Annotated in this window: 97 protein-coding genes, 1 tRNA gene and 2 pseudogenes (1 of these 100 running past the window's edge); 50 read left to right on the plus strand and 50 right to left on the minus strand. The window is 66.5% G+C overall.

The annotated features are described in order from the left end of the window. The 3 genes and pseudogenes from CEK69_RS11110 to CEK69_RS11120 form a co-directional block, all read right to left on the minus strand. Positions 1-363: pseudogene (locus CEK69_RS11110) on the minus strand (TIGR03759 family integrating conjugative element protein); the annotation flags it as partial. A gap of 10 nt (positions 364-373) precedes the next feature. Next, a complete protein-coding gene (locus tag CEK69_RS11115; protein WP_152245585.1) occupies positions 374-1,033 on the minus strand; it encodes a hypothetical protein in 660 nt (219 codons plus the stop codon). After that, positions 1,027-1,596, minus strand: a complete 570-nt coding sequence (locus CEK69_RS11120; RefSeq protein ID WP_152245587.1) for a PilL N-terminal domain-containing protein — start codon at positions 1,594-1,596, stop codon at positions 1,027-1,029. The genes CEK69_RS11115 and CEK69_RS11120 overlap by 7 nt, the downstream gene beginning before the upstream one ends. A gap of 147 nt (positions 1,597-1,743) precedes the next feature. Here CEK69_RS11120 and CEK69_RS11125 point away from each other — a divergent pair, with 147 nt between their 5' ends. The 3 genes from CEK69_RS11125 to CEK69_RS11135 all read left to right on the plus strand — a co-directional run bounded on the left by CEK69_RS11125 (position 1,744) and on the right by CEK69_RS11135 (position 5,336). After that, positions 1,744-2,805: a hypothetical protein gene (locus CEK69_RS11125; RefSeq protein WP_152245589.1), complete on the plus strand. Its 1,062-nt coding sequence runs from the start codon at positions 1,744-1,746 to the stop codon at positions 2,803-2,805. A gap of 26 nt (positions 2,806-2,831) precedes the next feature. Then, positions 2,832-3,674 (plus strand): hypothetical protein, encoded by an 843-nt coding sequence (locus CEK69_RS11130; protein WP_226975128.1) that lies wholly within the window; start codon positions 2,832-2,834, stop codon positions 3,672-3,674. A gap of 150 nt (positions 3,675-3,824) precedes the next feature. Then, positions 3,825-5,336: an MASE1 domain-containing protein gene (locus CEK69_RS11135; RefSeq protein WP_152245591.1), complete on the plus strand. Its 1,512-nt coding sequence runs from the start codon at positions 3,825-3,827 to the stop codon at positions 5,334-5,336. On the opposite strand, the gene CEK69_RS11140 is transcribed toward CEK69_RS11135, so the two are convergent. Next, on the minus strand, positions 5,320-5,733 hold the full coding sequence (locus tag CEK69_RS11140) for a hypothetical protein (protein ID WP_226975129.1): 414 nt from the start codon (positions 5,731-5,733) through the stop codon (positions 5,320-5,322). The two genes, CEK69_RS11135 and CEK69_RS11140, sit on opposite strands and share 17 nt — an antisense overlap. Positions 5,734-5,996: 263 nt before the next feature. Between CEK69_RS11140 and CEK69_RS11145 the strand changes: the two genes are divergently transcribed. Continuing rightward, on the plus strand, positions 5,997-6,440 hold the full coding sequence (locus tag CEK69_RS11145; RefSeq protein WP_152245595.1) for a hypothetical protein: 444 nt from the start codon (positions 5,997-5,999) through the stop codon (positions 6,438-6,440). 71 nt (positions 6,441-6,511) lie between these two features. Here the strand turns inward: CEK69_RS11145 and CEK69_RS11150 are convergent, their stop codons facing one another. The 23 genes and pseudogenes from CEK69_RS11150 to CEK69_RS11260 all read right to left on the minus strand — a co-directional run bounded on the left by CEK69_RS11150 (position 6,512) and on the right by CEK69_RS11260 (position 30,225). Further along, on the minus strand, positions 6,512-8,344 hold the full coding sequence (locus CEK69_RS11150; RefSeq protein WP_152245597.1) for an ATP-binding protein: 1,833 nt from the start codon (positions 8,342-8,344) through the stop codon (positions 6,512-6,514). Further along, on the minus strand, positions 8,334-9,089 hold the full coding sequence (locus tag CEK69_RS11155; RefSeq protein WP_152245599.1) for a YdcF family protein: 756 nt from the start codon (positions 9,087-9,089) through the stop codon (positions 8,334-8,336). The genes CEK69_RS11150 and CEK69_RS11155 overlap by 11 nt, the downstream gene beginning before the upstream one ends. A gap of 547 nt (positions 9,090-9,636) precedes the next feature. Next, positions 9,637-10,104, minus strand: a complete 468-nt coding sequence (locus CEK69_RS11160) for a hypothetical protein (protein ID WP_152245601.1) — start codon at positions 10,102-10,104, stop codon at positions 9,637-9,639. A 382-nt stretch (positions 10,105-10,486) separates the two neighbouring features. Further along, a pseudogene (locus tag CEK69_RS11165) lies at positions 10,487-10,948 on the minus strand (RHS repeat-associated core domain-containing protein); the annotation flags it as partial. A 315-nt stretch (positions 10,949-11,263) separates the two neighbouring features. After that, positions 11,264-11,770 carry a tetratricopeptide repeat protein gene (locus tag CEK69_RS11170; protein ID WP_152245604.1) on the minus strand — a complete coding sequence of 169 codons (507 nt, stop codon included), beginning with the start codon at positions 11,768-11,770 and terminating at the stop codon, positions 11,264-11,266. A 2-nt stretch (positions 11,771-11,772) separates the two neighbouring features. Next, entirely contained in the window at positions 11,773-16,026 is a 4,254-nt protein-coding gene (locus CEK69_RS21275; RefSeq protein ID WP_226975130.1) for an RHS repeat-associated core domain-containing protein, read from the minus strand. A gap of 360 nt (positions 16,027-16,386) precedes the next feature. Beyond that, positions 16,387-18,657: a helicase-related protein gene (locus tag CEK69_RS11180; RefSeq protein WP_152245606.1), complete on the minus strand. Its 2,271-nt coding sequence runs from the start codon at positions 18,655-18,657 to the stop codon at positions 16,387-16,389. A gap of 137 nt (positions 18,658-18,794) precedes the next feature. After that, positions 18,795-19,112 carry a methyltransferase gene (locus CEK69_RS11185; protein WP_148829111.1) on the minus strand — a complete coding sequence of 106 codons (318 nt, stop codon included), beginning with the start codon at positions 19,110-19,112 and terminating at the stop codon, positions 18,795-18,797. Positions 19,113-19,150: 38 nt separating this feature from the next. After that, the gene (locus tag CEK69_RS11190) at positions 19,151-20,260 is read right to left on the minus strand and encodes a DUF6094 domain-containing protein (protein WP_152245608.1); all 1,110 of its coding nucleotides are present in this window, start codon (positions 20,258-20,260) and stop codon (positions 19,151-19,153) included. 74 nt (positions 20,261-20,334) lie between these two features. After that, positions 20,335-21,006 (minus strand): hypothetical protein, encoded by a 672-nt coding sequence (locus CEK69_RS11195; RefSeq protein WP_152245610.1) that lies wholly within the window; start codon positions 21,004-21,006, stop codon positions 20,335-20,337. Between the two features lie 76 nt (positions 21,007-21,082). Next, entirely contained in the window at positions 21,083-21,343 is a 261-nt protein-coding gene (locus CEK69_RS11200; protein ID WP_148829114.1) for a hypothetical protein, read from the minus strand. 16 nt (positions 21,344-21,359) lie between these two features. After that, the gene (locus CEK69_RS11205) at positions 21,360-21,767 is read right to left on the minus strand and encodes a hypothetical protein (RefSeq protein ID WP_152245612.1); all 408 of its coding nucleotides are present in this window, start codon (positions 21,765-21,767) and stop codon (positions 21,360-21,362) included. A 93-nt stretch (positions 21,768-21,860) separates the two neighbouring features. After that, entirely contained in the window at positions 21,861-22,574 is a 714-nt protein-coding gene (locus CEK69_RS11210) for a DUF3275 family protein (protein ID WP_152245614.1), read from the minus strand. A gap of 63 nt (positions 22,575-22,637) precedes the next feature. Next, on the minus strand, positions 22,638-23,561 hold the full coding sequence (locus CEK69_RS11215) for a DUF3577 domain-containing protein (RefSeq protein ID WP_152245616.1): 924 nt from the start codon (positions 23,559-23,561) through the stop codon (positions 22,638-22,640). 340 nt (positions 23,562-23,901) lie between these two features. Beyond that, entirely contained in the window at positions 23,902-24,270 is a 369-nt protein-coding gene (locus tag CEK69_RS11220) for a DUF3085 domain-containing protein (protein WP_152245618.1), read from the minus strand. A gap of 1 nt (position 24,271) precedes the next feature. Continuing rightward, on the minus strand, positions 24,272-24,958 hold the full coding sequence (locus CEK69_RS11225; protein ID WP_152245620.1) for a hypothetical protein: 687 nt from the start codon (positions 24,956-24,958) through the stop codon (positions 24,272-24,274). 385 nt (positions 24,959-25,343) lie between these two features. Further along, positions 25,344-25,706, minus strand: coding sequence for a DUF3085 domain-containing protein (locus tag CEK69_RS11230; RefSeq protein ID WP_148829121.1), 363 nt, complete (start codon positions 25,704-25,706; stop codon positions 25,344-25,346). 49 nt (positions 25,707-25,755) lie between these two features. Further along, positions 25,756-26,553, minus strand: coding sequence for a GTPase (locus CEK69_RS11235; protein ID WP_148829122.1), 798 nt, complete (start codon positions 26,551-26,553; stop codon positions 25,756-25,758). Positions 26,554-26,712: 159 nt separating this feature from the next. Beyond that, positions 26,713-27,105 (minus strand): hypothetical protein, encoded by a 393-nt coding sequence (locus tag CEK69_RS11240; protein WP_152245622.1) that lies wholly within the window; start codon positions 27,103-27,105, stop codon positions 26,713-26,715. Positions 27,106-27,124: 19 nt separating this feature from the next. Beyond that, positions 27,125-27,337, minus strand: a complete 213-nt coding sequence (locus CEK69_RS11245) for a hypothetical protein (protein WP_148829124.1) — start codon at positions 27,335-27,337, stop codon at positions 27,125-27,127. A gap of 339 nt (positions 27,338-27,676) precedes the next feature. Beyond that, the gene (locus CEK69_RS11250; RefSeq protein WP_152245624.1) at positions 27,677-27,961 is read right to left on the minus strand and encodes a HigA family addiction module antitoxin; all 285 of its coding nucleotides are present in this window, start codon (positions 27,959-27,961) and stop codon (positions 27,677-27,679) included. 13 nt (positions 27,962-27,974) lie between these two features. Further along, the gene (locus tag CEK69_RS11255) at positions 27,975-28,253 is read right to left on the minus strand and encodes a type II toxin-antitoxin system RelE/ParE family toxin (protein WP_148829126.1); all 279 of its coding nucleotides are present in this window, start codon (positions 28,251-28,253) and stop codon (positions 27,975-27,977) included. A 400-nt stretch (positions 28,254-28,653) separates the two neighbouring features. Beyond that, entirely contained in the window at positions 28,654-30,225 is a 1,572-nt protein-coding gene (locus CEK69_RS11260; protein WP_152245626.1) for an ATP-binding protein, read from the minus strand. A gap of 805 nt (positions 30,226-31,030) precedes the next feature. Between CEK69_RS11260 and CEK69_RS11265 the strand changes: the two genes are divergently transcribed. After that, on the plus strand, positions 31,031-34,318 hold the full coding sequence (locus CEK69_RS11265) for a hypothetical protein (protein ID WP_152245628.1): 3,288 nt from the start codon (positions 31,031-31,033) through the stop codon (positions 34,316-34,318). Positions 34,319-34,917: 599 nt separating this feature from the next. On the opposite strand, the gene CEK69_RS11270 is transcribed toward CEK69_RS11265, so the two are convergent. The 10 genes from CEK69_RS11270 to CEK69_RS11315 form a co-directional block, all read right to left on the minus strand. Beyond that, a complete protein-coding gene (locus CEK69_RS11270) occupies positions 34,918-36,378 on the minus strand; it encodes a DNA cytosine methyltransferase (RefSeq protein WP_152245630.1) in 1,461 nt (486 codons plus the stop codon). Positions 36,379-36,859: 481 nt separating this feature from the next. Continuing rightward, positions 36,860-38,902: a DNA topoisomerase III gene (locus CEK69_RS11275; RefSeq protein WP_152245632.1), complete on the minus strand. Its 2,043-nt coding sequence runs from the start codon at positions 38,900-38,902 to the stop codon at positions 36,860-36,862. 164 nt (positions 38,903-39,066) lie between these two features. Further along, positions 39,067-39,453, minus strand: coding sequence for a single-stranded DNA-binding protein (locus CEK69_RS11280; RefSeq protein ID WP_148829131.1), 387 nt, complete (start codon positions 39,451-39,453; stop codon positions 39,067-39,069). Positions 39,454-39,541: 88 nt separating this feature from the next. Further along, a complete protein-coding gene (locus CEK69_RS11285; RefSeq protein WP_148829132.1) occupies positions 39,542-40,096 on the minus strand; it encodes a DUF3158 family protein in 555 nt (184 codons plus the stop codon). Next, on the minus strand, positions 40,093-40,935 hold the full coding sequence (locus CEK69_RS11290) for a PFL_4669 family integrating conjugative element protein (protein WP_152245634.1): 843 nt from the start codon (positions 40,933-40,935) through the stop codon (positions 40,093-40,095). The genes CEK69_RS11285 and CEK69_RS11290 overlap by 4 nt, the downstream gene beginning before the upstream one ends. Before the next feature lie 323 nt (positions 40,936-41,258). Continuing rightward, positions 41,259-42,503: an STY4528 family pathogenicity island replication protein gene (locus CEK69_RS11295; protein ID WP_152245636.1), complete on the minus strand. Its 1,245-nt coding sequence runs from the start codon at positions 42,501-42,503 to the stop codon at positions 41,259-41,261. 4 nt (positions 42,504-42,507) lie between these two features. Continuing rightward, complete coding sequence (locus CEK69_RS11300; protein ID WP_148829135.1) at positions 42,508-43,068, minus strand: DUF2857 domain-containing protein; 561 nt, start codon at positions 43,066-43,068, stop codon at positions 42,508-42,510. Further along, complete coding sequence (locus CEK69_RS11305) at positions 43,065-44,684, minus strand: ParB family protein (RefSeq protein ID WP_152245638.1); 1,620 nt, start codon at positions 44,682-44,684, stop codon at positions 43,065-43,067. The genes CEK69_RS11300 and CEK69_RS11305 overlap by 4 nt, the downstream gene beginning before the upstream one ends. A gap of 219 nt (positions 44,685-44,903) precedes the next feature. Then, positions 44,904-45,785: a ParA family protein gene (locus CEK69_RS11310; RefSeq protein WP_152245640.1), complete on the minus strand. Its 882-nt coding sequence runs from the start codon at positions 45,783-45,785 to the stop codon at positions 44,904-44,906. Beyond that, positions 45,782-46,009, minus strand: a complete 228-nt coding sequence (locus tag CEK69_RS11315; RefSeq protein ID WP_152245642.1) for an AlpA family transcriptional regulator — start codon at positions 46,007-46,009, stop codon at positions 45,782-45,784. The genes CEK69_RS11310 and CEK69_RS11315 overlap by 4 nt, the downstream gene beginning before the upstream one ends. A 955-nt stretch (positions 46,010-46,964) precedes the next feature. Between CEK69_RS11315 and CEK69_RS11320 the strand changes: the two genes are divergently transcribed. Further along, entirely contained in the window at positions 46,965-48,050 is a 1,086-nt protein-coding gene (locus tag CEK69_RS11320) for an IS5 family transposase (protein ID WP_152245721.1), read from the plus strand. A gap of 53 nt (positions 48,051-48,103) precedes the next feature. Here CEK69_RS11320 and mobH read toward each other — a convergent pair whose 3' ends face one another. Beyond that, positions 48,104-50,050 carry a MobH family relaxase gene (gene mobH / locus CEK69_RS11325; RefSeq protein WP_152245644.1) on the minus strand — a complete coding sequence of 649 codons (1,947 nt, stop codon included), beginning with the start codon at positions 50,048-50,050 and terminating at the stop codon, positions 48,104-48,106. 348 nt (positions 50,051-50,398) lie between these two features. Between mobH and CEK69_RS11330 the strand changes: the two genes are divergently transcribed. Beyond that, positions 50,399-51,481 (plus strand): NAD/NADP-dependent octopine/nopaline dehydrogenase family protein, encoded by a 1,083-nt coding sequence (locus CEK69_RS11330; protein ID WP_152245646.1) that lies wholly within the window; start codon positions 50,399-50,401, stop codon positions 51,479-51,481. Positions 51,482-51,552: 71 nt separating this feature from the next. After that, positions 51,553-52,431, plus strand: a complete 879-nt coding sequence (locus CEK69_RS11335; RefSeq protein ID WP_226975132.1) for a DMT family transporter — start codon at positions 51,553-51,555, stop codon at positions 52,429-52,431. A gap of 47 nt (positions 52,432-52,478) precedes the next feature. Here the strand turns inward: CEK69_RS11335 and CEK69_RS11340 are convergent, their stop codons facing one another. Beyond that, positions 52,479-53,375, minus strand: a complete 897-nt coding sequence (locus CEK69_RS11340) for a LysR substrate-binding domain-containing protein (RefSeq protein ID WP_152245649.1) — start codon at positions 53,373-53,375, stop codon at positions 52,479-52,481. Between the two features lie 135 nt (positions 53,376-53,510). Between CEK69_RS11340 and CEK69_RS11345 the strand changes: the two genes are divergently transcribed. From CEK69_RS11345 to CEK69_RS11380, 8 genes are all read left to right on the plus strand, one after another. Then, positions 53,511-54,884 (plus strand): MmgE/PrpD family protein, encoded by a 1,374-nt coding sequence (locus tag CEK69_RS11345; RefSeq protein ID WP_152245651.1) that lies wholly within the window; start codon positions 53,511-53,513, stop codon positions 54,882-54,884. Beyond that, complete coding sequence (locus tag CEK69_RS11350; protein ID WP_152245653.1) at positions 54,884-56,056, plus strand: FAD-dependent oxidoreductase; 1,173 nt, start codon at positions 54,884-54,886, stop codon at positions 56,054-56,056. Before CEK69_RS11345 ends, CEK69_RS11350 begins: the two co-directional genes overlap by 1 nt. Then, on the plus strand, positions 56,049-56,351 hold the full coding sequence (locus tag CEK69_RS11355; RefSeq protein WP_148827825.1) for a (2Fe-2S)-binding protein: 303 nt from the start codon (positions 56,049-56,051) through the stop codon (positions 56,349-56,351). Before CEK69_RS11350 ends, CEK69_RS11355 begins: the two co-directional genes overlap by 8 nt. Then, positions 56,351-57,736, plus strand: coding sequence for an FAD-dependent oxidoreductase (locus CEK69_RS11360; protein WP_152245655.1), 1,386 nt, complete (start codon positions 56,351-56,353; stop codon positions 57,734-57,736). Before CEK69_RS11355 ends, CEK69_RS11360 begins: the two co-directional genes overlap by 1 nt. Positions 57,737-57,805: 69 nt before the next feature. Next, on the plus strand, positions 57,806-58,141 hold the full coding sequence (locus tag CEK69_RS11365; RefSeq protein ID WP_211352207.1) for a RidA family protein: 336 nt from the start codon (positions 57,806-57,808) through the stop codon (positions 58,139-58,141). Between the two features lie 20 nt (positions 58,142-58,161). Next, entirely contained in the window at positions 58,162-59,163 is a 1,002-nt protein-coding gene (locus CEK69_RS11370) for a tripartite tricarboxylate transporter substrate binding protein (RefSeq protein ID WP_152245657.1), read from the plus strand. 390 nt (positions 59,164-59,553) lie between these two features. Then, on the plus strand, positions 59,554-61,314 hold the full coding sequence (locus CEK69_RS11375; RefSeq protein ID WP_211352206.1) for an ATP-binding protein: 1,761 nt from the start codon (positions 59,554-59,556) through the stop codon (positions 61,312-61,314). After that, on the plus strand, positions 61,311-62,840 hold the full coding sequence (locus tag CEK69_RS11380) for a UvrD-helicase domain-containing protein (protein WP_152245659.1): 1,530 nt from the start codon (positions 61,311-61,313) through the stop codon (positions 62,838-62,840). Before CEK69_RS11375 ends, CEK69_RS11380 begins: the two co-directional genes overlap by 4 nt. A 635-nt stretch (positions 62,841-63,475) precedes the next feature. On the opposite strand, the gene CEK69_RS11385 is transcribed toward CEK69_RS11380, so the two are convergent. Next, the gene (locus CEK69_RS11385; protein WP_148827819.1) at positions 63,476-63,664 is read right to left on the minus strand and encodes a hypothetical protein; all 189 of its coding nucleotides are present in this window, start codon (positions 63,662-63,664) and stop codon (positions 63,476-63,478) included. Between the two features lie 603 nt (positions 63,665-64,267). Between CEK69_RS11385 and CEK69_RS11390 the strand changes: the two genes are divergently transcribed. From CEK69_RS11390 to CEK69_RS11400, 3 genes are read left to right on the plus strand one after another with little or no spacing between them, the layout of a single operon-like run. Continuing rightward, entirely contained in the window at positions 64,268-64,501 is a 234-nt protein-coding gene (locus tag CEK69_RS11390; protein ID WP_148827818.1) for an AbrB/MazE/SpoVT family DNA-binding domain-containing protein, read from the plus strand. After that, complete coding sequence (locus CEK69_RS11395) at positions 64,488-64,901, plus strand: PIN domain-containing protein (protein ID WP_152245661.1); 414 nt, start codon at positions 64,488-64,490, stop codon at positions 64,899-64,901. The genes CEK69_RS11390 and CEK69_RS11395 overlap by 14 nt, the downstream gene beginning before the upstream one ends. Positions 64,902-64,921: 20 nt before the next feature. Then, positions 64,922-65,296, plus strand: a complete 375-nt coding sequence (locus CEK69_RS11400; RefSeq protein WP_152245663.1) for a DUF3742 family protein — start codon at positions 64,922-64,924, stop codon at positions 65,294-65,296. Positions 65,297-65,300: 4 nt separating this feature from the next. On the opposite strand, the gene CEK69_RS11405 is transcribed toward CEK69_RS11400, so the two are convergent. Further along, entirely contained in the window at positions 65,301-66,806 is a 1,506-nt protein-coding gene (locus CEK69_RS11405; RefSeq protein ID WP_152245665.1) for a conjugal transfer protein TraG N-terminal domain-containing protein, read from the minus strand. Between the two features lie 155 nt (positions 66,807-66,961). Next, the gene (locus CEK69_RS11410; protein ID WP_193313971.1) at positions 66,962-68,614 is read right to left on the minus strand and encodes a recombinase family protein; all 1,653 of its coding nucleotides are present in this window, start codon (positions 68,612-68,614) and stop codon (positions 66,962-66,964) included. A gap of 36 nt (positions 68,615-68,650) precedes the next feature. On the opposite strand from CEK69_RS11410, the gene rimO reads away from it, so the two are divergent. Next, on the plus strand, positions 68,651-70,057 hold the full coding sequence (gene rimO / locus CEK69_RS11415) for a 30S ribosomal protein S12 methylthiotransferase RimO (protein ID WP_152245669.1): 1,407 nt from the start codon (positions 68,651-68,653) through the stop codon (positions 70,055-70,057). Between the two features lie 42 nt (positions 70,058-70,099). Here rimO and greB read toward each other — a convergent pair whose 3' ends face one another. Then, the gene (gene greB / locus CEK69_RS11420) at positions 70,100-70,606 is read right to left on the minus strand and encodes a transcription elongation factor GreB (protein ID WP_152245671.1); all 507 of its coding nucleotides are present in this window, start codon (positions 70,604-70,606) and stop codon (positions 70,100-70,102) included. A 108-nt stretch (positions 70,607-70,714) separates the two neighbouring features. On the opposite strand from greB, the gene CEK69_RS11425 reads away from it, so the two are divergent. Then, positions 70,715-72,154 (plus strand): rhomboid family intramembrane serine protease, encoded by a 1,440-nt coding sequence (locus tag CEK69_RS11425; RefSeq protein WP_152245673.1) that lies wholly within the window; start codon positions 70,715-70,717, stop codon positions 72,152-72,154. Positions 72,155-72,215: 61 nt separating this feature from the next. Here CEK69_RS11425 and CEK69_RS11430 read toward each other — a convergent pair whose 3' ends face one another. Beyond that, the gene (locus CEK69_RS11430; protein WP_152245675.1) at positions 72,216-73,496 is read right to left on the minus strand and encodes a hypothetical protein; all 1,281 of its coding nucleotides are present in this window, start codon (positions 73,494-73,496) and stop codon (positions 72,216-72,218) included. A gap of 261 nt (positions 73,497-73,757) precedes the next feature. Between CEK69_RS11430 and nudK the strand changes: the two genes are divergently transcribed. Further along, entirely contained in the window at positions 73,758-74,360 is a 603-nt protein-coding gene (nudK, locus tag CEK69_RS11435; protein WP_017911324.1) for a GDP-mannose pyrophosphatase NudK, read from the plus strand. A 129-nt stretch (positions 74,361-74,489) separates the two neighbouring features. Here nudK and CEK69_RS11440 read toward each other — a convergent pair whose 3' ends face one another. Both CEK69_RS11440 and CEK69_RS11445 read right to left on the minus strand, forming a co-directional pair. Beyond that, a complete protein-coding gene (locus CEK69_RS11440; protein WP_152236089.1) occupies positions 74,490-74,942 on the minus strand; it encodes a GFA family protein in 453 nt (150 codons plus the stop codon). Positions 74,943-75,000: 58 nt separating this feature from the next. Then, positions 75,001-76,506 carry a helicase HerA-like domain-containing protein gene (locus tag CEK69_RS11445; protein WP_152245677.1) on the minus strand — a complete coding sequence of 502 codons (1,506 nt, stop codon included), beginning with the start codon at positions 76,504-76,506 and terminating at the stop codon, positions 75,001-75,003. A 335-nt stretch (positions 76,507-76,841) separates the two neighbouring features. Here CEK69_RS11445 and CEK69_RS11450 point away from each other — a divergent pair, with 335 nt between their 5' ends. After that, positions 76,842-78,440 (plus strand): transglycosylase SLT domain-containing protein, encoded by a 1,599-nt coding sequence (locus tag CEK69_RS11450; RefSeq protein WP_017915164.1) that lies wholly within the window; start codon positions 76,842-76,844, stop codon positions 78,438-78,440. A 661-nt stretch (positions 78,441-79,101) separates the two neighbouring features. Here the strand turns inward: CEK69_RS11450 and asd are convergent. Both asd and CEK69_RS11460 read right to left on the minus strand, forming a co-directional pair. Beyond that, positions 79,102-79,947: an archaetidylserine decarboxylase gene (gene asd, locus CEK69_RS11455; protein ID WP_152245679.1), complete on the minus strand. Its 846-nt coding sequence runs from the start codon at positions 79,945-79,947 to the stop codon at positions 79,102-79,104. Further along, a complete protein-coding gene (locus tag CEK69_RS11460; RefSeq protein ID WP_152245681.1) occupies positions 79,944-80,594 on the minus strand; it encodes an SCO family protein in 651 nt (216 codons plus the stop codon). Before CEK69_RS11460 ends, asd begins: the two co-directional genes overlap by 4 nt. A gap of 79 nt (positions 80,595-80,673) precedes the next feature. Here CEK69_RS11460 and prmB point away from each other — a divergent pair, with 79 nt between their 5' ends. The 12 genes from prmB (at position 80,674) to CEK69_RS11520 (ending at position 99,321) form a co-directional block, all read left to right on the plus strand. Continuing rightward, positions 80,674-81,600 (plus strand): 50S ribosomal protein L3 N(5)-glutamine methyltransferase, encoded by a 927-nt coding sequence (prmB, locus tag CEK69_RS11465; RefSeq protein WP_152245683.1) that lies wholly within the window; start codon positions 80,674-80,676, stop codon positions 81,598-81,600. Positions 81,601-81,610: 10 nt separating this feature from the next. Further along, the gene (gene aroC, locus CEK69_RS11470; protein WP_152245685.1) at positions 81,611-82,714 is read left to right on the plus strand and encodes a chorismate synthase; all 1,104 of its coding nucleotides are present in this window, start codon (positions 81,611-81,613) and stop codon (positions 82,712-82,714) included. Next, positions 82,707-83,741: a D-glycerate dehydrogenase gene (locus CEK69_RS11475; protein WP_026143387.1), complete on the plus strand. Its 1,035-nt coding sequence runs from the start codon at positions 82,707-82,709 to the stop codon at positions 83,739-83,741. The genes aroC and CEK69_RS11475 overlap by 8 nt, the downstream gene beginning before the upstream one ends. Positions 83,742-83,841: 100 nt before the next feature. After that, the gene (locus tag CEK69_RS11480; RefSeq protein ID WP_017909102.1) at positions 83,842-84,867 is read left to right on the plus strand and encodes an aspartate-semialdehyde dehydrogenase; all 1,026 of its coding nucleotides are present in this window, start codon (positions 83,842-83,844) and stop codon (positions 84,865-84,867) included. 540 nt (positions 84,868-85,407) lie between these two features. Next, positions 85,408-87,435 carry a FimV/HubP family polar landmark protein gene (locus CEK69_RS11485; protein ID WP_226975135.1) on the plus strand — a complete coding sequence of 676 codons (2,028 nt, stop codon included), beginning with the start codon at positions 85,408-85,410 and terminating at the stop codon, positions 87,433-87,435. A gap of 220 nt (positions 87,436-87,655) precedes the next feature. Then, entirely contained in the window at positions 87,656-88,429 is a 774-nt protein-coding gene (truA, locus tag CEK69_RS11490) for a tRNA pseudouridine(38-40) synthase TruA (RefSeq protein WP_017911049.1), read from the plus strand. Continuing rightward, positions 88,426-89,088 carry a phosphoribosylanthranilate isomerase gene (locus tag CEK69_RS11495; protein ID WP_152245689.1) on the plus strand — a complete coding sequence of 221 codons (663 nt, stop codon included), beginning with the start codon at positions 88,426-88,428 and terminating at the stop codon, positions 89,086-89,088. Before truA ends, CEK69_RS11495 begins: the two co-directional genes overlap by 4 nt. Positions 89,089-89,322: 234 nt before the next feature. Beyond that, complete coding sequence (locus CEK69_RS11500) at positions 89,323-90,003, plus strand: OB-fold-containig protein (RefSeq protein ID WP_152245691.1); 681 nt, start codon at positions 89,323-89,325, stop codon at positions 90,001-90,003. Beyond that, the gene (locus CEK69_RS11505; protein WP_043090818.1) at positions 90,000-92,000 is read left to right on the plus strand and encodes a hypothetical protein; all 2,001 of its coding nucleotides are present in this window, start codon (positions 90,000-90,002) and stop codon (positions 91,998-92,000) included. Before CEK69_RS11500 ends, CEK69_RS11505 begins: the two co-directional genes overlap by 4 nt. Before the next feature lie 122 nt (positions 92,001-92,122). Continuing rightward, positions 92,123-97,471: a DNA repair ATPase gene (locus tag CEK69_RS11510; RefSeq protein WP_152245693.1), complete on the plus strand. Its 5,349-nt coding sequence runs from the start codon at positions 92,123-92,125 to the stop codon at positions 97,469-97,471. Beyond that, on the plus strand, positions 97,468-98,181 hold the full coding sequence (locus CEK69_RS11515; protein WP_226975133.1) for a hypothetical protein: 714 nt from the start codon (positions 97,468-97,470) through the stop codon (positions 98,179-98,181). Before CEK69_RS11510 ends, CEK69_RS11515 begins: the two co-directional genes overlap by 4 nt. Positions 98,182-98,223: 42 nt before the next feature. Next, a complete protein-coding gene (locus CEK69_RS11520; RefSeq protein WP_226975134.1) occupies positions 98,224-99,321 on the plus strand; it encodes a toxic anion resistance protein in 1,098 nt (365 codons plus the stop codon). Between the two features lie 163 nt (positions 99,322-99,484). Here the strand turns inward: CEK69_RS11520 and CEK69_RS11525 are convergent, their stop codons facing one another. After that, positions 99,485-100,387, minus strand: a complete 903-nt coding sequence (locus tag CEK69_RS11525; protein WP_152245697.1) for a LysR family transcriptional regulator — start codon at positions 100,385-100,387, stop codon at positions 99,485-99,487. A 97-nt stretch (positions 100,388-100,484) separates the two neighbouring features. Between CEK69_RS11525 and trpB the strand changes: the two genes are divergently transcribed. From trpB to CEK69_RS11550, 5 genes are all read left to right on the plus strand, one after another. After that, the gene (gene trpB / locus CEK69_RS11530; protein ID WP_017917761.1) at positions 100,485-101,702 is read left to right on the plus strand and encodes a tryptophan synthase subunit beta; all 1,218 of its coding nucleotides are present in this window, start codon (positions 100,485-100,487) and stop codon (positions 101,700-101,702) included. A gap of 145 nt (positions 101,703-101,847) precedes the next feature. After that, positions 101,848-102,651, plus strand: a complete 804-nt coding sequence (trpA, locus tag CEK69_RS11535; protein WP_152180897.1) for a tryptophan synthase subunit alpha — start codon at positions 101,848-101,850, stop codon at positions 102,649-102,651. 339 nt (positions 102,652-102,990) lie between these two features. Further along, positions 102,991-103,878 carry an acetyl-CoA carboxylase, carboxyltransferase subunit beta gene (gene accD / locus CEK69_RS11540; RefSeq protein WP_017909810.1) on the plus strand — a complete coding sequence of 296 codons (888 nt, stop codon included), beginning with the start codon at positions 102,991-102,993 and terminating at the stop codon, positions 103,876-103,878. A 142-nt stretch (positions 103,879-104,020) separates the two neighbouring features. Continuing rightward, positions 104,021-105,364 carry a phosphoglucosamine mutase gene (gene glmM / locus CEK69_RS11545; RefSeq protein WP_152245699.1) on the plus strand — a complete coding sequence of 448 codons (1,344 nt, stop codon included), beginning with the start codon at positions 104,021-104,023 and terminating at the stop codon, positions 105,362-105,364. A 117-nt stretch (positions 105,365-105,481) separates the two neighbouring features. After that, on the plus strand, positions 105,482-106,420 hold the full coding sequence (locus CEK69_RS11550) for a 2-oxoglutarate and iron-dependent oxygenase domain-containing protein (protein ID WP_152245701.1): 939 nt from the start codon (positions 105,482-105,484) through the stop codon (positions 106,418-106,420). A gap of 128 nt (positions 106,421-106,548) precedes the next feature. Here the strand turns inward: CEK69_RS11550 and CEK69_RS11555 are convergent, their stop codons facing one another. Further along, positions 106,549-107,349, minus strand: a complete 801-nt coding sequence (locus tag CEK69_RS11555) for an SDR family NAD(P)-dependent oxidoreductase (protein WP_152245703.1) — start codon at positions 107,347-107,349, stop codon at positions 106,549-106,551. A gap of 112 nt (positions 107,350-107,461) precedes the next feature. Here CEK69_RS11555 and tpiA point away from each other — a divergent pair, with 112 nt between their 5' ends. From tpiA to nuoG, 10 genes are all read left to right on the plus strand, one after another. Next, positions 107,462-108,223: a triose-phosphate isomerase gene (tpiA, locus tag CEK69_RS11560; protein WP_152245705.1), complete on the plus strand. Its 762-nt coding sequence runs from the start codon at positions 107,462-107,464 to the stop codon at positions 108,221-108,223. Positions 108,224-108,285: 62 nt separating this feature from the next. Beyond that, positions 108,286-108,720, plus strand: coding sequence for a preprotein translocase subunit SecG (gene secG, locus CEK69_RS11565; protein ID WP_152245707.1), 435 nt, complete (start codon positions 108,286-108,288; stop codon positions 108,718-108,720). A 51-nt stretch (positions 108,721-108,771) separates the two neighbouring features. After that, positions 108,772-108,856, plus strand: a tRNA-Leu gene (locus CEK69_RS11570). 107 nt (positions 108,857-108,963) lie between these two features. Then, positions 108,964-109,320, plus strand: a complete 357-nt coding sequence (locus CEK69_RS11575) for an NADH-quinone oxidoreductase subunit A (protein WP_010343005.1) — start codon at positions 108,964-108,966, stop codon at positions 109,318-109,320. Next, a complete protein-coding gene (locus CEK69_RS11580) occupies positions 109,311-109,865 on the plus strand; it encodes an NADH-quinone oxidoreductase subunit B (protein ID WP_010343006.1) in 555 nt (184 codons plus the stop codon). Before CEK69_RS11575 ends, CEK69_RS11580 begins: the two co-directional genes overlap by 10 nt. Positions 109,866-109,897: 32 nt before the next feature. Next, positions 109,898-110,647 carry an NADH-quinone oxidoreductase subunit C gene (locus CEK69_RS11585; RefSeq protein ID WP_026143244.1) on the plus strand — a complete coding sequence of 250 codons (750 nt, stop codon included), beginning with the start codon at positions 109,898-109,900 and terminating at the stop codon, positions 110,645-110,647. Then, positions 110,644-111,951, plus strand: coding sequence for an NADH-quinone oxidoreductase subunit D (locus tag CEK69_RS11590; RefSeq protein WP_017912135.1), 1,308 nt, complete (start codon positions 110,644-110,646; stop codon positions 111,949-111,951). Before CEK69_RS11585 ends, CEK69_RS11590 begins: the two co-directional genes overlap by 4 nt. Continuing rightward, the gene (gene nuoE, locus CEK69_RS11595; RefSeq protein WP_010343009.1) at positions 111,948-112,475 is read left to right on the plus strand and encodes an NADH-quinone oxidoreductase subunit NuoE; all 528 of its coding nucleotides are present in this window, start codon (positions 111,948-111,950) and stop codon (positions 112,473-112,475) included. Before CEK69_RS11590 ends, nuoE begins: the two co-directional genes overlap by 4 nt. A gap of 5 nt (positions 112,476-112,480) precedes the next feature. After that, complete coding sequence (gene nuoF, locus CEK69_RS11600; RefSeq protein ID WP_152245709.1) at positions 112,481-113,824, plus strand: NADH-quinone oxidoreductase subunit NuoF; 1,344 nt, start codon at positions 112,481-112,483, stop codon at positions 113,822-113,824. Further along, a protein-coding gene (nuoG, locus tag CEK69_RS11605) for an NADH-quinone oxidoreductase subunit NuoG (protein ID WP_152245711.1) crosses the window boundary here: on the plus strand, positions 113,821-114,386 show its 5' portion. 1,684 nt of this gene lie beyond the right edge of the window; only the first 566 of its 2,250 coding nucleotides appear in the window; it begins with the start codon at positions 113,821-113,823; the stop codon falls past the right edge of the window. Before nuoF ends, nuoG begins: the two co-directional genes overlap by 4 nt.

Below are 114,386 nucleotides of genomic sequence, written 5' to 3' on the forward strand. Positions count from 1 at the left end.
CAGGGTCCTTTGCACGCGGCGGGCTTCGGCCTGCACCTGGAGCTCCGCATACCGTCGCCGCTCCTCGTCACTGCGTGCCTCGATGCCGAGTGCCGTCAGCGGATCCAGGTTGGGGGAGTAGATGCCGAGAGGCCCCTGCATCAGCGTCCGGTAGCGCGACCAGTCCTCCGCACGCAGGCCCCATTCGCGCGCCCGGGCCTCGTCGTCGTGCGCATCGGCCAACGGCCGTGCTGTGCTCGCCGTGGTGCTGGTCTCGCTGACGCGCGCCGCCTGCGCCTGCGCTACGCCGGGCGCACCCAGGCCCAGGATGCACAGGCTTACCGCAACGTGTACTGCGATGGCTGAAGGGCTTTCCGCTCGCATGTTGGTCGCCTCAGCGCGCACGCAGCGGCAGCCGGCGCACCCGGTCTCCGACCGAGAACACGGCGGCTTGCGGCTCGATCACTTCCAGCCGCCACCCACTCTCCTGCTCGCCCTCGCGGAGCAGCCGAACCTGCGAGTTCGACCCCGGCCCGGATGGAACGACCGCCAGGAAAGGCACCCCGGCCCGCATCTCGCTGCCGAGCACGGTGAACGGGGGCGGGGAGGGCGCGCGCTCGCGGGTCGCCGCGGACTCCGCTGCACGCGCCTTGCGTGGCGCTGCGGCCGCCTTGCGGGCAGCGACTTCGGCCTGCAGTGCGTCGATGCGCGACGACAGGGCCGCCAGATCCTCGGCCCGAGCCATGCCCTCGCGTGCGTGTTCGAGCGCCGTGAGCCGGTCGCCGATTGCCTTCTGTGCCGTGGAGAAAGCTGCTTCGCTGACGGGCGCCGGTTGCCGGCGCGCGGCATCGAATGCTCCGCGCAACTGCGCCACGCTGCTCGCCAGGCTCTGCATTTCCGCATCGACGTTCGCCTGCTTGGCTTCCTGCGCCATGCGCGACAACTGAGCGGTGTTGTAAGCGGTCACCCCGCCCACGACCATCAGGGCGATGGCGCAGGCCCAGAGAGCCCAACGATCGCGGGGGCGTCCGGCGGGCGGGTGCGAGATCACCATGGCTGTTTCTCCTTCGGAAGCCAGGCCGGCTCGATCGCCGCGGCGCTGGCGCCGGACCGGTGAAAGCAGACCATGCGCGCCGTGTCGTCCACCGAGAGTGCCCAGGCGTCGCCGGCCATGGTCTGGAGCGCATCGCGCAGCGTGATGGGACCGAGACGCACATGTGCCGCGGGCAGCGGCAGGGCATAAAGGGTGCTGCTGTCCGCGTCGGGCGGGCACAGCCGGTAGCCCGACTGCCGCAGCAGGTACTGCAGGCCGTCCTGGACCGTGGCCCCTTCGGCCGATGGCAGCGTGACGTTTATGACCTGCATCAACAGATCGCGCTGCCCAGCCTCGGCGCCGAGCTCGACCAGGGTGTAGCGGCCCTGCCGTGTGACCGGAACTGGCGAAGGTCGGTCCGCGTCAACCCCGGCGGGTGCCGACGCCGGGGGCGCTGGACTGGGGGCGGCGGCCTCGTAGGCAGGTGGTGCGCTGGCGCATCCGCCCAAGAGGACTGATGCGACCGCGGCGGCCACCGGGGCGAATCCCCAGCGGCGGGGGGCGGGCGAGGGGTGTGGCTGCATGCGGGTCGTCCCGGTAACTTGGGTGATCGAGACGATGCGCGCGGTGCCGTGGTCGAGTCAGGCAACAATCGGGATCGCGGCGTGGCGCTTTGCCGGGCCGCCGGCGTTCACGCTGATAACAAATCGAAATGCAGGGGGAACTTGAGCATGAAGTCCAGCAACCAGCCCATTCCGTACGCCGCGCGATGCGAGCGGCTTCCGCCAGCCAGCACCACCGCCCTTGTGTGGCCGTTCGTCAACGTAGCGAAGGGTGCAGGGCCCTACGAGCTTTTCCTCGACACCAATGCGCTCGCGCGCACGGAATGGGCAGAGCAGATCCCGGCAGCGGAACGCGCGCGCTACACACTCAATTCGTGGCCGGCGCTGATGGAGCAGTGGATGTCCAATCAGAAGCTCCGCGAGAGCCTTGACCCGGCCGCCTGGGTCAACGACAGGCTGGCGCCGCTGGCATCGCGGGGCTTCCTGTTCCGCGAAAGGTTTGCGCAGCAGCAGGTCGCGCTGCTGAGAAAGAACGAATCAGCGCTGCGTACCCAGTTCAGCCTGATTTTCCCGTACGTGGCGCTCATGCGGTCGCTGCTGTCGCAGAAGGTGCCGCCGGAGGACGCGCTCGCGAAGCTGGACGCCTTGGTGCAGGCCGATGTGCCACGCTTCACCGGCATGGCCATGCTGCTGGCCCTCAGCGTGCTGCTCAAGGGGCGACAGTCGCTGAAGCTCGATGGGGACCCGAAGCCCGCATACTCGTATCTCGAATCCTTCCTGAGTTTTCAGCCCGGAAAGAAGGACGAGGCCGACCACATCACCCTTCCGTACCTGCGCAATCGCGCCGGCGACCTGAACCTGTGGCTGAGCGTCCCCATGCTGCGCCAAGCCGGCTACGAGTTCGTCGGGACGCCCGCGCTGGTGACCGAAGACAAGGCCTTGCACCGCGTCATCCTGCGCACGCTGCCTCCGGTGCTCACCCCCAACCGAGCGATGGGCTTTGGTGTGGACAGCAATGGGCTCGACCCGGAGATCTGCCATCGCATCGTCATGGCCGTCGGCCCCATGGTGGTACGTGGCGCCGTGACGTCGCAGGAGAAGGAGGAGCGCCTGGGACGCCTGTTCGCGATGGCGGGGGCGGCGTGCGCCAGGCCGGAGGAGACGGCAGCGCTCGACGAGGCGTGGCGGACATGGTGCCTGCCGGGCATGCATGACCGGTTCGTTGTCTGAGCCGCGTTCGATCAATGGCAGGGAAGATGCATTCTCTGCCGAACCGTACACCTGAAGAGGAGATCGCAGAGATGGCAGGTGAAGAAAAATCGAAGGACAACGCGAAGGAGGGGCTGCCCCATTTCAGCCTGATGGAAAAGGCGTGGGATGCTCAGTGGGTGATGCGGTTCGTGTGCATCGTGCTTTTCATTGATGGCGCACTGGTTCTGAAAGGGGGCAGCGGGTTGCTTCAGTGGTCCACTTCGACCGACAAGCTGTGGCAGGACCTGGGTTTCCTCGTCGTTGCAGCGGCGACCTTCGGGCTGCTGGTCAGCTTCGTTTTGCCAACGCTGGGTCGTTTGGTGTGCTGGATGGGTTACCACATCCGCCGCCTCGCGCGCGGCGTCCTGGAGGTCGAAGATCGCGATGACTTGGAAGGGGCGTACGGCTTTGTTGCAGCCCACAAGCTTCAGCTGTACGCCCTGGAGAGGGAAAGCGATTTCCTGCTCCGCATGTACGAGGCTGCCTGGCGGCGTGAAGTGCAGCGCCGCGAAGAGCTGGATCAGATCGGCAATCTGGTCTTTGCGACGGCATTTCTCGCGGTCGCGGACGGCTTGCTCGCCTTCGTTCAACCGGACGGCCGCTCCCTCGTGCACGATGCCCTCGCTCCGCTCGGCGACACTGGCCTCGTGCTGGGGTTCGTTTTGCTCGTGGTTGCTGGCTACATCTTGAGCGAGGAGACCTGGGGCGCACCAGATCGCCCGGCACGCGTGTACTACCCGCCGCTGTATCTGCAACTCGCTGAGGAGCGGCGGCAGCGCCGCGACGAAGAATGGCAGCAGCGCCTCAACGAAGAAAGGGAGGCGCTCCGGAGGAAACGCACGAGTTAGGCCATGGAGGGCTGTAGCCCCGCCATGGACGTCGCTGGGAGCTGTGGTCCGCCTGGGAGGTTGCCGCAAGCGCGATGGTCCGGGGAACTGTCTACCTCCCGCACCAACCGCGCTTGTACAGTGGCGCCCACACGCCACGGACCGGTTGGAATGGCAGCGGGAAAACACATCGCCACAGGCGCTCTGCTCAGCTTGGGCTACTGTGCCTCCTTCCTGCTGGCGTGGCGCTGTTCGATGGACCAGTGGTATCTGCCGGCGGGGTTGCGCGCCGCGACCCTGCTGTTCCTGCCGTATCGCCTGTGGCCTTATCTGCTCGCCGGTGATGCGGCCGCGCTGCTGGTGATCCGCGTGCCGATGGTCGAGCGCGGCGCGAGCCCGGTGTGGGCGTACACCAGTCCCTTCCTGTTGATGCCCTGCGTGGCGCTGGCCGTGCATGCCGCGCGGCGCCAGCTGCCGCGGCTGGTGGACCAGGAGTACCTGCTGCTGCCGCTGGCCTTGATGCTGGCGCTGTGGAGCACGCTGTGCAACATGGCATTGAATGCCGTGTTCAAGGGTTACACCGCACTGACGCCGCTGGAAGCGCTCACGCGTTACTGGCTGGGCGACTACCTGGGCATGCTGATGTTCACGCTCCCAGCCCTGCTATGGCTGCGCCGCGAGGAGCCGATGACTGGCCGGCCGCGGCTGCCGAGGGATGGCCTGCTCGGCTCGGCAGCCGTGGTGGCGCTGTTCCTGGCATCCTGCATCGCGCAAGATCGCCTGTCGCACCAGATCCTGATGTCGCTGATGGTCGTGCCCTCGCTGGTGCTCACGCTGCTGCACGGCTGGCGTGGTGCCGCTGTCGGCGTCGTGCTGGCCAACGTGGCGATCGGGATCATGCTGCCGGATTCCATGACGCTGGCGTCGTACCACGCCGAGGCATTCCGTGTGCAGATCGCGCTCGCGGCGGCGGCCACCGGCCTGTTCGTATTCGGATCCCGGTTGTCCGCGGCCTTCGAGCATGCCAGCTACTTCCGCCACCAGCGTCAGGAGGCTTGGCAGATCGCGCAGGCGAGCTACCTGCAGGCGGAACGCACGCTGCGACGCCGGGTGGTGGAGTACAGCGACATCACCGTCCACATCAACAAGCTGCGCACGGACATCGTCGCCCACCTCCGCTCGCGGGGACAGCACGCCGCGGCCATGGAGATGACGCGCACGGGCGTGATCCAGGCCCAGTTGCTCGACGAGTACGTCACTGCGCTGTACCCGCTCGGCATCGAGACGCATGGGCTGTACGCCATCCTGCGATCGGTCGCGATGAGCAATCTCTGCGATACCGAGTTCCAATGCCGCCTGCGTGGCGATCCCATGCAGCTTTCCCTCGGGCTGCAGCTTGTCGCGTACCGATGCGTGCTCAACGTGATCGAAACACTGCCACCCGCGAAGCGCCATCTCATCAAGGGCAGGGTCTGGCGCGCGGGTGGTCGCCAGGGCATCGCGCTCTGCGTCGTCGCCGACGCGTCCCCGCTGGAACGCGGGCGTACCGTGGCCCACGATTCGGATTGGGAGCTGGCTGCCCGGCTCAAAGTGCATGGCGGCACCTGCCGGCGCCGCCATGCGTACTGCCTCAGCTTTCTCGTTTCGGAGTCGGTGGGCGAAGGCCTCAGTCTGCGGCGCTGATCTGCCAGGAGTCGCCGCCGTTGCCGCCTGGCACCAAGCGCACGACGAAGCCCGAGGTCTGGTACACCACAGACCCGCTGGTGCCCGTGCCCTTGGCCGGCAAGGTCACGCGTGCGACGTCCGCACCCATGGGCAACACCCACAGCGTGTCGTTGACCCGGCCCACGGCTGCTCGCACCGTGCCCGCCACATCGTTGATCTGCAGGTAGGTCACACCGTCGCGCGAGAACTCATAGATCCGCCACGCCGGATCCAACGCGAGGTTCCGGGCCTTCGGCAGGCTTTCGCCCAGCCCGGCCGAGGCCGCCGGTGCCCCGTGGCCGCCGTCGGGGCAGCATGCCTGGGCCGCGCCGGTACAAGCCAGCAGGGCGCCCGCCAGCGCGATGTGGGTCAGCATGCTCGTCTTCATCCTTTTCATGGTCGTCCTCGTCCCTTCTGGGAGCTATCGCCTGCATTTCAGGCCGATCCAAGGTACGTGGTCCGGAGACGCGAGCGGTCGACAAGTCGAAGGCGGTGGCGCAGTGCCGGTTCAGTTTGCTGACCCGGCCATGAGGTGGTATGGAGATGCGCTGCGGAGCGTTGCATAGTGCTCGCCAAGGAAAGACGCATGGGGCTCGACGTGCCTCCTGCCCCATCCTCGAAAACGCCCAGGTGTGCCTCATGGTCAACGTCCGCAAACTGCTTTGCAACATCAGGCTGATGCCGCGAAAGTCGGTGCGCGGCGACGAGTCGGCCGAAGCCCGAGCGACGTGCGAACAGCCTCAAGTCGAATCCGGCTCGACCCTCGACTTCATGCTGTCCACGCTTTCCGGGGAGGCCGCAGCCGCTTACGTCCATGCGGTCATATCGGACATTGAGGCATGCGCCGAGGAAGGCCATTGCTCAGCCCAGTGCGCAGGCAAAGAAGACCTGCTAGAACGGGTCCACGCATTGAAGAATGCCATAGCGCCGATCGGCTCCCGGCAATTGCTTGCGGCTTGCGAGCAGCTGCGCCTGGATGCCTGCCACGTCACTGATCGGGCCCTGCTGGAACGACGCTTCCAGGCCGTGGCCCGCGCCGCAGTGCAACTGGTCGTCGGCTTCCGCGTGGCGTCCGGCGCGTAGACATCGATGGAGCGCTCTTGCGGCATCGAGTGGCGGCTTGCCCTCCGATCACCGGGCCCGCTCTTCGCCGCTCATGCGTTTTCCTCGTGTGCTCCGCTGGCCCGGGTTCGATGTCGCGCCATGTGGGAAATCGCCTGTACCGACGAGAGAAGCTTGTGCGGGGCGATCGGCTTGGTCAGGTAGGCCACCGCGCCTTTCTGCAAACAGGTGGTCACCGTGTTGGGGTCCGAATCAGCGCTGATGATGACGATCGGAGGCGCTTGATGGATGCCCATCTGGGCTTCGATTTCCGCGAGTACGTCCCAGCCCGAACGTTCGGGCATGTGGAGATCGAGCAGGATGGCGTCGGGCCTGTCTGCCGACAGCGCCTCGATGGGGTCGGCTCCCGGCACTGCAAATCTGACCGAGTGGCCAGCCAGGCTCATCAGCCATTGGATGACTTGCCGGTTCGGGAGGTTGTCCTCGAACACCAGGAAGTTCATCGCCGGGATGCTGGCGCGGTGTCGCTCCAACGCCTCGTGCAGCGGAATGCGCGCATCCACCTGCTGGCCTGGAGCGGCTCTCGCGAGCGCGATGTTCCAGGTGAACACGGATCCGCCACCAGGGTTGTCGGAGACCTCGACCTGGCTACCCATCTGCTCCGCGACGGCTTTGACGATGTAGAGGCCGAGGCCCACGCCGCTTTGCGCACGCACCACAGAGCCGCCACCCTTGTAAAAGGGATCGAAGATCCTGCTCTTGTCCGCATCGGGAATCCCAGGGCCGGAATCGATGACCTGGATGCTCAGGCGCTGATGCCCTCCCATGTCCGGTCCGGAATCGATGATGCGCAACGTGACGGTGCCCCCAGCAGGGGTGAACTTGATCGCGTTGCTGACCAGGTTGCTGATGACCTGCTCCACCCGTGCCGGATCGCCGACGAAGATTTCATGCAGGTCGGTCGCGCCGGTGATCTCGAAATCGATGGCTTTGGCGACCGCCTGTGGGCCGCATACGCCCTGCACTGTCTGCAATACCTCCGAGAACCGAAACGGACCGTTGTCGAAGGCCATCTGCCCGCGATCAATGGCGGCCACGTCCAGGACATCGTTGACGCGGCCCAGCAGTGCCCAGGCATTCACTTCGGCCGATGCAACCAGTTCCCGTTGCTGCTCTGGGAGTTGCGAGCGGTCGATCAAGGCGGTTGCGTTGATCACCGTGTTCAACGGTGTCCGCAACTCGTGGCTCATCGTGGCGATGAATCGGTTCTGCGCATCCCGAGACCTCACTGCCTGCGCCGAGATGACCCACAATGTCGAAAGCAGCTTGTTCGTCATCAGCGGGATTCCGACAAGGAAGCCGAACGCGAAGACAGCGAACGCGGGACGCTTCACCCAGTAGTGTTCGGGTGCGGCGATTGCAACGATGACGCAGGCGAGCAGCATGCTGAGATAGAAGTACCGCCTGCCGAAGCGCGCGCCGATGATGATGCAGATGATCGGCAGGACAGTGGCGCTCGCCATCGTCAGGTTCCACGCCAGCGAGAGCATCATCCCGATGATGATGTAGTTGGCGATCGCGCCAGCGCCATCGACGAACTCGGTCTCCCGGATCTTTCCTGATCGCAGCAGCACCATCCAGATCGCGCAGGCGGGCAGCAGGCCTATGAGCCACGGCAGCAGCTTCGTTGCCTCGATAGGGAGAACCTGGTCGAGCGACAAGTGCTGCCATCCGTCGGGAGGATCGGTGATCGCGCCGCGGCTCCAGTAGAGGGCCCAGACGATCACCGCGAAGACCAGGACGGTCCGCTTCAGGGACACGGACCGTTCGCGGTAGCCGCTGACGATCGCATCGATTTCCTTGTGGCGCAGCTTGTCCGCCACTTCCACCAAGGTGAGTGAGCTGTCCTGGGCCTCATCCTGCATCGGGCACCTTCTTGTTCAGGCCCAAGACGTTGTAGATGTGCAGGCGCGCAATGCCCAGGTACTCATATAGCGCGATATCCGCGACCGTCAGGTTGTACGACAGCGGGACGATGGATGGAAGCGGGCTCAGGTAGTCGCTCCTGGCCGGAGTCGGCCGCACTCCGAACTGGGCGAAGTACTCCAGGGAGCGTCGCATGTGGACACCCGAAGTCACGAGGACAGTGCGGTCGGGCTTGAGCGCCTTCAGCATCGCCGACGAGTTTCTCGCGTTCTCCCAGGTGTTGGCACTATTGGAGTCGAGGACCATGTCGTTCCTGCTGACGCCCATCCGCACCAGGGCGTCGGCATAGAGGGCCGCCTCTGCACGGCCATGCTTGCGCACATCACTGCCGCTGAGCAGCAGCCGGCAATCAGCTGCCGTCGCTTTGCAGTCGCGATACAGCTCCAGCGCTTTCACCAGTCGGCCGTAGGCCAGAAATCCGACCTCCGGCGAGGCGGCGCCATCAATGCGTTCTGTCCCGGCACCCAGGACCACGATCGCGTTCCTGGCTCCCCATTGAGGGGGTGGAAGACTCGTATAGCGGGCTTGAACGCCATCCACCAGAACCTGGGCGCCAGGGCCGCAGCCGATGAGGATCAACGCTGCGCTGGTGCCGAGCCAAGCGGCGAGGGCCAAGCGAGTTCGCTTCTTCCGGTACAGCAGCGCGCCGACGAGGATGCCTAGAAGTACCAGAAGAACTGTCATATTCTTGATCTGCCGCTTTATTCGTCCATGCAGATGACTACTGGATTCCCGTCCACAACCCGCCGGAGTTCTGCCGCGAGGATCATGCGTGCGACCGCTGTGGCCGTGTCCAGCATAGCAGTCGCCCTGGCGATCGGGGCACTGCTGGCTCATCTCTTCCCGGGAACGATGGCCATGATCGGAGAGCGGCTCGGGGATGGCTTCTAGGATGCGCTCGCGGTAGGCACGAGGATGCGTGCCTGACCACGCATCGGTCGTGGGGCGCGATGGTCATGAAGACCACGGCGGTATGCCGACGGTGGCAGATGTCCCGGAGAGCGGGCAGCGTTTGTGGACCCTTCGCGCTCGGATCACGATGCGGGCTCAACGCACCGTGCTACTTAAATCCGGGAGGAGGTCGGGCAAGCGCATCGCCGGATCCAAGTGGGTAAGTCGGTAATAGATTTCGCCAATTTCCGTGCAGCCTCCTCATTGGCAAGCAAAGAATTCTTCGTCAGCGCAGCTCAACTGACTAGGCCTAAAATGGCTGCATATCGTTCACCAGAGCTCACGACTCCCACATTTCTTTCTTCATCACCCTCCACACTCCAGCCTTCTTTCTTAGAAATACATCCGCATTTTTCCCCGTGGGCGGGAACGATATTTCCACAAACGCCGCATCATCATCGAAATAAATTTTATCAATGCTAATAAATGGCCGACTCTGACTAAACCCCGGTGTAGTTATGTATACAACTCTTACCCCGCGCCTCTCATCCGAACACAGCTTTTCATTAGAATTAATCTGACTCGCAAGAAACGGCACATCAGGCGATTTTAAATGTGTCGCACCATACTCGGCAATCTCGGAGTCGTTTTTTACTGCTAGCAATATCTCGATACTCTGAGGACTGCACTGCGCAACTTTCTCGGCAGTAGCATCGTTTGAACATGCGATGCTTGCAAGTGACAAAACGGACAAAACAGATAAATTCAGACTAGTGCGGAATCGGCGTTCCATAGACGAAATTTTCATACTGCCATCCCTCCTCAGCGGTTGATCTGTTTCTATTCCAAAAATATTCTGAAAAATGACCTAACTCATGCTCTACCGTCGCGTCTATAGTTCTTAGCAGTTCATCACTACGATCCCCGGCTTCGTACCGATCAAAGTAGCTGGAGTGAATCAGGATATCCCCGGTGCCACGCTTATAGGTTCCGCTTTCATGCCTTAGAAATTTTGGCGTTATGACGGGACCATCGCACGGATCAAGAAGATGATCCAGATGATCTTTTCCAGTTCTTCCAAAGCGAGCGAAACCCTCATATTTTCTTGGTGTCATCCGCTCCTTCAGCCCATTGATGTATGACACCGTATTCGGATATTTCTGCTTTACCCCGGGGTGGAATCGCAGCAACCCAAGTGGGTCAAGATAGGAGGCCGGATCTGCCCCAACATAGCTATAAGCGCTGATTCCGCCATCCAACCCAATCGGATCACTCTGCACATACCGCCCCGTACCGGGCTCATAGTCGCGAAAGTAGTTCTGATTGAGCCCACTCAGCGCGTCGTAATGTTGGCCCGGGAAGCGCATATCGAACACGAACACAGTGCCGTCCTTGTCCGGATCCTGGTCCGGAGCGGTAGTGCCGAAGGCCTCGCCCTTCAAATCCCAGCGCCAGATCGCCACGTCGCGGACCGGGTCGATCACTGCGCGCGGCGTGCCCAGGTGGTCCGGCTGCACGTAGCGCAGGGTGGTCTTGGCCAGCACGCCGACCGGCAGATCGTCCAGCCAGATAGCCTGCTGCACGACCGCACCGTTGTTGTCGTAGTCGCCCAGCCATTGGCCGTTCTCGTCATACAGCGTGTAGGTGTTCGACAGCACGCGGCCGGCACCGTCGTAGGCCAGGTACTCCGTGACCTGGCCGACCGCATTGGTCACCTTCCACAGATCGCCCTTGCGGTGCGGGCAGGTGGTCGGGGACGTGGCGCAAGTGCTGTCGTCTGTGGCGTAGTAGGCGTACGTCACCTTGTCGGTTAAGTGCCGTTCTTGATGGAGGGGATGGCGAGGTTGGTGATCTGCTTGATTCGTCGAATGATTGGAGTCTTGCACTTCGCATCGCAGTCAACGTCTACGTACGCAGACGTTTTGGCCGATGAGCCGGGACCTGAGGTACAGCCCCGCTCAAGCTCATCATGACGGTTTAAAGCTTGGTCTTTTATCAGACCTAGACCTCAGGCTTTCTACGTCTACCAAACCCCGTCCAGGCACCCAAAACCTCATGCCATCAGGAATTCGAACTACATCGCTTCGGGCGCGCCCCACGTCGCCAATTTCGATTAATGCAAAAGCCCTCAAGAACAGTGCAGAGCTAACATAATAATCGTATTCTTCTCGCTCACTAACTTCCATGAGGGTATCCAAGGCACTAATTGCCCCGGGATAATTTGATGACCTAATGTGCACTCCCGCCAAGTCAAAGTAATCTGCCGGCTCGTTTGTTCTGTCAGATAAATCTGCCAGAATTTGTGTCGCCTTTTTCAAATCCCCCAACCCTACAAGAGCAGATGATTTCTCACGCAAAGCCTCATCATTAAATGGATCCGAAGAAAGAATATCGTCGCACATGTCGAGTGCGATTTGATAATCGCGCTTCTCCACATGTCTTCTGATTTCCCTCAATTCCTTCGGTATGTCCACTCTCATCTCCCATAGTCCACAGAATTTCCGCCACAACGCTCGCTCACCAGTCCTGCTGCGCAGCGGTACAGATCAGTATACCCGCCGGTAACCCCGGTGACACTCCGTTTCTTCTTCCTGCCGGCCCGCTGCAGCATTTGTTCATAGATAAGGTCGCGGCATCTCTTATAGGCATTTTGCCATTGCGTGTCGCAGTCACTTTCATCATGGGCGTCCGTGCATGCTTGGACCATCTTTATGGCATAGGGCATCATTGCCGGGATGATGGTCATCTGATTGAACGCGGGCATCATCACCTCAAGAGGGGAGGGAAGCTCAACCTTTGGCTCGTTGAATTCCAGCTCTCTGTCTCGGTCACCTGCGTACACTGGGGGGACGTATCTGAATCCAATCGCCCTAGATGCCTGCAACCCAAAAATATCGGATGCACCGATAGGATTCGAATCTACATAAGAAAACGTGGAAATACTCGCCGGAAGGCCCGTGGGATCGCTTTGCGCGTAACGCCCCGTCCCAGGTTCATAGTCGCGGTAGTAATTCTGGTTGAGCCCGCTCGCGGCGTCGTAGCGCTGGCCTAGAAAGCGCAGGTTGAATACAAAGGCTGCGCCGTCCTTGTCCGGGTCCTGATCAGCGGTGGTGGTGCCAAATGCTTCGCCCTTGATATCCCAGCGCCAGATGGCGACATCGCGCGCCGGATCGATCACCGCGCGCGGGGTGCCCAGGTGATCCGGCTGAACGTACCGCAGCGTGGTCTTGGCGAGCACGCCCACCGGCAGATCATCCAGCCAGATCGCCTGTTGCACAACAGCACCGTTGTTGTCGTAGTCGCCCAGCCAGTGGCCGTTCTCGTCGTACAACATATAGGTGTTGGTACTGCCCACACGCTGCACCTGCTCGCCACGGCCGTTGTAGGCATAGTTCGCCACCACCGTGCCGCTGCGCTTGACCTGCGTCATCCGGCCATGGGCGCCGTATACGTACTGCACGGCCGTGCCACCGATGGCCGTCGTGTTGCCGGCCGCGTCATAGCCGCGTGCGGTACCGGCCACGCTGCTCAGGCGATGGCTGGTGGTCGGATAGCTGTAGGTCTGGGTAGTGGTATTGACCTTGGCGCTGAGGCGGTTCCCGGTGGCGTCGTAGGTATAGCCGTCGATCACCGTGTCGGTCGGGCCGTCCTTGAACGCGGTCAGCCGGCCCAGCGGGTCGTAGTCCAGCTTGATCACCGGCGCGGTGTTGCCGGGCGCGGTCAGCGCGCTGAGGTTGCCGACCGGGTCGAAGGCGAAGCCCACCGCCAGGCCATCGCTACGGGTGTCGTTGACCGCCAGCGGGCGATAGTCCTGGTCCAGCACGCGCTGCATCGGACGGCCGTTGCCGTAGGTCCACCCGGCCACCGGGCCGAACGGATAGTAGGTGGCCTGGTTCAGCAGTACCTGGCGCGTGCCGCCGGGCGGAGTCACGCCGACCTCGGTGGTCTGGCCCTGGGCGTTGCGCACATAGTCCACCACTGCCCCGTCCGGGTAGGTCAGGCGGCTCAGCTGCCCGGCCTTGGTGTAGGCGTAGCGGACCACGAACACCTTGCCGTTGGTGGTCTGCACCTTGCGCACCAGATCGCCGAAGCGGTCGTAGCAGTAGTCGGTGCTGCCGCTGCCGTCCTGCATCCGGGTGAGGCGGCCGACGCCGTAGATCTCGCCGCCGGCGCAGGTGGTCTGGCTGACATCGTAGGTGTAACTGACGTTGAGGCTGGTGGTCGGATAGGTGACCTGGGTCAGCCGGTTCAGCGCGTCATAGCCGTAGCTGGTCTTGATGTTGCGCGCATCGGTCTGGGTGGCGCGATTGCCGCCACTGTCGTAGGTGTAGGTGGTGCTGCCGGTGTCCGGGCTGGTGAGCTTGGTCAGGTCGCCAAGGCCGTTGTAGGCGTAGGTGGTGTCCAGGCCCTTGGGGTCGGTGACCTTGGTCAGGTTGTCCAGTGCGTCGTAGCCGAACTTGGTTTCGGCGGCGATGCCGCCCACGTCCTGCAGGGTGCGCGCCAGGCGGCTGAGCGGGTCGTAGTCGTTTTGGGTCACGTGACCGAGCGCGTCGGTGACGTTCTTGGTGTTGCCGTTGGCGTCGTAACCGAAGTCGGTCGGATCGCCCTGCGCAGTGGCCTGCGTCGCGAGTTGGCCAAGCTGGTTGTACACCCGAGAGAGGGTGCGCTTGAGCGTGCCCGAGGCGTCCTTGGTGTCCTCCTTGGACCGGTTGCCGGCATTGTCCAGGGTGTAGTGGATGGTGTTGCCGGCGTTGTCGGCGATATCGGTCAGCCGGTGCGCCGCATCGTAGGTGAAGCGGGTGAACGCACCATCGGGCTGGGTCACCTGCTTGACCAGACCAGTCGGCCAGTAGTCGATCGCGGTGATGCGATCGTCGCTCTCGCTGCTGTCGTCGGCTCCGCGCACCTTGCTGGCGGTCAGCCAACCGCGCGGGTGATAGGTGTAGTCGGTGACCACGCCATTGGCGTTTCTCGCCGACAGCACGCGGCCGGCGCCGTCGTAGGCCAGGTACTCTGTGACCTGGCCGACCGCATTGGTCACCTTCCACAGATCGCCCTTGCGGTGCGGGCAGGTGGTCGGGGACGTGGCGCAAGTGCTGTCGTCTGTGGCGTAGTAGGCGTACGTCACCTTGTCGGTGACGTCACTGCGCGGGCCATCCACCGAAGTCACCTGGCCAACCAATGGGCAGCGGCCTGCATCGACGTCGGCCTGCTCGCAGTAGGTCGTCGTAGAGGTACGGGTCGTACCAGTGGCGGGGTCGGTACGCGAAGCCGTGAGCGCCTGACCGCGCGTGTTGTAGGTCCAGCTCCACCTCGACACCAATGCATTCGACGCATCGTAGATGCGGCGCTCGGATGGCATCCTGAAATCGGCATGCCAGTCGGTCTGCTCCGTACGTTTCTGCCCGTCCGTATCGTTGGCCGCGCTGATCCTCTGGGTCAGCAGGCCGCGGCTGTCGTAGTCATCATCGGTCGTCACACCCTTGAAGTCGGTGAGCAGATCCGGGTATCCGTTGGCGTCGTAGCTGCGCTGGCTGACCTGCGAAGCTCCGCATTGGCTGCACAGCTGGTCAACCGCCGTCTGCTTGGCACGGCCCAGGGCGAACTCGTACGAATAGGTGACGACATTGCCCAGCGCGTCGGTCACCTGCGATTGCTGTGAGCCGAAGCTGATCGCCACATGGTCGATGTCGCTGTCCGCACCGCCGTGGCGACTTGCCACGGCGCGGCCCTGGCTGTCGTACTCCCAGTTTGCATAGGCCTGGCCGGATTCATCCACGATGCCGGTCAGCAGCAGCGGATCGTTGCTGTCGCCATAGACGTAGCTGAGGGTGGAGAACGCCGGCGTCGTGGCATCCGTGGTCTGGTACTGGACTTTGCTCAGGTTCTGCTGGACATAGACGTACTTCACCAGCCGCCCATCCGGCCGCTTGACTGAGGCCAACCGTTCATTGGAATAAGTGAACTGCAGCCGGCGGCCACGTACGTCGGTGACGTCCTGTAGCGCGCCGCCGCTGGTGTAGCGGAGAGTCAGAATGTCGCCATCGAGGTAAGCGATGCGCACCAGCTTCCCACTCATATCGAAGCGATAGCGGGTTTCGTCGGCACCCACGACGTCCCAGCCGGTCTGCGCCCCGCCTTGCATCACCGGCAGCAGGCGTTCCTGCACGTCCGCGTCGGGTTGCCACACGTCCTGCCCCTGGTTGACGAAGCGATAGCTGTCGCCGCTGGGCAGGTTGAGACGGCGCACCGGCGTGCTGCCCTCGTCAGCGGACGTCAGCGCAATCTGGAAGCTGTGCCTCCAGCGCGGCCCCAAGACGCTTCCCGGATTGGCATCGATGGCTACGCTGCTGTAGTGGCGCTGCAGCGACAGGTGACCAGATGCATCGCGCACATCGGTCTCGGTCTGGAGCTTGATACCGAGCGCCGCGTTGATCGGATTGCCCACCTGGATGGACCCGGTGGTCACGCTGCATTGGTTGTTCTTCCCTACGTCCCAGGGCTTCGTCGCCGCGCCGCCGCAATACTCAGCGATGATGTCGGGATTGTTGCAGTAGTAGGTGCCGAGACCGAAGTCTGCGTTGCCAGCGTCGGTGCGGCAGTTCTGCGTCCCCGGAATGGCCCCGGCATCCTGGAACAGCGCCGCGCATTCCCCCGGCACCTCGGCCCTGGCCGGCATCAGCGCCACGCAGCAGAGCATCCCCCACGTCCATGCAAATCGACCCATCATGTCGTCTCCCGTTCGTCCTTGCGGGCGGTCGAATGCGGCAACGCGGCATCCTTCCGGCGTCGGTCACTGGCGTTTGTGGGGCCAGCGAGCGGAGCCGACTCTAGACACCTTTCTGCTGCAAAGTGTTAAGAAGCAATTCAGAGCTGCGGCCAACGTGAGCGGCAGCGATGACGTGACCAAGCGGTCCGCCGCCCACGCTTTGAGCGGTGCAAAGTCCCATCGCACAACTTGCGTCAGCCCTGGCGCGGCGACACACAATGGGTTACCCGTACCCGCCCGAAGTAGGGGGAGTTGACCGACACGGTATGGGCGCACAAAAAAATGCGGCTCCCGAGGGAGCCGCCGTGAATTGCCGAACGTTCAGGCCACCAACTGGCGCGCGAGCGCCACTTCCACCGAATCACCGTCCTGGTTCAGCACGTCGAGCCCACTTTCCGGGATGTCTCCCGACGTGCTCTGCGCCACCATGATTTTTTGTGCCATCAACTGCAGGCACGCCATCTGTGATGACGCCGCGTAGCCCAGGAAGATCACCCGGATGTCCTGCTTCTGGCCGATGCGCCAGGACCGGCGCGCCGCCTGCTGCAGCGAATACACGTTGTAGCCGGACTGCATGAAGACGATCGTCGGAAAGTCCAGCAGATCGAGCCCGGTCTTCACCAGCTCCGGGTTGGTGATGAGGACATCGATGCCCCGGTCCACCTGCTCGGCGATCCAGTCCTCGCGGCGGCTGGCATCGACGGTAGCCCGCAGTACCGCGACTTTGAAGCCCTCCAGTTCGAGCAGGCGCTTCAACCGCGAAGTGGTGTCGCGCTTGCCGGTGTACGTCGTATAGACGAGCGTCTTCCGGCCCTGCTCCTTCTCCTGCCGGCAGATCTCGATCAGCTCCTGTTCCTTGGGCATGACCTCCATGTCGTGGAACTGGGACGGAACGAACGCGAGGGTGGCGCGCGTGCGGGGATGCACGACGTTCTCCGCGCGAAAGCACGTGTCCGGCCACGCCAGCAACGTGTTGAGGACCACCCCCAGCAGAGTGGTGTCGCGGCGGGCCAGTGCCTGCCGCAACTCGGTGGTGAGTCGCACGGACAGCGCCGCATAGGCGGCGGCCTGTGGCGGTGTCATCGGCACCTCTCGGAACTCTTCGTCGTACGGCGGGAGCGCATCGCTGCCGATGTCGCGCAGCTTCAGGAAGATCGTGAACGGCACGACGCAGCGCAGCACGCCCTTCGGACCGAAGCCAGGTGCCTTGACTGTGCGCACGCTGACCTTGTTGCCCTTGGCGGTCTTGTGCGCCGTGCCCGCGCTCTCGGAGTAGATGTCCTTGAGGACGCCGTGGTCGCGCATGAACGCCATGGCCGCTGAGGCCATGCTGCCGCTCTTGGAGGGGCGGTAGCCGTCTTCGATCATCCGCCCGGGCAGGGCGCGGAACAGCAGGTAGAACAGGTCATCGCCGTAGCCCCCCATCAGCGTGCCGGTGAGCTCCAGCGACTTGCGGCACTTCGATGCGAGCACACCCATGGCCTGGCCCTGGGCGCTGCCTCCGTTCTTGTACTCGTGCGCCTCGTCGGCGATGAGCAGATCGAACGTGCCGTTCGGCAGGTAGCGTTTGACGAACTCCGAAGGCTGGTAGCCGCCCTCGCCGAAGCCGAACTCCATGTTGGCCATCGCGCGTTCCATGCGCGTGGCCTGGCGGTCGGAGAACACCAGCTCCCCGTCGCCATCCATCAGGTTGATGAACTCATGGATGTTGTCGCCCAGCATCGAGGCCAGGAAGCCATCGCCGAACTTGCGCATCAGCTTCTGGGCCGTGACCTCGCCGATGGTGGGGATGCGCTTGAGCGCCTTCAGCACGGCCGAGGACTGGTCGCTGCCGGACAGGGTGCGAGGACGCATCAGCGTCCACAGGGGGGCGGCGCAGTGGCTGCACTTCCTGCGGTACTCCTCCGCTTCCAGCGCGACCGGGCTGACCGGTTCGCCGTCGAGGTCGGTGATGACCGTGCCGCAGTCCGGGCAGGCGGCCACGTGGCCGTGGCGCGTACGCCGGGCGACGAAGGTGGGCTTCCAGTGGAAGCCCATCCGCATCCGCACCCGGCCCAGCACGAAGAACTCCTGGCCGCCGGGCTGCGCGCCCAGTTGCTCGCGCAGCTTGATGAGCTTGACCAGCGTATCGGGGCCGTTGAGCACCCAGACCTTGGCGCCTGCCACGGTTTCGAGGATTTCGCGGCGCCACTTGTAGACCAGGTGTGGCGGCGACAGGACCAGCGTGCGGCGGTAGCCTTCGGCGTGCAGCACGGCCGCGGTGGCGATACCCACCGTGGTCTTGCCGCAGCCCATCTCGCCGTTGATGAACGCGGCGCGCTCGCCGCGGTCGATCAGCAGCTCGACGGCCGCGTGGACGACTTCCGCCTGGGCGGGGAAGAGGCGGCGCTTGAGGCTCGCGATGACGCGCTCGCGGTGCGCTCTCGGCTTGCCGGCATAGACCGGCGGGTTGGCGCGATTGAGCGATTCGAGGAGCTCGTCGCCGAATTCTGAGACGAACTCGGTGAGGCTCAGGGACAGGGCGGGTTCCGCATCGAGCAGTTCGCCCTGCACGGGCTCCGCATCGGCGGTGGTTTTCAGATCGAGAGACATGGTGATGCTCCAAAGCAATGGGGCATGCACCTCCCCCATGGGGCGATGGCATGCCCCGGGGTGGGAAGAAGACTCGGCTCGTGGCCGAGGGGATCAGAAGCTGCAGGCGCTCGCGGCCTGCGGGAAACGCCTGCAGGTCAGGTCACGGCCCGTTCCTCGGGCAGTTGCACGACGGTCTTGCCGTGGTCCCCGCTGGTGATGACGATCAGCGACAGCCGCGGCGTGATCGGAAACCGCGAGGTCATCGGAGCGCCGCATTCCAGTGCCATGTCGTTGGCCTGTCGCTCGGCTTCGCCCATCTGGCCCCAGTCGCCACGCACATGGCGCTGGACATACGGCAGCGGGTCGATGAGGCCATTGCTCGCGAGCCAACGCACTTGATCGCTCATTTGCAGCGTGCCAGGGATGAACAGCGGTTGCGTGCTCGGCTTGCGCCGCTGGAACAGTGGAAACATGGTGGTTCTCCTTCTGTAGTTGATGAGAACGGCGGGGCTCAGCGGATGGTCAGTACCTCGCCCAGCGTGGGAGAGCCTGGGGTCATGTCCCAGGCCCGGATCACCGGCACGAACCTGTCGGTGAGGATGCGCGTCTCGGCGATCGAGCCGTCTTCGCGTTCTGTGAACTCGCGTTGCAGCGCCTTGTCCTTGTGCGTGTCGCCCTTGACGATCAGCACGCGGCCCGCCTTGGAGCGCACCACGCCCGAGATCGCACCGGCGGCCAGCGCCAGGGCGAGATGCCACGGAGACAAGGCACGCGCTGGCGGGCGCGGCGACTGCTGCGCGGCGCCCAGGTGCGTATCGAGCATCGGCCAGAGGCCGCGCAGCCGGCCGACTTCGTCGGCGAACTGCTCGGGCTCCATGGTCACGCGGAAGAAGTGCTCCGGTGGCGACACACTCGCGGGAACGATGTAAGGCATGAACGGCCATTCGCTGGGCAGTTCATCGGGGATCACCTCGCCGTGCCCGACCTGCAGCAGAAGGGTGCGTGCGGCGGCTGCCGCATCGCCAGCCAGGTCGCGCTGCCGGATGCGCCGGCCGAAGATCACCACCTGCTTGAACTGCGTGTCCACCGCTCGGTAGATCCGCAAGTCGGCATAGTGGCGCGTGAGCCAGCCGACCAGCTCCGCGTCCAGCACGTAGCCCGGAACGATGAAGACGAGCACGCCGCCGTATTGCAGCAGCGGCAGGGTGCGCTGGTAGAACAGCTTTTCGAGGCGGGCGCGGCCCTGGCCCTGGTAGCCGATGTTTCCGTTCACGTCCTTGGCGAGGTCGCCGTAGGGCGGGTTCAGCCACAGCAGCCCGAAAGCCTGCCTGGAGATCATCGTGTCCATCAGGTCGGCGTGCAGGCAGTGATCGACCAGGCCGCGGGCATGGCGTGCCCGCTCCGCGTCGAAATCGACCGCATACGCCTGAGTGCGCTCGCTCCCGAGGGCGCGGCCGACCTCGGCGAGGGCGGCGCCTTCGCCTGCGCAGGGATCGAGGATGCACATCGGCCCGTTGCCGGGTACCAGTGCCTGGAGGGCTCTTTCGAGCGTGGATTCGTCGGTGGGGAAGTACCCGTTCTTGATGAAGTTGCGGGCAAGCCGCGCGAACATGAGCGCCATGGAATGCTCCTTGGGATGGATGAAGGAATGCGGTCGTGCCGGCGGTTTTGCCGCCAGCACGACCGATGCGGAACTCAGGCCACCGCGTCGAGCGACAGCTGTGGCGCCCGTCCGATGGACTGCGGCAGACGCCGCGGCTCGACGCACAGAACTCCGCTGCGGATCAGGCCGCCGAGGGCCTGGGTGAGGACCGGAACGTCGATCGCGAGCCGATGGCCTTCGAGGGGCCCCAGGGCGAAGGGGAGGGGCGCCAGCATGTCCTCGCCCCGCAGCAGATCGAGTACCGGCTCACTCCAGTGGTCAAGCAGCGGCAGCGGGCAGGTATCGCGCACGAGCGACCAGAGACGGTCCAGCGTGCAGTGGCTGTCCTTCGGCAGCACGGCCAGGGCGCTGGCGTTTGCCTTGTCAGGCCTGACGCAGCGCCGGTCGAACAGCCACACGTTGGACAGGGAGCCGAAGAGCGTTCTCCGGTAGGCGCGGGTCATGCGCTTTTCCAGGCGATCCACGTTGCCGACAAACACCGGAACGCTGCCGCCCTCGGTTGTGATGACGTGGAACTGCTGCAGTCCCTGCTCGTCGCGGCCCAGGGTCAGGCGAGCGAGAAACTGCTGGACGGCCGTGTCGCGGGCCCAGATCGAGAGGAAGACGAGACCGCCCTGCTCGTCGCCAACGCACGCGTCGGCCATGACATCGGGGCATTCGTCGATGCGGTAGAGCGGGGAAGATCGGGAATCGGTGGTGGGCATGGTGATGTCCTCGGATAGGCGGGGACAGCACTGCCCGGTGGGGCGAGTGCAGCCCCCTGGGGTGGAGTGATGGCGTTCAGGCTGGCTCGAATCGCCGGCTGTACGGGTTGAAGCGCAGCACGTCGCCGGCTGCGGTGATGGGCGTGAAGCCGTCGAGGTAGATGTTGCCCAGGTACTGCGCGCGATAGGTCAGTGCCTGCCGCGCCTGGTCCTCGGTCAGACCGTTGGCGACGAAGTGCTCCAGGAGCTCTTCATCGGCGGAGGTCTCGTCGTTGGAGAGTTGCCCTTCGACGAAAGCCAGCAACGTCCGAGAGAGCGTTGAAAGAATCGGGTCCATGTCGGTTCCTCCCGGCTCAGGACACCAGAACCGCGACGGATGGCGCGGATGCGGTAGGGGTTCGCCGCCGTGCGTGGTAGGCGCGAACGCCTGCGCGCCAGTCGGCGGACTGCTCCGGCGCGAGGTCCAGATAGGACAGCGGGCACGAGTAGTAGTACGGGTGCATGGACTCGTCCAGCGGCTTGTGGCCCCACTGGCCACCGCTGCGTTCGAGAAGATCGCAGCGGATGTAGCGCAGGGATTGGCCTGCCGCCAGGTCATGATGTACGCCTTCGGCCTTGGCGGTCATTTCGACCACGGACCACAGCACGTTGCCGCGCAGAGCGTGAGCGATGACGTTCACGCTAGCGCGCTCCGTCTCTTTCGGAGCGATCAGTTCGGCGATCAGTTCAGACCGCGATCGGGGGGAGAAATACCAGCCCATGAGGGGCCTCCTGAAGAATGGAGCCGGACGCCTCCCAAAGGAGAGGCGCACCCGGCGGTTGGATGGGAAGCACCGCGGGTGCGGTGCGGGCGATCACGCGGCCTGGGTCACCGCGGAGCGGCTCCAGACCTGTGCCTTGATGTCCAGCACGTAGCCCAGCTCGCCCAGGCGGGCGATCTGCGCACGCAAGGTGCGCCGGTCGATGGTCGAATCGAGCTTCACGCCGTCCTGCAGCGGCCAAAGCAGGCCGAACAGCGCCGCGTCCTCGTTCTCAGGCGCACCCTGCGCCTGGCTGGCTGCGCTGTGTGCGGAAGAGGGCGTCTCCACGCCGAACGGTGTGGTATCGATCAGGGGATCCGCCGATGCCTGCGACATCGCGGCGCCAATGGACGGCGTCGCGGGCTTGGCTGGCGTTGCCGGAGTCGGCTGGCGTGCGGCGGAAGCAGTGCCCTGTTCTTCATCGAGGGGATCGACGTCCTGCGTGGCAAAGCTGCGCGCCTCGTCACGGCTCAGCTTGTCGATGCCGTGGAGCGTCATGCCGTCCAAGTTGGCGCGAATCTCGAACCGCATGCCGTCGCCAACGGGATAGGACTTGGGAAAGATGTAGCGGATGACGAACTCTCCGTCGTAGCGTCCCTCGGGGTACTGTTCCAGTTCCGCATCCTTGACCGCGAAAACGCCCAGGTGCGTGGTGAGCCGTCCGACGGTGAACGGACCATTGCGGCCGCGAATCGTGCGCAGCGTCAGCTGGCCCGGAACGATGATGGGCGAGGGCGCCGGGCGCTCGCCGGGTGTGGTGGTGTCCATGGTGATGTCCTTGCGTTCGCTCGGGAGAAGATGGGCGGGGCCCCGTGCGGGGCCCTGCCGGAGTCAGAACGACTCGATCGCTTCCGGCTCTCGTTCCTGCTCCTCGCTCACGGGCTCGCGTTCGGCGGGCTCGGGGGCTTGGACGGATGTCGAGTCGGAGGCGCCCTCGGCTTGGGACGCGGAGGCGTCCTCGGCCGGCGGCGCGTCGGGAGCCGGCGCGGCCAGCGGATAGACCTTCTGCCCATCGATCTTGATGAGCCCGATGTGGACCAGGTTGGCCTCCAGGGAAGCGGCGGCCTCACCGGCGCGTTCCCCCTTGGTGCGGAGGTACGCATCGATCTTCATGTCGTTCAGGAGGAACGAGATGAGCACCTTGCGTTCGGCCTCCACGGCCTGCACGCAACGCCGTACCAGGTGGGCTGCGGATTCCGTCTTCACCTTCGCCTCGATGTACCGGTACTCGGGCTCGTCGGTCGGCCCGGCCAGCGCCGCGATGCAGCAGGCGAGGAACGGATCTCCGTCCTTCGGACGGACGTCCTCGGGCCTGTTGAGATAGCCAATGCCGCGGGTGATGAGCTCGTGTGTTTCGATGCGCATGAACTCGCCGCGATCGACCAGATCGGCCTTCAGCAGACGGCCCTTGAGGCCCGCCGCCGCTTCGCCCTTGCGCTCCCCTTCAGTGCGGATGAACGGATCGGGCCAGAGGTCGCCGATGCGGAAGCGGACCAGAGGCCGCTTCCGGCGGTCGTCCACGCACATGTAGCTTTCGACCAGTTCCTTGGCCTTGGCGCCGGAGACCTTCAGATCGAAGGTGCGGTAGATCGGGTCCCTTGCGCGACCGATCAACGCGTCGATCTTGCATGCGAGGAAGGGCTGCGCGCGGCGACCGCCGCGAACCGGAACCTCGCGGACGTTCTTCAAGTACCCGATGCCCGAGGTGTGGAGATCGAAGTAGGACTTCGCGTTGGATGACGATGAGGTAGTCATGGTGGTGCTCCATTGGATGAAGCGGAGACACACCGACCCCATCGTGCGGGGAGAGGTGCGTAACCCCGCGGTGGGTTGAACAGGCGGATGCATCGCCACCGGAAACCGGTGGCCGTTCGCGCGATGGATGCGATGCGAACTGGTTCGGTCACGCAGCCTGGCGGCTGCGCGCAACCTCGATGACCGAGGGTTGCCTGGCATGTCGCCAACTTCTGTCGGCAGGCATGCGCGGAGCGTCCTGCGTTCCGCCTCGCACTGCCAGCCAGAACCCGTACCGCTGTGCGACCGCATTGAGCAAAAAAAAGCCCCCGTATGGCGGGGGCTGGGGACCAGATGAGGCTCAGTGGTGAAACAGCGTGCCTGCCGGGACAGGTCGTACCGTCAGCGGGCTGGGCTCCGCCGACAACTCCAGATCGAAATTGCCGTACAGGATGCATGCAAATACGACATTTCGGGGGTCGAACGCCCTGCAGACGGGGGCGGTGCCCAGTGTGTCGCAGGCCCGCCCCCACCAGTGCTCGAAAGCATTCACCCGCGGGTCGCAGCCAAGCGCGTACGCGATCGGAGTGAGGTATCCGCGAGAGTGCGGCGGACTGCATGCGGCATGCCAGTACACGCCGTCACCCCGCTGCAGGACGACCGGGCAGCGCTCCCGGATGGCTTCGGCGAGGACTGGGCGCAGCTCGACGCCTCGGAAGCGAAGAGGCATGTCATTCCTCTCCCCGGTCAACGAGGTCTTCCATCAACTTCCAGATGGCGGCGCGCTGCACCTGATCGCGCTGGACCGCGTCTCGGATGCCGGCTAGTAGCCGCAGCGCTTCGCGCGCAACGATGATCCCTGCGCTGGCGAAGTCTTTGCTCGACAGGGCGCTGCGGATCAGAGGGCCTAGTTGCAGTGCGTCGCTGGACGCACTGTCCAATGCGAACTCGCGGCTCATGTAGTGGCCCGCGCCACCGAACTCGAACAGACGAAGCTTGTCGAACCGGCAGCTGCCTTCGAAGCGGATCTCACGAAGGTGGTGCCCGTCATCGAAGCACGTGGCGAGCAGGAACAGGTCCTTCAGATCGGCGGCGTCCCCGAAGTCGTCCCGCTGGATCATGGAATCCAGCGCCGTGTTGCGGTCGGCGCAGAAGTGGTCGCTGAGCACCTGCAGCACCTCACCGATCGGCGTGAGGGTGTCCGGTGATGGGATGAGGGCGAGCGACCTTGCCAGGTCGGTCAGCGTCTCGCGCAGATCGTCCCAGCTGGGGGAACTGTCGGACCGGAGGGCGATGTACGCCTCGCCGTTGCCGGGATAATCGGCATCCACCCGGAACTCGCTGAACAGCGCACGGATGACCGGAGTAACTTGGTTGAGAACGAGGACACCGGTGGCCTCGTAGTAGTTGTTCGCCATAGCGTGGCTCCTGGAAAGATCGCGGAGCCAGCCCCTGCGGACATGGCTATCCGCGAGGTGGACTGGAATCGGGGCACACCGGCCCGTCGAGCGGGAAAAGGTGCAAAGCCCCGCGCTGGGTTGAGTGGAAAGATGCATGCGCCCCCGAGGAATCGGAGGCCGTTCGCGAAGTGATGCGAAGCGAACTGGTCCGGCCACGCAGCGGGCGCTACGCGCAACCTCGAAGACCGGGGGTTGCCGGGCATGTCGCCGACATCTGTCGGCAGGCATGCACGGAGCGTCCTGCGGATCGCGTCGGCGAGCCAGCCTCAACGCGATCGACCAGCAGCCGCATTGCCGCAAAGAAAAAGCCCCCGCTTGGCGGGGGGTGGGAGGCAGAGCGAACTCAGTGCGTGCCTTCGGAGAGAACGGCCAGCATCGTGAGCTGCTCGGGTGTGGCAGACAGTTCGAGGTCATACCCGCCGGCCAGAACCTTTGCGAACACACCATCGTCCGGGTCGATGTGCTCAGCGAAGTCGTCGCCGCCTAGTTCAACATTCGCCGTGTGCCACCAGTCATCGAACGGGTCGGTGTTCGGATTGCAGCCCACCGCGTACGCGATCAGCTTCTGGCGGCCATCGCTGGTGCGAGCACCGCGCGCGGCGAGCCAGTACACGCCGTGGTCCTTCACCAAGACGATCTTGCAGCGTTGAGCGGCGGCTTCCGCGAGCACGAGGCGCAGATCGGCGCCCTTGAAACGAAGAGACATGATGTTCTTCTGAAAAGCGAATTTGAAAAGCTAACGTTGATCCGATGCTTCACGCCGATGAGCACGTCCTCGCTGGCAGCGGTGTGACGCGGATGCGACGCCAACTGCCATCGTCGAGGCGCGATTCCAGTACGCTTCCGAGCTCTTCGAAGTACACGTCTTCGACACGGTCAATGGGCTGGCCCACGGGAAGAAACTCGATCACGTAGGCGTCTGCGCCGCGGTCGTACAGGATGCGCAGGCCGCCATCGAACTTCGCCGCCGAGACCGTGAAGGTGATGGTCGGAGGCGTCTTGCAGATGTCCGACGGCTTCGGGTCCACCCAACTGAAAACCTTGGCACCTGCATCGACGAGCATGTGCGTGATGCGGCGGAAGCCGTCAGGCGCCGGAAGCTCCTCCAGTTGTTCGATCAGTGCGGCGAGCTCGGGGCATTGTGGTTTCGGGATGGGCAGCCTGGCGTGGGCGATGCCGAGCACCATCGTTTCCGAGACGAACTCGGTGCCGTCCGCCGTCCGTTCCGTCCGCCGCTCCGGTGTATCCGCACGTAGGCCGTCGAACCGGCGCCTTGCGTACGGCTCGACCAGCACATTGGCGCCCTCGTCGGGGTCCTTGGTGACCAGCGACCGGTCCAGTACGGCGAACTCGGCGCGGCCCGTCTTAACGACGATGGCCTCGGCCGTCTTGGCGACGACCTTGCCTTCGAATGGTGTGGGATCGAAGGTGATGCCGAGGGAAGAGGGCCTCGGCACGCCGTCGAGGATGCAGTAGGTGAACCTGCGCACGTTCGAGGGGATATGTGACCGCACCAGGGCGGGCATCTGGGCGCGAAGAATGGTGGGATCCATGGAAAGCTCCTTGATGAAGCACAAGGGGCTTCCCTCAAGGGAAAGGCTCCCTTGTGGGTGGACAGAAAAACGGGCGCACAGGGCGCCCGGTGAGGAAGGCGAGGACCGCACGGCGAGCCGTGGAGGTGCCTCGTGGCCAGGACCCTGGCCGGCGTGGACTTACCAGCCCACGTAGTTCAGCAGCAGATCGGCGATGACCTGTCTGCTTTGCAGATCGAGTCCCCCGAAATCGGCGAGGCCCTCGAACCGGCATTGGCGCAGCATGGCTGCACCTTCGCGAGCGTTGTAGAAGCTCACCATGGCGGAAAGAAACATCCGCTGGCCGCTGCTCAGCACGCGCAGTGCTTCGCCGATGGCGAGCAGGTTCGGCCTCAGCTCCCACTTAGTCGTGGCGTTTTGCAAGCCTTCGCGCGTGCCGTCGCCGAACCAACCCGGACCGGCAATCTCGACACCGCGCTTCCAGGCTTGGAAGAACGCTTCAGGTGCAGCAGCGAAGTGGATCTGTTCGCGCACGAACAGATCGGCCACTTCAGGGGGAAGAGTCAGGTTCATGATGGAATCCTTCACTGGATCAGGGGTTGGGCAACTGGGACCATCCACCGCGCTCCAGAGCGCGCTGGGCTGCTTTTTCGCTGCGGAAGTACTCGCTTGATTCACGGGATACGGGACCGTCGAGGTCGCGCGTGCCGATGTAATGGCCGGCGGCGCTGTGCAGCACCTCCAGGGGCAGCAACTTGCCGGCGTAGTGCAGGGCCAGGTGGCCGACGACAGATGGCGTTGGCATGGGCAGATCCTTATGGATGCGCGAGGCGCCACGGCCCAGTGCGGGCAGAGGCTCCCGCAGGACGTGGATGAAAGTGCATCGACGCCACGAGGGCGCTCGTCCGCGGACCGATGCGAAGCGGACTGGTGGATCGCGCGGGATGTGTCCCGCGGCAGCCCAGAGATCCAGGCTGCTGGCATGGCGCTGACGGCGTCAGCTACACATGCGTCCAGCATCCCGCCCCGATGCCAGGCGGTGGTCCGCCAATCCGATGCGGCCGCAGACCGTATTGCGGGCAAAAAAAAGCCCCGCATCGGAATGCGGGGCTTGGGGTGGGTGGGTAGAACTTGCGGAGAGAAACTAGGCCGGTTGCAACCGCGCGATGTGGGGGTGCTCGCGGTGTTCGGCCTGCCATAGGTCGTAGGCCGCCTGTTCGGCCAGGTATTGACGGGCGCTGCCCAGGCCCGCCAGTTCGAGCCGGTGGGCGAGGTCCGCGCTGATGGCCGCCCGGCCGTTCAGCACCGTGGAGAGCTGCCCGCGGGAATAGCAGATGTGCCGGGCCAGGGCCGACACCGACAGACGGGCTGCGGGAAGCACGTCTTCGCGCAACGCTTCACCCGGATGGGGAGGATTGTGCATAGCCACGAAGGCCTCCTGCTCAGTGATAGTCAAGGTAATCGACCAACTCCACGTCGGAGCTGTCGAAGCGAAAAATCACGCGCCAGTTACCGGAGACGCTGACCGACCAGTGGCCGGCGAGCTTCCCCTTCAAGGGATGCAGCCGGTTGCCGGGACGATCCATGTCGGACGGGATTCTGGCGACGTCTAGGGAGGCTAGGAGGCGCCGCAGGCGGGCGACGTGATCGGCGCGAACGCCGGACGCATCTCCTCGCTGGTGCAGTGCCCGAAGTCCCTTGTGCCGGAAGGACCGGATCACGACGGACGAAGTGTAAGGTGATGCCTTACACCCTGCAAGGGTTGCAGTTCGAGGGGCATGGGTGGTTCTCCTGTGAAGAAGGCTTTCCTGTGAACACTTGCGGAATGGACGGATCGGGTCGATTGGCCCGGCTGAGATGGGGCATCGACGCTGCCAGAGCGCCTGTCCGCGGACCGATGCGAGGCGGACTGGTGGATCGCGCGGGACGAATCCCGCTGCAGCCCTGAGATCCAGGCTGCTGGCATGGCGCTGACGGCGTCAGCTACACAGGCGTCCAGCATCCCGCCCTGATGCCGGGCAGTGGTCGTCCAATCCGATGCGGCCCTGTACCGCATTCCGGGCAAAAAAAAGGCCCCGCACCGGAGTGCGGGGCCTGCGTGGCGTGGTTATGGATCGACAGCTAGGAGGAGGTGACCGATGCCAACTTGCCTTCCGCATCGAAGGCGAGCCTCACGCTGGCACCTGCCAGTTTGGCCTGGGCTTTGAAGCGCAGCGCGTCAGGAAGCAAGGCTTCGACCACATGGTGCGGCGACGAGGAACTGCCCACGGCGATGAAGGTCCGGATGGTCTCTTCATCGTTGTCTTCGAGCTCCTCGTCGTAACGATCGTCCACGGTGTAGTCGCTGACCAGGCGCGTGACGCTGCCTGCCTCCGTGGTGACGTACAGCGTGCCATCCTTGCGGAGGGCTGGGACATCGTAGAGCTTGCTGCCTTCGAGAAGCCCGACCTGCAGCGAGTTGACGAGCTCCAGCGCGACCTCCCAGTCGGCCAAGCCTGGATGCTCAACCCGATGCCGTGATGCACCGACGTTGACCGCGATCTGTTCCGCGCTGAGCGGACGTGCCAGACGAAGAAGCCAGTGACCTGCATCCAAGTTGAGTTGTTCCAGCAAATAGGCGTCCGCCGCCTGCAGGTACACCTCAGACAAAAGCACATCGCCATCATCGTCTTCGATCCGCCAGACCCCGGCTTCCGACATGGCCTCTGCGGAAGTCACCCCATCGTCACCGTAATGTTCCCAATACCGGCAAACCCCGGCTGGCTGATCTTTCCAGTTGCGAAACCAGGCACGCGGCACGAAGGGAACATCGTTGAGGAGGTCGGCGTTGGAGGAAATGACGCATGCGTCGGCATACCACTCGGCGAACTCGTGACCGGCGAGTTCGGCCTTCGCGTCCATCAAGGCTTGGCGGTAGGCTTGATTCACAGCCGCCTGGATACGAGGAATATCGCTGGTTTCGTTGAGCAGATGCTGGCGATCAGGGAGCTTGGCGACCATGTCGTCGGGAAGCAGGACCACCTGCTTCGGCGCATGCGAACTTCCTGCTTGGATAGGCAACCCCTGAAGGAAGCATCGCCACTGGTTCGTGGCGCCATGCAAGTCGATCAATACCTTGCCCATGGACGTTTCACGCCATCGAAGATCGGGCTTTGCCAGGGGCCTGGGGACTTCGACATCATTGACGTACACGCTGACCGGGAATGCCTCGCACAGTCGCCGCATTTCCGAGCGCACCCAGTCCGTCAGAAAGACGTGGCGATCTGGTGAGCGTACGCCGTCGAGCTGGATCTGCGTGCCCTGCCAGGTGCCCTCGGCCGAGAGAACCTCGATCGGCTCTCCGGCAAGGATGTCGGCGGTTCGTGCGGAAAAGGTCTTGCCGCGTGACCGCACCGTCAGCCGTTCGGCGAAGTACAGCGTGGCGAGCGCTCCCATGCCGAAGGCGTTCTCACGCTCCCTGATGGACCGCTTCCAGCCTGATTCGGCGATGTGGATGAGCGATTGGAGGTCTTCGATGCCGCTGCCATTGTCGTGGATGGCAAAGCAGTCGTCGGTAACGTAGATCCGGATCTCGCTCGCCTGGGCGCGGCGGGCGTTCTGGAGCAGTTCTCCCAGCATCGAGCGCTGGTTGAAGGCATGCCGCAGGTTGGCGATCAGGCGTTGCTGATTGGTCTGAAGTCGAATGGTGGTCATGGTTGGCTCCTTGGATGGAGTGCGCCTTGGCGCACGCAGGCGCACGCCCGTCCGCTTGCATGAGCGGGCGAACAGGACGTTGGCGGGTAGAGACGAAGTGGGCAGAGTCGCCCGGAGAAGGGTTTGCATCAACGCCCGGGGAAGGGCGTGTGTCCGCAGGATTGATGCAAGGCGGACTGGCGGATCGCGCGGGTGAAGCTCCGCGGCAGCCCAGGGATCCTGGCTGCTGGCAGGGTGCTGGCGACGTCTGCCGTCAGCGGTTCCTACCGTCAGGATCTCTTGCGAGAGCGTCCATATGCATCGGCAATCGGAAACTGGATCTTTCGCAAATCTGGACGTGCCCCTCCTCCGGCATGTGGCCTGCGCGTGCGGGTGGAGGGGGCGTGCCGGACCTTCCTGGCCACGAGGCTGAAGACTTGTGTCGCGGACCGAGCGGCTTTGTGACGTAGTATTGCAGGGCAGACTCTGCTCGCGGTCGCCGCGACGAAGCGCTACTACCTCGTTGAAGCTCAGGAAAGACTAACTGCGCTTAGCCTAGAGCCTTTGCAAATAATGAATCCATTGCTTCAAGCATTTCTACGAAGCTAGCCTGGAGAGACTGATGGCAGAGGCGGGAGGACCGGCCACACAGGCGGGCATAAGATATCAGAGCCAAGTCGCAGCCCTTTATCTCGGACGAATGATCGATCCGCGAGAGCGGCCGCAGCGTGACCAACCAGTCGCGGTCCGCATTGAAGCGCCGTCGAAGGTAGACGACTTTGTAGTTCGATTCGCGGGTGGTTCCCGCCGGTTCTTCCAAGTCAAGTTGTCCTTGCAGGCAAAGGGGACTGCTTGGACGCAACTATGGTCTGCCTTCTATAGCCAGATCGACAGCGACTTCACCCCAGATGATCGCCTTGAGCTTGTTCTTGGGGAGCCGTCCCTGCTCGCTACAAACCTTCGCGGTTTAGCTGAACGCTGCACCGACTCCGACGTTTCTGAGTGGAAGGGCAGGCTGAACGATGATCAACGTGGGGTTCTTTCCTCGATTGAGAGGGTCTTAGCCCGTCCCGTCGAAGACTTGTGGGGGATTTTTCGGTCTCTCGATGTGACCGTGTTGGTTGCCGAACATGTGGAGCGCGACCATGTTCCCCACTGGATGCCGCTTTCATCGGTGCCACCAGCGCGGGTCTTTCGAGCTCTTTTTGAAATCGCGCTGGAGGGCGCCGCTGTACGTGCAAGCTTTGATGGACCGACGCTATACGAGCGCCTGCGTGTTGATGCCGGTATCATGGTTGAAAATCCGTCGAACTGGGGAAGTGATAAGTATCGGGATACGATCTGCTCGCTTTCCACAATTGAAGTTCCAGGTACAAGTTTCAAACAGCCTCCCGGTGCGGCCTACTTGTGGCCTAGATGCGTGGAGTATCGAACTGAACATGCTCCGGATTTTGATGATGACTTCGCTAGCTGGCGGTATCTTGGACGCGTAAATGAAGTAGAGGTGGAGAGTTTTCCAAGTGCTGATTTAAATGCTTTGGTTGTAGTCGCTGGTCCAGGATTTGGAAAGACAACCCTAGTTCATGCGCTGGCGAAAAAGACAGCTTTGGGAGGCCTTCTGCCGGTTGTCCTTTCAATTCCAAAGCTTGCTGATTCTGAACTTCCGATTGCGACATATCTTTCAGAGCGCATAAACAGCGAATTTGGAGTTGGCGTAGATTGGCAAGCGGCAGCAAGAGCAGGTCAGTTGGTACTTTTTCTCGATGGTCTGGACGAGGTTTCAAGCGAAAGACGGGTGCTTTTTTTAGAGCGATTAAAGGTGTACCGTAGTGGACATCCCGGCGTCCCGTGGCTCCTCACTGTTCGCGATGCCAGCGCGCTGGTTCCTCCGGGGGGTGCGAAAGTGGTGGAGATTGCGTCTCTGCGCGATTCGGATCTGCCACGATACGTGGAATTCTACAGACCCGGCGAGCATGCCATCGCGTCGGCATTGCTCACTCGAGTATTCGCGCGTCCCGAGCTTGCGCAAATGGTGCGTATTCCCATCTTCCTTGCTCTGATGCTTGTTCTGCATCTCGAAGAAAAGGACTTGCGCCGAAGCGATCTGCTTGACTCCTATCTCGAGATATTGTTTCGTCCCTCTGAGTACAAGGTCGCACAACTGGATGGGCTAGACACAGAAGCTCTACGGAGAGTTGTCGAGCATGCGGCTTTCGAGGCGCTGGAAACAGACAACATCGGAATCAGTGTCCGGCAGTTTGAGCTACACGTGAAAGCGGTAGATCAGGGGCTACGGACGGACGACGTTCGTGATGCGTTGGTGCGCCGTGGTTTGCTTCGGCGGGATGGCTTAGCCAGATTGAGCTTCCCATTCCCCATCATCCAAGAGTACTTGGCTTCCGGAGAGCTACTCCGGCATCACAGTGATCAACTGGTGCAGCGGCTTTCGATGATCGTGAGGCGGCCATGGGCTCAGGCTGTCCAGTTTGCTCTGGAGCGACATCCGACGCCGACTGCGGTCATCGAAGAAGTTCTTGGACGCCCAGATGACGTATTCCACACGGGTCTCAGGCTTCTCGGAAGATGCCTGTCAAACGGTATGCCTGCGTCTTCTCAGCATCGGTATATGGTAGGTGAACGCCTCGCCGAACTTTGGGGTGGCCTCGCTTGGCGGACGAATTTATTAGTGGATGGGATTATTGTTGACGCATTTTCCAATCCACTGCATCCCTTGGTTCGCGCGAGGTTAAGCGAGCGTAATTTAATTCACCATGGATCTGGGCGAGTGTTGGCAGTGGTTCGCGACTCTGAACTCTCGAAAGAGGTCCTTGAAAAGCTATTGGGGGGGAGGATCGACAGTCTACTTAATTTGGCGGAAATTCAGTCCGAGGTGGATCGCCTGGGATCTATTGCATTCGGAATGTACATCCGCCGCGCCAGGTGTGAGCCAAGATCCGATGCGGAAAATGGCGCAATCTCATGTCTGATCGGCCATTTGCAGAGAGGCAGAGTGCCCATTGAAGACGCATTGTCCGCAGCGAATGACGCGACTCTGGCGCTTGAGGTTCGCTTGGCAGCAAGGACGCACGCAGCGGTGCCGCTGGATTACTTTTCAGAGAACCTCATCCGGCAAGCGCTTGCTAAGTCTGGGTTTTTCAGCTATCACGCCGCGGCGCTCGCGATGGGAAATCCTGCTGTGGACGTGCGGTCAATTTTGCGTCTAGTTAAAGAGCCATCAGTTCTGGCGGAAAATGCTCCGCGAGTGCTTTCGCATCTCATTGAATACTGGTTTGCAGCCGGCCTGGGCGAACGCGTGTCGGAACTATTAACCACAAAAGGCGCAGCTCCGTGGATGCAGGTGCTTGCTTTGCAGCATGCTGTGACCAAGGGACAGGTGGGTGCATTCGATGAGTTGCTTTCTCGAATGCCGACTATGTCGATTGAAACCATGGCGGATACCATTGTTCTTTTAGGGCACGTGCCCAGCCGCTCAAAAGCGCAGGCTTTGGTGGCTTTTTTGAGTGGTCGTGACTGGAGTGCTGAAGAACGCCTTCGCCTCGCAAGCTCGCTAATAACTGGTCTGATGTGGCGAGTTCATAGGCCCGGCGGCGCTAGTGCGATAGATCCGATTCCTCGTCATCCAGGGCGAACTGCATCGGTCTCGCTTTTAAAAGATTGGATTTTTCGAACCGACTATGAGCCGTGGGACCATCTTCGGTTGGTCGTTAGCGGAGTCGAAATAGGGATTCCGGACGCTATTGATCTACTGCGTGCCGCCCTGGAGAAGGCCATGGTAGCGCCGACCACAGAGAGGCTCAACGATGAGTCGGCCGCTGGCCGAGCATTGGAGACATTGCAAGCGCATGGTGTAGGAGCCTCCGTGGAGGAGCTGGAGTTGATTGCAGCGACGGCTACGTACAACCTTTGTAATAGCGCCGTCGGGCTGATAGCAAGAGCCGGATCAATGTCTGCGGTTGATGCATTGCTTCGCCTTTACGGCCGGGTTGCGTCTGATGCGCAGAAAGCTCTGCTTGAGGCTCTGGAACCCTTAGCTGGAAGAATGGGGCTGCGTATCACCATGACTGGCGGCAACCTGGTATCCACGCCTTTGTAAAGGTGTGCGCCTCGGCGCACCGCGCTTCATGGCGGTGCCTCCTGGAGATGCTTCAACTGCGCAGTTCCGCAGTATCCTCTTGCCGCGCTCACCCCCGAGTCTTCCGCGCCAGCCGCTTCTCCTCGCGGCGGTGACTTGGTTCCGGGAGCCGTCGTCGCTCACCGGTCTCCAGTTCGCGCACAACACGCCCAACGCTCCACCGAACGCATCGCTGATCCCTGTGAGCGGAAGTAGGCATGTGGGTAGCTGGCGGTCCTTTCGTTGTGCCGATTGACGTTCGCAATCCAGCGCCCGTCAGGAAACACCGTCTTGCTCACGCTCGCGACAATGGCGTGCTGACACAGCAGCCAGGTCTTGCCCCACCGGTCGTTGTCCCACGCAAAGTGTTCGGGTAGCGGCATGTGACCATGCTATCGGCCGGCGTCTCATACGAGGAGACGCCGCCTGAGTCGTTGGGTTGCCGGATCGGCGCTGCTCAAAGCGCCCCTCGGGTCAAGCGGCCAATGGCCCCGGGTCGGTAGCGCCATCCTCGCGCCCCGGCCCTGGCCTGCACCATCGGGAACCTGCCCGGCGCAGAGTCGGGGTTTTCTGACGATGCGTCAGGGTGCTCCAGACAGGGCGCGCTGCAGCCTCGCTCCGATCCAGGCGACGCACGGTACGGCCATCGAATTCCCGATGGCTTTGTAGCGCGGTCCATCCGCTGCGGGCTTGCCGCGGTAGGGCACCAGTGTGTGGTCATCCGGCATGCCCTGCAGCCGCTCGCATTCGCGCGGCATGAGCCGTCGCACGCGCCAACGCAGCCCCCAACTGCCAGTGCCGGACGGCTCGCAGACGAAGTGGTCCTCGTGGCTCGCTGCCTGCAGCAGCATGGGGTACCCCTGGCCGGGCTTTCCGCCGCCGGTGGACAGCGTGCCGGCGACCTGCCCGTGGCCGCCCTCCCAGCGCAGCTCGTCCCGGGAGTTCTGCGCGAAAGCGATCGCCGGGACAATCCCGCCGTTCGCGTGGCTGGATCGGTGACTTCCAGCGCGCAACGTCGGGCATTGCCCGCTCAGCGCGTCGGCACCGCTCCCCTGTGCCATGAAAGCGATGATGGGCACGCCCTTGCCCGTGCCGTCCTCGCCACACCCTTTGCCCCCGTTCGCGGTGTCCAGGGTGTGGCTGATCGCGCCGGCCACCGACTGTACGAGGACGGTCTCGGTGGAGAGATCGAACCGTGGAGGCGCGCCCATCAGGCAGGCCGCAAGCTCGGTCGGCCCCTGGCCGTTGCCGAATCCTATAGAGACACGAACCGCGCCATACGGCGAGTTCAGTCGGGATGTTCCGCCTGCTGTTGCAGCGCAAGTTCCAACAGCGGGGGAAGCGCCTTCCCGCGGCGCGCTGCCCGGCGCAGGATGCCGCAGCAGGCCTTCTCGCTCAAAAAGTACCTCGGCGGGATCGAGGTCGCTTCGACCACTTGCCACAAGAAACACGCGCTTGCGGCGCTGGGCGAGGCCGAAGTATTGGGCGTCGAGCACGCGCCAGGCGATGCGGCGCCGGGGGCCAGACACACAACCAGCGTGCGTCCACCGCTTCCCTGGCGGTTGGAGAGCACGGCCTTCGCCGGCCAGTGCGCCCAGCAGGCAGCCGAAGGCATTGCCCCGGTCGCTGAGCACGCCGGGAACGTTCTCCCAGACGACCGTCGCGGGCGGAAGGTGGGCGCGGGAACGGACTTGGTCGATGGCATTGGCGATCTCCACATAGGCAAGGGTGAGCGCACCGCGCGGATCGGCAAGCCCCTGGCGGGCTCCCGCAGTGCTGAACGACTGGCACGGCGTGCCGCCGACCAGGACGGCGGGTGCGGCGACCTCGCGCACGCGGATGCGGCGCGCCAGCAATGTCATGTCGCCGAGGTTGGGTACATGCGGGAAGCGATGCGCGAGAACGGCGCTCGCGAAGGCATCCGTCTCGGCAAACCATGCCGGTCTGAGGCCGAGCGGCTCCCACGCGAGGCTGACGGCTTCGATGCCGCTGCAGACGCTGCCGTAATCGATGGCCTCGGTGTCGGGGTGCGTGGGTTTCATGGGGTTCTCCTGTGCGTTGGGGGGGGCGGCAGGAGGAAGGCGCCGAAGACCGCGGGGGTCTCCGGCTGGCGAGGAAGTGGCCACCCGTGGAACGCATCGCACGCAGGTCGGCGTAAGAACCCCGTGCAGCGCAGATCACCCGGCCCGTGTCGTGGCTGGAGCCGAAATTCCTTGGCACGCATCCGCGCACAAAGGGAGCCCGTTGTTGCGCCGGTGGGCGCCGGCAAGGACTGCCGTTGACCCGACGGGTCTCCGGGCGGCCCGCGCGGTGCGCAGGGCGCCGGGAGACCCGTCGGCAACGGAAACACGCGATCAGTACGGGGCCGCGGCAGCGGCGTGCGGACGAATGGGCCTTCCGCCGGCGGGCATGGCCCTGCCGGCGGGCACGCATCGCAGAAGGCGGTGCATGCTGGGGGCCTCGCGGGGCGCGAGGCGGCCGCACCTGCGGTGCGGTCGGGGTGTTGAGGAAGGGGCGCAGAGACTAGTGGGGCTTGCGCGCGGCGCGCGACTTGCGCGGCCCGTTGCGTCGGCCTGCTTCGGCGGAATCTATCGCGACGGTGCCCTTGCAGTCAGGATAGCGGGAGCAGGACCAGAAGGCTCCGGTTTTGCCGGTGCGCTGGCGCGTTGCGGCACCGCACAGCGGGCATGGCGGACCCGCGGGAATGCGGATCGCGAGGGTCGCTTCCCGATGCTGTTCGACCAGCTGCGACACCCATGCCGCCTGCTTCGAGACGAACGATTCGAGGTCCATCTTGCGCGCCTCGATCATGTGCAGCGCCTGCTCCCAGATTGCCGTGGTGCCGGGGTCCGCGATCGCAGAGGGAACTGCGTCGATGAGCGTCATCGCGGTCTCAGATGCGCGGACCGCGCGGCCCTTGCGCACGAGGAACCCGCGCGCGAGCAGCCCGCTGATGATGTTCGCGCGCGTCGCCTCCGTTCCGATGCCGGTCGTCTCCCTGAGCGTTTGCTTCAGGCGCTGATCGGTGACGAGCTTGGCGACGGTCTTCATCGCCTTGACGAGCTCGCCCTGGGTGTAGGGGGGCGGAGCCTTGGTGTGCAGCGACTTCAGATCGAGCGACCTGACCTGGCAGGCCATGCCTTCCCGCAGCGCCGGAAGCGCCTGGTCGCGCGGAGCTTCGCTGTCCGTCTCGGCTTCGGGAGCCTCCGTCACTGCACCGGGGAGTGATGGGGCCGAGAACGCCAGCTTCCAGCCCGCGTCGATGACCTGCTTTCCGGGCGCCTGCAGCGCTTGTCCGCCGCATGCAAGGCGCACCGTCGTCCGGTCGTACGCGTGATGGGGAAGGAACTGGGCCAGGTAGTGGGCGCGGATGAGCCGGTACACGGCCATCTCCTTCTCGGACATCGCCGACAGGTTGGCGGGCTCCAGCGTCGGGATGATGGCGTGGTGGGCCGCGATCTTGGCGTCGTTCCAGGCGCGGGAACGCTGGCCCACGTCGAGGCATTGGATGAGCGGCTGCAGCGCCGGGTCCGTCTTCAACAGGCTCTGGATGACCGTGGGAACCTCGGCGAGCATGTTCTCTGGCAGATAGCCCGCGTCGGTACGCGGATACGTCGTCGCCTTGTGTGTCTCGTACAAGGCCTGGGCGATGTCGAGCGTCTCCTGCACGTCGAGGCCGAGACGCCGTGAACATACTTCCTGCAGCGTGCTCAGGTCGAAGGGAAGCGGAGGGCCTTCCTGCACACGCTCGGTATCGATGCCCGTGACCTGCGCATGCCCGGCCGTGCGGATGGCAGCGGCCGCATGTTGAGCCGCACTCTGCTGCACGCACCGGCCTGCATCGTCCGCGACGGCTGCAGGTGGAGCCCAGTGCGCGGAGAATGCCTGTTCACCCACCGAGAGCGAGACCTCGATGGACCAGAACGGGACCGGAACGAATGCTGCGATCTCCCGATCGCGGTCAACGACCAGCTTGAGGGTGGGCGTCTGCACGCGGCCCACCGAAAGCACGCCGTCGAAGCCGGCCTTGCGCCCCAGCAGCGTGAAAAGGCGCGTGAGATTGATGCCGACGAGCCAGTCCGCATGGGAGCGCGCGAGAGCGCAGTGGTACAGCGGAAGCGTCTCGTGCGATGCCCGCAGGGAGCCCAGCGCTTTGCGGATCGACGCATCGTTGAGCGCGGAGAGCCATAGCCGTTGTATGGGGCCGCGGTATCCGCAGTACTCGACCAACTCGCGGGCGATCATCTCGCCCTCGCGATCGGCGTCCGTGGCAATGATGAGTTCGGACGCCTGTGCCAGCAGGCGCTGGACGACCTTAAACTGCGAAGCGGTGTCGGCTTTGACCACCCACCGCCACTGCTGTGGAACGATCGGCAGCGTCTCCAGCGACCAGCGCTGATAGTGCTCGCCGTAGGCCTCCGGGGGCGCAGCCTCAATCAGGTGGCCGATGCCCCAGGTGACCTTGATGCCCGGCCCGGCCAGGCAGCCCGCTTCGCGCTGGTGTGCGCCCAGGACCCTGGCGATGTCCTTGCCTTGGGACGGCTTCTCGCACAGAACCACGCGCATGAGAGAGGCCCTCCGGGAAAATGCATGACGGTCATCGAATGGCCGTCAGCATCGCGGGCCCGCTGGGCTGGCGCAGCGAACAAGGCGCGCGCCGCACGCTCCGGGTTGCTGGGTGCCGGAGCGCCGCCTGTGGCGCCATCGCGGGTGAAGGCGCCCAGCGATGGCTATTCGTCACCGGCACCGGGCTTGGGGCTGAGCTCAATCGAATCCAGCCGGTACGGCAGGATGGCGACGCTGCGGGCGTCCACCTTGTATGTCGTGCGCGGCTGGCCTTCCTCGTCCGTCCATGCGTCGCGAATCATGCGTCCACGCACGACGACCCGCATTCCTTTGGCGAACAGCCTTGCCCAGTGCTCCGCGTCGCGGTGCCACCAGTCCACAGGCGCCCAGAAGCCTCCGCGATCTTCGTAGGCGCCATCCTTGCCGGGCGTAGGATTGTCGAAGTACACATTGAGCCGCAGCACGCGCCGCGGCTCATCGTTGCCGTTCGGATACTCGTCGAATTTCGGGGGTGAGCCGATGTTGCCTTCGCCATGGAAATGGGTGCTCATGGTCTTCTCCGTCGTGGTGGTGGGAAATGCGCCAGCGAACGTCAGCGCAGGTGGGTTGGATCGAGCCAGAGGGATGCCCGTTGCCGCGTCACGGCGTCGGGTGGCCGCCGCGCTGGCAGCCCTCAGATCTCGGTGTGCTCCGGCGCAGGTAGACGGCCTCGGCGCTGGCAATCTTGCTGGCGCAGTCCATTGCCTGCCGCCCCAGGGTGTGCAGCAGGCTCACTTGCATGTTGAGCACCACCCGCTGCACCTCCATGGCGTGCAGATCGTCGATCAAGCCTTCCGGCGTCGCGGTGCTGGCCATCATCTGTTCCCACAGCGCCACACCCATCGCGGAGCGGTCGTGCCTGCGCCAGCGCAGGAAGTTCGTCCCTGCGCCAGTGGCCTGCTGGGCCAGATGGACGGGCAGCAGCAGATAGGGGTACTGGTTCGCCTGCGCCAGCACGCGCCGCTGCGCCATGGCCGTGAGCGCGTCACGCAGCGCATGGCATTCGCTGGCCCAGGCCTCCAGAGGCCCCTTACCTTTAAAAGGCTGTAAAAGGCCTTTTAGAGAGGCCGCCTGTCGCAGTCCGCGAAAGTCCGCCTGTTCCAGCGGTGCGAAGCGCCGCGAGCCGCCACTGGCGCAGGAAGTCGGCTCCGTCATGGCGCAGTGCCTTCGCCTTCGTGACCCTCGTCGCCGTCGGGTTCCCCGGCCGAGCTGTCATGGCTCGTGGCATCCTTGCTCTCCGGCGCTGCGGCATCACCGGGCTCGGCGGATGCGATGTCGTCGGCCGCCGCAATGGTCGTGCGGGCCAAGCCGGAACGTCGGACGATGGGCGGCGCGTAGCGAGAGCGGCGGGTTCCTTCGAGCACATCCTGCGGCAGTTCGCCGTACTTCTCCACGGCGGCCCGGGCTGCGGCGTTCTTGGCGGCGAAGTCGTCCCGGGTGCAGCCGGAATAACGGTACTGCTGCGCCAGGGAGAACAGGCTTCGCAGCGCATGGGCTCCTTCGTTGAGCCAGCGCTCCAGCGTGGAGCGATCGATGAGAGCGGTGTGGTGGGCAAGGATGAGCTTGCGCGCCAGTTCGTCGTAGTCGGCCAGGAGGTACACGGCCATGAAGCCCAGCTGCGCATTGACGAACAGAGGCAGACGGATCGGCTGCACGTTGAGGTTCTCGCCCAGCGACAGCGCGGCCGGTACGCCGGTGAGTGCGCGGTCCACCTGCTCGCGCAACTGCCGCAGGGCGATGTCGGTCTGCGACAGCTTCTCCTCGATGCGCAGCATCCACCAGTCCGAGTACGGATCGTCCTGCTCTGCGCCGCGCTTCATCTTGTTCATCACGGCGATGTAGCCATTGAGCCCGACGATGCCGGCCCGGCCTTCCGCCGGTGCGCGGCCATGCCAAATCCGGGATGCGTGGTGGGTGTGCAGCGTCAGCGACATCGCGCTGCGCAGCGACCCGAGGTTGAGCTGCAGGGCAGGGGTGTTGGGGGTTTCAGCCATGGATGACTCGCGATGGATGTACGAGCCGCTAGCGTCGCCGCGGGCCGGGAAGGCTGTCCGTCAACAACCCGCAGCCCGGAGCCGCCTGATTCGATCTCGGCAGGTGTGGTGGATAGACGGAGCGGGTTGCGCGATCCAGCGAGGACCGCGGTGCGCAGCCCTTGTCCCCGCCGCTATACCCGGGGTATAGCTCGAAGCGGGACGACCCTGTTCGCGCTGTAGAAGGCCGTGCGCCTGTTGTGGCGCATCGGCGGTGCGGTCGTCACTGCGCCGCTTCTATACCCAGGGTATAGCGCTGCAGTTGCCCATCGCGCTCCATCGGCTCAGCCACCGTGCAGGATGGCGCGCAGCCGCTCCAGGTGTGCCCGCGCCACCTCCGGGCTCGCTGGCTTCGGTGCCGGGGCGGGCGGTGGTGGGGACGGACGGGGCGGCGGCGGTGGCTGTGGAATGTCCGGCGCGGGAGACTTGGCGACGCCGGCTCCGGCCCAGGCTTTGAACTCCCCGCGCATCGCGCGCTGGATGAGCCCGAAGAGATAGCCCGCCGGATTGCGCACCGTACTGTCGCGACATCGCGCGACCCATTCATCCATCACGGCCTGGCGCTGCTCCATCGCTACCTGCCGCAGGGCGACCAGCGCGCCCGATTGCTGCTCGTTCTTCAAGCTGAGGAACTCCGCCGGCAGCAGCAGGCCGTCCATCGCGCGCTCGCGCCCGCGCAGTACAGTACGTTCTCCTATACGAAAACTACCAGTACGGGCCTCCTTCGGATTCCGAAGAGAGCGGTCCGGCGCGGGTTTCCGGCCTGATTCGGATTCCGAAGATGGAGGCACGGGAATCCGAAGCAGGCTCGCCGGACCTCCTTCGGAATCGCCAGTGTGCGCATCCTGTGGGTAACTTTCTCCCTGCGTCTGCGGCTTCTGCGCACCATCGGCCAACTGCGCCGTAAGCACCTGCAGGCGAGTGGGCAGAACGCCGCCGCGCAACATGGGGTCGTCAGCAACCTCCTGCAGCACATGCTGTCCCACGGATTGCACGGCTTTGCTCGCATGGGTCAACGCCTGGCTGACCAGCCCGAGGTAATCGGCATCCAGTTGCATCGCTTCAAAAGGGGTGAGCGGCGCGTCGTGCAGAACGTAGAGGTTGCCCATGATCCGGCCGCTGCGCGGGTCGCGGCGCCGGCGCACGAGGCTGAGCCAGCGCGTCAGCCTCAGCAGCGTGAGGGCGCGCGCGACGGTCTCCGTGGACGCCACGGGACCCCAGGGCATGACAGCGAGCAGGGGGCGCAACTGATCGTAGGTGGGCAGTGCCGTCAGGCCGTCCACGTTCAACTGCATCCGGATGACCTGCCATGCATTGCGTTCGAGCGGCGTCAGCCGCCGGTCCAGGAACAACCCCCGCGGCACGGTCTCGTGGCGATTGCCGCTGAACAGAAAGCCATCCTGCGTCCCGGGTTTGCCCGCCGGTGTTGCCGTGGGTGAGTAGGCCGGCTGCGCCTGTTCGCAGGCCGCGTCGAGCACGTCCGACAGCGAACGGGGGCCGGGCGGCCGCGGCTTCCCGGGCGCTGCCATGGGCTTAGACCAGACCTTGCGCGATCCAGCCCTGTATCGCGGCCCACACCACGGACAGCGGGATGCTCATTTCCTCGGCCAGGTCCATCGCGACGTCCAGCATCGCGAGGTCGTCGTGCAGATCGATGCCCCGCTCACGGATCGCAGGCTTCCACTTGCCCCACAGCTCCGCATCCTGTGCTTCGCTCAGCACGGGGTGTCGCCCCTTGCGCTTGGGCAGCGCCAGGATCTCGCGCCGCAGCGCCACTTCCTGGTGCGAAAGGCCGAAGAACGTGCTGACCATCTCCGTGCTGGCGCCCAGGCGCAACATGCGGTCCACGGTAGAAATCTCGCGCTCCACATCCTGGGTCTGTCCGAGCAGCCGGCGCACAACCTCGGGGTTCACCGTCACCGAACACCAGGACACCGAGGCGTTGAGTAACACGCTCACCAGATCGGGGCGCTTGAGGGCCGCGAGCTCCGCATCGCCGAAGCCCATCGACCGGGCGCGGCGCAATTGCCCGTTGCGCAGGTCATGCAGCGCTTGCGCGATCACGGCCTGGTTCAGCGGGTGGGGCGCGGTCATGGCATCGCCCCGGCGCCAGGCTGGAGGTCCGATAGCCGTCGGGCGAGGCGGATCAGCCGGAACAGCTTCACGAGCCCGCTGTCGCTGAGGCGGGCGATGGCTTCGTTGCCGCGCAATAGCAGGCCCAGCGCATCGGATAGCGGCTCCGGCGCTGACGGCACGCCGGACAGCGCTTGCAGAATCGCAAGCATGGCCCTGGCGAACGGGTTGTCGGCTGGCGAGTGGATGGTTGGCGCTGCGCACGTATAGCCAATGCCCCGCTCCGAACCCTCCACACTGTCGGCCACGCCGCCTTCGGCGGCAATTTCCCGCGCGAATTGGGCGATATGCACGCGCAACCGGTCCGGCGTATCAAGGCCCGGGTCGATGTGCCATAGGTCGGTGATGGGGTAGAGGCCTCCCGCCTGCACCGGGATGGCATGCACAACGTTGTCGGCGAAAGAGCGCGCAGGCTCGCCGTGGTGGTCCGCGACCAGCTTCTGGATCGACTGCAGGCGCTCCGTCGTGGGAGCGGGCGATGCCGTGCGCTCGTCCGTGGGGTTCGATGCGGGCCGCGTCCATTCGTCTGCGGCCGTTGCGGTCGTTTCGCGTGGAACGCTGATAGGGTCGGCAGGCAGGGCAGGGGCGTCGCCGGTCGCGGTCCCAGAGGATGGCGGCCGAGGCAGTGGCTCGTGCGTTGCGTCCCGAGGCGACGAGGCCACCGGTGGGGCGGACGGGGCACTGAGCAGCACCCGCTGCCGGCCCTCTAGCCCGGCGATGTCCAGCGCGAGCACATCGTAGTCAGCACCCAGCACCTGCGACATCTGCCCGATCAGTTCGTCACGTACCCGGTCGAAAGAGAACTCATCCGGCGCACCATCGAATCCTGAAAGGACGTCCTGAAAGAGATCGGCGAACGCGATCGCATCGGCGGATGTTCGCTGCGCCCAGACCTGCTCGGCACCGCGCCGCAGCAGCGACAGTCGCTCTACCTGGTGCCGGCCCATTCCCGCGTAGAGCACCGACGGGATCGCGGGCAGCAGGTACTGCACGGCGTCGCGCATGCGGCTGATGTGGGGTTGCGGCACGGGGTAGCCGTCCGCTGCCAGCCGACGTGCCAGCTCCATTTGGCTGATGGGTTTGCCGCCGTTCTCGCTCTCGTACAGTTCCCGGGCCTTCTCCACGCCCAGGGCTCGTTCGATGAATGTCAGCTTCCCATGGAGCTCCCCCTCCGCCAAGTGCCCTGTCAGCGCGATGATTTCCCCCCGCTGGGGCCACGGGCGGAACAGGCAGGGAATGCGGAAGAACCGCTCGTCCTTCGTTTCTGCCCACAGTTCGCGAAGGATTGCGAGGCGCGTGTTGCCGCCGTTGCGGATCATGTAGTGGGCCGCACCCGGCCGCCGCGTGATGGCGGGCGCGGCGTCCAGGCCACGCTCGCGGATCGACGCCTTGATCTCTGGGTACAGCGGGTTGACGGTCACCCGAGGATTGAGGTCGTAGGGCCGCAACTGGTCCAGTGTGACCACCATCGGCGTGTCCGCGATCGGGTCGGTAAGGGCTTGTGCGGAGGGACCGCTGCGCTCGAAGGTCTCCGAGAGCAGCTGGCTCGCGATGTCGTGTGGGCCTGCCTGTGTCATCGCCGCACCTGTCCGACCTTGGTGCGACGCCCATCATCGGCCCCGGCATGTCCCGTTGCAGTGCTCCCACTGCGGAGCGCTTTGGGCGCACCCAGGTGGATCGGAGGCAGGCTCGGTTTGCACAGTCGCTTCAGGCGGCCGTTCGAGAAGACCGGCACCCAGCGGTCCGCCCGCGCGAACGCGATCAGGCGCAGCAACGCCGCACTCGCAAGCCGGCGGTCACGTGGCGCTGGCATGGCTTCGTCCCGTGACATGATCGAACCGGTCGCGCCACATCGGGAACAGCTCTCCCGCGAGCGCGCGCTGGCTCTCCAGCGCCGCCGGAGCTAGCCGGCCGCGCGGGCGGCGTGGCTCCACGCGGTGGACGGGCAGCCGGCGCAGGGCCGCCGCGGGATAGGCCTCGATGGCCGGGATCGTCGTCTCCAGGACGTGTATCCCGGACGCCTGCTGCGACATCCCGCGCAGCGCATGCTGTATCTGCCGCCCGTTGACCGACATTGTGCGCGCCCGGTTGATGAGCAGGCGCAGCGGAGGTGGCTCGATGCCGAGGTGGCGATAGGGCGCGATGTCGTCCATCAGGCTGAGGGTGCCGCGGCGCAACTCCCGCGCGGCCAGAATCTCCGGGGTGACCGGCGACAGCGAGAAGTCCGACGCCAGGATAGCCATCTCCAACGTGACGCAGCGCGCTCCCTGTGTATCGATCAGCACCACGTCATACCGGCTCTGGAACATGCCCAGCAGGTTGCGCAGCCGCAGCCTGCCGTCCGCGGCATGCAGCAGCAGGGTACCCAACTGGCCTTTCCCATCGTTGGACAGCAGAAGATCAAGTCCGCTTATCGCGGTGGAGGAAATCAGTTGCCCGGGATCCTGCTCGTTGAAGGCGAGCAGTTCGTAGATTCCGCCAGGTGCGCGGCGGTCGAGGGGGAAGTAGCTCGACAGCGTGGGCTGTATGTCCAGATCGAGCAGCAGCACGCGCATGCCGGCGTCCGCAAGGAAGCCCCCGAGGTTGGCGGCCGTGGTCGTCTTGCCGACACCGCCCTTGGTGGAAACGATGGAGACCACCAGTGGTGCTGGCGTGCCGCGGGCGGTGGGCGCGCTCATGCACGCTCCCGCTGGGCCAGCCACTGATCGATCTCGTCCTCGTACCAGCCGACCGCGCGCACGCCCAGCCGCACACGCTGCGGGAACTTCTTCTCCTTCATGAGGCTGTAGATGTGCGCGCGCTTGAAGCCGGTACGCTGCTCGACCAAGGGCCGCCGCAGGACGCGTCGGCTGGTCGGCGCATCGTCCACCTGGCTGGTGGTCTGGCTGGTTGCTGACGACATGGTGGTCATTCCTGACGCTCGCTGGCGTTGTGTGGAAGCCAGCAGTTGATCGCGGTTCGCTCGGGGCGCGCACTGCAAATGCGGTATGCGCGACAGCGCATAGTTGCTGGTGCAGCAGGCATCGCCAACGGACGCCAGGCGTGCTCGCGGTCCATCGCGTAGGGGATGGACGCGGACACTTCGGACGGGCAGAAACGCGGTGGCCGGCGGCGCTACGCTATGCGGCGGTGCTTGGAGGTGGACCAGTACGGGGGCGATTTCTTGGGATTGGCATTCTAATTTTTGTATTACGCGCATTTCCGGAAGCAGCATCCTTCGCAACTCCTTTGCGAACTCAAGCCTCTCCCCCCATGACGCACCGCCGGGCCGACATGATTGGCCCGATAATCAACGAATAGGTGCGTGTCCCGTTCCTCGAAGCCGCGGCATGAGCGCCGAGCTTCTTGTTTACTTCATTAATTGAGCATTGTGATTGGCGGCTGGCAGGGGAATCGCTGAGTTCTGCCAAAATAGGATTTTTCTTTCCGCCCTGTAGAATTGTGAAACGCGGATGTATTGACCACCCCACGCCGGTGGGAACCTTGTAACCGTGTGCTGTCGCACTGGTCTGTCGTGTGGTCCTGCGCGTGCTGCCCGCGTTGAGAAAGGTTGCATGGGTCGCGTTGCCGATTGCTCGAAAGTAGCTGGGCCGTCTATGCCCTCCTGTTCAAGGACGAAAACGGAGGCTCCTCCCCTCCGTCCTCCGAATATGGATGTGCATTTTTGAGATCGATTCAAGCGACTCCGTGAGGAATCGGTCAAATATGGCGGTAGGGACTTGGACGTCTTCGTTCACGCCAAGCGGCGATCCAGGAATATCTGCTCCTTCGTGTGGCCCTCGGCAATCAGTTGGGAACCTCTCAAAACCCATCTGTTCTCTTTCTGACCCGAGAAGCCTGACCCTCCCCTTGCCATGATCACACCCCGCAGCGCGCTGAAGTTCGATCTGTTCGCCGAGGCCTCGCGCCAGCACAAGCGAGATGAGGTGGGCGATCCGCTGCAGGTGATCGCACGGCACATCGACTTCGGAGCACTGGCCCGGCTGGTAGATGCCTTGATCGAGCGCGGGGATGGCCGCAGGGGCGGGCGTCCCGCATACCCCACCGAGGTGATGGTGCGCATCCTGGTCTTGAAGCGGCTGTACAACCTGTCCGATGAGCAGATGGAATACCAGTTGCTGGACCGGGCGAGCTACCAGCGGTTTTGCCTGCTGCAGAATGCGATGAACGTGCCGGACCGAAACACCATCTGGCGCTTCGGCGAGCGCCTGGGCGTGGACGGGGCGACGGCGCTGTTGCAGGGGGTGGATGCACAACTGCACCGCCACGGCTACATCGCCCGGGGCGGACAGGCCATCGATGCCACGCTGGTGCCCGCGCCCTGCCAGCGGCTGGACAGGCAGGAACGCGAGGCACTGGCCGAGGGCAGAACGCCTGAGTGGAGCGATGTGCGGCGCAGGCAAAAGGATGTGGATGCCACGCACACGAAGAAGCATGGCAAGGGCTACTTCGGCTACAAGCTCAGCGTGAGCGTGGACCTCAAGCACGGCTTCATCCGCAGGATCGCCACGGGCACGGCCAGCGAGCACGACGGGCATCACTTCGACGAGGTGCTGGACATGAACAACACCGGGCGCAGCGTGCATGCGGACAGGGCCTACCCAAGCCGCCAAAGGCGCCAGATGCTGAAAGTGCTGGGATTCGTGGACGCGATGCAGCGCAGGGCCCGGGCGGGCCAGCCCTTGAGCGAGTGCCAGAAGAGGCGCAACCAGCGCATTGCGAGCCAGCGAGCCAAGGTCGAGCACGTGTTCGCCGGCATCCGCCACCTGGGGGGCAAGTTCGTGCGCACGATCGGGCAGGCGCGCGCCACGGTGGGGATGACGATGATGGCCGCCTGCTACAACATGAAGCGCCTGGCGTCGTTCCTGGAGCGGGGCGTGGATGCGTTCTTCAAACCGGCGACCACCAAGGCACAGGTGCGCCTGCAAACGGCGAAAGCCTGAGTTGAAGGGGCCGCAGCGCCCCAAGTGAAAGGCTCCAGGCCACTGCGCAGGCGTTATTGCGCATTCAAGGCGCTGAAATCTGCGCGGCTGGGCTGGGGGCGCCTACCAGCGCGGGTTGTGAGAGGTTCCCAGTTCGCAGGCTTCGACTTTGGGGACGGCTGTGGTTCGTTCAATTCAAGCAGGTGCAGATATGGGTTGTTCGGCAGTGTCTCGGGCAACGCCGCCATCGGATCGCGCAGCAGGTAGCCGTGCAGACGGCGTGTCTTGCGGGGTCCGGTCACTTCGCATGTCCAGATGTTCAGACCGTTCGCCTGCTTGCGGTGCAGCCGCAGTCGCTCGAACTGCTTTTGCACCCACTGCCAGTCCGCAAGTTGCTCGCCTTTCGCGAGCGCCCGGACTTCGGGATGCTCCTGCGCATAGCGCTGGAACACTCCCGGGCTCACGAGGTAGGCCGTGTCAGCCACGGTATGCACCAGGGCTTTGGCATCGTTGAGGACCAACCGGCGCTGCTGCAGGCCCAGCCTTAGCCAAGCCATGAAACCATGCCCAGACACAGCATTCGCAGGCGCATCTGCTTCATGCGGAGCCGTCGCGTCGGCCTCGCCGCCAGCGCCGTGGCCTGGCTGCACGGGTTGTGGAGCGATGGCCGCATCGGGGGAAGCCTCCTGGCCGGCGGAATTGTCCAGCTGCAGCAGGTCCAGCAGCGCTGCGATGCCATCCTGCTGCGGCGGTGTCGCTACGTGACTGGGTGCTTGAGCCGGCGCTTCCAGCGGCGGTGCGGCGGCGGACCGTGGCGCGGGTGACACTTCGGGCTCGGCCTCGGCGTTTGACGCCACCTCTTTGACCGTCCCGGCGAAGGGGGCAGGGCGGTCGCCAGCGTCCCAGATCAGGCCGGGCGGCACGCGCAGGAACGTGAAGGTGTTGGACCAGCCGCTCTCGCTCGTTACGCAGGCCCTCCAGATGGCCTTTCCGTCCGGCGCCGGCAGGGCGATGCCGTGTTCCTGCAACACATCGAAGACGGCCGTGTTGCTTGATGGGATGCCCTCCATTCCCTGGGAGAGCAAATGCGCACGCAGCTTGTCCGAGACGGTCTTGCTCACGAGCCACAGGGCATCGTGCGTCAGCCATCCATCCGATGCCTGGGGCCGGTTGAGTTGCAACTGCTCGCGCAGCAGGAAGCGCAGGCCGTCCAGCAGCTTGCGCTGCAGCGCGTGCCTCGGCGCGGCCAGCGCCCGTGCCGGGTCCCCTCCCATCGCCTGCGCCACCGACGCCTGGTCTGCCTGGATCACCAGTTCCGCGAGGACGCCTGCGTGTTCGTGCTGACCAGCGAGCACGTACAGCAGGGGCGGCCACAGGTCGGGGTAGCCGCTCAGCCAGTCCAGGATGACTCGGTCGAGAATGTGCAGGTACAGCAGGCCACTCGCCGCCCCGTGCAGGCGGTACTCGCGGCCACGTCGATAGCGGAAGCGGTAGGGTCGCCGCAGCACCCCGTGCCAAGCGTGCCAGCGCGAGCCGTCGTCCAGCTCCACTTCGAGGTCCACCGCGATCTTGCCAATGTCGTGCAGCAGCGCCGCATAGGCCACGCCCGCGGTCCAGGCTTCCGCCTGGGCCGCCTGCGCCTCGGGCGTGGCGCCAGCGGGAAGCAGATGGGACTGCCGCAGCTTGAGCGCGTAGGCCACGATCTCCAGTCCATGGTCCAGCATCCCTCCAGGATAGGCGTGGTGGTGGCTCTCCGACGCGGGGAACAACTGCACGAACTCGGCGTAGCGCCGGATGGGTGCGAGATACAACTGCTCGAACTGGGCACGCGACAGCGACGTGCGTTGCCAGATGTGCTCCAGAAGCCGCTGGCGGCGTGGCGGTGCGAGCAATTCGGGGGCCGACTGATGCGCGGTCCAGCCCTGGGGCGAGGTCGCTGTGGTGGCAGCCTGTGGCGCAGCCAGCGGTGTGCGATGCCTTGTCGATGCGGCGTCAACTGCGCGCCGAAATAGACTGAACATGGAGTGCTGAATGTCTTGGAGCGGGAACAGCGGGCCCTGCCTGCGCCGCACCCGTGGAAGAGGGGAATCGCAGGGTGCGGCATGCCAATCAGAACGTCATGCCGCAATAGGGTCGTGGCCTTGCCGGTATTGCGCTGTCGCCTCGGTCAGCCGGCAGTGCATGCACTGCAACATGAGCGCGCGAGCGAATCGTTGGTGGTATCCAGTGAATGACGAACGGGATCGCCGTTGCCCCCCTTACCTTGCAGCACTTGGTGCATTTGCGAGACCGATCTGGGTCTATGGAATCGCGCTCACGGAAACTGCGTTGGCTGGCGCGTTTGATGTGGCCCGTCCAAGAGCTCACAGATGCGCGTCATGGCTAACGAAATATCTGTTTCGATCATCGGGGCGGGCCACTGCGGCTGCGCCATTGCGGCGGAAGTTCTCGGCCGCGGCGGCAAGGTGCTGCTGTACGCCCACCCGGACCACAGCGCGGCGTTGCACGCCATCCTGCGCCGGGGCTATCTCGGCGTGTCGGGAAAGATGCGCGGTCGCTTCATGCCGGTGCTCAGCAACGACTTGGGCGAAGCACTCCAGTTCTCGGACTACCTGGTGCTGGCCCTGCCATCCTTTGCGCACGACGACATGATCGCGGCGCTCTCCGCGCATGACCTGGCTCGGCACGTCGTCGTGTGCATTGCCGGAAATTTCTTCTGCCTCGCGGCCCGGCGATTGCTCAGGGCGCACGCGATATTGGAGACCAGCTCGGCGCCCTATGCGTCTCGCTTGGTCGGCGCCAACGTGAAGGTGATGGGCGTCAAATCCCAGCTGCACATTGCTTCCCTCGCGCCCATCGGCGATCAGGGGACGCTGCAGGCGCTGGCGCGTCTGTTCCCTATGCCGCTGCGGTGGTACCGGAATGTGCTGGAGGCAGGGCTGTCCTGCATCAACGCCGTGCTGCATCCGGTGCCTGCGCTGCTCAACACGGGGTGGATCGAGTCCACGGCCGGCGACTTCCATTTCTACCGCCAGGGCATGAGCGCATCGGTCGTCCGGGTGATGCAGGCGATCGATCAGGAGCGCATGCGCATCGCCAGTCGGTACGGACTCTCCGTGCGTTCCGCGGTCGAAATGATGAACGCGTACTACGGGGGACGATTCGCCAATCTGCGCGACTTCGCGCGAGAGAGCGTGGAGCACAACCAGGAGAAGATGGCTCCTTCCAGTATGCGGCACCGCTTCGTCGAGCAGGACGTGCCGCTGGTGCTGGTTCCGTGGCACGAACTGGGCCTGAAAGCCGGCGTCGATGCGCTGACGATGCGCGCGATAATCCAGATCGCATCCATCGTGCGCCGCCAGCCCCCGCCGGCTGAGGGTTATGCGCTGAGGCGGCTCGGATTGTCCGGGCTCGACCGGCGAGGCATCCTTGCCGCGGTAGCCGCTGCTTGAGCGCGGGAAGCGCCGTGTCTCCACGATCCTCAGCGCCTGAACCCCGCCGGGGCGGCCCGCGGCGGACGCCGTTGCGCGCGATCGCGTACAAGCTCGCCTCCGCGCTGGTGCTGGCGTGGATGTTCGCGCTCATCAAGTCTCTGGGCAGCCGCTATCCCATCGGGGAAATCGTCTTCGCACGAAGCGCATTCGCCCTGCTGCCGATCATCGCTGTCGTCCATGCCCGGCGCCAATGGAGCGCACTGCGAACCTCGCGCCCGCTTGCCCATCTCCGTCGATCGGTCGCGGGCGTAGCATCCCTGTTCCTGAGCTTCGGCGCGGTCTCGCTGCTGCCGTTGTCCACCGCCACTGCGCTCACGTACTCCGCGCCGCTGTTCATCACCCTGCTGTCGGTGGCCTTGCTCGGTGAGCAGGTATCCCCCGGCAGGTGGGCCGCCGTCCTTGTTGGCTTCGCTGGAATGCTGATGGTCATCCAGCCCGATCTGCGCGCCGGACTGCCTTTGGGCAAGGTCTTCGGGGTGATGGCCGCCGTCGCGACCGCAGTGGCATTGGTGGCTATCCGGCAGATGGCCGAATCGGAGTCGGCGCTCGGGATCGCGTTCTACTTCACGCTCTTTGGCACGGTGGTGGGCGTCGCCACGCTGCCGCTGCAAGCGGTAGTACCCGACACCCCCGATGCGGTGCGGCTGGTATCCGTGGGGGTGCTAGGAGGGTCGGCGCAACTGCTTCTCACGATGGCCTACAGGCTGGCACCTGCCTCCGTGCTCGCGCCTTACGAATACGCCACGCTGGTGGGCGCCATCGTCGTTGGATTCGTCGCCTGGCGTGAGATGCCAGGACCCCTCGAATGGTTCGGCATCGCCGTCATCGTCGGTGCGAACGTCGCCATGACAGTGCATGAGCGGTCGCGGGCGCAGAGCGATTCAATATCTGGTGAGGCGACCAAGTGAACGAACTGGCGCTCCAAGCTTCGGCGCAGCTTCGCCGTTGCGCACCATCAGTCCTGTTCCATGCGCCCGCTCAGCAGGTCCGCGAATTCGTCCACCAGGGCGTTCTCCGGCGCGCCCGAAGGCGTGATGAGCCCGTATTGGGACCGGATCGGCTCGCGCAGAGCGATGGTCACGTAGCGCGGATCGTCCATCGGGGAAGGCACCCACCGCGACACCAGCGCAATCCCGGCCCCGGCAGCCGCGAGCGCGCACGCGATGGAAGATGTCGGTGTTTCAGCGACCACCTGGGCGGCGACGCCCCTCCGGTTAAAGACGTCATCGATCTGGTAGCGGATGTAGCTGTGCTGCGAAGGAAGGATCAGGCGCTCCTCGGCCAGCTCTTGAAGGGAGATCTCCTGGGCGGCCGCCCGTCGATGTCCTCTGGGAACGATGGCCACTAATGACGCCGAGGGCAAGGCACGCACTTCGATGCCCGCATGCGAGAGCGGCAGCTCGATTACCCCGGCGTCGAACTGGCGCGTCGAGACCAGTTCGGCGATCTGTCGCGAAGGGATCGATTGCGCGAAGGTTCTGACCTGCGGCCGGTCCTGCATGAACTGCGCAAGTGCATGCGGTACCAGCCATTGCGCGAGGGCCGGCAACACCGCGACCCGCAGCGCACCCGCACGGTGGTAGCGCAGGTCTTGCGCCACCTGCGCGATGCGCTCGATGCCGCCGTAGACCTGTTCGACTTCGCGGAAGAGTGCCTGCGCTGCCGCTGTCGGCACGAGCCTGCGGCCCTTGCGCTGGTACAGCGAATAGCCCAGTCGCAGTTCCATCTGGGCGATCGTGCGGCTCACCGCGGGCTGGGTGATGTTCAACAGTTCCGCCGCGCCGACGACGCTGCCCGCGAGCATCACTGCGCGGAAGGCTTCTATGTGCCTCAAGTTGAGGTCGGTCTTCATGCATAACCTTTCGGCATTTGCAGCCCCCGAGATGGCAATAGTCGATCGAGAGCGCTCTCCATACGATCAAAGCAACGAGCAGAAATTCCTTCGCCGCTGCAGGAGCGGCGCTGCGTTACTACAGAGGAACGGAATATGCCAGAGAGTTATATGTTCAGGAGAGCTGAGGCGCCGGACGGATCGGCCGGCGGCGCTGCGCATGCGCTGGCTTCATTCATCGTCAACGCACGGGATCGGCAACTGCTGCCTGCGACCCGAGAGGTCGCGTTGAATTGCGTGCTGGACGCGCTGGGGTCTGCCGGCGCCGCCATGGATGTCCCCGGTGTGGTCGCCACCTGCGACGGCGCCAAACGCCTGCTCGGGCGTGGCGCGGTGCCTATCTGGTTCTCGGGTGGCAGTGGAGCAATGGGCGCCGCGCTGCTGGCCAACAGCGCGGCCACCGCCGCGCTGGACCTGGACGACGGCTACCGGCGCGCCCGTGGCCATCCGGGTGCCGCAGTCATTCCGGCCGCCTTGGCGATGCTCACGTTGCGGCCGTCCCTTTCTGCCGACGAGGTCCTCCGCGCGGTCGTCGCGGGCTACGAGGTCGCGCTGCGCGTCGCCATGGCGCGGCTGTCGTACGCCCCCTCCGGCGCATGGTCGGCATATGGCGTCATCGCGACGCTCGGGTACCTGCAGGGCACGTCGCTGGAATGTCTGGCCCACGCACTCGCCATCGGCGCGCAGGCCTCGCCCGCGCTGCCGGCCCTTGCGGGCCTTGCCGGTTCCGACGTGAAAGAGGGCATCCCGTACGGATGCCTCGCGGGGCTGGCGGCGCTGGAGATGGCTGCGGCCGGAGCGACCGGCCCCACCGACATATTCGACATCCCGACGCTGTTCGACGCGGATGTGGCGTTGGCCGACTTCGGCCCGGCACCACTGATCGAAGGCACCTACTTCAAACCCTTCGGCTGCTGCCGCCACATCCATGGAGCTCTCGATGCGCTGCTCCTGTTGCAGCGCGAACATGGCTTCTCCGTCGAGGACATCGACGGCATGGAGGTCGCGACCTACCGGGCCACGTTCAACCTCGCGAACCGGCCCGCGCCCATCTCGCTCACCGATGCGCAGTACAGCGTCCCGTTCTGTCTCGCGGCTGCGGCGATGGGTGGCGAGAGCGCGCTGCTTCCGTTGAAGCAGCCGATGTTGAGCGACCCCAGGATCGTGCGGCTCGCACATACCGTCGTCGTGCGGCCTGACCCGGAACTCGAATCGCTGTTTCCGGAACGTTCGCCATCGCGGCTCACGGTCACGCTACAGACCGGCGAACGCCTCGTCTCGCCCGTGGTGGACCCGCGTGGCGATCCGGCGCGCCCGATGCACAGGGCTGAACTGGTGGCGAAGTTCCGGCAGGTGACCGCGCATACGTTGGGCCCGCAGCAGGAAGAGGTCCTGCAGGGCCTGCAGCAATTCGAGCAGGGCGAGACGGCGCCGTTGGTGCGAGCACTCGGACTCGACTGGACGAAGTGATGTCGGCTGTGCAATACCCCATCACGCTGCCGGCGGGCGGCGAGCACTCGCGTGCGCAACGTCCGGTCAAGCACCGCTTCAATGTACTGGTAGTCGGCGCAGGCGCCGTCGGCATGAGCGTGGCCTATGGGCTGGCGCGGCGCGGCCTCTCGGTCTGCGTGGCCGATGAGGGTGACATTGCGTTCAAGGCGTCCCGCGGCAACTTCGGCCTGGCCTGGGTCCAGGGCAAGGGGGCGAAGTGCGACGACTACGCCCACTGGTCGATCGACGCGGCCGGCATGTGGCCGGCCTTCGCCGCCGAGCTGCAGCAGGCATCGGGGATCGATGTCGAGCTGTCCCAGCCTGGCGGCTTCACGATCTGCACCAGCGCGCAGGAGTACGAGGCGCGCGTCGAGATGCTCGCAGGCATGCAGCGCAGGCTGGCAGGCAAGTTCGCGTTCGAGGCATTGTCCGGGCCGGAGACGCAGGACCGCATCCCGCATGTCAGTGCGCAGATTGCCGGCTCGACCTATTGCCCATTGGACGGGCATGTCAGCCCGCTTAAGCTGCTCAGAGCGCTGTTCACGGCTTTCAGCGGACACCGTGGTGTTCTGTGTCCCCACACGGCCGTGCGCTCGTTGACCGCGCGGCCACAGGGAGGCTTCACTGCGCGCACCGCGACCGGGACGATCGACGCGGACAAGGTGGTCCTGGCGGCCGGGCTTGGCAGTGCAGCGTTGGCCGCCGGCCTGGGCCTGGATGCGCCGTTGCACCCCATTCGCGGGCAGTTGCTCATCACCGAGCGAACGGAGCCGTTCCTGCGCTATCCGACGTTGCATGTCCGGCAGACCGCCGATGGAACGATCCAGATCGGAGATTCCAAGGAGGACGTGGGCCTCGATGCAGGCACGACGTGGGAAGTGCTCGCACGGATCGCGCAACGTGCGCTGCTTTGCTTCCCGGCGCTGGCCGGGCTGCGCATGGTTCGCGGGTGGGGCGCGCTTCGTGTGATGAGTCCGGACGGCCTCCCCATCTATGACGAGTCGTTGCAGCACCCGGGCGCGTTCCTGGTGACGTGCCACAGCGGAATCACCCTGGCCCCGCAGCACGCTGGGCCGATAGCCGAGTGGATCGCCTCCGGTGCGAGGCCGGACGGCATAGGCGGTTTCACCGCAAGGAGGTTCCATGTTTAAGCCATTGGATGGCTCTCCGCCGGCTGACCTCGTGGACATCCAGGTGGACGGCGCCACCGTGCGTGTCGCGAAAGGCAGGACGCTCGCGATTGCGCTACTGGAAGCAGGCCATTCCATCACCCGCAGCAACCACCGCGCGGAGCCCTGTGCTCCCTTCTGCCTCATGGGCGTGTGCTTCGAGTGCCTGGTGCATCTGGATGGGCAGAGCAACGTGCAAGCCTGCCTGGTCAGGGCTGAGGCCGGTATGCGCGTGCGCCTGCCGCAAGGGGGTGCCGCTCCCATCGGAGACGCGTGATGGACTACGACTTGGTGGTGATCGGTGCCGGGCCTGCCGGCATGACCGCTGCGACGCAGGCGGCAGGGCTCGGCCTCAAAGTGCTGCTGCTCGACGAGCAGGCCCAGGCCGGAGGCCAGATCTATCGGCGCGTGAAGGAAGCGGGGCCGCAGGCCTTACGCGTGCTCGGTGACGACTATGCAGCTGGTCGCGTACTGGTGGACCGGTTGCAGGCGAGCGGAGCCGAAACGTGCTTCGGCGCGCTCGTGGTCGACGTGTCGCGTCAGTTGGAGGTGTCCTTCCAGATCGACGGAGGCATCCGCCAGGCGCGAGCGCGGCAACTGGTCGTGGCAACTGGCGCAATGGAGCGTGCATCGCCGTTCCCGGGATGGACCTTGCCCGGTGTGATGCCTGCGGGGGCCGCGCAGATCGCGCTGAAGGCCGATGCTGTCATCCCCTCCGGACGCGTGGCCGTCGCCGGGTGCGGACCTTTGTTCCTTCTCGTATCGCAGCAGCTGCTTCGAGCAGGTGCCGACGTGGTGGCCATGATCGAGACCGGGGAGCCGGGCAATGCGTGCCGCGCGCTGTCCCATCTGCCTTCCGCGCTACGGTCGCATCGCGACCTGCTCAAGGGCCTCTCCATGATGGGCGGCCTCTGGTGGGCGCGTGCGCCGTGGTTCAGGGGCTGCGATGCAGTACAGGCGATCGGCGACGAGCGGGTACGTGCAGTCCACTTCCGGCACCGCGGCAAGCCGACGGAAATGGCGGTCGATACCCTGCTGGTGCATCACGGCGTAGTTCCGAACCACCAGTTGTCGCGGCTGCTGGGCCTCGCGCACCGCTGGAGCAACGAACAGTCGGCCTGGCAGGTCGAGTGCGATCTCTACGGACAGACATCCGTGCCGGGCGTCTTCGTCGCCGGCGATGGCGCCAGCATCGCCGGTGCGCTGGCGGCGGCGGACCGGGGTGCCCTGGCCGCGCTGGGTGCCGCACGAGCGCTCGGGCGCATCGGGCCGGAAGAACTGCACCGGGCCGCGGCCGCGCATGTCGCCAAGCTCCGGCGCCATACCGGCATCCGCCCGTTGCTGGACACCCTCTATCCGCCTCCCGGGTGGCTGCTGGAGCCGGCCGACGACACCATCGTCTGCCGCTGCGAGCGCGTCAGCGCGGGCAGAGTACGGGACATGGCGGACCTGGGCTGTGCAGGGCCGAACCAGACCAAGTTCATGAGCCGCTGCGGCATGGGGCCTTGCCAGGGACGCACGTGCGGCACGCCCGTGACGCAGTTGATGGCGCAGCGCCTGGGTCTACCCCCCGACGAAGTGGGGGCCTACCGGGTACGGCCGCCCCTGAAACCGCTTCCCCTCTCCGTGATCGCCAACTTCAACAACGGCGGGCGGCCTTGAGCCAGGACGCTACCTCGTCCTCACCACATGACTGCTTTCGCACTGCATCGCTTCCACACCAATCCTCGCATGAGCAAGGTGGTGGCGTTTGGCCCCCTCGTGTTCCTGAGCGGACAGACCGCCAGCGGCTCGCCTGCCACATCGTTCGATGAGCAGGTCCGGGAAGTTCTGGATCGCATCGATGTACGGCTGGCCGAGGCCGGCTCGGACAAGGGATCGCTCCTGTCTGCGACGGTATATCTGCGAAACATGGACGACTTCGCCGCAATGAACGCCGCCTGGGAGCAGTGGATTTCCCCAGGGCCGGCACCAGCGCGCTGCGCCGTGGAAGCGCGCATGGCCTCCCCACACCTGCTGATCGAGATCTCCGCCATCGCCGCCGTGTCGGCGTCCATCCACCCCTAAGATTGAAACGAGGCATCCCCATGACCGAGATTTCCCACAACACACCCATCCCCCGGCGCGCATGGCTGCGCTGGTCTGCCGGCGCGGGCATGGCATGGCTCGCTGGTGGCGTCCATGCGGCCGACTACCCTTCCAAGCCAATTCGCCTGGTCGTGCCGGCCCCGCCCGGTGGCGGTACCGACATGATGTCGCGGCTGCTCTCGAACGCACTGAACTCCACGCTGGGCTGGACGGTGGTGGTGGACAACGTGCCCGGCGCAGGGGGAAACATCGGCCTGGACAAGGCAGCCAAGGCCGCGCCTGACGGCTACACCCTGGCGATGGGCGAGTCGAGCAACCTGACCGTGAATCAGGCGCTCTACAAGAAGATGCCGTTCGACGTCGCCCGCGACCTCGCACCGGTCGCGCTCATGGCCAAGGTCCCGCTGGTGCTCGTGGTCTCCGCCAAGGGGCCCTACCGTAGCGTGGCGGACCTGGCGGGCACGGCCAAGCGCAAGGCGGTGACCTTCGCGTCGTCCGGGAACGGAACTCTGGCGCATCTCTGCGGGGAGCTCTGGAAGGGCAAGGCCGGTCTCGACTTGGTGCATGTGCCGTACCGCGGCGCCGCACCAGCCATGACCGATCTGGCGAGCGGGCAGGTGGACATGTTCGCCGCGTCGATCACCGCAGCGCTGCCCATGATCCAGGCCGGCCTGCTGCGACCGTTGGCGGTCGCCTCCCCCATGCGGGTGGCGGCGCTCCCGAACATCCGGACCATGGCCGAATCGGGCTTCCAGGGCATCGAGGCGGCCGTGATCTTCGGCGTGGTGGCGCCCGCGGGCACGCCCGAACCCGTGGTTTCCAGGCTTAACATGGAGATCAACCGTGCGCTCAAGCAGCCGCAGTTGCGGCAGTCGCTGATTGACCAAGGGGCGATCCCTGAATCCCTGGGCGGCACCGTGCCCGTGTTTGCCAGCCTCCTCAAGGAAGAGCGGGCGAAGTGGGGGCAGGTCGTCAAGGATTCCGGTGCTTCGGTGGATTGAGCCGGCACCCCGGTGCGATCGCCCGTAGCGGTATGCCATTTCTCAGGAATGGGACTTGACGTTGCTTGAACGCGGGGCGTGCTTTGGCTATCGGCGCCATCGCATACTGCCGCAGGCGCCTGCGACCGCGCTTAGTCAGGGGTGGCCAGCCGGGCCGAGGTTTAGAGCGGCCGCTTTTGTTTGAAGGCGATTTTCCGCTTTGTTTCTCGCATCAATGGGTGATCTGCCGCTTGGTTTGGGTGCTGCTAAGCTAGGCGACGACTTGTACCTAGTTTTGATTGCAGAACAACAGGGATTAGTGAACCAGAGAGGGTAGTCAAATCTTGCTTCCCATGTGCGTCAATGGAGAACGGTTTGACTAGGTGCTCACTCCCTGTTACGGAGAATGAAATGAGCAAATCTTCCCGTATCTATAAGATCATCATTCAGCGCTTCAGGGGAGTTCACTCCTTTCAATGGATGCCTGCTGCGGGAATGAATTTCATCCTGGGAGGTGGTGACGTAGGGAAAACGACTGTTCTTGATGCGATCGCGCTGTTGCTATCTCCGTCGAATACTGTGGTCATCTCCGAGGCGGACTATTGGTCACGCGACAGCGCACAGGAATTCGTCATCGAGGCTGTCATGTCACTACCCGACGCCACCGGGATCGGCACACAGAACACCTTCGCCTGGCCATGGGTGTGGAATGGAAAAGATGCGGTAGCCCCGTCGGCCGACGGGGAGGGTGACCTCCCGGCGCCTGGCGAGCCGGTGTATCGCGTGCGCGTACGGGGGACCACGGAGTTAGAGCTTGCGTGGGAGGTCATTCAACCCAACGACGAGTACGACCATTTCTCGACGGCCGTTCGTCGGCGTATCGGACTGGTCCGAATGAGCGCTGATGAGCGCAATGATCGTGATCTGCGCCTTGTCTATGGTTCCGCCCTGGATCGGTTGTTGGCCGACAATGCGTTGCGGGCTCGTATCGGCAAGGAGGTGGCAGGCCTCAACTTGCACGACTCGCTCAACGACAAGGGCAAGCAAGCGATCGAGTCGCTGGACGGGCGAATGGCTGGTGCCGCGCTTCCCAGCGACTTGAAGCTCGGACTCACGACCAGCCAGGGACTCTCCATCGGAGCACTGATCGGCTTGATGGCGACCAAAAACGGTGTGGCTTTGCCTCTGAGCAGTTGGGGTGCCGGTACAAGACGAATGGCCGCGCTTGAGATCGCATCAGCCACCGATAAGGAAGCAAGCGTCACGCTCATCGATGAAATCGAGCGTGGGCTGGAACCATACCGTCTGCGCAAACTCATCAACACCCTAGCCAATCAGCAGGGGCAGATCTTCCTCACGACGCACAGCCCCGTCGCAATTTCGTGTGCAGAGGACGCGCACCTCTGGTATCTGGACAGCCAGGGCTCCATCGGTGCGCTGCCTCGGGACAAGATCGGTCCACAGCAGAAACGCGATCCTGAAACGTTCCTGGCGCGTGTGGCCGTCATTGCTGAAGGCCCCACCGAGGTCGGCTTCCTGCAGTACCTGTTGGAGAAGGCTTTCGAGGGCAACCCGCTCGACCACGGGGTGCGCGTTTGCGATGGCCAGGGCAATGGGGCGACCTTAGAGTTGCTAGAGACACTCGCGTCTTCCGGCTTGCTGTTTGCCGGACTGGCGGATGATGAAGGCACTGCCCCGGAGCGGTGGAGGAGACTGAAAGATAAGCTTGCAGGGCGCCTGCACCAATGGCCGAGGGGCTGCACCGAGGATCATGTGATCGGGGCGGTTCCCGAAGCAAATCTACTGGAGCTGCTGAAGGACGCCGAAGGTGAACTCGACGGTTACCGACTCCGGACTTTGGCGGATCGCCTTGGAATTCAACACAAGACGACCGACGCGATAGACGAGGCGCTGAAAGCCTCTGGCCAGACCTGGCGCGCTCTGATCGTTGCGGCCGCCACCGGGAGTAAGGTTGGCGCCCCCGAAGGGCAGGACAAAGCCTGGAAGAAGCATGCCCAGCAATGGTTCAAGTCCACAGACGGCGGCAAGGAACTGGCCCAGAAGATGGTAGCTCTGGGTGCGTGGGCGGACGTCCAACCGCAGTTGCTTCCGTTGGTCAACGCGGTACTGGCAGCTGTGGGACGTCCGCCCCTACAGAAGCTCGATCTATGAGCGACCAGGCCGTTGCCAAGCTTCTCCGCTCGCCCGAGCCACTGGTGATCATCGAAGCTGCAGCAGGATGCGGAAAGACCTATCAGGGGGCGGCTTACGCGCAAGACGTAGTCGGTGGACTCGGTGATGGCCGCCTGCTCATTTTGACGCACACGCACGCCGCGTGCTCCGTTTTCGCGGAGCGTACGAAGAAGGCCGGGTCACGTGTGGAGATCAAGACCATCGATGCCCTGATTGCGCAGATCGCGCTGGCGTATCACAAGCCACTGGAATTGCCGCGTGATTTGACATCCTGGGCTTGGCAGGATGGCGGACAAGGCTTCGAGATCATGGCGAGCAAGGTTGCAACATTCCTGCGCAATCAACCCATGGTGGCTCGTGCGCTGGTGCGACGCTATCCGGTCATCGTATGTGATGAGCACCAGGACTCCAGTGTCGATCAGCACAGCGTTGTCATGTCCTTGCTATCTGCTGGAGCCACGGTCCGGATCTTTGGTGACCCCATGCAGCGGCTTTACGGGGGCAGAAGCGACAGGGCTGCACGTGAGGACCGTGTTCGCTGGGATGCCCTGAAGGCGCAGGGAGCAGGAGAGAAACTGCTTACACCTCACCGTTGGAAAACCGGCTGTCCTTTGTTGGGAGCCTGGGTCATTGAGGCGCGGGAGAGCCTGGAGCGCGGAACGCCGATCGACCTGACTGCTGGGCTACCGCCTTCCGTCAAGGTTCTTGTCGGGAACAACATGTCCCAGATGCGAGCGATCTATCAGCTGTCGGGTGAAGACAGAAAGCCTATCGACAAGATGCTGAGAGACAACCCCAATCTGATGATCCTCGCGTCGCAGAACGACTTGGTCACTGCACTTCGCGCTTTCTGGGGTCGAAAAGTTCCCATCTGGGAAGGGCATACGCGCGAGGCGTTAGGGGCGCTTGTGCGAACACTGCGCAACGATCAAGGTAGCCCGGAGGCTCTTGCTTACGGCGTCATCACCTTCATGGGTAGCGTCGCAGCAGGGTTCAGTCCATCCAGCCATGGTAATCAGCTTCTTCAGGAGATCCGCACTGGGGCGGTGCGCGCAACCAGAGGAAAGCCGGCGAACATACAAGCGGTCGCGCGATGCCTACTGAACGATCCGTCGCATAGAGGTGTGTCGGAGGCCCTCGCGAAAATCACCGCCTTGGTGAAGGACGCTGCAGCGGGCTTCGACACGGTGAAGATCGACCACAGTTCCGAGTTGCGGGATGCCGTGCGCATCGGTCAGTTCGCAGGTCCCGACGAAGGTTTTGCGGAAGTGGCACGCATGCGTTCGTATTTCCATCTATCTCCGCCTAAGAAAGTGCTCAGCAGCATCCACAAGGCGAAGGGGCTGGAATGCGAGCAAGTGATGCTGATGGCCTGTGACAAGACACAGTTCACGTCGACGCTTTACGCGAAATCCAAGATGTACGTCGCCCTCAGTAGGGCGAAGAAGTCGCTTACCTTGGTAGTTTCAACGTCCAATCCCAGTCCCTTGTTCCGGCTTCGCTGAACGCCGATCCGATGATTTCTCCGAGGTTGGGTAGATGCTCCCGGAGGAAGACCCATTCGTGGGGAACGAGATTCATGGAAGCAGCAGGTCACTCCTAGGCTCCAGCCGCAGTGTCCTTTCAACACCGGGGCGGCTGTCGTACACTAGCGTCCGATTTCCGGCTTCGGTGCTGTGTCTACCACGGCGTTGTTCGGAGACTTCCTCAGCGGATGTCTGGTGTTGTTTGCTTCCTTCTTCATGGTGTTCGAGATCTCTGTGGATTTCGAGATTCAGCGAAAGGGGAAAAAATGAGGCTAAAGGTCAAGCTGAAAAGCAATCGAAAGGGCGCGGGGTTACTGGGGGTATGCGCACTGGACACTGCAGGGAAGTCACGGCTTCGTTTTGGAAGACTTAGGCCCTAAGAGTGCCCCATCCCCCGCCAATTTTGAAAAAGCGTCCTCAGGACGCTTTTTCTTTGTGAGCGTCCCGAAGCATTTCGTCAGTCGTTTGCTGACGTTTGGGTAGTGTTTCTCAGGAGGCACGCGCAGTCCGCGCGAGCGACTCCGAACACCAGTGCAGCAGGCGATGCAACCCAGGCACGAACGATTACAACGGGCCGAAAACCGACCTCCCTTAGCCAATGCGGCTTGAAGCTGTCATCGCCCCACTGGCGAGATCTCATACTTGAACACGACGTAGACGGTGCCGTGGGTACTGTGTGCGTCGGTAAGGGCTGAGGCGCCGTTGTAGAACGCGGTCAGCCGCCCCTCTTCAGCTGAAGGCGTCGTGGTGGTCTGCATCTCGAAGACCGCTGGCTTATTTGCCGTGAGCGTGTAGCGGACCATGACGCTGAAGCGCGCCTTGCTGTGGGCGAAAGAGGAGGCGGCAATGGGCTTGATGCGGTCTTAAGCACGTCGCGTTCTACGTTGCTCGCACAGGCCACGTCCGGGCTCATGTACTGGAAGTGGGTCAGCTGAATGTTGGGTGCTGGGGTGGTGCGTCGCTCGGGCAAGTAGATGCCCATCGCCTCGCTGCAGACTGCGGCGTCCGCCTGCGTGGCACTTTCGGCCTGAACGGGTGTAACCGCGAGAAGCGTTGCAAGGCCAAGTGCTAGCGGCATGGGGAGGTCTCCTGGGATGTGTGGGAGGGCATTGGTTTTCGACGACCGCGGATCGGTTGCCCGCAGCGGGCTGGAGGCGTCAGGTGCAGTGGGCATCGCCTCTTCAGTAGTAGCAGAACGCCATCGCCGCTGGCGCCAATGAGAAGGTGCTCCGAGTAGCCGCCTTTTTGTCTTTCCGGGTAGGGCCTTTGCCCTTGATCCCCCTTCCATTCCCCTTCCCATTTGCCGCGCACGCGCCCTTTGCTGCCGGAGCCGATGATGGGACTTGCGAAGCGACGCTAAGGGGTTAGGATATACGGCATCACATGTATATCATTTGGATCAAGTCATGCAAGTCGCGAAGTGGGGCAATAGCCTGGCGGTTCGCCTGCCGGCGAACGTAGTCGAGGCGCTGGAGCTGCGGGAAGGCGATGACATCGAAATCTTCGTCGATGACCCGCGGTCTTTCGCAGTGCGGAAGAAGCCTGGGCCAGAGGCCATGTTGGAGCGACTCCGCTCCTTCCGTGGCAAGCTGCCTGCGGACTTCAAGTTCAACCGGGACGAGGCCAATGGCCGCGGGTAAGAGCAAGGTGTTCCTCGACAGCAACGTAGTGCTCTACCTGCTGTCGGAGGATGCAGTCAAGGCGGACAGCGCCGAGGCGCTGCTGCAGCGTCGCCCGGTTATCAGCGTTCAGGTACTCAACGAGGTCACCCACGTCTGCGTGCGCAAGCTGAAGATGGGGTGGAGCGAGGTGGGACAGTTCCTGGCGCTGGTGAGAGAGTTCTGCAGTATTGTGCCGCTCACGGTCGAGGTGCACGACCGGGCCCGCCAGCTGGCAGCGCGGCACCAGCTGTCGTTCTACGACGCCTGCATCGTGGCGGCGGCCGCAGCCGAAGGCTGCCAGACGCTCTACTCTGAGGACATGCACCATGGCCTCATCATCGAAGAGAGCCTGTCGATTCGTAACCCGTTCAACGTTTGAAGCAGCATGAGGGCACCACCATGGCTACTTCGCAATCGCGAACGCCGCTGAGCCGCAGGGCAGGGCGTGCTGCCGCGCGCGCCTGGCTCTGGCTCCTGGGGCAGGACAGGAGGTTTAACCTCTGGCTGATTGCGCGGGGCACCCCGCAGGGTGGCGCAATAATCTTGGCCTGGGGACTCAGGCTGGCAGTTTTCGCAGCGTTGTTCTATGTGGCTGCTTGGATAGCTGCGCTGGTTCTGATGCTGGCGGCGGGCTGCTGGCTTGCTGCCAATGCGAGCGGTTCGCTGGGAGAGGAGGATGAGCCGCCCCAATGGCGTAACGGTCTCCTAGGCTTTGGTCTCTACGACAAAGACGGCGCTCGGATCGATCCCTACGATCCGAACGATCCGAACTAGCGGGCTACTTCAACGCCTTCAACGCTATTCCTCCGCCTTTGCCGCCAGCAGACTTGGCATCGCCCACGCCGCCAGCGAGCCCTTGAGCGAAAGCTCCTGCGCGGATGCCGACCCAAGCCAGCGCGCTGACCCAGAATGTTGGCAGCACGAGGAACATGCTCGCCATCACGAAGTTCAGCAACATGTCTCCGAACGCATTGTTCAGCCCGAGCAGTGGATCGAGGTTGCTGTGGGGGCCGCTCCATCCGTAGAGTGCATCGAGGATTGTGCTGTCGATCCAGCGGCCCAACTGGAACCAGAAGTCCACGAAGAAGAGGGCGAACTGAACGCAGCTGATGGTCGCCAGGGCTTTGAGGTCGTAGGTGCCGAATAGCAGGACAAGCGGTACACAAATCACCATCGCCATCTTGAGGAACGACAACACCATCGGTAGTGCCTGGCGGACAACATCCATGGCCGGGAAGAAACCCACCGAACCAGCGGCGAGGCCTACGTCGGCCGCTCCCCGCGTGACGATGTTGGGCAACGTCATGTCGACCTGGCCGCCGTAGTCGGCATAGGCCTGGCCCTGGTTCATGGTCTGCTGGCGCGGCGCCGCGATGGCCCGGATGACCGCGTCGTCCGCCTGCTGTCGCGACACGAAGCTCGCCCAGCGCCCGACACGGGCGAGGAGGCCGGAATCCACCTGTGCCAGCAACCGGCTACGCAGGCCGCGTTCGCCGTCGTTCCACCATTGCCTGCAGGTGGGGTATCCGCCCCCATTCGTGACCTGTGCCAACCCCGCGTCGCGCGTGGCGTCGTACGGCCAGGAAGCGCGGGCTGTCTGGGAGTGGTAGCTGTCGTAGTACCCGCTAGTCCCCAAGAAGTAGGCGGATCCGATCCATGTCACGTCGTCCATCTGGGCGTCCGAGAGTTCGGGGCGGCCCATGAAGAGCTTCGCCCTCGCGGGTCCGTAGCAGTCCCGCGTGAAGTCGGCCACCTCCTGTGCCAGGACCGGATCGTTGATGCGGGTGCTGTCGATCTCCATCCGCATCTGCCGCAGATCCGTCCCGCAGGGTATAGCTGCGACGGCGGCGCCGGTCACAGCCTTGGAAATCGCGTGCATGAAGAACCACCAGACCGGGACGCGTGCGCTCTGGTTGTTGAGCGTGGTGAACGCGTTCGACCACCGCGTGTCCTGGGGGACGGCCACATCGACCTTGCACTGCTTGGAGCGGCTGGCATCGAACTGAATGGTGGAAAGATCCACGTCGATGAAGGGGATGCCGGCGAACAGGATGACGACCACGGCCACCCACACGCGGTTCTCGATCCGGGCGGCCGACAGCACGCCTTTGTTGCCCTCGTCGGCGCCTTCGCCTCTGGCGCGGAGCCACTCCTGGACAACGATCGCGACGAAGGGCAGGGCGAACGCTCCGCTCGCGACGAGGATGTTCCAGATGCCGTTCTGGACGATCCAGCCCACGAGTGTGAGGTAGTACTCAAGGTAGTCGGTGGTGTAGAGCGTCATGGGGCCTCGGCGTCACTTATGACTTGCCTGGCATGATGGCGGTCGCCGACTTGGTCGGCCCGAGGGAATCGGTTTGGCTCTGGTACCGCATACCAGTTGGCGAACGATACGGAGTGGCATAGCAGACCCCGATGGCCTTCGTCAGGTGCGGCGCGCTATGTTGGATGCCTGGGGGGGGCGACTTCGACAGCCTGCAGGTGAGCGACATCCTCGGCTTGGAGCAGATTGCCCTCCCGGTCGATCTGGAGCAGGCGTGAGTTGCCTCCGCGTCCCACCAGTACGATGTCTATGCAGTAGTCGCGTTCGCTGGCTTCTGGATCGGGTCGTATGCCACGGGCATAGATCACTATTCGCTCGAATGTATCTGCTACCAACTGTCGTGCGCGCAGTCGGGCCTCGATATCCTGGGCTTCAACGCCAGTGGCCAAATCGCGCCATGCCTGATCGGCCCCTCGCAGATCCCTGCGACTGATCTTTCCAAGCTCGAGCTCCGCATCCCTCAGAGCGTTCTCGGCATCGTGCAAATCCTTCTCCAGGGCACGCGCGCGGCGCGCGAATACCTGCGGAGTTCCTTCCGATGATGTTGCCAGCATGGCATCGGTCACCTTCTCCAGTTGCGCGTTGATCTCGGCCACCTTCGCGCGGGCGGAAGCCGCCCGGGCACGAGGTGCGTCAATGCCCTCGGCTCCAAAGAGTGCCTGCAGATTGATGATGTCGCTGCAGTACTTCATGAGCGCCCGTTCGATCGGCGCCACGCTGGTGCTGGCCTTGACGCTACAGCCGTCGCCATATGACGCGTTGGAGCCGCACAACAGCCTTCTGTACCCGTCTCTGATGCGCCCATCGGGCAGGCGCTTCTTGGATGCGAGGTTCTGTCCACACATGGCGCGGCCGCAGTAGCCGCAAGTCGTGATTCCGATTCCGGTGATGACGTGAGGAAGGTCACCCTTGACGCGCCGTCGCCCGCTTTGCGAGCGGACCCGACACAGTTCCTCCCATTCCGGCTGGCTGAGCACTCCGGGGTAGTACCCTTCCAACAGGAACTCCTCGCCGTCTACCCTCACGGGCATGTTGCCCACCAACTGGGGCATCTTTATCAGGCGGTAGAACTGTGGGGCGTGGTTTTTGCTGGTGGTGTAGAGCTGCAGACCCTCAGCGTCGAGGACCTGCATGATGCGCAGGCCACCTGCACCCTGGACGTACATCGCCACGGCTCTGCGCACGGCCGCGGCTCGCTCGGGAACCAGTTCCCAACCGTTGTTGGGCCCACCCGGCACTTCGCGCAGCCATTCGGGATCGTGCCCCTGGCGGATCCGGCCACGGTAAGTGCCGGCCTGCCATCCCTCGCACAACCAGCGTATGCTCGCCTTGACCCGCTTGCTCTTGGTATCGCTCTCTTCGTGGGCGCGGATCATCAGCAGGAGGCTGTAGACGAGATCCATGGGGTTCGCCTTCAGTCGCTCCCTGCTATAGGCCTTGCCGTCGCTGGCGGTGACGACCGTGATGCCGGCATTTACAATCTGGGCCAGTTGCGCCTGGGCCTGGATCGGCTCGGCGCGCGAAAGCCGGTCGAGCCCTTCGACCACCAGCACCGATCCCGCCTCGATCCGCCCGGCCTGTACCCCCGCCAGAAACGCCCCGAGCGCTCCTGACGTCACGTGCCGCTGGTGATAGGCTGACAAGCCTTCATCCAGCATCGTGAGCTTATTGTCCAGCTGCAGACCGTGTTCTGCCGCCCATTTTGACGCGTACGCCTCCTGGCGCTCGCGGCTATGGCCGGCTGCCTGGCTTGGGTCGGAAAAGCGCATGTAGCTATAGACAAGACCACTCACAGTTCACCCCACATGACAGAAACAACTTCACAGGCGGCCCGCCAGCCGCGTATAGGTATGGTAAGCCTTGGGTGCCCGAAGGCCCTTGTCGATTCCGAACGCATCCTCACCCAGCTGCGCGTGGAGGGCTATGCGATCGTGCCCAGCTACGACGCGGCCGACGTGGTGGTGGTCAACACCTGCGGCTTCATCGATTCGGCGGTGGCCGAGTCGATGGAAGCGATCGGCGAGGCCATGGCCGAGAACGGCAAGGTCATCGTCACCGGCTGCCTGGGCAAGCGTTCGGAGCAGATCCGCGCGGCCTATCCGGACGTGCTGGCGGTGTCCGGCCCGCAGGACTACCAGAGCGTGATGGAAGCGGTGCATGCGGCGCTGCCGCCGCGCCACGACCCGTTCGTGGACCTGCTGCCGCGCGCGCGGGGCGCCGAGGACGACATCGGCGTCAAGCTGACTCCGCGGCATTACGCCTATCTGAAGATCTCCGAAGGCTGCAATCACCGCTGCAGCTTCTGCATCATTCCGTCGATGCGCGGCGACCTGGTGTCGCGCCCGGTCGACGAGGTGTTGCGCGAGGCCGAACGCCTGGTCAAGGGCGGGGTGCGCGAGTTGCTGGTGGTGTCGCAGGACACCTCGGCCTACGGCGTGGACCTGAAGTACGCCGAGCGCGAGTGGCGCGGCCGCAGCTACCAGACGCGGATGAAGGCGCTGTGCGAGGGGCTGTCGGAACTGGGCGCGTGGGCGCGCCTGCACTATGTGTATCCGTATCCGCACGTGGACGACGTGATCCCGCTGATGGCCGAGGGCAAGTTGCTGCCGTACCTGGACATCCCGTTCCAGCACGCCAGCCCGCGCATCCTCAAGCTGATGAAGCGGCCGGGCGCGGTGGAGCGCACCCTGGAGCGCGTGCAGCGCTGGCGCGCGCTGTGCCCGGAAATCACCCTGCGTTCGACCTTCATCGTCGGCTTCCCCGGCGAGACCGACGCCGAGTTCGAGCAGTTGCTGGAGTTCCTGGACGCCGCGCAGCTCGACCGCGTCGGTGCGTTCGCCTATTCGCCGGTGGACGGCGCCAGCGCCAATGCGCTGCCGGATCCGGTGCCCGAGGAACTCAAGCAGGAGCGGCTGGCGCGCTTCATGGAGCGGCAGGCGGCGATTTCCGCCGCGCGCCTGGAAGCCAAGATCGGCACGGTGCAGGAGTGCCTGGTCGACCTGCTGGAGGAGGGCATCGCGGTGGCGCGCTCCAAGGCCGATGCGCCGGAGATCGACGGCCTGGTGCATATCCAGAACGGCGGCGAACTCGGGTTGAAGCCGGGCGATCTGGTGCAGGTGGAGATCACCGACAGCGACGAGCACGACCTGTTCGGCGATGCGCTGCCGGCGCAGGCGTCGTCGGCAACGCCGCTGGATCTGCGGGTGCTCTGAGGCCGCAGACGGCGGCACGCGTGGCGCCGCGGCGCCGCGCGCTCACTGCGCGGCGTAGTCCACCGCCACCACCACGAAGCTGTGGCGGCCGCCGGGCAGCTGCGCTTCCACTTCGTCGTCGACGCGCTTCTTCAGCAGCGCACGCGCCAGCGGCGAATCGATGCTGATCCAGCCGCGCGCCGCGTCGGTCTCGTCCGGGCCGACGATGCGGTAGCGGCGCAGTTCGCCGCTGTCGGCATCCTCCAGTTCGATGTGCGCGCCGAAGAACACCGCCTGCGGGTCGGACGGCGCCTCGGCGACCACGCGCAGCGCTTCCAGGCGCTTGCTCAGGTAGCGCACGCGGCGGTCGATCTCGCCCAGTTGCTTCTTGCGGTAGGTGTACTCGGCGTTCTCCGAGCGGTCGCCCTCGGCCGCGGCCGAAGCCAGCGCCTTGACCACCTCGGGGCGGCGCACCCGCCACAGTTCCTCCAGCTCGGCCTTGAGTCGGGCATGGCCTTCCGGGGTGATCAGGGCGGTGCTTTTTTCGGCAGGGGGACGCCAGCGGCTCATCGGTGCGACTGCGGTGGAGCGGGGTGGCGATGCTAGCGCGTGCCAGCGGCTTGCGCACTCGTGGACGATGGCCGAAGCTGGCGCCGCCCCGCACATGGACGTTCTTCGATGTTGATCCTGCCGCTGCACAAGCCGCTGTCGCGGGACAATTTTCCGTTGGTCACGCTGCTGCTGATCCTGCTCAACATCGCGGTGTACGCGGGCTGGCAGCGCCACGACGCGGCGCCGCTGCGGCAGGCGCAGCGCTACTACCTGGACTCCGGTCTCGGCGCGCTGGAAGCGCCGGCCTACGCGCGCCATCTGGAACGCAGCGGTCAGCGCGAGGCGTTGGCGCAACTGCAGCAGGTACCGGCGGCGGAGCGGTCGGCCTTCGTCGGCGCCGCCACCGTGCACGACGTGCGCTTCGTGCACGCCATGCGCGACGGCAGCGCCTTCGCCGATGCCGCTGCACAGCAGGCGTGGACGCCGCTGCGCGCGCGTTACGACGCGCTGCTGCAGCGCGTGTTCACCCTGCGCCATGTGCAGCGCAGCTCGGAATGGGCGCCGGCGCGCATGCTCAGCGCCGCGTTCCTGCACGCCGACGCCATGCATCTGATCGGCAACATGCTGTTCCTGCTGGCGCTGGGCACGCTGCTGGAAGGCGCGATCGGCGGCTGGCGGTTCCTGGCGGTGTACCTGCTCGGTGCGTTCGGCGCCAGCGCGGCCAGCCTGTGCTGGCGTTGGGGCGAGGCCGGGGCCGGTATCGGCGCGTCCGGCGCCATCGCCGCGCTGATGGGCGCGTTCTGCGTGGTCTGGGGGCGGCGTCCGGTGCGCTTCTTCTACTGGGCGGCCGTGCTGTTCGACTATGTACGCGCGCCGGCCATCGTGCTGCTGCCGCTGTGGCTGGGCTGGGAGCTGTACAACCTGCTGTGCAACGGCGATGCCGGCATCGGCTTCGACGCGCATGCCGGCGGGCTGGTGGTCGGCGCGCTGCTCGGTGCCGTGCTGGTGGCGACCGGGCAGACGCGCGAGGCCTTCCTGCGCGACGATGGCGGGGCGCTGGCCGATGACCGCTGGGAGCGTGCGCAGGCGCATCTGGGCCGGCTGGAGCACGTCCAGGCCGGTGCATTGCTGGACGCGCTGGCCGTGGAAGCGCCGCGGCGCTTCGATGTGGCGCTGGCGCGCTACCGCCTGGCCGCCAATGCCGGCCAGGCCGCGACAGCGCGGGCACGGGCGCTGGAGCTGTTGCGCCTGTCGGCCGCCTCACCCCAGGAGGCGCGGCAGCAGGCAGGAGTGCTGCACGCGGCCGGCGATCTGGATGCACCGATGCGTGCGGCGTTGTTCGCGCGCTGGATGGCGCTGGGGATGCTGGCCGAGGCCGAGACGCTGCTGGCGCAGGATGCGGTCTCGCCGCGCGAGCAGCAGGCGCAGGCCTGGTTCCGGCTTGCGCTGGGCCACGGCGAACGCCAGGCCACGGCGGAGTGGCGGCGTGTGCTGGAGGGGTTGATCGTGCGCTATCCGGATCTGCCGCAGGCGGACAAGGCGCGGTTCCTGTTGGCCAACGCCTGAGCGCGCTGCCTGGTGCGTGCGGGGCGCTTGCCGCGTCCCGCTCCGCGCATCGCAGGACGCGCTAGACCGGCGCGATCGTCACCGCACGCAACGCCGCCTGCAGCTTGCCGCGCTGCAGCTCGTCGTCGCAGCGGCTCAGCGCGTGTTCCAGCAGGCCGCGCGCCTGCGCGTCCTCGCCGAAGCGTTCTGCAAGCAGCAAGGCGGCCTGCAGCGACCAAGCGCTGTGTTCCGGTGCCTTCGGCCAGGCACGCAGCGCGGCCTGCAGGCCGTCGGCGGCGAGCCGGAACTGGCCGGCCAGCTGCGCGCGTTCGGACAGCAGCGTGGCCTGTTCCGGCAGCAGTGGCACGAAGTCGGGATCTGCATCCAGCGCCTCGCGCTGCAGGGCCAGTGCCCGCCGTTCCTGCTTCTCCTGCAGCAGCCGGTGGATGTACTGGCGGGTGTGCTCGCGGCGTTCGTCCTGGCGCGCACTGCCGCGCAGCAGACGCTGGTACAGCTCGTGCACGCCCAGGCTCACCGCGCGGGTGCGCACTTCGCTGCGCAGCACCTGCAGCGCGTCGTCGGTATGGCCGTCGCGCACCAGCTGTTCGGCCTCGTCGAGTACGCGCTGGTCCGGGTCGTGGCGGGTGAAGCCGCTCGCGGCGTCGGCGGCAGGTTCGTAGCCCAGCACGGCGTGATACTGGTAGACCAGATAGCCCATCAGGTGGAAGGCGGCGAACAGGCCCCAGATCGTCACCACGGTGACCGCCAGGTCGGCGACCAGCGGCGGCAGGACGCGCTGCAGCCAGGCGGCGGCGCCCAGCGCGCTGGCCTGGATCACGAACAGCAGGCCGAACGCGGCCAGGTACGGCCAGCCGATGCGCAGCGCCAGACCGATCGACACCGCCGGGTTCAGCGCGCGGCGCAGGCTGCCGTCCATCGCCAGGGAAATCAGGATGCCCGGCTGCAGCAGCACCACCGCCAGCAGCATCAGCAGGCCGCCGACCGGGCCGGTCAGCAGCAGCGCGGCGAACACCGCCACGCCGAGCAGGATCATCATCGCCAGCAGCCGCAGCACCACGCCGTCGCCGATGTCGAAGCCGCGTTCCGGCGCGTCCAGGTAGCCGTCGGTGGTGTGCCGCAGGATCTCGAAGGCGTATTTGTAGATGGCCAGGGTGGTGACGATGCCCAGGATCCAGCCGATGCCGGGCAGCATGCCCAGCAGGCTGCACAGGGTCAGCGCGATCAGTGCGTACAGCGCGCCGCCGCGCAGCGGATACAGCGCGATGGCGCGGGTGCGCGCCCAGAACGGTTCGGGTGTGCTGCGGTGTACGCGGCTCGCGCCCGCGCGACGACGGTCTTCCATGACGCCCCCTGTCTACGAAGTGTGACGATTGTGCGGGTCGGCTGCGGCGCACGCAATCGGGAGGCTGGCTGGGGCGGCGGCGCGATGCGGACGGCGGCACCGAGGGAGTGTGGTCGGTTGCGCAAAGCGCACCCCGTGCCGGCGCGCAGGTGTGCGTGCTGGCTACACTGCCCGGTCGAACGGCGGCAGAGGTGTGGCGGGTGCCGCGCCTGCGGCCTGCCGTGTCCCTTGTCCCTTGTCCCTTGTCCCTTGGAGTTTCGCTTGGACCCTTCCTTCGTTTCCGGCAACCCGCGCGTGCGCGTCACCAACATCGAAGTGCTGTCGGACAACTGGTACGTGCTGCGCAAGGTCAGCTTCGATTTCCAGCGCCACGACGGCAGCTGGCAGGCGCTCACGCGCGAGGCCTACGACCGCGGCAACGGCGCGACCATCCTGCTGTACAGTCGCGCCAAGCGCACGGTGATGCTGACCCGTCAGTTCCGTCTGCCGACCCTGCTCAACGGCAACCCCGACGGCATGCTGATCGAGGCCTGCGCCGGCCTGCTCGATCGCCACGATCCGGAGACCTGCATCCGCAAGGAGACCGAAGAGGAAACCGGTTACCGGATCGAGAACGTGCGCAAGGTGTTCGAGGCGTTCATGAGTCCGGGTTCGGTGACCGAGCGGCTGTACTTCTTCGTGGGCGAGTATGTCGATCGCGACAAGGTCGGTGCCGGCGGTGGCGTGGCCGCCGAGGGCGAAGAGATCGAGGTGCTGGAGCTGGCGCTCGATGCGGCGCTGGCGATGATCGACAGCGGCGAGATCGCCGACGCCAAGACCATCATGCTGCTGCAATACGCCAAGCTGCACGGTTTGCTGGCCTAGCGTCGCTTTATCGGTTCTTGTCTCTGTGGGTGGCATCGTCAGGATCGAAGGCCGCGCCCAACCGCGCATCCAGCGTTCTGAACGCTGCGCCTGCCGATCGCCGGTGACGACGGTGTGCGGCAGGCATGCTCAGGTGTCAGCGATGACCCATTGCACGTCCGGCACCCACGCCTGCCGCCATCGGGCCATTTTTGCCTCGGCGTCCAGCCATTGTGGGGACACCGGTGCTGCGGCCCCCAACGCCGGCGTCTTGTTCAGACAGCCGGCATTGACGGCACCGTAAAGCCGCCCCTGATGCTCGAACGTGACCGCGACCAGCACCCCGCACTGGCGGCACAGCTGGAATTGCGCGGCCTCCGCACCCTGGCGATAACGATGCACGGCCTCGGCATGCGTGGCCGTCAGTCGCAGCGTGCCGGCGGGATCGGAAACATATGCCGCACCATGCTTCTGGCAGAAGCTGCAGTCGCAGGCGCGCGGACGGATGTCCTCGGCCGGTTGATCCGTCGAGAACGCGACGGTCAGGCAGCCGCAGTGGCAGCTTCCCTGGAGCGTTGTCGGCTTGTCTTGGCGCGACATCATTGCAAGGCGCTCATCGCGTTCCTGTCCATGCTGGAGCTTCCTTTGGCGTCGGCCGCGCTCAGCGCTTGCCGCCGAAGATACTGCCGAAGATGCCGCGAACGATCTGCTGGCCGATGCGGTTGCCGATGGTGCGCGAGGTCTGCTTGGCCATCGCCTCGAGCATGCCCTGGCGGCGCTTGGTGCCGAACACCGCGTCCTTGACCGCCTGGCCGAAGCCGCTGTCCTGCGCTTCGTCCTGTTCGCGGGTGCGTGCCGGCGGCGCGGCGCTGTGGTCGGCGCTCTGCTCGACCCGGCGCGCCAGCATTTCTGCCGCCGATTCGCGATTGACCGGCGTGTCGTAGCGGCCGCCGACCGGGCTGCCGGCGCGCACCTGCGCGCGCTCGGCGTCGGTGATCGCGCCCATGCGGCAGCGCGGCGGGGCGATCAGGGTCTGCTGCACCGGTGCCGGCACGCCCTTGTCCTGCAGCGTGGACACCAGCGCCTCGCCGGTGCCGAGCTGGGAGATGGCCTTGGCCACGTCCAGCTTGGGATTGGCCACGAAGGTTTCGGCGGCGGTGCGCACCGCCTTCTGATCGCGCGGCGTGTAGGCGCGCAGCGCGTGCTGTACGCGGTTGCCGAGCTGGCCGAGGATGCTGTCGGGCACGTCGTCCGGGAACTGCGAGCAGAAGTACACGCCCACGCCCTTGGAGCGGATCAGCCGCACCACCTGCTCGATGCGCTGCACCAGCGCCGGCGGCGCATCGTCGAACAGCAGGTGCGCCTCGTCGAACACGAACACCAGTTTCGGCTTGTCCAGGTCGCCCACTTCCGGCAGCCGCTCGAACAGTTCCGACAGCAGCCACAGCAGGAAGGTCGAGTACAGCCGCGGCTTGAGCACCAGTTGCGCGGCGGCGAGGATGCCGATCACGCCACGACCGTCGTGGTCGACCCGCATCAGCTCGGCCAGGTCCAGCGCCGGTTCGCCGAAGAAGCCTTCGCCGCCGTCCTGGGCCAGGCGCAGCAGCGCACGCTGGATCGCCGCCACCGACTGCGCGCTGACTAGGCCGTACTCGGTGGAGATGTCCTTGCGCTCTTCCACCACCAGTGCCAGCAGCGCACGCAGGTCGTCCAGGTCGAGCAGCAGCAGGCCGCGGTCGTCGGCCAGCTTGAACACGATGTCGAGCACGCCGGCCTGGGTGTCGTTGAGTTCCAGCACGCGCGCCAGCAGGGTGGGGCCCATCTCGCTGACGGTGGTGCGCACCGGATGGCCGAGCTTGCCGTACAGATCCCAGAACAGCACCGGGTTGGCGGCCGGGGCGTAGTCGGCCACGCCGATCTCCCGGGCGCGCTGCAGCACCTTCTCGCTGCCGTCGCCGGGCATCGCCAGGCCGGCCACGTCGCCCTTGACGTCGGCCAGGAACACCGGCACGCCGATGCGCGAAAAGCCTTCGGCCAGCGTCATCAGGGTCACGGTCTTGCCGGTGCCGGTGGCGCCGGCGACCAGGCCGTGGCGGTTGCCCAGGCGCGGTTGCAGCAGCACTGCGATGTCGTCGGTCACGCCTTTGCCTAGCAGGATCGGGTCCATATCGGGGTCCGCAATGAGATGCCCGGATTCTAGAACGTACGCGGCATGGCCGAACGCGTGCGAGCCACCGCGGGCGCGCTGCGCCTGCCTGCAACTGCCGGCACTCCCTGCCAGCCGCGGTCTTTGCGAGGTGTGGTCGTTTGCGGGTGCGGCACCGGCATGGTGGACGACATCGGTGGCACGGGAGCCAGCGCGCGCGGTACTTGTGCTGCGGTGCGGGATGGCCGCCGGCGATGAACCCTGGCCCCGCCGCGGGCTGGACCCTGGCCGCCGCGACCTTGCCGCGATGCGACGGCGGGGGCTACCCTGCGGCCTTTCCGTCGCCGCGTCCCACCATGCCCCTTCCGTTCCGCTTCACCCACGCGTGGCCCGTCGCGGCTGCCGTGGCGCTGACCTGCACCGCTCCTGCCGCCCAAGCCCGCGTGTCCGCCCGCGACCAGGCCGCCATCGCCGTCCTCGACCAGCGCCTGGCCGCCGCCGAGAAGCGCTACAACGACGCCCTGGTGCTGGTCGGCAACAGCGACCCCAAGGGCACCCAGGAAAGCGACGCCGCGCTGGAGGACATCGAGGACGTGATCCAGGCCTGCATCAAGCAGCGCGGCTGCGAGGTGGGCACCTATCTGGGCGCGTACAAGCGCCTGCTGAAAGCCAAGGCCGATGCGCAGGGCCAGGCCAGCGACACCGATGCCGCCGACGACGACTCGGCGCCGCTGCAGGCCGACCCCGACCACATCAGTCCGCTCGCCGCCGATGTGCCGGAAGCCGCGCGTGCGGCGCGCCTGCTCAACGACAAGCGCCACGCCTTCGATTCGATGGTGGAGTACAACCCGGCGGTACAGGCCGGCATCCGCCGCTGGCTCACCGACATGCGGCCGGCACTGATGAGCAGCTACGAGAACTACCAGAACCTGCGCGCGATCATGTGGCCGGAATGGGAGAAGCGCGGCCTGCCGGAAGCGCTGCTGTTCGGCATCATCGCCAAGGAGTCCAACGGCCGCGTGCACGCCAATTCGCGGGTGGGTGCGGCCGGGCTGATGCAGTTCATGCCGGCCACCGGGCGCCGCTTCGGCCTTGGCCCGGACGGTACCGGCTTCGACACCCGCTACGACGCGCGCAGCGCCGCCGAGGCCAGCGCGGTCTACATCAACGAGCGCATGGCCGAGCTCAATCGCAGCGTCGAACTGGCGCTGGCCGGCTACAACGGCGGCGAAGGCCGCGCCGCGCGCGTGTTCAACCAGATGCCAGGCCGCAGTTTCTGGGACGCGTCGGTGTACAACCAGTTCCCGGCCGAGACCAAGGACTACGTGCCGATGGTGATCGCCGCGGCGTGGATCTTCCTGCACCCGCAGCAGTACGGCGTGGCCTTCCCCAAGATCAATGCGCAGCCGGCCACGCTGCGTCTGGCCAAGTCCACCACCATCTACGAACTGACCATCTGCCTGGGCAGCGACGGTACCCGCGACGGCTACATGCGCGCGCTGCGCAACCTCAACCCGCGCTACGAGCCGGACGGCTGGATCCCGGCCGGGGTGACCATCAACGCCACCACCAAGATCGTCGGCCTGTACAACCGCTACTGCGTCAGCGGCCCACGCGCCGACCTAGCCCGTGCGCTGATCACCGCCGACGTCACCTCCGCCGTGCGCAGCGGCAGCCCGGCGCCGGCCGCCGACCTCACCGGCAATGTCGCGGTGGGCGACGTCAGCCCGGTCGCCGGCGTCCCGACCACGGTGGCCACCGGCCGTCCCGCGCCGGCCAAGCCCAAGCAGAAGCAGGTGCGCAACTACCGCGTGGCCAAGGGCGACACCCTGGGCCGGATTTCCGACCGCCATGACTGCGACCTGAAGGAGCTGGCCAAGGCGAATGGCTTGCGTGCGCCGGGTTATGCGCTGAAGCCGGGGCAGTCGCTGAAGTTGGTGGGCTGCGAGAAGTAGGGGCACAGCCGCTCCCTTCTCCCTCCGGGACTATGGCCCCCTTTTCGGAGGAAGGTGGCGCGCAGCGCCGGATGAGGGTGCGGCTGCCGCAGTGTTGGGCCTGTGGCTTTTCGGTCATCCATCGCGGACGGACCGTCTGTCACCGTCCATGCGTCGGGACTGAAGTCCCTCCCACAGTGGGTGCCGTTGTATCTCGCGGGTCGCTAGCTGAAGCTCCGGCCGCGAGACCCGAGCGCGGCCCATCCCTTCTCCCCCTGGGACCATGGCCCCCTTTTGGGGGAAGGTGGCGCGCAGCGCCGGATGAGGGTGCGGCGGCCGCAGTCTTGGGTGTGCGGCTTTTCGGTCATCCATTGCGGGTTGGCGGTCTGTCACCTTCCATGCGTCGGGACTGAAGTCCCTCCCACAGTGGGGCCATTGCATCTCGCAGGTCGCTAGCATGAACGTCGACCGTGAGATCCAAGCGCGATCCCAATCCCTTCTCCCCTCGGGAGAAGGTGGCGCGTAGCGCCGGATGAGGGTGCGGCGGCCGCAGTGCCGAGGCGCGCGGCTTTTTCTGGCATCCATCGCGAGCTCGCGGTCTCTCAGTGCCAATGCGTCGGGACTGAAGTCCCTCCCACAAGGGTGTCTCTGCACAAAGGGGCCGCAGCGCGGCCCTCGCACCTCAGCGCACCAGCCGCGCCAGCGCCTGTCCCAGCCGCACCGGCGATTCCGCCTTCAGCGTCGGGTCGAACGCGGCCACGCCGGGCGGCAGCAGCACGATCACCGTGGAGCCGTAGTTGAAGCGCGCCATTTCCTCGAACCGCTGCAGGGTAATCCCCTTGCCGCGCCAGTCCTTGCGGGTGATGCGGTCGGCGTAGCGCGGGATCTCCACGCCGCTCCACACGGTTTCCACGCCGGACACCAGCAGCGCGCCGACCATCACCGAGACCATCGGGCCGAAGTCGGTGTCGAAATGGCAGACCAGGCGCTCGTTGCGCGCGAACAGGCGCGGCACGCTGCGTACCGCGTCGGTGCCGACGCTGAACAGCCGCCCCGGCACGTGCACGGTTTCGCGCAGGGTGCCGGTCCAGGGCATGTGCACGCGGTGGTAGTCGCGCGGCGACAGGTACACGGTGGCATACAGGCCATTGGCGAATGGGGCCGCGGCCGCGTCGTCGCCGAGCAGTTCGGCGGCGGTGAACGACTGCCCCTTGGCCTGGAAGATGCGTCCGTCCTCGATCCGGCCGAGCTGGCTGATGCGGCCGTCGGCCGGCATCAGCAGCGCCTGCGGATCGGGATCGGCGACGCGCGCGCCGGGCTTCAGCGCACGGGTGAAGAAGGCATTGAAGGTCGGGTAGGCACGCGCATCCGGTTGCGCGGCCTCGCTCAGGTCCACGCCGAAGCGGCGCACCACCGTGTCGATCAGCCACTGCTTGAGCCCGGGCCGCGACGAATAGGCCAGGCGCCGCGCCAGCGAGGACAGCAGCCGGTGCGGCAGCACGTAGGTCAGACGGGTGGTCAGGCTCATGGGGCGGTGGCCTTGGTCAGGGCCTGCAGGTCGGCGGCGATCGCGGCGGCATCGAACGGCGGGCGGATCAGCCCGGCCTGGCGGCCCTGCGGGTCGAGCACCGCGATCGCGGCGGAGTGGTCCATGCTGTAGTCGTTCGGGTTCTCGGCGTAATGCTTGCCGGGCACCTTCTGGAACACGAAGCCCAGTGCGGTGGCGAAGCGCTCCAGCTCGGGCACGTCGGCGGTGGCGGCGATGGTGTCCTTGTGGAAGGCGTGGGCGTACTCGCCCAGCCGCGGCAGGGTGTCGCGCTGCGGGTCGACCGAGACGAACAGCACGCGCGGGCGCAGCGTGTCCGGCAAGGTCTCCCATTGCTTCTGCGCGCGGGCCAGGTCGGCCAGGGTGGTCGGGCACACGTCCGGGCAGGCGGTGAAGCCCAGGAACACCAGGGTCCAGTGACCCTTGAGCTCGCCCGGCACCAGCGGCGTGCCGTCGGTCTGGCGCAGGTGGAAGTCGGGCAGGGGGCGCGGCTGCGGGTACATGCGCACCGTGCGGGTCTCCGGCCAGGCCGGGGTGGCGCTGCCGCCGAAGTACTTCTGGGCCAGCAGCAGCCCCAGGCCGGCGGCCAGGGCAACCACCAGGACGATGCCGAAGGTGCGGTTGAACATACTGATTTCCCATGCAACGAACGCTCATCATAGCGGCCGGGCCTCTATAATCGGGGGCCGAATTGCCTTGCCTGTTGCCATGACTGCCGACGCGGCCGCCGAACTCCACACGATCATCGACCTGATCCGCTACGGCACCAGCCGTTTCAACGCCGCCGGGCTGAGCTTCGGCCACAGCTACGACAACGCCCTGGACGAGGCCACGCAACTGGTGCTGCACGCGCTGCACCTGCCGCACGACCTGGGCCCGGCCTACGGCAGCGCGCGGGTCACCACGCCGGAGAAGGCGCAGGTGCTGGCGCTGTTCGAGCGCCGCATCGCCGAGCGCATTCCCGCCGCCTACCTCACCGGCGAGGCCTGGTTCGCCGGGCTCAGCTTCAAGAGCGATGCGCGCGCGCTGGTGCCGCGCTCGCCGATCGCCGAGCTGATCGAGGCCGGCTTCGAGCCGTGGCTGGCCGGACGCCCGGTGGAGCGCGCGCTGGACCTGTGCACCGGCTCGGGCTGCATCGCCATCGCCATGGCCCACTACAATCCGAACTGGCAGGTGGACGCGGTCGACATCAGCGACGAGGCGCTGAGCCTGGCCGCCGAGAACAAGGAGCGGTTGCTGGCCGACAACGTCGAACTGGTCAAGTCCGACCTATTCGCCGGGCTGAGCGGGCGCCGCTACGAGCTGATCGTGACCAATCCGCCCTATGTCACCCATGCCGAGACCGACGCGCTGCCGCCGGAGTACGCGCACGAGCCGGAGCTGGGCCTGCGCGCGGGCGACGACGGGCTGGACCTGGCGCTGAAGATCCTGCGCGACGTGCCGGCGCACCTGAGCGAGGACGGGCTGCTGATCTGCGAGGTCGGCGAATCCGAACGCGCGCTGGCGCAGTTGCTGCCGGAAGTGGACTTCGCCTGGGTCGAGTTCAAGGTCGGGCAGATGGGCATCTTCGCGGTGGAGCGCAGCGAATTGATCGCGCATCACGCGCGCATCGCCGCGCTGGCCGCGGACCGGTGACGCAAGCGACATGAGCGCGAACAGTTTCGGCAAGCTGCTGACCGTCACCACCTTCGGCGAATCGCACGGGCCGGCGATTGGCTGCGTGGTCGATGGCTGCCCCCCGGGGCTGGAACTGGACGCCAGCGAATTCGCCCACGACCTGCAGCGCCGCGCCACCGGCAAGAGCCGGCACACCTCGGCGCGACGCGAAGCCGATGCCATCGAGATCCTGTCCGGGGTCTACGAGGGCCGCACCACCGGCACTCCGATCGGCCTGCTGATCCGCAATACCGACCAGCGCAGCAAGGACTACACCGCCATCGCCCGGCAGTTCCGTCCGGGCCATGCCGACTACAGCTACTGGCAGAAGTACGGCATCCGCGATCCGCGCGGCGGCGGCCGCTCCTCCGCGCGCGAAACCACCATGCGCGTGGCCGCCGGCGTGATCGCCAAGAAGTGGCTGGCGCAGCGCTACGGCGTGCGCGTGCGCGGCTACCTGTCGCAGCTCGGGCCGCTGCTGCCGCAGGGCTTCGCCTGGGACGCGGTTGAGGACAACGCGTTCTTCTGGCCGCACGCGCCGCAGGTGCCGGAGCTGGAGGCGTACATGGATGCGCTGCGCAAGTCCGGCGATTCGATCGGCGCGCGCGTCACCGTGGTCGCCGACGGCGTGCCGGCGGGCTGGGGCGAGCCGATCTACGGCAAGCTCGACGGCGAACTGGCCGCGGCGATGATGAGCATCAACGCGGTCAAGGGCGTGGAGGTCGGCGACGGCTTCGCCGCGGTGACCCAGAAGGGCACCGAGCACCGCGACCTGATCGCGCCGGACGGCTTCCAGTCCAACCACGCCGGCGGCGTGCTCGGCGGCATCGCCACCGGCCAGCCGGTCGTCGTCTCGGTGGCGTTCAAGCCCACTTCCAGCCTGCGCCTGCCCGGCGCCACGGTGGACGTGGACGGGCAGGCGGTGGACGTGATCACTACCGGCCGCCACGACCCCTGCGTCGGCATCCGCGCCACCCCGATCGCCGAGGCGATGATGGCGCTGGTGCTGATGGACCAGGCGCTGCGCCACCGCGCGCAATGCGGCGACGTCGGCACGATCACGCCGCGCATCCCCGGCGGTGGCGATGGCTGAGTCGCGGCCGCGGGTGTGGGTCAGCCAGCCGCTGTTCGACGATGTCGTCGCACGGCTGGGCGAGTATTGCGCGCTGACCACCACCGCGGACGTGACCAGGTATTCGCCGCAGGACCTGGCGCAGGCGCTGGCGCCGCTGGACGGCGCCCTGGTCACCCTCAACGAACGCATCGGCGCCGCCGAGATCGCCGGCGCGCCGCGGTTGCGCGCCATCGCCAACGTCGGCGTCGGCTACAACAATCTGGACCTGGACGCGCTCAGCGCGGCCGGCATCGTCGCCACCAACACGCCCGACGTGCTCACCGAGACCACCGCCGATCTCGGCTTCGCCCTGCTGATGGCCGCCGCGCGCCGCGTCGGCGAGGCGGAGCGCTGGCTGCGCGCGGGGCAGTGGCAGCAGTGGTCGTTCCAGACCATGCTCGGCGCCGATGTCCACGGCAGCACCCTCGGCATCCTCGGCATGGGCCGCATCGGCCAGGCCATCGCGCGCCGCGCCGCCGGCTTCTCGATGCGCGTGCTGTACCACAACCGCAGCCGCCTGCCGGCCGAGGTGGAGCGCGCGCATCGCGCCGAGTACGTCGGCTTCGACGACCTGCTGGCGCGCGCCGACCACCTGCTGCTGGTGCTGCCGTACAGCGCGCAGTCGCATCACATCGTCGACGCCGCCGCGCTGGCGAAGATGCGGCCGACCGCGACGCTGGTGAACATCGCCCGCGGTGGCCTGGTGGATGAAGTCGCACTGGCCGACGCGCTGGCCAACGGGCGTCTGGCCGCAGCCGGACTCGACGTGTTCGAAGGCGAGCCGGCGATCCGTCCGGAGCTGCTGGCGCTGCGCAACGTGGTGCTGACCCCGCACATCGGCAGCGCCAGCGTGGCCACGCGCCGCGCGATGGTGTCGCTGGCGGTGGACAACCTGCTCGCCGCCCTGGGCATCGGCGCCGACGCCGGGCGCCCGCCCAACGCGCTGAACCTGGACGCGATCGCCGCGGCCGGCGGCGCGCGGGCGATTGCGGACAAAAAACGATAGGGAGCCTGCGGCGCCGCGCGCGACGCGCACGGCAGGTTCCCCGAATCCACCTGGCAGTGCGGCTGTTCCTCCCCTTCTTTTTCTGCGGATCGAATCTTCCATGAGCAATGCAACCCGTCGTTTCAACGTCGCCGTCGTCGGCGCCACCGGTGCCGTCGGCGAGACCATGCTGAGCATCCTCGCCGAGCGCGATTTCCCCGTCGCCACGCTGTACCCGCTGGCCTCCGAGCGCTCGGCCGGCGGCCAGGTCGAATTCAAGGGCCACAAGGTCACCGTGCTCGACCTGGCGACCTTCGATCCGAGCGGCGTGGACATCGCGCTGTTCTCCGCGGGCGGCGGCATCTCCAAGGAGTACGCGCCGAAATTCGCCGCGGCCGGCGCGGTGGTGATCGACAACTCCTCGACCTTCCGCTACGACGACGACGTGCCGCTGGTGGTGTCGGAGGTCAACCCGCACGCGCTGAAGAACCGCCCGCGCGGCATCGTCGCCAACCCCAATTGCTCGACCATGCAGCTGATGCCGGTGCTGGCGCCGATCCACAAGGAATACGGCATCGAGCGCATCAACGTGGCCACCTACCAGTCGGTGTCCGGCGCCGGCCGCTCGGGCATGGAGGAGCTGGGCAAGCAGACCGCGCAGTTGCTGGCGTTCCAGGACATCGAGCCGCAGAAGTTCCAGGCGCAGATCGCCTTCAACCTGATCCCGCACATCGACGACTTCCAGCCCAACGGCTACACCAAGGAAGAGATGAAGCTGGTGTGGGAGACGCAGAAGATCCTCGAGGACAGCAGCATCCTGGTGAACCCCACCGCGGTGCGCGTGCCGGTGTTCTTCGGCCATTCCGAGGCGGTCAACATCGAGACCAAGCGCAAGATCACCGTCGAGCAGGCGCGCGCGCTGCTGGGTCAGGCGCCGGGCGTGGAAGTGGTCGACGAGCACAAGGCCGGCGGCTATCCGACCCCGGTGACCCATGCCTCCGGCAAGGACCCGGTGTTCGTCGGCCGCATTCGCGAGGACTTCTCGCACCCGCGCGGCCTCAATCTGTGGGTGGTGGCCGACAACATCCGCAAGGGCGCCGCGCTCAATGCGGTGCAGCTGGCCGAGCTGGTGGCTCAGGAGGGCTGAAAGCCGGGACCCGGGTCCCGCGGTTTCATGGCGTGGCGGCGTGGCTGGCCGCGCGGCCTGATCGTGTGGCGGAGTGGAGCGAAGGCCGGGGCGCGAGCCCTGGCTTTTTGTTTGGAAAATGGAAGTCGCAGGTATCCGCGCTCGCCCCGTTGTGGGAGGGACTTCAGTCCCGACGCGAGATCCCGCACACCGCGTTATGAAGCGCGGTCCCTGTCTCGGATTTCCGAGTCCCCAGCCTCCCCACGGGGGCTTTTCCGGGCCCGGATTTTTTGGGAACTTCAGTCCCGACAGCGGCCGCACCTCGCGTCGGGACTGAAGTCCCTCCCACAGTGGCGTGCCTGGGCTTTCCTGCTGCAGTATGTTCTTGCGTCGTGGATTTCAGCAGTGCACCAGCAACGCGGTCCCTGTCTCGGCTTTTCCGGACCCCGGGTCCCCGGTCCCGGCTTCCTATATATTGCACGCATGACTCCAAGGGGCAGGGGCGGGATGCGCCTACAACCACGTTTGTTCCGTCGCCATCGCGGCGATGCGGTGTCCGCCGTGCGCGGGCTGCGCCATGTCTGTCGCGCCGCCGCGGCGCTGCTGTTGCTGGCCTGCAGCCAGGCCGCGCTGGCCCTGGGCCTGGGCGATATCCGCGTGCTGTCCAAGCCGGGAGAGCCCTTCCTGGCCGAGATCCCGGTGATCTCCAACGAGCCGGGCGAACTGGAGCGGGCGCGGGTGGCGCTCGCCTCGCCGGCGACCTTCGCGCGGGTCGGGCTGGAGCGCCCGCAGGGCCTGGTCAGCGATCTGCAGTTCCGTTTCACCCAGACCCGCAAGGGCCGCGCGGTGATCCAGGTCAGCAGCCGCATGCCGGTCGACGTGCCGTCGCTGAGCTTCCTGATCGAGGTCGATTGGGGCCAGGGGCGGCTGATCCGCGAATACTCCGCGCTGATCGATGCGCCCAACACCGCCGCCGCGATCGATGCACCGGCGATCGATGCGCCGGCCGCGGCGCAGCCGTCCGACCGCATCGCCCGCGAAACGTCCACCGCGGCGCCAGCGCCTGCAGCCGCCGCCACGCCGGCGACGCCGAGCGCCAGGCCCGCCGCCACGCCGCGTCCGGCGCCGGCCCCCGCGGCCGCGCCCGGCGATGCGCTGGCGCCGGTGCGCGCCGGGCAGACCCTGTCGCAGATCGCCGGGCAACTGGCGCGCGGCAACGGCCATTCGCTGGACCAGACCATGGTCGCGCTGCTGCGCGCCAATCCGGACGCCTTCATCCGCGGCAATCTCAACCTGCTCAAGCAGGGCGCGGTGTTGCGCACGCCGCGCGAGGAGGACCTGGCCAGCCTGGATGCCGCCGCCGCCGAGGCGGTGGTGCGCGAGCAGGCGGCGCAATGGCGCCAGGCGCGTGCGCCGGTGCCGCAGCCGGCACAGGCGCAGCAGGACGCGGCGACGGCGCAGACTGCGCCCAAGCCGGCCGCCGCGGCGCCGGCCGCCGCCGCTGGCGCACGCCTGGAAATCGCGCCGGCGGTGCCGGCGACGCGCCGCGAGGCGGGAACCAAGTCCGGCACCGGTGCCGGCGACGAAGGAGACATGGTGGCAGCCCAACAATTGCAGCAGGCGCGCGAAGACCTCGCGGCACGCGATGCCGAGGTTCAGGAATTGCGCTCGCGGGTGGAGCAGCTCGAAAAGCTCAAGTCCCAGCAGCAGCAACTGATCGCGTTGAAGGACAGCGACCTGGCCGCGGCGCAGAAGCGCCTGGCCCAGGCCGGGCAGGCGGCGCCGGCCGCGGCGGCCGCCCAGGCACCGGCCAATGACGGGTTCCCGCTGTGGCTGTGGGGCGGGCTGAGCCTGCTGGTGCTGGGCCTCGGTGCCTGGCTGCTGTCGCGCCGGCGCAAGCCCTCGCCGCTGCCGCCGTTGCCGCGCGACGACGACGCTGCGCTGGCGGCGAGCGCCGCGGTGCCGGTGGTCGCGCACCGTGATGTCGATGCGCCGGAACTGCCGCCGCTGGAGCCGGCCGAGCCGCTGGCCGAGGAGGAGACGGTCGCCCGCGACCACGAGGCGTTGGAAGAGTGGTCGCGCGCCGACCATCTGGACCACGCTGCCGCCGATCACGCCGATCACCACACCGCGCTCGACGACGACGCCTTCGAGCGCGTGCTGGCGCAGCAGTCGCTGCGGCAGGCGCCGGCCGATGCGCCGCTGTCCGCGGACAACGACGACGACCATTCCGCTGGCGTGTCCGATGCCCATTCGGAGGCCGCACCGGCCGCCGAGCCGGCTGCCGAGGCGCCGTGGCGGCAGCCGTCGCCGGTGGTCGCAGTGCCGGGCGGCGACGCCCATGCCGACAAGGACGCCGGCGGCGGCCGGCAGGAGCCGACCTGGCATCAGCCTGCCGCGCCGGCCCCGGCCCCGGTCGAAGCACCGTCGCCGTATCCGCCGGCGGGCCGCGAGCGGTTGGAACTGGCGGTTGCGTACATGGATCTGGGCGACAACGAGACGGCACGTACCCTGCTGGCCGAGGTCGCGGCCAGTGGCGATCCGGCCGCACGCGCCGAGGCGCTGCAATTGCTGGGACGGCTGGACTGATGGTGGCAGGCGGCGCGCGGCGCGCTCGCCGCGGCCGTCCGGCCTGGATCGGGACGGCCCAGCGGCATTTTGCGCATCGGCGACGGGCGCGCGCCGAGCGCGCGCTCCCGATTGGGCAGAGGCACTGCCGCGATGGCGTTGCAGGCGCCCCGTGTTGGTCCCTGCGCGCGTCGGCCACGCCGCTCTCCGAGGGAGACGCCGCACTGCGACGGAGGTCCGCATGCGCTACGCGCTAGGCGTGGAGTACGACGGCAGCGAGTTCCAGGGCTGGCAGCAGCTCGGCGAGAGTGGCGGCCCCAGCGTGCAGGCCACGCTGCAGGCGGCGCTGTCGTCGGTGGCCGACGCCCCGGTCAGCGTGGTCTGCGCCGGCCGCACCGATGCCGGCGTGCACGGCGAGTGCCAGGTGGTGCATTTCGATTGCGATGCGCCGCGCCCGGCGCGCGGCTGGATGCTGGGCGCCACCGCGCGGCTGCCGCCCTCGGTCTGCGTGCGCTGGTGCGTGCCGGTGGCCGACGACTTCCACGCGCGCTTCTCCGCCCGCGCGCGCCGCTACCGCTACCGCCTGCTCAACCGCCAGGTACGCCCGGCGCTGTACCGGCAGACCCTGAGCTGGGAGCGGCGGCCGCTGCAGGCCGACGCCATGCACGCGGCGGCGCAGGCGCTGCTGGGCGAGCAGGACTTCAGTGCTTTCCGCAGCGTGCAGTGCCAGGCCCTGCACGCGCGCCGCGAGCTGCAGTCGATCGCGGTGACCCGCAGCGGCGAGCTGGTCGAGATCCAGGTCCAGGCCAATGCATTCCTTCATCACATGGTGCGCAATATCGTTGGTTCCCTTGTCATGGTGGGAACGGGCGAAAAGCCGGTGTCCTGGATTGGCGAACTGCTCGCGGGACGCGACCGCCGCGTCGCTGGTCCGACGGCACCGCCGCAGGGCCTGGTGTTCGTCGGTCCCCTCTATCCCGCCCACTGGACGCTTCCGGACGAGGTCACGCTATGAATCGCACGCTGTATCGCACCCGCATCAAGTTCTGCGGCATGACCCGCGCCGGCGACATCCGCCTGGCAGGCGAGTTGGGCGTGGATTCGATCGGGTTCGTGTTCGCCCATGGCAGCCCGCGGCGGGTGGCGCCGGCCGAGGCACGGGCCATGCGCCAGGCCGCCGCGCCGATGGTGGACGTGGTGGCGCTGTTCCGCAACAACCCCAAGGACGAGGTGCGCGAGGTGCTGCGCACGGTGCGTCCGACCCTGCTGCAGTTCCATGGCGACGAGGACGACGGCTTCTGTCGCAGCTTCAATCTGCCGTACCTGAAGGCGGTGCCGATGGGCGGCGGCGAGGTGAATGCGCGCACCCTGCAGCTGCAGTATCCGAACGCAGCTGGCTTCCTGTTCGACAGCCACGCCCCCGGCGAAAGCGGCGGTTCGGGCAAGACCTTCGACTGGTCGCGGCTGCCGACCGGCCTGCACCGGCCGTTCCTGCTCGCCGGCGGCATCAATGGCGACAACGTGTTCGACGCGATCATCGGCACCCTGCCGTGGGGCGTGGACGTGTCCAGCGGCATCGAGAGCCAGCCCGGGATCAAGGACGGCCACAAGATGCGCAAGTTCGTCGAGGAAGTGCGCCGCGCCGACTGCCACGAGTTGAACACCAACTGCTGAGCGCGGCCGGCTGGCACGCACCGCCGGGAGCAGCCCGCTGCCGGGTCCGGGCCGGCGCCGGCCGCCGCAGGTGCCGCCGCCTCGGCCCGCGTCGCGGGCCAACCGCCGCGACTTTCACGTATCATCCGGCTCTAGAACCTGCCGGCGGTCCGCCGCGCGCCGTGCGCGCAGGCCGGCGGGATGACGCGAGCCCATGATGGGACGCGCCGTCACGGCACAGCAAGGATGAGGGGGATGGCCGAGTTCCTGAACGTCGCACTGGGATTTCCCACGTTGCCGTACAGCATCCTGTTGGCATTTTCCGCGCTCTACTGGGCGCTGGCCGCCTTCGGCATCGGCGACCATGCCGCGCCCGACGGGCATCTGCATGTCGACGGCGCCGACCATGGCCTGCACGGCGTGTCCGCCGTCTTCGCGCGGCTGGGCCTGGGCGGTGCGCCGGTGATGCTGGTGGTGGTGCTGCTGTCGTTCTGGGGCTGGCTCGGCACCTATTTCGTCCATCTGTTCCTGCTGCAGTCCTTGCCGGCCGGCCTGCGCTGGGGCATCGGCAGCGGCGTGGCGCTGTTGGCCCTGCTGCCTGCGCTGCCGCTGACCTCCTGGATGCTGCGGCCGCTGCGCCGGCTGTTGCTGCGGCTGCGTCCGGTGGCGCAGACGTCGTTGCTCGGCAAGGTCGGCGTCGTCGCCTCGCCGCGTGCCGACGCGGACTCCGGCTACGCCACCGTCGACGATGGCGGCGCCGGCCTGGTCCTGCAGGTGCGTGCCCAGGCCGGCCAGGTCTATCCGCGCGGCGAGCGCGTGGTGCTGGTCGACTACGTGCAGGCGCACAACCACTATCTGATCGCCCGCGAGCAGGATCTGCCGGGTTTGCCGTTTCCACACAGCCTGATTGCGGGCGATAAGGAGATCCACCGATGAGTTTTGCGACGATGGCGCCGTTTCTGATCGGCGTCGGCATCCTGCTGGTGCTGCTGCTGGGGCTGGCCGGCCTGTTCCGCGCGTTCTACCGCAAGGTAGATCAGGGCGTAGCGCTGATCGTCAACGACATGAGCGCCACGCCCAAGGTGCACTTCACCGGCGCGTTGATCGTGCCGGTGCTGTACCGCGCCGAGCTGATGCGGATCAGCCTGATCACCCTTCAGGTCGACCGCCGCGGCAAGGAAGGGCTGATCTGCCGCGACAACATGCGCGCCGACATCGCCGTGGCGTTCTACCTGCGGGTCAACGAGACCCAGGCCGACGTGCTGCGCGTGGCCAAGGCGATCGGCGCCGACCGCGCCTCGGACAAGGACGCGGTCGACGAACTGTTCAACGCCAAGTTCTCCGAGGCGCTCAAGACGGTGGGCAAGAAGTTCGAGTTCACCGAGCTGTTCGAGAAGCGCCAGGAGTTCCGCGACGAGATCATCGCGGTGATCGGCAACGACCTCAACGGCTACGTGCTCGAGGACGTGGCGATCGACTACCTGGAGCAGACGCCCAAGGCGCTGCTGGATCCGCACAACATCCTCGACGCCGAGGGCATCCGCAAGATCACCGAGCTCACCGGCACCCAGAACGTGGTCACCAACGAGCTGGAGCAGAACGCGAAGCTGGCGATCACCAAGAAGAACGTGGAGGCGCGCGAGGCGATGCTGGCGCTGGAGCGGCAGCAGGCCGAGGCCGAGGCGCGGCAGAAGCGCGAGGTCGACACGATCCGCGCGCGCGAGCAGGCCGAGACGCTGAAGGTGCAGGAGGAGCAGCGTCAGTTGGCGGAGAACGCGCGCATCGAGGCGCAGCAGCTGATCGACATCCGCGAGCAGAACCGCCTGCGCGAGGTCGAGGTGGCCGAACAGAACCGCCAGCGCGCGGTGGCCATCGAGGTCGAGCGGGTCGCGCGTGCGCGCCAGCTGGAGCAGGTCACCACCGATCGCGAGGTGCAACTGCAGGGCGTGGAGCGCGACAAGGTGGTCGAGAACGGCAAGATGGACGTGGCCAACATCACCCGCGAGCGCATCGCCATCGACAAGACCGTGGCGCAGGAAGAGGAGCGGATCAAGGAAGTGCGTCAGGTCGCCGAGGCCGACCGGCTCAAGCAGGTCACGATCCTGGAAGCGGAGGCCAAGGCGCAGGAACTGCTGGTGCGCCAGGTCAAGGACGCGCAGGCGCGCGAGACCGCGGCCAAGCACCGCGCGGTCGAACTGACCACCCTGGCGCAGGCCGAACACGAGGCCGCCGGCAAGCAGGCCGAAGCCAAGAAGCTGCTCGCCGACGGCATCCGCGCCGAGAAGGCCGCGCCCGGTCTGGCCGACGCGCAGGTCAAGGAAGCCTCGGCGCTGGCGATCGAGAAGGTCGGTATCGCCGAGGCGCGGGTGATCGAGGCCAAGGCCGATGCCAGCCTCAAGCAGGGCAGCAACGAGGCGCGCGTGCTGGCCGAGACGCTGCAGGCCAAGGCGCAGGGCGAAGAGCAGATGGGCAAGGCCAAGGCCAGCGCCGCCGAGTCGATCGGCATGGCCGAGGCGGTGGTGGTGGAGAAGCGCCTGTTGGCCGAGGCCGACGGCCTGACCCGCAAGTTCGAGGCGATCGGCGCGCTCAGCGACAGCGCGCGCGGCCACGAGGAATTCCGGATGCTGCTCGACAACAGCCTCAAGCAGGCGCTGGCGTCGATCGAGGCCGGCAAGGAAGTGTCCAAGGAGAACGCCGAGGTCATCGCCAGCGCCCTGCGCAATGCCGACATCGACCTGGTCGGCGGCGACGGCGGCATGTTCGACAACCTCATCAAGGCGGTCTCGCTCGGCAAGTCGATCGAAGGCCTGGCCGACAAGAGCCCGATCGTGCAGGACCTGATGCAGCGCTATCTCGGCGTGCAGCGCGGCGCGGCGGCGCCGTCGCGGCTGGCGCCGGACGCGACTGTCCAACTGCCCGTCGCCGAGCCTTGAGCGCGGCACTGGACTGAGTGCGCAGGCGGCGCGCGGCCGGCGACGGTGGCGCGCCGCCGCAACCCGTGGCGGGCGCGCGGCGCGATGCGCCGATCCCCCGCAAGCCGGCAGGAGCCGCGACGATGGCAACACCCCCCCAACCCCAGACCGATCCCCAGCCCGAGGGCGACGCGCCCAGCCAGGTCGACCAGGCGGTCGCCCAGGGCGGCGCCTACGACGTGCTGCGCAAGCGCTTGGTCGAGCAGGGCGCGCGGCTGCAGGACGCGGTCGAGGCGCTCAACCGGCAGCGCCTGCAGGAGTTCGGCGACAGCCGTCTCGAGGTGGACGGCCGCTTCCGCATCCGCACCGAGCACAATTGCGTCGGCCGCGACATCGTGCAGGTCGGGCCGGACCTGCTGCTGTTCGGCTACAACGTGTTCCTCGGGCTCAAGAACCAGACCCGCGTGCAGGACGTGTTCGGGCTGTACCGGCTGGTCGAGGGCGCCGACGGCTACGACGTCAGCCCGATCGACCTGGCCGGCAGCTTCCTCGGCCAGGCCGGCTTCGTGCACGACTTCGGCGAGCTGTACGCCTACTACAAGCACGCGCGGCTGCTGCAACTGATCGTCATCGGCGGCAAGCTGCTGGCGGCGTTCCAGATCGGCGAGCGCAGCAGCGACGTGCGCGTGTTCCGCTGGGCGCAGGACAGCGACGGCGCGCTCACCTACATCGATGCGCGCGGCGAACGCGACATCGCGCTGCCGCCGCCGTTCGACTTCGAATGGACCCGCGCCACCCGCGAGATGGCGGTGAACGGGCGCCATTCGCATCTGAACATCCTCGATACCCTGTTCGTGGAGACCATCGGCGGCGATCTGACCATCAAGGTCGAGAACAACACCGAGACCGGGCAGGGCATCTACAGCGAACCGGTGGAGGACAAGACCCAGTCGCTGGACGATGCGCAGTTCGATTTCGCGCGGGTCGGCAGCCTGGTCCTGCTCAAGGTGCTGCCGTATCGCGAGACGCAGTGGCGCGGGCTGATCTACAACACGCTCAGCGGCCGCATCGTGCGCAACGACGCCATCGTGCAGGCCTGCGTGCAGCTGCCCGAGGACCACGGCATCATTTTTCCCGGCGGCTATTACCTGCAGAACGGCGATCACAAGGCGTTCGACGCGGCGATGGACGGGATGCAGTTCAAGCGCGCGATCCGCTCGCCCAACGGCGAGGACGTGCTGTACATCTTCTACGAGCGCGAGGGCGGCAAGTCCGCGCTGTTCGTCTACAACACCATCCGCCGCGCGCTGCAGAACCCGGTGTTCGGCCATGGCTATGCGTTGCTGCAGGACGGGCGCATGGTGCTGTTCCATGCCGAGGGCAGCGAGCCGACCCGGATCCATCCGATGCAGGTCTGGCAGACTCCCTTCAGCAGCGACGAATTCGCTGCCAGGCGCCCGCCGAGCAACACCTTCCTCGGCCGCATCGGCAATGCCGAACTGGTGCGCGGCATCTCCAGCCTGTTCGGGCTGGCGCGCGCGATCGACCGCGACGAGGTGTCGGTGCAGCGCTACCAGTTGCTGGTGGAGGACGCGCGGCGCCTGTTCGACGCGCACCATTGGCTGGAGGACGCGCACTGCGGCGACCTGGCCGGCGTGCTGCGCGGCATCAGCGCCACCGGCGAGGCGGTGCTGGACGAATACGAAAAGGTGCTGTCGATCCGCCAGCAGTCCGACCAGGCGATGGCCGAGGCCACGGCCGCGCACAAGGCGCTGCTGGCGCGGCTGCAGCCGGAGAACTGGAATAGCATCCAGGAGTTCGTCGAACCGCTCAACGCCATCGCCGCACAGCGCGGCCATCTGCTGACCATCCGCGAGTACCGCTACATCGACACCGATGCGATCGATGCGATGGGCGCGACGCTGCAGCAGGCCCACGACACGGTCGGCGCCGCCACCGGGCGTTTCCTCGGCAGCGAAAGCGCGCTGGCGCCGTTGCACGCGCGCCTGGCCGAGCTGGACGCGGCGGCGCAGGCGGCGGCGACCGCGCGCGCGCTGTCCGAGCAGGTGCAGGCGATGCGGGCGATGTCGGCCGACCTGGACCTGCTGTCGGAACTGATGGCCGGGCTCAAGGTCGACGACGCCACCGAGCGCACCCGCGTGGTCGAGGCCCTGTCCGAAGTCTATGCGCGGCTCAACCAGGCGCGCGCGCGTGCCGAGCAGCGCCGCAAGAGCCTGGGTTCGGCCGAGACCGTGGCCCAGTTCGGTGCGCAGTTCGCGCTGTTCGGCCAAGCAATCACCAGCGCGCTGGCGCTGTCCACCGATCCCGAGCGCGCCGACGAGCAACTGTCGCGGCTGATGGTGCAACTGGAGGAACTGGAGAGCCAGTTCGGCGAGCACGAGCAGTTCCTCGGCGACATCCTCAGCAAACGCGAGGAACTGGTCGAGGCGTTCGAGACGCACAAGCAGGCCTTGCTCGACGACCGCCAGCGCAAGGCGCGCTCCTTGCTGGACGCGGCCTCGCGCATCCTCGACGGCCTGCCGCGGCGCACCGAGCGCTTCGCCAACGCCGACGAACTCAACGCCTTCTTCGCCGGCGACCCGCTGATTCTCAAGCTGCGCGAGCTGGCCGAGCGGCTGCGCGGCTACCGCGACAGCGTCAAGGCCGACGACGTCGAGGCGCGGCTGAAGGGCGTGCGCGACCAGGCAGTGCGCGCGCTGCGCGACCGCAGCGAGCTGTTCGAGGCCGGCGGCAACGTGGTGCGGCTGGGTCCGCGGCACCGCTTCAGCGTCAACACGCAAGCACTGGACCTGACCCTGCTGCCGCGCGAGGACGGACTGGCGCTGCATCTGACCGGCACCGACTACCTGGAGCCGCTGCAGGACGCCGCACTGGACGCCACCCGCGCCTACTGGCAGGTGACGCTGGATTCGGAATCGCCCACGCTGTACCGCGGCGAATACCTGGCCGGGCGCATGCTGGAAGCGGCGCTGGCGGGCGAGGAGGGGCTGAGCCTGGATGCGCTGGCGCAACTGGCGGCCACACCCGACGCGCTGGCGCGCAGCGTGCGCGACTTCGCCGCGCCGCGCTACCGCGAGGGCTACGAGCGCGGCATCCACGACCACGACGCCACGCGCATCCTGCAGGCGCTGCTGCCCTTGCAGCAGGCCGCGGGCACGCTGATGCACGCCCCGGCCGCGCGCGCGCTGGCGCTGGCGTTCTGGGCCGAACGCCAGCGCGAGGAGGAGGTGGCCGCGTGGGTCGCGCGCCAGGCCGGCGCCGATGCGATCGCGCGCCTGTTCGGCGCGCGTGACGGCCGCGACGCGCTGCAGGCCGAGATGGCACAGGCCATGCACCGCTTCGCTGAGGACGCGGGGCTTGCGTTCGATGCCGCCCAGGCGCGGGCGGCCGCCGCCTACCTGGCGGCCGAACTGGCGCAGGGCGAACCGACTTTTCCGTTCAGCCGGCATGCGCGGGAACTGCTCGATGCGCTGCATGCGCGGTTGGCCGAGGCCGGGCTGCGCGAGCAGTTCGAGCAAGGCCTGGAACGCGTGCGCGGCAAGCTCGGCGCCGCCTGGACGCAGGCCAGCCAGTGGGTGCAGGGCCTGTGCCACGATCCGCGCTTCGCGGTCCACGCCGGCTACGCGCCCGAGGCGGTGGCGATCGCGCTACTGGCGCCGCGGCTGCGCAGCCGCGCCAGCGAGGTGGCGTTGATGGCCACGGTGGAGGGCCTGCTCGGCGAACATCCGCGCATCGAAGGCGGGCGCCTGCGCCTGGCCATCGACGATTTCCTGGCGCGCCTGCGCCACCACGAGCAGGTGTTCGTGCCCGGCTTCCGCCAGTACCAGGCACTGCGCCAGCAGGTCATCGCCCGCGAGCGCGAGCAGTTGCGCCTGTCCGAGTTTAAGCCGCGGCCGCTGTCCTCGTTCGTGCGCAACAAGCTGATCAATGAGGTCTACCTGGGCGTGATCGGCGACAACCTGGCCAAGCAGATGGGCACGGTCGGCGAGAACAAGCGCAGCGACCTGATGGGCATGCTGATGCTGATCTCGCCGCCCGGCTACGGCAAGACCACGCTGATGGAGTACGTCGCCAGCCGGCTCGGCCTGGTCTTCATGAAGATCAATGGTCCCGCGCTGGGCCACGCGGTGCGCTCGCTGGATCCGGCGCAGGCGCCGGACGCCACCGCGCGACAGGAATTGCTCAAGCTCAATCTCGCGCTGGAGATGGGCAACAACACCATGCTGTACGTCGACGACATCCAGCACATGCACCCGGAATTCCTGCAGAAGTTCATCTCGCTGTGCGACGGCACGCGCCGCATCGAGGGCGTGTGGAAGGGGCGCACGCGCACCTACGACATGCGCGGCAAGAAGTTCTGCGTGGTGATGGCCGGCAATCCGTACACCGAGTCCGGCGAGGTGTTCAAGATTCCGGACATGCTCGCCAACCGCGCCGACATCTACAACCTGGGCGACGTGCTCGGCGGCATGGAGGAGGCGTTCCTGCTCAGCTACATCGAGAACGCGCTCACCTCCAATCCGGTGCTCGCGCCGCTGGCCACGCGCGAGCTGGCGGATCTGTACCTGCTGGTGGATCGCGCGCGCGGCAAGGAGATCTCCAGCAACGCGCTCAGCCATGCCTACAGCGGCGCGGAGATCAACGAGATCGTGGCCACGCTGCAGCGCCTGCTGCGCGTGCGCGAGGTGGTGTACAAGGTCAACCAGCAGTACATCGCCAGCGCTGCGCAGGACGATCGCTACCGCACCGAGCCGCCGTTCCGGCTGCAGGGCAGCTACCGCAACATGAACAAGCTGGCGGAGAAGGTCTCGCCGGTGATGAACGAGGCCGAGTTGCAGCAGCTGATCTCCGACCACTACCTGGGCGAGGCGCAACTGCTGACCAGCGGCGCCGAGGAGAACCTGCTCAAGCTGGCCGAGTTGCGCGGCGCGATGGGCGCCGAGGAACAGGCGCGCTGGGACCAGATCAAGCGCGACTTCCTGCGCAACAAGGCGATGGGCGCCGACGAGGCCGATGTCGGCGGGCGCATGGTGGCGCAGCTGGCGGACATCGCAGGCGGCCTGCAGGGGCTGCGTGCCGAGCCGAGTCCGGAACCGGCACGCTGGGAGCAACTTCTTGCGCTGCTGCGGCAGGTGCTGGCCGAACGCGAGCGCGAAGCGCCGCCCGCCACGCCTGTGATCACGCCGGCCGCGCCTGCGCCGACGGAAGCATCGGTCACGCCCGCGCTGCAGCCCTTGCTGGACGCACTCGCGCGCTCGCACGAGGGCCAGGCGCAGGCCGGGCAGGCGCTGACCGCGCTGGCAGAGGCGCTGCGCGCGTCGTTGCGCGAGCCGTCCGCGCCGGAAGCGGAGCCGCGCGTGCGGCGGCCGCGCACGCTGGCCGAACGCCAGCTCGACGAAGCGCTGGCGCGGCATTTCTATGGCGACGCGGGCGCCGCGCGCAGCGACGATCCCGAACCTGGCCCGGCGTGAGCACGCGCGCCGCTCCTGCGCTGCCCGAGCCGCCGGTGTCGCCGCCCGCGGCGAACGACGCGCAGGCCGCGTCCGGCTACGCGGCGCCGCTGCTGGAGGCGGTCGCACAGGCGCCGGCCGCGCGCGCCGCCGCGCCGGACGCCGGCGCGGCACTGGTGCAGGAGCTCGAGCGCATCCAGCACGCACTGCAGGCGCGCGATCCGCGGCGGATCCGCCGCGACAGCAGCCTGCTCGGCCGTCTGCTCGGCCGCGACCTGGAGCGCCAGGCCGAGGCCGAGACCCTGCAGGCGCAACTGGGCGTGGTCCTGTTGCGCGCCGATGCGCATGCCCAGGCGCTGCGGCACGCGGGCCAGGCATATGCCGAAAGCGCCGGCGTCGCCGAGGCCGGCGTGGCCGCGCTCGAGCGCTGGATCGCCGCGGCGCCGACGCCCGACCCGGCGTTGGCGCAGGCCTGGAACCAGCGACTCGACCACTTGCGCCGCCTCGCCGCCGCCTGGCGCCTGGAAGCGGCGCAATGGCGGTTGCTGCAACAGCAGGGCGAGGACCTGCTGCAACGCTACAGGAACATCCGCGACGTGCTGCTGCCGGCTTGGCGCCAGGCCGCCGTCACGCCGCAGGCAGCGCAGGGCAGGGACCACGTGGCCCGCGCCGCACAGGCGCAGCAACACATCCTGGCCGAATTGCAGGCCATGCGGGCTAGACTGCGCTGAGCCTGCGCCGCCGCCGCGAATCGCTATCGAAGGAGAGCCATGATGACCCAGGAACACCCGCTGACGCCGCAGAGCCTGCCGCTGCAACCCGACGAAGCCGAGCTCAAGGCGCTCGGCCTGGTGCCGGACGATCGTGCGCAGATCGCCGCGCTGGCGCAGGGCCTGCGCGAACTCACGCCCGGCAGCCTGCACCTGTTCGGCACCGAGGTCGCCGCGCAGACCGCCGCGTTCTCCAGCCAGTTGCTGGACCAGGTCCGCAACCGCGACCTGGAGGCCAGCGGCGACAAGCTCGGCGAAGTGGTGCGGATCGCGCGCGCGCTCAAGCTCGACCAGCTCGGCGAGCGCTCGCGGGTGCCGCTGATCGGCGGCCTGATCGATCGCCTGCGCGCGTCCAAGGACGAACTGGTGCAGAAGTTCAGCGACACCAACCGGCAGATCGAACAACTGCTGCGCGACGTCGGCGCGCAGCAGGCCAACCTCGGCCAGCGCGTGGGCGAATTCGACCGCATGCACCAGATGGTGCAGGCCGAGCGCCGCGAACTGGGCCTGCACGTCGCTGCCGGCAAGCTGCGCCTGGCCGAACTGCAGCAACAGCACCTGGCGCTGGCGGGTCAGGACGATCCGCAGGCGCGCGGCCAGCGCGCCGAGATCGACACCGCCCTGCGCCTGCTCGACAAGCGCGTCGGCGACCTGCAGGTGATGCAGCACGCGGCCGAGCAGGCGCTGCCGATGATCCGGCTGATTCAGGCCAACACGCTGCAACTGATCGAGAAGTTCAATACCGTCCGCGACATCACCATCCCGTCGTGGAAGCGCCAGTTCGCGATCCAGCTGTCGCTGCACGAGCAGCAGAACGCGGCGGCGCTGTCCAACGCCATCGACGATGCCACCAACGACATCATGCGCCGCAACGCCGACCTGCTGCGGCAGGCCTCGGTGGACACGGCGCGCGCCAACCAACGCGCGGTGATCGACATGGACACGCTGCGCCACGTGCACGAGCAACTGATCGCCACGGTGGAGGAGGTGCGCGAGATCCACCGCGACGGCATGCAGCAGCGGCGCGCCGCCGAGGTCGAGCTGAGCCGGCTGCGCGACGACCTGCAGCGGCGCCTGGCCGCGCCGGCGCAGCCGGGCTGACGCGCGCGCCCGCCGATGGGCGCTCGACGCCCCACCCACCCATGTAGAGCGGCTTCAGCCGCGACAGACACCTCCACTCCCGCGCACGCCAGGCGTCGCGGCCAAGCGTCCTGTACAGCGCGGTTGCGCCGCGAATTGCCAGCGAACTGGCCAGGCAATACGCCTAACCGCGATCCTCCCGCAACTCGCCGGCCAACCACCCGGCCAACGCCTCCACCCGTGGATCCTGCTGCTCCCGCCGCGCGCACAGCGCCCACTGCCCGCCGGTGTCGACGAAGCCCCACGGCGCCAGCAGGCGGCCATTGGCCAGGTCGTCGGCGACCAGCGGCTGCGGCGCGATCGCCACGCCGATTCCGGCCAGCGCCGCTTCCAGCAGGTAGTACAGGTGTTCAAAGCCGGTGCCATAGCGCAACTGCGCCGGCGCCAGGCCTTGCGCCTCGGCCCAGGCCGGCCAGGCCTGCGGGCGCGACACCGTATGCAGCAGCGGCAGTCCCTGCAGTGCCGCCGGCGCGGCCGTGGTCAGGGCCTGTGCCTGCGGCAGGGCCGGGCTGAGTACCGGGCCGATCCGCTCCGGCGCCAGCACGCGCACCTGCCAGTCCGCCGGCCATGGCGCCTGGCCCAGCAGCAGCGCCGCATCCAGGCCGTCCAGGTCGGCGGCGAAGTCGCCCTCGTGCGCGGACAGGTGCAGGGTCAGCGCCGGCAGGTCGCGCTGCAGCGCCTGCAGCCGCGGAATCATCCAGCGGGCGAGGATGCTGCCGGGGCAGCCCAGCACCAGCGCGGCCGGGCGCGATGGGCGGCGCAACTCCGCCACCGCGTCCTGCAACTGCGCGAAGGCGCTGCCGGCGGCCTCGCACAGGTGCGTGCCGGCGGCGGTCGGGCGGATGCCGCGGCCGTCGCGCTGCAGCAGCGGCAGCCCCAGTTCCTGCTCCAGCAGCCGCACCTGACGGCTCACCGCGCCATGGGTGACATGCAGTTCCGCCGCCGCGGCGCCGACGCTGCGCAGCCGCGCGGCGGCCTCGAACGCACGCAGGGCGTTGAGCGAGGGCAGGCGGCGCGTGCTGGTCATGTGAGTTTTCCTGACGGATTGCGTCAGACTTTATCGGTTTTTCTGTGGGAACGTGTGCGCTAAAGTGCAGGCCTGTCCTGTTGCCCCCGGTTGCGCCATGTCCTCTGTCCCCGTCAGCGACTTCCACGCCTATCCCGACGCCGCCGGCCATTTCGGCCGCTACGGCGGCCGTTTCGTCGCCGAGACCCTGATCGGCCCGCTGCAGGAGCTGGCCGCGGCCTACGACGCCGCGCGCCAGGATCCGGCCTTCATCGCCGCCTACGACAAGGACCTGACCCACTACGTCGGCCGGCCCAGTCCGATCTACCACGCCGAGCGGCTCAGCCGCGAAGTCGGCGGCGCGCAGATCCTGCTCAAGCGCGAGGACCTGAACCACACCGGCGCGCACAAGATCAACAACACCATCGGCCAGGCGCTGCTGGCCAGCCGCATGGGCAAGACCCGCATCATCGCCGAGACCGGCGCCGGCCAGCACGGCGTGGCCAGCGCCACGGTGGCCGCGCGGCTGGGCCTGGAGTGCGTGGTGTACATGGGCGCCACCGACATCGAGCGGCAGAAGATCAACGTCTACCGGATGAAGCTGCTCGGCGCCACGGTGGTGCCGGTGCATTCCGGCTCGGCCACGCTCAAGGACGCGCTCAACGAGGCGATGCGCGATTGGGTGACCAACGTGCAGGACACTTTCTACATCATCGGCACCGTCGCCGGCCCCGATCCTTACCCGCGCATGGTGCGCGACTTCAACGCCATCGTCGGCCGCGAGGCGCGCGCGCAGATGCTGGCCGACTACGGCCGCCTGCCGGATGCGATCAGCGCCTGCGTCGGCGGCGGCAGCAACGCCATCGGCCTGTTCCATGCCTTCCTCAACGACGCCTCGGTGAAGATCTACGGTGCCGAGGCCGCCGGCGACGGCATCGGCAGCGGCCGCCATGCCGCCTCGATCGCCGCCGGCCGCCCCGGCGTGCTGCACGGCAACCGCACCTACGTGATCTGCGACGACGACGGCCAGATCGTCGAGACCCACTCGGTGTCCGCCGGCCTGGACTACCCGGGCGTGGGCCCGGAGCACGCGTTCCTGGCCGACAGCGGCCGCGCCACCTACCAGGGCATCACCGACGACGAGGCGCTGGCCGCGTTCCACCTGCTGGCGCATACCGAAGGCATCCTCGCCGCGCTGGAGTCCAGCCATGCCGTGGCGCAGTCGATCAAGCTGGCGCGCGAACTGCCCAAGGACGCGCTGGTGCTGTGCAACCTGTCCGGCCGCGGCGACAAGGACGTGCACACCATCGCCGCGCGCGAAGGACTGACGCTGTAACGCCTTGCCCTTCTCCTTCGGGAGAAGGTGGCGCGAAGCGCCGGATGCGGGTGCGGGCGCAGCCCTGTACTCACAGTCCGCACCGCTTCGCCTCTTCCCCTCACCCAACCCCTCTCCCGGTGGGAGAGGGGCGCATAGGTCCCCCATGAACCGCCTCGCCGACACCTTCGCCCGACTCGATGCCCAAGGCCGCAAGGCCCTGATCCCCTTCCTCACCGCCGGCGATCCGTCGCTGGAGGCGACCGTGCCGGCGATGCATGCGCTGGTCGAGGCCGGTGCCGACGTGATCGAGCTGGGCGTGCCGTTCTCCGACCCGATGGCCGATGGCCCGACCATCCAGCGCAGCTCCGAGCGCGCGCTGGCGCGCGGCGCCGGCCTGCGCTACGTGCTGGAGACGGTCAGCGCGTTCCGCCGCGACGACGCCACCACGCCGGTGGTGTTGATGGGCTACCTCAACCCGGTGGAGATCCACGGCACCGCGCGCTTCGCCGAGGAAGCGGTGGCGGCCGGCGTGGACGGCGTGCTGCTGGTCGATCTGCCGCCGGAGGAGTCGGCCGAGACCCTGACGGTCTTCGCCGACGCCGGTCTGGACCTGATCGTGCTGGCCTCGCCGACCACCAGCGATGCGCGCATCGCCCTGTTGTGCGAGGCGGCGCGCGGCTATCTGTACTACGTCAGCTTCGCCGGCGTGACCGGCGCCGACCGGCTGGATACCCGTGCCGCCGGCGATCGCCTGCGCCAGTTGCGCGCGCGCTGCCCGGTGCCGGTGGTGGCCGGCTTCGGCATCAAGGACGCCGCCAGCGCCAAGGCCATGGCGGTCGATGCCGACGGCGTGGTGGTCGGCAGCGCGCTGGTCGCGGCGCTGGCCGAGGCCGGCAGCCCGCAGGCCGCGCGCGAGGCGGCCCTGGCGTTCCTGACGCCGCTGCGGCAGGCGCTGGACGCGGGCTGAGCCACGCCCGGTGTGTGTGCGAACGCCCGCCTTGCGCGGGCGTTCGCGTTTTGCCGCAATGCCGCAAATGTGGTGCGTGCGGATCATACGGTACATGCATCGTTGGTCGGACGGCGCGCGCCGTCGCTGGCCCCCGCTTGCGTGTCGACGGTGCGGGATGGCGGCGACGCTACCGCACGTCCCGCGTTGCGCGGCCGCAGCAGGCGTCCTGGCGGCAGCCGCGCCGGTACCGGCCGGCCTGGCCGCTCCATGCGCCACCGTCTGCAGGCCACCGGGGGACCGAGTTAGACTGTCGCCCCTCTGCGGCTCTCGCGGCCGCCCAATGGATCGTCACATCGCATGAGTTGGCTCAGCAAATTGATGCCTTCGGGCATCCGCACCGACAGCACGCCCAGCAAGAAGCGCAGCGTTCCCGAAGGCTTGTGGGAGAAGTGTCCCAACTGCAGCGCCGTGCTGTACCGGCCGGAGCTGGAGGAGAACCTGGAGGTGTGCCCGAAGTGCGGCCACCACATGGCGATCCGCGCGCGCGCGCGCCTGGCCGCGCTGTTCGACGCCGACACCGCGCCGACCGAGATCGGTGCGCGCCTGGGTCCGACCGACGCGCTCAAGTTCAAGGACCAGAAGAAGTACGGCGAGCGCATCAAGGCCTCACAGAAGAGCACCGGCGAATACGACGCGCTGGTGGCGATGCAGGGCCTGCTCAAGGGCCAGCCGCTGGTCGCCGCTTCGTTCGATTTCGCCTTCATGGGCGGCTCGATGGGCTCGGTGGTCGGCGAGCGCTTCGCCCTGGCCGCGGAGACCGCGCTGAAGATCGGCGCACCGTTCGTGTGCTTCTCCGCCAGCGGCGGCGCGCGCATGCAGGAAGGCCTGTTTTCGCTGATGCAGATGGCCAAGACCTCGGCCGCGCTCGGTCGCCTGCGCGAGGCCGGCCTGCCGTACGTGTCGGTGCTGACCCATCCCACCACCGGCGGCGTGTCGGCCAGCTTCGCCATGCTCGGCGACATCAACATCGCCGAGCCGTACGCGCTGATCGGCTTCGCCGGCCCGCGCGTGATCGAGCAGACCGTGCGCGAGACCCTGCCAGAAGGCTTCCAGCGCTCGGAATTCCTGCTCGAGCATGGCGCCATCGACCAGATCTGCGACCGCCGCGAACTGCGCGACCGCCTGTCCGAACTGCTGGCGCTGATGATGCGGCAGCCGGCCCCGGCGAAGAGCGAGGCGGCATGACGGCCGGGAATCGCGAATCGGGAATAGGGAATCGTGGTCGCGCGCGTGCGTTGCATCGCGCGGCAAGCCCGTGCTTGTCGCGATCCCTGGACGTCTCCGGCTGTTCCCGATTCCCGATTCTCCATTCCCGATTCCCCAGCGCATGAGTCAACGCAAATACTTCGGCACCGACGGCATCCGCGGCCGGGTCGGGCAGGGGGCGATTTCCGCCGATTTCGTGATGCGCCTGGGCAATGCGCTGGGCCGCGTGCTGGTCGCCGGCGGCACCGCGCGGCCGACCGTGGTGATCGGCAAGGACACGCGCATCTCCGGCTACATGTTCGAGTCGGCGCTGGAGGCCGGGCTGGTCGCGGCAGGCGCCAACGTGCAGTTGCTCGGGCCGATGCCGACTCCGGCGGTGGCGTTCCTCACGCGCACTCTCGGTGCCGACGCCGGCATCGTCATCAGCGCCTCGCACAATCCGCACTACGACAACGGCATCAAGTTCTTCTCCGCCCAAGGCGAGAAGCTCGATGACGCCACCGAGCAGGCGATCGAGGCCGCGCTGGACGCGCCGTTCGCCACGGTCGAGTCCGAGCGGCTGGGCAAGGCGATGCGCGCGCGCGAGGCGATCGGCCGCTACATCGAGTTCTGCAAGGCGAGCGTGCCGCGCGGCTTCGACCTGCGCGGGCTGAAACTGGTGCTGGACTGCGCGCACGGCGCGACCTACCACATCGCGCCGCTGCTGTTCCGCGAACTGGGCGCGGAGGTGATCGCGATCGGCGCCGCGCCGGACGGGCTCAACATCAACGCCGGCGTCGGCTCGATGCACATCGACAACCTCGCCGCCAACGTGCGCGAGCATGGCGCGCACCTGGGCATCGCCTTCGACGGCGACGGCGACCGCGTGCTGATGGCCGACGATCAGGGCAACCCGGTCGACGGCGACGGTCTGCTGTACGTGCTGGCCTGCGGTTGGCAGGCCAGCGGCCGCCTGCACGGCCCGGTAGTCGGCACGCTGATGACCAACTATGGCCTGGAACGGGCGCTGGCCGCGTTGCAGGTGCCGTTCCTGCGCGCCAAGGTCGGCGACCGCTACGTGCACCAGGCACTGGTGGAACAGGGCGGGGTGCTCGGCGGCGAGGCCTCCGGGCACATGCTGTGCCTGGACCGCGCCACCACCGGCGACGCCATCGTCAGCGCGCTGCAGGTGCTGGAAGTGCTCAAGCGCTCGCGGCAGACCCTGCGCCAGGCGCTGGCCGGGCTGCAGAAGGTGCCGCAGCAGACGATCAACGTGCGCCTGCAGCCGGGCGTGCGCCCGCTTGAGGCCGAGACCGTGAAGGCCGCGCTGACCGCGGCGCAGGCGGCGGTGCAGGGGCGCGGGCGCGCTTTCCTGCGCGCCTCCGGCACCGAACCGGTGGTGCGGGTCACGGTCGAGGCCGACGATGCCGCGTTGATGCGGCAGACCCTGGACGCCCTGGCCGAGGCGGTCCGTGACGCGGCGTGAGTCGATCGCCATTGCCCTCTTCGTGATCGTCGCCAAGGCGGTCACGTTCTACCTGCTGTATCGCCTGCTGCGCTGAGCGCGGCGTTTGCTTCCTCTCACGAGATGACGGTTCCTGCCATGACTGCGCGCATTCCCACCCTCGACATCACCCGTTTCGACACCGACCGCGAGGCCTTCGTCGCCGAGCTGGGCGCGGCCTACCGCGAGTGGGGCTTCGCCGGCATCCGCAACCACGGCATCGCCCAGGCGCAGATCGACGCGGCCTACGACGTGTTCAAGGCGTTCTTCGCCCTGCCCGAGGAGACCAAGCGCACCTACCACCTGCCCGGCAGCGGCGGCGCGCGCGGCTATACCGCCTTCGGCGTGGAGACCGCCAAGGACTCCAAGCACTTCGACCTGAAGGAGTTCTGGCACATCGGTCGCGAGATTTCCGACGACTCCCCGTACCGCGCGGTGATGCCGCCGAACCTGTGGCCGAGCGAGGTGCCTGGCTTCCGCACCCACGGCTACGGCCTGTACCAGGCGCTGGATGCGCTCGGCGCGCGCGTGCTGTCGGCGCTGGCCCTGCACATCGGCCTGCCCGAGCATTACTTCGTCGACAAGACCGATTCGGGCAACTCGATCCTGCGCCCGATCCACTACCCGCCGATCACCGCCGACAACATCCCCAACGTGCGCGCCGGCGCCCACGAGGACATCAACCTGATCACCCTGCTGGTCGGCGCCAGCGCCGCCGGCCTGGAAGTGAAGTCCAAGCAGGGCGAATGGGTGCCGTTCACCTCCGACGCCGACACCATCGTGGTCAACATCGGCGACATGCTGCAGCGCCTGACCAACCACGTGTATCCCTCGACCACCCATCGCGTGGTCAATCCCCCGGGCGAGCAGGCGCGCCAGCCGCGCTACTCGGTGCCGTTCTTCCTGCACCCGAACCCGGACTTCGTGATCGACGTGCTGCCGTCCTGCGTCAGCGCCGACAACCCCAGCCGCTATCCCGAGCCGATCACCGCGCAGGGGTATCTGGAAGAGCGGTTGCGCGAGATCAAGCTGAAGTAGCCGGGAATCGGGAGTCGGGAGTGGGGAATCGTTAAAAGCGGGTTTCCGTGGCCAGTATTGTCACAGGCATCCACCGGCTTGGAGGCGAGGCGTTTCCATTCCCGTTTCCCCATTCCCTATTCCCGGCCTCATTCCACACTTCTGATGCGATGCGAGCCCCGACCCATCATCCGCAGCAGCAGGGCATTAGGCAGTAGTGCCGTCAGGCCGAGCAGGGCGCGGTAGACCGCGCCGGGGACCACCCGGACCTTGCCGCGTTCGGCGCCGTCGATGCCGGCGCGGGCCACCGCGGCGGTCTGCAGCCAGAGCCAGCGCGGCAGGGCGTTCATCTGTTCGCGGGTGCCGGTGACGTCATGGAACTCGGACCAGGTGAAGCCGGGACACAGCGCGCAGACGCCGACGCCGCGGTCGGCGTTCTCCAGCGCCAGCGATTCGCTGAAGCGCAGCATGAAGCTCTTCGCCGCCGCGTACAGGGTGTGGCCATCGGCGCCGGGCACCAGGGCGGCGAACGAGGCGACGTTGAGGATGCGGCCGTGGCCGCTGGCGCGCAGCGCCGGCAGCAGCCGCCAGGTCAGTTCGCACACGGCGCCGACCATCACCTGCAGGAACGCCGCGTGCACCGCCCAGTCCTGGGCGATGTAGCGGCCGGGCACGCCGTACCCGGCGTTGTTGACCAGGATCCGCACCGCCAACCCGCGCCGTTCGATCTCGGCCACCAGCGCGGCTGGCGCGGCCGGATCGGCCAGGTCGGCGACCAGTACCTCCACCGGCACCTGCGGCCGCAGTTCGGCGGCCAGCGCCTGCAACTGCGTCTCGCGGCGCGCGCTCAGGATCAGCGGCACGCCGCGGCGGGCGTATTCGCGGGCGATCTCGCGGCCGATGCCGCTGGAGGCGCCGGTGATCAGGGCGTAGCCGGGAAGCTGGGTCATGACGGTCTCTGGGCGTGGAGCGGGCGGCGTGGCGCAGGGCGGGGCAGGGCGATGCCTGCCCTTGGCGGCGCATCGGCTATCCTCTCGGCACTTTTTCGCCGGAGATGCGCCGATGCGACGCAAGATCGTAGCCGGAAACTGGAAATTGCATGGCACCCGCCACTTCGCCGCCGACCTGGTGCGGGAGATCGTCGCCGGGCTGCACGAGGCCGAGCACGGCGTGGAGGTGGTGATCCTGCCGCCGCTGCCGTACCTGGGCGACCTGATCGAGCATTTCGAGGACCGGCTGCTGCGCTTCGGCGCGCAGGACGTCAGCAGCAACGAGAAGGGCGCCTACACCGGCGAGGTGTCGGCGGCGATGCTGGTCGACGTGGGCGCCGACTATGGCCTGGTCGGGCATTCGGAGCGGCGCCAGTACCACCAGGAAAGCAGCGAACTGGTCGCGCGCAAGTTCGCCGCCGCCCTGCACGCCGGGCTGGTGCCGATCCTGTGCGTGGGCGAGACCCTGGAGCAGCGCGAGGCCGGGCGGACCGAGGCGGTGATCGCCGCGCAGCTGGCGCCGGTGCTGGACCTGGTCGGCGCCGACGGCTTCGCCCGGGCCGTGGTGGCCTACGAGCCGGTCTGGGCGATCGGCACCGGCCGCACCGCCAGCCCGGCGCAGGCGCAGGCGGTGCACGCGTTCATCCGTGGCGAAGTGGCGGCGCGCGATGCTAGAATCGCGGATTCGTTGCCGATCCTGTATGGCGGCAGCGTCAAGCCCGACAACGCCGCCGAGCTGTTCGCGCAGCCGGATGTCGATGGCGGGCTGGTGGGCGGCGCCTCGCTGGTCGCCGCGGAATTCCTGGCCGTCGTGCGAGCGGCGGCCACCTGTTGAGCGAACGGCCGCCGCTGGCGGCCGTTCGTCCCCCAAGTCGTACTGTCCGGACGGATTTCGAAATGCTGATGGTCATCCTCAATGTGGTCTACGTGCTGGTGGCGATCGCGATGATCGCGCTGATCCTGATGCAACGCGGCGCCGGTGCGGCGGCGGGTTCCGGGTTCGGCGCCGGCGCGTCCGGCACCGTGTTCGGATCGCGCGGCGCGTCCAACTTCCTGTCCAAGTCGACCAAGTGGCTGGCGGTGGTGTTCTTCGCCATCAGCCTGTTCATGGCCTGGTACGCCGGCCACAGCGCGCGTCCGGCCGACGCCAATCTGGGCGTGATGTCGCAGTCGGCCACCCCGGCGCCGGCTGCGCCGGCCGGCGAACTGCAGGTCCCGCAGGCGCCGTCGGCCGCCGCCGCGGCGCCGGCTGCCCCCGCCGCCGCCCCGGCCGCCCAGCAGGCGCCGGAAAAAGCGCAAGAAAAGTCGCCTGCCCCGTCGCAGAAAGACTGAAGGCGGTTACAATATGCTGCGCGGCGGGATTGCCGCGCAGGTTTTACGCAAGCCCAGGTGGCGGAATTGGTAGACGCACTACCTTGAGGTGGTAGCGACTTAGGTCGTAGGGGTTCGAGTCCCCTCTTGGGCACCATTGTTTGGCTACGGTTTCTGCGCGAAGGCATCACGCCCTCGCTCGGAGAATCGTCTATCCCATGCCTGCGCGGCACGCGTGCGGGCACAGGCAAGAGAGAATCGCGAGTGCTGGCCGAATATTTGCCGACCCTGCTGTTTCTGATCGTGGCCACCGGTATCGGCGTCGCGCTGATGCTGGTGGGGCGGTTCCTCGGTCCCCGGCGTCCCGACCTGAAGAAGCTCTCGCCGTACGAGTGCGGCTTCGAGGCCTTCGAGGACGCGCGCATGAAGTTCGACGTGCGCTACTACCTGATCGCCATCCAGTTCATCGTCTTCGATCTGGAAATCATCTTCATCGTGCCGTGGACGCAGGTGTTCATGGACCTGGGCGCTCGCTCCCTGGTCACCATGGGCCTGTTCGTCGGCATGCTGTTCCTCGGTTTTGTTTACGTGTGGAAGAAGGGAGCGCTGGAATGGGAGTGATTCAGACCCTGGATCGCCTGATGACCAACCCGATCCCGGAAGGGCGGGTGGACGACATCCTGCGTCCCGAAGGCGAGAACCCGCTGCTGGAGAAGGGTTACGTCACCACCAGCGTCGATGCGCTGCTGAACTGGGCGCGCACCGGCTCGATGTGGCCGATGACCTTCGGCCTGGCCTGTTGCGCGGTTGAGATGATGCACGCTGGCGCCGCGCGCCTGGACCTGGACCGCTACGGCGTGGTGTTCCGCCCGTCGCCGCGCCAGTCCGACGTGATGATCGTCGCCGGCACCCTGGTCAACAAGATGGCCCCGGCGCTGCGCAAGGTCTACGACCAGATGCCGGACCCGAAGTGGGTCATCTCGATGGGCAGCTGCGCCAACGGCGGCGGCTACTACCATTACTCGTATTCGGTGGTGCGCGGCTGCGACCGCATCGTGCCAGTGGACGTCTACGTCCCGGGTTGCCCGCCGACCGCCGAGGCCCTGGTCTACGGCATCCTGCAGTTGCAGAAGAAGATCTGGCGAACCCAGACCATCGCGCGCTGATTCCTCTTTCCTCGAGAGCACGCCAAGCCCCCATGGCAGAGCAAGCATCTTCCTTTAGCGACCGACTCGGCGCCCGTTTCCCCGGCAGCCAGGTCTTCGTGGCCCTTCCGCGCGGCGAAGTCACCCTGGAAGTGCCGGCCGACGCCTGGCACGCCACCTGCCTGGCGTTGCGCGACGAGTTCGGTTTCGAACAGCTGTCCGACCTGTGCGGCGTCGATTACCTCGGCTACGGCAGCGACGAGTGGGATACCTCCGACGTGTCCTCGCACGGCTTCAGCCGCGGCGTCGAAGGCAAGGCCGTGGGCCGTTTCGCCTGGGGCGAGTTCCCCAGCGGCGAGGCTGCCGGCGGCGCCCAGCCGTTGCCGGTCCCGCAGCAGCGCTATGCCGTGCTGGCGCAGCTGATCTCCTATCGCCACAACCAGCGCCTGCGCGTGCGTTGCTACGCGCCGAACGAAGACCTGCCGGTGGTGGCCTCGGTCACCGACATCTGGCCGGGCGCGAACTGGTTCGAGCGCGAGGCGTTCGACCTGTTTGGCGTGGTCTTCGCCGGGCACCCGGACCTGCGCCGCATCCTCACCGACTACGGCTTCGTCGGCCATCCGTTCCGCAAGGATTTCCCGCTGATCGGCAACGTCGAAGTGCGCTACGACGAAGAGAAGCAGCGCGTGATCTACGAGCCGGTGACCTCGGTGGAGCCGCGCGTGGGCGTGCCGCGCGTGATCCGCGACGATGCGCGCTACCAGACCGCGGCGGGCGAAGCACAGAAGGAGTCCGCCAAGTGAGCGAGTACCACCAGGCGCACGACGGGTTCGCCAGCAATCCTGCCGAAGCCAAGCAGGAAATCCGCAACTACACGATGAACTTCGGCCCGCAGCATCCGGCCGCGCACGGCGTGCTGCGCCTGATCCTGGAAATGGACGGCGAGACCGTGGTCCGCGCCGATCCGCACATCGGCCTGCTGCACCGTGGCACCGAGAAGCTGGCCGAGTCCAAGCCGTTCAACCAGTCGATCGGCTACATGGATCGCCTGGACTACGTGTCGATGATGTGCAACGAGCACGCCTACGTGCGCGCGATCGAGACCCTGATGGGGATCGAGGCGCCGGAGCGCGCGCAGTACATCCGCACCATGTTCGACGAGATCACCCGCATCCTGAACCACCTGATGTGGGTCGGCTCCAACGGCCTGGATCTGGGCGCGATGGCGGTGATGCTGTACGCGTTCCGCGAGCGCGAAGAGCTGATGGACGTCTACGAGGCGGTGTCGGGCGCGCGCATGCACGCGACCTACTACCGCCCGGGCGGTGTCTATCGCGACCTGCCGGACCGCATGCCCAAGTACCAGGAATCGCGCTGGCACAAGGGCAATGCGCTGAAGCGGCTCAACGCCGCGCGCGAAGGCTCGATGCTGGACTTCCTGGAGGAGTTCACCAACACCTTCCCGGCGCGCGTGGACGAGTACGAGACCCTGCTCACCGACAACCGCATCTGGAAGCAGCGCACCGTCGGCATCGGCGTGGTCACCCCGGAGCAGGCCTACGCCTGGGGCATGACCGGCGCCATGCTGCGCGGCTCGGGCATCGCCTGGGACCTGCGCAAGAAGCAGCCGTACGCCAAGTACGACAGCGTCGATTTCGACATTCCGCTCGGCACCAACGGCGACTGCTACGACCGCTACCTGGTGCGCGTGGCCGAAATGCGCGAGTCCAACCGCATCATCAAGCAGTGCGTGCAGTGGCTGAAGGCCAACCCGGGCCCGGTCATGGTCGAGAACTTCAAGGTGGCGCCGCCCAAGCGCGCCGAGATGAAGGACGACATGGAAGCGCTGATCCATCACTTCAAGCTGTTCAGCGAAGGCTACTGCGTGCCGGCCGGCGAGACCTACTGCGCGGTCGAGGCGCCGAAGGGCGAGTTCGGCTGCTACCTGATGTCCGACGGCGCCAACAAGCCGTTCCGCGTGCACCTGCGTGCGCCGGGCTTCGCCCATCTGTCGTCGATGGACGCGATCGTGCGCGGCCACATGCTGGCCGACGTGGTGGCAATGATTGGTACCTATGATCTGGTGTTTGGTGAGGTCGACCGATGAAGGCGACAGGTAATTTCGAAGCGGCGCGCGACGTCGATCCGATGGTGGTGCTGAGCGACAAGACGCGCGCGCACATCGATCACTGGCTGAGCAAGTTCCCGCCGGACCGCAAGCGTTCGGCGGTGCTGCAGGGCCTGCACGCGGCGCAGGAACAGAACCAGGGCTGGCTGACCGACGAACTGATCGCCGGCGTGGCCAAGTACCTGGAGCTGCCGCCGGTGTGGGCCTACGAGGTCGCCAGCTTCTACTCGATGTTCGAGACCGAGAAGGTCGGCCGCAACAACGTCGCGTTCTGCACCAACATCAGCTGCTGGCTCAACGGCGCCGAGGATCTGGTCGCGCACGCCGAGAAGAAGCTCGGCTGCAAGTTGGGCCAGTCCACCGCCGACGGCCGCGTCTACCTCAAGCGCGAGGAAGAGTGCCTGGCCGGTTGCGCCGGCGCACCGATGATGGTCATCAACGGCCACTACCATGAGCATCTGACCAAGGACAAGGTCGACGAATTGCTGGACGGGTTGGAGTAACGGCAATGGCACAGCATCCCCACGCTCCCACCGGTCCGGTCGGCCCCGCGCCGCAGCCGCACCAGGTGGTGTACACCACGCTGCACTACGACACCCCGTGGTCCTACGAGAGCTACCTGAAGACCGGTGGCTACGCCGCGCTGCGCAAGATCCTCGAAGAGAAGATCCCGCCGGAGCAGGTGATCGAGATGGTCAAGCAGTCGAACCTGCGCGGCCGCGGCGGCGCCGGCTTCCCGACCGGCCTGAAGTGGTCGTTCATGCCCAAGGGCGCACCGCAGAAGTACATCCTGTGCAACTCGGACGAGTCCGAGCCGGGCACCTGCAAGGACCGCGACATCCTGCGCTACAACCCGCATTCGGTGGTGGAGGGCATGGCCATCGCCTGCTACGCCACCGGCTCCACCGTGGGCTACAACTACCTGCGCGGCGAGTTCCACCACGAGCCCTTCGAGCATTTCGAGCAGGCCCTGGCCGACGCCTACGCCAATGGCTGGCTGGGCAAGGACATCCTCGGCAGCGGCGTCGACATCGACATCTACGGCGCCCTCGGTGCCGGCGCCTACATCTGCGGCGAAGAGACCGCGCTGATGGAGTCGCTGGAAGGCAAGAAGGGCCAGCCGCGCTACAAGCCGCCGTTCCCGGCCAACTTCGGCCTGTACGGCAAGCCGTCGACGATCAACAACACCGAGACCTACGCGTCGGTGCCGGCGATCATCCGCAACGGCCCGGAGTGGTTCCTGGGGCTGAGCAAGACCAAGAACGGCGGCCCGAAGATCTTCTCGGTGTCCGGCTGCGTGCAGAAGGGCGGCAACTTCGAAGTGCCGCTGGGCACCACCTTCGACGAACTGCTGGAAATGGCCGGCGGGCTGAAGCCGGGCCGCACCCTCAAGGGCGCGATCCCGGGCGGCGTGTCGATGCCGGTGCTGAAGGCCGAGCAGCTCAAAGACCTGCAGATGGACTACGACACCCTGCGCGCGCTGGGCACCGGCCTGGGCTCGGGCGCGATCGTGGTGCTGGACGACAGCGTGTGCTGCGTGAAGTTCGCCTGCCGCATCTCGCAGTTCTTCCACAAGGAGTCCTGCGGCCAGTGCACCCCGTGCCGCGAAGGCACCGGCTGGATGCACCGCGTGCTGGAGCGCATCGTCGCCGGCAAGGCCACGATGGAAGACCTGCACCAGCTGCGCACCGTCGCCGGGCAGATCGAAGGCCACACCATCTGCGCCTTCGGCGAAGCGGCGGCCTGGCCGATCCAGGGCTTCCTGCGCCAGTTCTGGGACGAATTCGAGTACTACATCGTCAACGGTCATTCGATGGTTGACGGCAAGAAGCTGGAGGCAGCCGCCGCATGAGCGCGCAACCCAACAATCCCGGCGCGACCCCCGCGGTCGTGCCGGAAGGCCATGTGACCGTCGAGATCGACGGCCAGTCGCTGGTCGTGCCGAAGGGCTCGATGATCATCCAGGCCGCCGACAAGGCCGGCATCCCGATCCCGCGCTTCTGCTACCACGAGAAGCTGCCGATCGCGGCCAACTGCCGCATGTGCCTGGTCGATGTCGAGAAGTCGCCCAAGCCGTCGCCGGCCTGCGCCACGCCGGTCATGGACGGCATGAAGGTGCAGACGCGCAGCGACAAGGCGCTGAAGTACCAGCGCAGCGTCATGGAATTCCTGCTGATCAACCATCCGCTGGACTGCCCGATCTGCGATCAGGGCGGCGAGTGCGAGTTGCAGGACGTGTCGCTGGGCTACGGCCGTTCGGTCAGCCGCTTCAACGAGCGCAAGCGCGTGGTGCCGGACGAGGACATCGGGCCGCTGGTCGCCACCGAGATGACCCGCTGCATCCAGTGCACGCGCTGCGTGCGCTTCACCGCGGACATCGCCGGCACCTACGAGCTGGGCGGCATGTACCGCGG

The organism is Xanthomonas sp. LMG 12462, from assembly GCF_009192885.1.
Classification (GTDB): Bacteria; Pseudomonadota; Gammaproteobacteria; order Xanthomonadales; family Xanthomonadaceae; genus Xanthomonas_A; species Xanthomonas_A sontii.

Excerpts from the sequence above, each read along its gene's own strand:
- CEK69_RS11380 (WP_152245659.1), top strand. The coding sequence starts at position 61,311 with ATGAGCGACCAGGCCGTTGCCAAGCTTCTCCGCTCGCCCGAGCCACTG.
- CEK69_RS11310 (WP_152245640.1), bottom strand. The coding sequence starts at position 45,785 with ATGAGCGCGCCCACCGCCCGCGGCACGCCAGCACCACTGGTGGTCTCC.
- CEK69_RS11135 (WP_152245591.1), top strand. The coding sequence starts at position 3,825 with ATGGCAGCGGGAAAACACATCGCCACAGGCGCTCTGCTCAGCTTGGGC.
- nuoE (WP_010343009.1), top strand. The coding sequence starts at position 111,948 with ATGAAGGCGACAGGTAATTTCGAAGCGGCGCGCGACGTCGATCCGATG.
- CEK69_RS11280 (WP_148829131.1), bottom strand. The coding sequence starts at position 39,453 with ATGAGCACCCATTTCCATGGCGAAGGCAACATCGGCTCACCCCCGAAA.
- tpiA (WP_152245705.1), top strand. The coding sequence starts at position 107,462 with ATGCGACGCAAGATCGTAGCCGGAAACTGGAAATTGCATGGCACCCGC.
- greB (WP_152245671.1), bottom strand. The coding sequence starts at position 70,606 with ATGAGCCGCTGGCGTCCCCCTGCCGAAAAAAGCACCGCCCTGATCACC.
- CEK69_RS11240 (WP_152245622.1), bottom strand. The coding sequence starts at position 27,105 with ATGAACCTGACTCTTCCCCCTGAAGTGGCCGATCTGTTCGTGCGCGAA.
- CEK69_RS11390 (WP_148827818.1), top strand. The coding sequence starts at position 64,268 with ATGCAAGTCGCGAAGTGGGGCAATAGCCTGGCGGTTCGCCTGCCGGCG.
- CEK69_RS11185 (WP_148829111.1), bottom strand. The coding sequence starts at position 19,112 with ATGTTTCCACTGTTCCAGCGGCGCAAGCCGAGCACGCAACCGCTGTTC.
- CEK69_RS11130 (WP_226975128.1), top strand. The coding sequence starts at position 2,832 with ATGCATTCTCTGCCGAACCGTACACCTGAAGAGGAGATCGCAGAGATG.
- CEK69_RS11480 (WP_017909102.1), top strand. The coding sequence starts at position 83,842 with ATGAGCAATGCAACCCGTCGTTTCAACGTCGCCGTCGTCGGCGCCACC.
- accD (WP_017909810.1), top strand. The coding sequence starts at position 102,991 with ATGAGTTGGCTCAGCAAATTGATGCCTTCGGGCATCCGCACCGACAGC.
- CEK69_RS11155 (WP_152245599.1), bottom strand. The coding sequence starts at position 9,089 with ATGACAGTTCTTCTGGTACTTCTAGGCATCCTCGTCGGCGCGCTGCTG.
- CEK69_RS11365 (WP_211352207.1), top strand. The coding sequence starts at position 57,806 with ATGAGCAAGGTGGTGGCGTTTGGCCCCCTCGTGTTCCTGAGCGGACAG.
- CEK69_RS11215 (WP_152245616.1), bottom strand. The coding sequence starts at position 23,561 with ATGACTACCTCATCGTCATCCAACGCGAAGTCCTACTTCGATCTCCAC.
- CEK69_RS11350 (WP_152245653.1), top strand. The coding sequence starts at position 54,884 with ATGTCGGCTGTGCAATACCCCATCACGCTGCCGGCGGGCGGCGAGCAC.
- CEK69_RS11225 (WP_152245620.1), bottom strand. The coding sequence starts at position 24,958 with ATGGCGAACAACTACTACGAGGCCACCGGTGTCCTCGTTCTCAACCAA.
- CEK69_RS11125 (WP_152245589.1), top strand. The coding sequence starts at position 1,744 with ATGAAGTCCAGCAACCAGCCCATTCCGTACGCCGCGCGATGCGAGCGG.
- CEK69_RS11245 (WP_148829124.1), bottom strand. The coding sequence starts at position 27,337 with ATGCCAACGCCATCTGTCGTCGGCCACCTGGCCCTGCACTACGCCGGC.
- CEK69_RS11445 (WP_152245677.1), bottom strand. The coding sequence starts at position 76,506 with ATGGACCCGATCCTGCTAGGCAAAGGCGTGACCGACGACATCGCAGTG.
- CEK69_RS11555 (WP_152245703.1), bottom strand. The coding sequence starts at position 107,349 with ATGACCCAGCTTCCCGGCTACGCCCTGATCACCGGCGCCTCCAGCGGC.
- CEK69_RS11145 (WP_152245595.1), top strand. The coding sequence starts at position 5,997 with ATGGTCAACGTCCGCAAACTGCTTTGCAACATCAGGCTGATGCCGCGA.
- CEK69_RS11150 (WP_152245597.1), bottom strand. The coding sequence starts at position 8,344 with ATGCAGGATGAGGCCCAGGACAGCTCACTCACCTTGGTGGAAGTGGCG.
- CEK69_RS11115 (WP_152245585.1), bottom strand. The coding sequence starts at position 1,033 with ATGGTGATCTCGCACCCGCCCGCCGGACGCCCCCGCGATCGTTGGGCT.
- CEK69_RS11430 (WP_152245675.1), bottom strand. The coding sequence starts at position 73,496 with ATGGAAGACCGTCGTCGCGCGGGCGCGAGCCGCGTACACCGCAGCACA.
- CEK69_RS11450 (WP_017915164.1), top strand. The coding sequence starts at position 76,842 with ATGCCCCTTCCGTTCCGCTTCACCCACGCGTGGCCCGTCGCGGCTGCC.
- trpB (WP_017917761.1), top strand. The coding sequence starts at position 100,485 with ATGTCCTCTGTCCCCGTCAGCGACTTCCACGCCTATCCCGACGCCGCC.
- CEK69_RS11500 (WP_152245691.1), top strand. The coding sequence starts at position 89,323 with ATGGCCGAGTTCCTGAACGTCGCACTGGGATTTCCCACGTTGCCGTAC.
- CEK69_RS11510 (WP_152245693.1), top strand. The coding sequence starts at position 92,123 with ATGGCAACACCCCCCCAACCCCAGACCGATCCCCAGCCCGAGGGCGAC.
- CEK69_RS11375 (WP_211352206.1), top strand. The coding sequence starts at position 59,554 with ATGAGCAAATCTTCCCGTATCTATAAGATCATCATTCAGCGCTTCAGG.
- CEK69_RS11440 (WP_152236089.1), bottom strand. The coding sequence starts at position 74,942 with ATGATGTCGCGCCAAGACAAGCCGACAACGCTCCAGGGAAGCTGCCAC.
- CEK69_RS11460 (WP_152245681.1), bottom strand. The coding sequence starts at position 80,594 with ATGTTCAACCGCACCTTCGGCATCGTCCTGGTGGTTGCCCTGGCCGCC.
- CEK69_RS11475 (WP_026143387.1), top strand. The coding sequence starts at position 82,707 with ATGGCTGAGTCGCGGCCGCGGGTGTGGGTCAGCCAGCCGCTGTTCGAC.
- CEK69_RS11370 (WP_152245657.1), top strand. The coding sequence starts at position 58,162 with ATGACCGAGATTTCCCACAACACACCCATCCCCCGGCGCGCATGGCTG.
- CEK69_RS11235 (WP_148829122.1), bottom strand. The coding sequence starts at position 26,553 with ATGGATCCCACCATTCTTCGCGCCCAGATGCCCGCCCTGGTGCGGTCA.
- CEK69_RS11260 (WP_152245626.1), bottom strand. The coding sequence starts at position 30,225 with ATGACCACCATTCGACTTCAGACCAATCAGCAACGCCTGATCGCCAAC.
- CEK69_RS11525 (WP_152245697.1), bottom strand. The coding sequence starts at position 100,387 with ATGACCAGCACGCGCCGCCTGCCCTCGCTCAACGCCCTGCGTGCGTTC.
- secG (WP_152245707.1), top strand. The coding sequence starts at position 108,286 with ATGCTGATGGTCATCCTCAATGTGGTCTACGTGCTGGTGGCGATCGCG.
- CEK69_RS11180 (WP_152245606.1), bottom strand. The coding sequence starts at position 18,657 with ATGTCTCTCGATCTGAAAACCACCGCCGATGCGGAGCCCGTGCAGGGC.
- prmB (WP_152245683.1), top strand. The coding sequence starts at position 80,674 with ATGACTGCCGACGCGGCCGCCGAACTCCACACGATCATCGACCTGATC.
- CEK69_RS11360 (WP_152245655.1), top strand. The coding sequence starts at position 56,351 with ATGGACTACGACTTGGTGGTGATCGGTGCCGGGCCTGCCGGCATGACC.
- CEK69_RS11300 (WP_148829135.1), bottom strand. The coding sequence starts at position 43,068 with ATGACCGCGCCCCACCCGCTGAACCAGGCCGTGATCGCGCAAGCGCTG.
- CEK69_RS11355 (WP_148827825.1), top strand. The coding sequence starts at position 56,049 with ATGTTTAAGCCATTGGATGGCTCTCCGCCGGCTGACCTCGTGGACATC.
- CEK69_RS11210 (WP_152245614.1), bottom strand. The coding sequence starts at position 22,574 with ATGGACACCACCACACCCGGCGAGCGCCCGGCGCCCTCGCCCATCATC.
- CEK69_RS11140 (WP_226975129.1), bottom strand. The coding sequence starts at position 5,733 with ATGCTGACCCACATCGCGCTGGCGGGCGCCCTGCTGGCTTGTACCGGC.
- CEK69_RS11340 (WP_152245649.1), bottom strand. The coding sequence starts at position 53,375 with ATGAAGACCGACCTCAACTTGAGGCACATAGAAGCCTTCCGCGCAGTG.
- CEK69_RS11270 (WP_152245630.1), bottom strand. The coding sequence starts at position 36,378 with ATGAAACCCACGCACCCCGACACCGAGGCCATCGATTACGGCAGCGTC.
- truA (WP_017911049.1), top strand. The coding sequence starts at position 87,656 with ATGCGCTACGCGCTAGGCGTGGAGTACGACGGCAGCGAGTTCCAGGGC.
- CEK69_RS11345 (WP_152245651.1), top strand. The coding sequence starts at position 53,511 with ATGCCAGAGAGTTATATGTTCAGGAGAGCTGAGGCGCCGGACGGATCG.
- CEK69_RS11585 (WP_026143244.1), top strand. The coding sequence starts at position 109,898 with ATGGCAGAGCAAGCATCTTCCTTTAGCGACCGACTCGGCGCCCGTTTC.
- CEK69_RS11205 (WP_152245612.1), bottom strand. The coding sequence starts at position 21,767 with ATGGGCTGGTATTTCTCCCCCCGATCGCGGTCTGAACTGATCGCCGAA.
- CEK69_RS11520 (WP_226975134.1), top strand. The coding sequence starts at position 98,224 with ATGACCCAGGAACACCCGCTGACGCCGCAGAGCCTGCCGCTGCAACCC.
- CEK69_RS11230 (WP_148829121.1), bottom strand. The coding sequence starts at position 25,706 with ATGTCTCTTCGTTTCAAGGGCGCCGATCTGCGCCTCGTGCTCGCGGAA.
- CEK69_RS11505 (WP_043090818.1), top strand. The coding sequence starts at position 90,000 with ATGAGTTTTGCGACGATGGCGCCGTTTCTGATCGGCGTCGGCATCCTG.
- CEK69_RS11385 (WP_148827819.1), bottom strand. The coding sequence starts at position 63,664 with ATGGTCCGCTACACGCTCACGGCAAATAAGCCAGCGGTCTTCGAGATG.
- aroC (WP_152245685.1), top strand. The coding sequence starts at position 81,611 with ATGAGCGCGAACAGTTTCGGCAAGCTGCTGACCGTCACCACCTTCGGC.
- CEK69_RS11200 (WP_148829114.1), bottom strand. The coding sequence starts at position 21,343 with ATGGACCCGATTCTTTCAACGCTCTCTCGGACGTTGCTGGCTTTCGTC.
- CEK69_RS11220 (WP_152245618.1), bottom strand. The coding sequence starts at position 24,270 with ATGCCTCTTCGCTTCCGAGGCGTCGAGCTGCGCCCAGTCCTCGCCGAA.
- mobH (WP_152245644.1), bottom strand. The coding sequence starts at position 50,050 with ATGTTCAGTCTATTTCGGCGCGCAGTTGACGCCGCATCGACAAGGCAT.
- CEK69_RS21275 (WP_226975130.1), bottom strand. The coding sequence starts at position 16,026 with ATGATGGGTCGATTTGCATGGACGTGGGGGATGCTCTGCTGCGTGGCG.
- CEK69_RS11495 (WP_152245689.1), top strand. The coding sequence starts at position 88,426 with ATGAATCGCACGCTGTATCGCACCCGCATCAAGTTCTGCGGCATGACC.
- CEK69_RS11195 (WP_152245610.1), bottom strand. The coding sequence starts at position 21,006 with ATGCCCACCACCGATTCCCGATCTTCCCCGCTCTACCGCATCGACGAA.
- CEK69_RS11425 (WP_152245673.1), top strand. The coding sequence starts at position 70,715 with ATGTTGATCCTGCCGCTGCACAAGCCGCTGTCGCGGGACAATTTTCCG.
- rimO (WP_152245669.1), top strand. The coding sequence starts at position 68,651 with ATGACAGAAACAACTTCACAGGCGGCCCGCCAGCCGCGTATAGGTATG.
- CEK69_RS11305 (WP_152245638.1), bottom strand. The coding sequence starts at position 44,684 with ATGACACAGGCAGGCCCACACGACATCGCGAGCCAGCTGCTCTCGGAG.
- CEK69_RS11395 (WP_152245661.1), top strand. The coding sequence starts at position 64,488 with ATGGCCGCGGGTAAGAGCAAGGTGTTCCTCGACAGCAACGTAGTGCTC.
- CEK69_RS11315 (WP_152245642.1), bottom strand. The coding sequence starts at position 46,009 with ATGTCGTCAGCAACCAGCCAGACCACCAGCCAGGTGGACGATGCGCCG.
- CEK69_RS11190 (WP_152245608.1), bottom strand. The coding sequence starts at position 20,260 with ATGGCGCTCATGTTCGCGCGGCTTGCCCGCAACTTCATCAAGAACGGG.
- CEK69_RS11580 (WP_010343006.1), top strand. The coding sequence starts at position 109,311 with ATGGGAGTGATTCAGACCCTGGATCGCCTGATGACCAACCCGATCCCG.
- glmM (WP_152245699.1), top strand. The coding sequence starts at position 104,021 with ATGAGTCAACGCAAATACTTCGGCACCGACGGCATCCGCGGCCGGGTC.
- nuoF (WP_152245709.1), top strand. The coding sequence starts at position 112,481 with ATGGCACAGCATCCCCACGCTCCCACCGGTCCGGTCGGCCCCGCGCCG.
- CEK69_RS11285 (WP_148829132.1), bottom strand. The coding sequence starts at position 40,096 with ATGACGGAGCCGACTTCCTGCGCCAGTGGCGGCTCGCGGCGCTTCGCA.
- CEK69_RS11275 (WP_152245632.1), bottom strand. The coding sequence starts at position 38,902 with ATGCGCGTGGTTCTGTGCGAGAAGCCGTCCCAAGGCAAGGACATCGCC.
- CEK69_RS11330 (WP_152245646.1), top strand. The coding sequence starts at position 50,399 with ATGCGCGTCATGGCTAACGAAATATCTGTTTCGATCATCGGGGCGGGC.
- CEK69_RS11295 (WP_152245636.1), bottom strand. The coding sequence starts at position 42,503 with ATGGCAGCGCCCGGGAAGCCGCGGCCGCCCGGCCCCCGTTCGCTGTCG.
- CEK69_RS11400 (WP_152245663.1), top strand. The coding sequence starts at position 64,922 with ATGGCTACTTCGCAATCGCGAACGCCGCTGAGCCGCAGGGCAGGGCGT.
- CEK69_RS11290 (WP_152245634.1), bottom strand. The coding sequence starts at position 40,935 with ATGGCTGAAACCCCCAACACCCCTGCCCTGCAGCTCAACCTCGGGTCG.
- CEK69_RS11405 (WP_152245665.1), bottom strand. The coding sequence starts at position 66,806 with ATGACGCTCTACACCACCGACTACCTTGAGTACTACCTCACACTCGTG.
- CEK69_RS11120 (WP_152245587.1), bottom strand. The coding sequence starts at position 1,596 with ATGCAGCCACACCCCTCGCCCGCCCCCCGCCGCTGGGGATTCGCCCCG.
- asd (WP_152245679.1), bottom strand. The coding sequence starts at position 79,947 with ATGAGCCTGACCACCCGTCTGACCTACGTGCTGCCGCACCGGCTGCTG.
- CEK69_RS11160 (WP_152245601.1), bottom strand. The coding sequence starts at position 10,104 with ATGAAAATTTCGTCTATGGAACGCCGATTCCGCACTAGTCTGAATTTA.
- CEK69_RS11550 (WP_152245701.1), top strand. The coding sequence starts at position 105,482 with ATGACTGCGCGCATTCCCACCCTCGACATCACCCGTTTCGACACCGAC.
- CEK69_RS11410 (WP_193313971.1), bottom strand. The coding sequence starts at position 68,614 with ATGCGCTTTTCCGACCCAAGCCAGGCAGCCGGCCATAGCCGCGAGCGC.
- trpA (WP_152180897.1), top strand. The coding sequence starts at position 101,848 with ATGAACCGCCTCGCCGACACCTTCGCCCGACTCGATGCCCAAGGCCGC.